Source organism: Bradyrhizobium sp. HKCCYLS20291, assembly GCF_051167715.1.
GTDB lineage: Bacteria > Pseudomonadota > Alphaproteobacteria > Rhizobiales > Xanthobacteraceae > Bradyrhizobium.
The window spans coordinates 344,918-451,845 of the sequence record NZ_JBNPTO010000006.1; the positions used below are offsets into that span (position 1 = coordinate 344,918).

At 61.5% G+C, this 106,928-nt stretch carries 78 protein-coding genes and 2 pseudogenes (1 of these 80 cut by a window edge); 69 read left to right on the top strand and 11 right to left on the bottom strand.

Annotation, left to right across the window (positions count from 1 at the left end):
* The 9 genes and pseudogenes from ACQR07_RS16650 to ACQR07_RS16690 all read left to right on the top strand — a co-directional run.
* Positions 1-45, top strand: a pseudogene (locus ACQR07_RS16650) (TRCF domain-containing protein) (its annotated part extends 765 nt beyond the left edge of the window); the annotation flags it as partial.
* A 220-nt stretch (positions 46-265) separates the two neighbouring features.
* On the top strand, positions 266-1,942 hold the full coding sequence (locus ACQR07_RS16655) for a recombinase family protein (protein WP_434903305.1): 1,677 nt from the start codon (positions 266-268) through the stop codon (positions 1,940-1,942).
* 425 nt (positions 1,943-2,367) lie between these two features.
* Positions 2,368-3,324, top strand: a complete 957-nt coding sequence (locus ACQR07_RS16660; protein ID WP_434903306.1) for an ArdC family protein — start codon at positions 2,368-2,370, stop codon at positions 3,322-3,324.
* Positions 3,325-3,415: 91 nt separating this feature from the next.
* The gene (locus ACQR07_RS16665) at positions 3,416-5,542 is read left to right on the top strand and encodes a ParB N-terminal domain-containing protein (RefSeq protein ID WP_434903307.1); all 2,127 of its coding nucleotides are present in this window, start codon (positions 3,416-3,418) and stop codon (positions 5,540-5,542) included.
* Positions 5,543-5,751: 209 nt separating this feature from the next.
* On the top strand, positions 5,752-10,065 hold the full coding sequence (locus ACQR07_RS16670; RefSeq protein WP_434903308.1) for a strawberry notch-like NTP hydrolase domain-containing protein: 4,314 nt from the start codon (positions 5,752-5,754) through the stop codon (positions 10,063-10,065).
* Complete coding sequence (locus ACQR07_RS16675; protein WP_434903309.1) at positions 10,062-11,114, top strand: DUF7146 domain-containing protein; 1,053 nt, start codon at positions 10,062-10,064, stop codon at positions 11,112-11,114. Before ACQR07_RS16670 ends, ACQR07_RS16675 begins: the two co-directional genes overlap by 4 nt.
* Before the next feature lie 342 nt (positions 11,115-11,456).
* Positions 11,457-12,392 (top strand): DUF2493 domain-containing protein, encoded by a 936-nt coding sequence (locus tag ACQR07_RS16680; RefSeq protein WP_434903395.1) that lies wholly within the window; start codon positions 11,457-11,459, stop codon positions 12,390-12,392.
* Between the two features lie 154 nt (positions 12,393-12,546).
* Entirely contained in the window at positions 12,547-13,014 is a 468-nt protein-coding gene (locus ACQR07_RS16685; protein WP_434903310.1) for a hypothetical protein, read from the top strand.
* Between the two features lie 544 nt (positions 13,015-13,558).
* Positions 13,559-13,879 carry a DUF736 domain-containing protein gene (locus ACQR07_RS16690; protein WP_434903311.1) on the top strand — a complete coding sequence of 107 codons (321 nt, stop codon included), beginning with the start codon at positions 13,559-13,561 and terminating at the stop codon, positions 13,877-13,879.
* 211 nt (positions 13,880-14,090) lie between these two features.
* Here the strand turns inward: ACQR07_RS16690 and ACQR07_RS16695 are convergent.
* The 5 genes and pseudogenes from ACQR07_RS16695 to ACQR07_RS16715 all read right to left on the bottom strand — a co-directional run bounded on the left by ACQR07_RS16695 (position 14,091) and on the right by ACQR07_RS16715 (position 18,944).
* Positions 14,091-14,569: pseudogene (locus ACQR07_RS16695) on the bottom strand (hypothetical protein).
* Between the two features lie 8 nt (positions 14,570-14,577).
* A complete protein-coding gene (locus tag ACQR07_RS16700; RefSeq protein ID WP_434903312.1) occupies positions 14,578-14,871 on the bottom strand; it encodes a hypothetical protein in 294 nt (97 codons plus the stop codon).
* A 194-nt stretch (positions 14,872-15,065) separates the two neighbouring features.
* On the bottom strand, positions 15,066-15,944 hold the full coding sequence (locus tag ACQR07_RS16705; RefSeq protein ID WP_434903313.1) for an S-4TM family putative pore-forming effector: 879 nt from the start codon (positions 15,942-15,944) through the stop codon (positions 15,066-15,068).
* A gap of 13 nt (positions 15,945-15,957) precedes the next feature.
* Entirely contained in the window at positions 15,958-17,409 is a 1,452-nt protein-coding gene (locus ACQR07_RS16710; protein ID WP_434903314.1) for an SMODS domain-containing nucleotidyltransferase, read from the bottom strand.
* Complete coding sequence (locus tag ACQR07_RS16715; RefSeq protein ID WP_434903315.1) at positions 17,406-18,944, bottom strand: DUF2235 domain-containing protein; 1,539 nt, start codon at positions 18,942-18,944, stop codon at positions 17,406-17,408. Before ACQR07_RS16715 ends, ACQR07_RS16710 begins: the two co-directional genes overlap by 4 nt.
* A 130-nt stretch (positions 18,945-19,074) precedes the next feature.
* Here ACQR07_RS16715 and ACQR07_RS16720 point away from each other — a divergent pair, with 130 nt between their 5' ends.
* The 3 genes from ACQR07_RS16720 to ACQR07_RS16730 are packed head-to-tail and all read left to right on the top strand — an operon-like array spanning position 19,075 to position 20,926.
* Complete coding sequence (locus ACQR07_RS16720; protein ID WP_434903316.1) at positions 19,075-19,737, top strand: sigma-70 family RNA polymerase sigma factor; 663 nt, start codon at positions 19,075-19,077, stop codon at positions 19,735-19,737.
* Complete coding sequence (locus tag ACQR07_RS16725; protein WP_434903317.1) at positions 19,734-20,165, top strand: hypothetical protein; 432 nt, start codon at positions 19,734-19,736, stop codon at positions 20,163-20,165. The genes ACQR07_RS16720 and ACQR07_RS16725 overlap by 4 nt, the downstream gene beginning before the upstream one ends.
* Positions 20,162-20,926 carry an ImmA/IrrE family metallo-endopeptidase gene (locus tag ACQR07_RS16730; protein ID WP_434903318.1) on the top strand — a complete coding sequence of 255 codons (765 nt, stop codon included), beginning with the start codon at positions 20,162-20,164 and terminating at the stop codon, positions 20,924-20,926. The genes ACQR07_RS16725 and ACQR07_RS16730 overlap by 4 nt, the downstream gene beginning before the upstream one ends.
* Positions 20,927-21,061: 135 nt before the next feature.
* On the opposite strand, the gene ACQR07_RS16735 is transcribed toward ACQR07_RS16730, so the two are convergent.
* Together ACQR07_RS16735 and ACQR07_RS16740 are read right to left on the bottom strand one after the other, a co-directional pair.
* The gene (locus ACQR07_RS16735; RefSeq protein WP_434903319.1) at positions 21,062-21,334 is read right to left on the bottom strand and encodes a hypothetical protein; all 273 of its coding nucleotides are present in this window, start codon (positions 21,332-21,334) and stop codon (positions 21,062-21,064) included.
* A gap of 171 nt (positions 21,335-21,505) precedes the next feature.
* Positions 21,506-21,763: a helix-turn-helix domain-containing protein gene (locus tag ACQR07_RS16740; RefSeq protein WP_434903396.1), complete on the bottom strand. Its 258-nt coding sequence runs from the start codon at positions 21,761-21,763 to the stop codon at positions 21,506-21,508.
* Between the two features lie 174 nt (positions 21,764-21,937).
* Here ACQR07_RS16740 and ACQR07_RS16745 point away from each other — a divergent pair, with 174 nt between their 5' ends.
* The 24 genes from ACQR07_RS16745 to ACQR07_RS16860 all read left to right on the top strand — a co-directional run bounded on the left by ACQR07_RS16745 (position 21,938) and on the right by ACQR07_RS16860 (position 46,508).
* A complete protein-coding gene (locus ACQR07_RS16745) occupies positions 21,938-22,216 on the top strand; it encodes a DNA -binding domain-containing protein (RefSeq protein ID WP_434871236.1) in 279 nt (92 codons plus the stop codon).
* A gap of 167 nt (positions 22,217-22,383) precedes the next feature.
* Positions 22,384-22,572, top strand: coding sequence for a transcriptional regulator domain-containing protein (locus tag ACQR07_RS16750; protein WP_434903320.1), 189 nt, complete (start codon positions 22,384-22,386; stop codon positions 22,570-22,572).
* A 58-nt stretch (positions 22,573-22,630) separates the two neighbouring features.
* Complete coding sequence (locus tag ACQR07_RS16755) at positions 22,631-23,152, top strand: DUF2285 domain-containing protein (RefSeq protein ID WP_434903321.1); 522 nt, start codon at positions 22,631-22,633, stop codon at positions 23,150-23,152.
* A gap of 138 nt (positions 23,153-23,290) precedes the next feature.
* Positions 23,291-23,593 (top strand): helix-turn-helix transcriptional regulator, encoded by a 303-nt coding sequence (locus ACQR07_RS16760; RefSeq protein WP_434903322.1) that lies wholly within the window; start codon positions 23,291-23,293, stop codon positions 23,591-23,593.
* A 2-nt stretch (positions 23,594-23,595) separates the two neighbouring features.
* Positions 23,596-24,477: a replication initiator protein A gene (locus ACQR07_RS16765; RefSeq protein WP_434903323.1), complete on the top strand. Its 882-nt coding sequence runs from the start codon at positions 23,596-23,598 to the stop codon at positions 24,475-24,477.
* A 292-nt stretch (positions 24,478-24,769) separates the two neighbouring features.
* Positions 24,770-25,234 carry a DUF2840 domain-containing protein gene (locus ACQR07_RS16770; RefSeq protein WP_434903324.1) on the top strand — a complete coding sequence of 155 codons (465 nt, stop codon included), beginning with the start codon at positions 24,770-24,772 and terminating at the stop codon, positions 25,232-25,234.
* Positions 25,231-25,746 carry a S26 family signal peptidase gene (locus ACQR07_RS16775; RefSeq protein WP_434903325.1) on the top strand — a complete coding sequence of 172 codons (516 nt, stop codon included), beginning with the start codon at positions 25,231-25,233 and terminating at the stop codon, positions 25,744-25,746. The genes ACQR07_RS16770 and ACQR07_RS16775 overlap by 4 nt, the downstream gene beginning before the upstream one ends.
* 781 nt (positions 25,747-26,527) lie before the next feature.
* Positions 26,528-28,288, top strand: a complete 1,761-nt coding sequence (locus tag ACQR07_RS16780; protein WP_434903326.1) for a relaxase/mobilization nuclease domain-containing protein — start codon at positions 26,528-26,530, stop codon at positions 28,286-28,288.
* 18 nt (positions 28,289-28,306) lie between these two features.
* The gene (locus ACQR07_RS16785) at positions 28,307-30,292 is read left to right on the top strand and encodes a conjugal transfer protein TraG (protein WP_434903327.1); all 1,986 of its coding nucleotides are present in this window, start codon (positions 28,307-28,309) and stop codon (positions 30,290-30,292) included.
* Between the two features lie 9 nt (positions 30,293-30,301).
* Positions 30,302-30,730 (top strand): CopG family transcriptional regulator, encoded by a 429-nt coding sequence (locus ACQR07_RS16790; RefSeq protein ID WP_434903328.1) that lies wholly within the window; start codon positions 30,302-30,304, stop codon positions 30,728-30,730.
* A 128-nt stretch (positions 30,731-30,858) separates the two neighbouring features.
* Complete coding sequence (locus ACQR07_RS16795; protein ID WP_434903329.1) at positions 30,859-31,392, top strand: hypothetical protein; 534 nt, start codon at positions 30,859-30,861, stop codon at positions 31,390-31,392.
* A 43-nt stretch (positions 31,393-31,435) separates the two neighbouring features.
* On the top strand, positions 31,436-32,806 hold the full coding sequence (locus tag ACQR07_RS16800; RefSeq protein ID WP_434903397.1) for an MFS transporter: 1,371 nt from the start codon (positions 31,436-31,438) through the stop codon (positions 32,804-32,806).
* Positions 32,807-32,957: 151 nt separating this feature from the next.
* Positions 32,958-33,950 (top strand): P-type conjugative transfer ATPase TrbB, encoded by a 993-nt coding sequence (trbB, locus tag ACQR07_RS16805; protein WP_434903330.1) that lies wholly within the window; start codon positions 32,958-32,960, stop codon positions 33,948-33,950.
* On the top strand, positions 33,950-34,276 hold the full coding sequence (locus ACQR07_RS16810; protein WP_434903331.1) for a TrbC/VirB2 family protein: 327 nt from the start codon (positions 33,950-33,952) through the stop codon (positions 34,274-34,276). The genes trbB and ACQR07_RS16810 overlap by 1 nt, the downstream gene beginning before the upstream one ends.
* Positions 34,276-34,539, top strand: a complete 264-nt coding sequence (locus ACQR07_RS16815) for a VirB3 family type IV secretion system protein (protein WP_434903332.1) — start codon at positions 34,276-34,278, stop codon at positions 34,537-34,539. Before ACQR07_RS16810 ends, ACQR07_RS16815 begins: the two co-directional genes overlap by 1 nt.
* A gap of 8 nt (positions 34,540-34,547) precedes the next feature.
* A complete protein-coding gene (gene trbE / locus ACQR07_RS16820; RefSeq protein WP_434903333.1) occupies positions 34,548-36,989 on the top strand; it encodes a conjugal transfer protein TrbE in 2,442 nt (813 codons plus the stop codon).
* Positions 36,986-37,714, top strand: coding sequence for a P-type conjugative transfer protein TrbJ (gene trbJ / locus ACQR07_RS16825; RefSeq protein WP_434903334.1), 729 nt, complete (start codon positions 36,986-36,988; stop codon positions 37,712-37,714). Before trbE ends, trbJ begins: the two co-directional genes overlap by 4 nt.
* 53 nt (positions 37,715-37,767) lie before the next feature.
* The gene (trbL, locus tag ACQR07_RS16830; protein ID WP_434903335.1) at positions 37,768-38,991 is read left to right on the top strand and encodes a P-type conjugative transfer protein TrbL; all 1,224 of its coding nucleotides are present in this window, start codon (positions 37,768-37,770) and stop codon (positions 38,989-38,991) included.
* A gap of 1 nt (position 38,992) precedes the next feature.
* The gene (gene trbF / locus ACQR07_RS16835; RefSeq protein ID WP_434903336.1) at positions 38,993-39,676 is read left to right on the top strand and encodes a conjugal transfer protein TrbF; all 684 of its coding nucleotides are present in this window, start codon (positions 38,993-38,995) and stop codon (positions 39,674-39,676) included.
* A 17-nt stretch (positions 39,677-39,693) separates the two neighbouring features.
* Positions 39,694-40,641 carry a P-type conjugative transfer protein TrbG gene (trbG, locus tag ACQR07_RS16840; RefSeq protein WP_434903398.1) on the top strand — a complete coding sequence of 316 codons (948 nt, stop codon included), beginning with the start codon at positions 39,694-39,696 and terminating at the stop codon, positions 40,639-40,641.
* A complete protein-coding gene (locus tag ACQR07_RS16845) occupies positions 40,638-41,831 on the top strand; it encodes a TrbI/VirB10 family protein (protein WP_434903337.1) in 1,194 nt (397 codons plus the stop codon). The genes trbG and ACQR07_RS16845 overlap by 4 nt, the downstream gene beginning before the upstream one ends.
* 14 nt (positions 41,832-41,845) lie before the next feature.
* Positions 41,846-42,076 carry a DUF2274 domain-containing protein gene (locus ACQR07_RS16850; RefSeq protein ID WP_434903338.1) on the top strand — a complete coding sequence of 77 codons (231 nt, stop codon included), beginning with the start codon at positions 41,846-41,848 and terminating at the stop codon, positions 42,074-42,076.
* 867 nt (positions 42,077-42,943) lie between these two features.
* Entirely contained in the window at positions 42,944-45,070 is a 2,127-nt protein-coding gene (locus tag ACQR07_RS16855) for a type I secretion system permease/ATPase (protein WP_434903339.1), read from the top strand.
* The gene (locus ACQR07_RS16860) at positions 45,057-46,508 is read left to right on the top strand and encodes an HlyD family type I secretion periplasmic adaptor subunit (RefSeq protein WP_434903340.1); all 1,452 of its coding nucleotides are present in this window, start codon (positions 45,057-45,059) and stop codon (positions 46,506-46,508) included. The genes ACQR07_RS16855 and ACQR07_RS16860 overlap by 14 nt, the downstream gene beginning before the upstream one ends.
* An 86-nt stretch (positions 46,509-46,594) precedes the next feature.
* On the opposite strand, the gene ACQR07_RS16865 is transcribed toward ACQR07_RS16860, so the two are convergent.
* Positions 46,595-47,542 (bottom strand): sulfotransferase domain-containing protein, encoded by a 948-nt coding sequence (locus ACQR07_RS16865; RefSeq protein WP_434903341.1) that lies wholly within the window; start codon positions 47,540-47,542, stop codon positions 46,595-46,597.
* Positions 47,543-47,829: 287 nt separating this feature from the next.
* Here ACQR07_RS16865 and ACQR07_RS16870 point away from each other — a divergent pair, with 287 nt between their 5' ends.
* From ACQR07_RS16870 to ACQR07_RS16880, 3 genes are all read left to right on the top strand, one after another.
* A complete protein-coding gene (locus ACQR07_RS16870) occupies positions 47,830-48,132 on the top strand; it encodes a hypothetical protein (protein ID WP_434903342.1) in 303 nt (100 codons plus the stop codon).
* A 108-nt stretch (positions 48,133-48,240) separates the two neighbouring features.
* Complete coding sequence (locus ACQR07_RS16875) at positions 48,241-59,073, top strand: hypothetical protein (RefSeq protein ID WP_434903343.1); 10,833 nt, start codon at positions 48,241-48,243, stop codon at positions 59,071-59,073.
* Between the two features lie 268 nt (positions 59,074-59,341).
* Positions 59,342-59,854 carry a toxin-activating lysine-acyltransferase gene (locus tag ACQR07_RS16880; protein WP_434903344.1) on the top strand — a complete coding sequence of 171 codons (513 nt, stop codon included), beginning with the start codon at positions 59,342-59,344 and terminating at the stop codon, positions 59,852-59,854.
* A gap of 523 nt (positions 59,855-60,377) precedes the next feature.
* Here the strand turns inward: ACQR07_RS16880 and ACQR07_RS16885 are convergent.
* Entirely contained in the window at positions 60,378-61,166 is a 789-nt protein-coding gene (locus ACQR07_RS16885; protein ID WP_434903345.1) for a response regulator transcription factor, read from the bottom strand.
* Between the two features lie 495 nt (positions 61,167-61,661).
* Between ACQR07_RS16885 and ACQR07_RS16890 the strand changes: the two genes are divergently transcribed.
* From ACQR07_RS16890 to ACQR07_RS16900, 3 genes are all read left to right on the top strand, one after another.
* The gene (locus ACQR07_RS16890; protein WP_434903346.1) at positions 61,662-63,818 is read left to right on the top strand and encodes a type I secretion system permease/ATPase; all 2,157 of its coding nucleotides are present in this window, start codon (positions 61,662-61,664) and stop codon (positions 63,816-63,818) included.
* A gap of 5 nt (positions 63,819-63,823) precedes the next feature.
* Positions 63,824-65,302, top strand: a complete 1,479-nt coding sequence (locus ACQR07_RS16895) for an HlyD family type I secretion periplasmic adaptor subunit (protein ID WP_434903347.1) — start codon at positions 63,824-63,826, stop codon at positions 65,300-65,302.
* Positions 65,303-66,294: 992 nt separating this feature from the next.
* On the top strand, positions 66,295-78,117 hold the full coding sequence (locus ACQR07_RS16900) for a beta strand repeat-containing protein (RefSeq protein WP_434903348.1): 11,823 nt from the start codon (positions 66,295-66,297) through the stop codon (positions 78,115-78,117).
* 333 nt (positions 78,118-78,450) lie between these two features.
* Here the strand turns inward: ACQR07_RS16900 and ACQR07_RS16905 are convergent, their stop codons facing one another.
* Positions 78,451-78,834 carry a hypothetical protein gene (locus ACQR07_RS16905; RefSeq protein WP_434903400.1) on the bottom strand — a complete coding sequence of 128 codons (384 nt, stop codon included), beginning with the start codon at positions 78,832-78,834 and terminating at the stop codon, positions 78,451-78,453.
* Here ACQR07_RS16905 and ACQR07_RS16910 point away from each other — a divergent pair.
* Positions 78,757-78,990, top strand: coding sequence for an Arm DNA-binding domain-containing protein (locus tag ACQR07_RS16910; RefSeq protein WP_434903349.1), 234 nt, complete (start codon positions 78,757-78,759; stop codon positions 78,988-78,990). The genes ACQR07_RS16905 and ACQR07_RS16910 overlap by 78 nt on opposite strands.
* Before the next feature lie 45 nt (positions 78,991-79,035).
* Here ACQR07_RS16910 and ACQR07_RS16915 read toward each other — a convergent pair whose 3' ends face one another.
* A complete protein-coding gene (locus ACQR07_RS16915) occupies positions 79,036-79,389 on the bottom strand; it encodes a hypothetical protein (protein ID WP_434903350.1) in 354 nt (117 codons plus the stop codon).
* A gap of 1,289 nt (positions 79,390-80,678) precedes the next feature.
* On the opposite strand from ACQR07_RS16915, the gene ACQR07_RS16920 reads away from it, so the two are divergent.
* The 26 genes from ACQR07_RS16920 to ACQR07_RS17045 all read left to right on the top strand — a co-directional run bounded on the left by ACQR07_RS16920 (position 80,679) and on the right by ACQR07_RS17045 (position 106,822).
* Positions 80,679-81,320, top strand: coding sequence for a winged helix-turn-helix transcriptional regulator (locus tag ACQR07_RS16920; RefSeq protein WP_434903351.1), 642 nt, complete (start codon positions 80,679-80,681; stop codon positions 81,318-81,320).
* Positions 81,317-81,823, top strand: coding sequence for a transcription termination/antitermination protein NusG (nusG, locus tag ACQR07_RS16925; RefSeq protein WP_434903352.1), 507 nt, complete (start codon positions 81,317-81,319; stop codon positions 81,821-81,823). Before ACQR07_RS16920 ends, nusG begins: the two co-directional genes overlap by 4 nt.
* A gap of 184 nt (positions 81,824-82,007) precedes the next feature.
* A complete protein-coding gene (locus ACQR07_RS16930) occupies positions 82,008-82,703 on the top strand; it encodes a cytidylyltransferase domain-containing protein (RefSeq protein WP_434903353.1) in 696 nt (231 codons plus the stop codon).
* A complete protein-coding gene (locus tag ACQR07_RS16935) occupies positions 82,696-83,742 on the top strand; it encodes an N-acetylneuraminate synthase family protein (RefSeq protein ID WP_434903354.1) in 1,047 nt (348 codons plus the stop codon). The genes ACQR07_RS16930 and ACQR07_RS16935 overlap by 8 nt, the downstream gene beginning before the upstream one ends.
* Before the next feature lie 4 nt (positions 83,743-83,746).
* A complete protein-coding gene (gene neuC, locus ACQR07_RS16940; RefSeq protein ID WP_434903355.1) occupies positions 83,747-84,877 on the top strand; it encodes a UDP-N-acetylglucosamine 2-epimerase in 1,131 nt (376 codons plus the stop codon).
* Positions 84,874-85,620 carry an imidazole glycerol phosphate synthase subunit HisF gene (hisF, locus tag ACQR07_RS16945; protein ID WP_434903356.1) on the top strand — a complete coding sequence of 249 codons (747 nt, stop codon included), beginning with the start codon at positions 84,874-84,876 and terminating at the stop codon, positions 85,618-85,620. Before neuC ends, hisF begins: the two co-directional genes overlap by 4 nt.
* Complete coding sequence (gene hisH, locus ACQR07_RS16950) at positions 85,617-86,270, top strand: imidazole glycerol phosphate synthase subunit HisH (RefSeq protein WP_434903357.1); 654 nt, start codon at positions 85,617-85,619, stop codon at positions 86,268-86,270. Before hisF ends, hisH begins: the two co-directional genes overlap by 4 nt.
* A 3-nt stretch (positions 86,271-86,273) precedes the next feature.
* Positions 86,274-87,476, top strand: a complete 1,203-nt coding sequence (locus ACQR07_RS16955; RefSeq protein ID WP_434903358.1) for an N-acetyl sugar amidotransferase — start codon at positions 86,274-86,276, stop codon at positions 87,474-87,476.
* Positions 87,477-87,481: 5 nt separating this feature from the next.
* Positions 87,482-88,636: a polysaccharide pyruvyl transferase family protein gene (locus tag ACQR07_RS16960; RefSeq protein WP_434903399.1), complete on the top strand. Its 1,155-nt coding sequence runs from the start codon at positions 87,482-87,484 to the stop codon at positions 88,634-88,636.
* Positions 88,620-89,753, top strand: a complete 1,134-nt coding sequence (locus ACQR07_RS16965) for an acyltransferase family protein (protein ID WP_434903359.1) — start codon at positions 88,620-88,622, stop codon at positions 89,751-89,753. The genes ACQR07_RS16960 and ACQR07_RS16965 overlap by 17 nt, the downstream gene beginning before the upstream one ends.
* 5 nt (positions 89,754-89,758) lie before the next feature.
* Positions 89,759-91,504, top strand: a complete 1,746-nt coding sequence (locus tag ACQR07_RS16970) for a glycosyltransferase (protein WP_434903360.1) — start codon at positions 89,759-89,761, stop codon at positions 91,502-91,504.
* Positions 91,505-91,563: 59 nt separating this feature from the next.
* On the top strand, positions 91,564-93,417 hold the full coding sequence (locus ACQR07_RS16975) for an ABC transporter ATP-binding protein (RefSeq protein WP_434903361.1): 1,854 nt from the start codon (positions 91,564-91,566) through the stop codon (positions 93,415-93,417).
* Entirely contained in the window at positions 93,414-94,130 is a 717-nt protein-coding gene (locus ACQR07_RS16980; protein ID WP_434903362.1) for an FkbM family methyltransferase, read from the top strand. Before ACQR07_RS16975 ends, ACQR07_RS16980 begins: the two co-directional genes overlap by 4 nt.
* A 50-nt stretch (positions 94,131-94,180) precedes the next feature.
* On the top strand, positions 94,181-95,068 hold the full coding sequence (locus tag ACQR07_RS16985; RefSeq protein ID WP_434903363.1) for a glycosyltransferase family 2 protein: 888 nt from the start codon (positions 94,181-94,183) through the stop codon (positions 95,066-95,068).
* Positions 95,059-96,033 carry a hypothetical protein gene (locus tag ACQR07_RS16990; protein WP_434903364.1) on the top strand — a complete coding sequence of 325 codons (975 nt, stop codon included), beginning with the start codon at positions 95,059-95,061 and terminating at the stop codon, positions 96,031-96,033. Before ACQR07_RS16985 ends, ACQR07_RS16990 begins: the two co-directional genes overlap by 10 nt.
* Entirely contained in the window at positions 96,023-96,721 is a 699-nt protein-coding gene (locus ACQR07_RS16995; protein ID WP_434903365.1) for a class I SAM-dependent methyltransferase, read from the top strand. The genes ACQR07_RS16990 and ACQR07_RS16995 overlap by 11 nt, the downstream gene beginning before the upstream one ends.
* Before the next feature lie 100 nt (positions 96,722-96,821).
* The gene (locus tag ACQR07_RS17000) at positions 96,822-97,559 is read left to right on the top strand and encodes a methyltransferase, TIGR04325 family (protein WP_434903366.1); all 738 of its coding nucleotides are present in this window, start codon (positions 96,822-96,824) and stop codon (positions 97,557-97,559) included.
* Between the two features lies 1 nt (position 97,560).
* Positions 97,561-97,971: a hypothetical protein gene (locus ACQR07_RS17005; RefSeq protein ID WP_434903367.1), complete on the top strand. Its 411-nt coding sequence runs from the start codon at positions 97,561-97,563 to the stop codon at positions 97,969-97,971.
* Positions 97,955-99,076, top strand: a complete 1,122-nt coding sequence (locus tag ACQR07_RS17010; RefSeq protein WP_434903368.1) for a DegT/DnrJ/EryC1/StrS family aminotransferase — start codon at positions 97,955-97,957, stop codon at positions 99,074-99,076. Before ACQR07_RS17005 ends, ACQR07_RS17010 begins: the two co-directional genes overlap by 17 nt.
* Before the next feature lie 5 nt (positions 99,077-99,081).
* On the top strand, positions 99,082-100,269 hold the full coding sequence (locus ACQR07_RS17015) for a glycosyltransferase (RefSeq protein WP_434903369.1): 1,188 nt from the start codon (positions 99,082-99,084) through the stop codon (positions 100,267-100,269).
* Positions 100,270-100,289: 20 nt separating this feature from the next.
* The gene (locus tag ACQR07_RS17020) at positions 100,290-101,144 is read left to right on the top strand and encodes a glycosyltransferase family 2 protein (RefSeq protein WP_434903370.1); all 855 of its coding nucleotides are present in this window, start codon (positions 100,290-100,292) and stop codon (positions 101,142-101,144) included.
* A 225-nt stretch (positions 101,145-101,369) separates the two neighbouring features.
* Positions 101,370-102,116, top strand: a complete 747-nt coding sequence (locus ACQR07_RS17025) for a DUF268 domain-containing protein (protein WP_434903371.1) — start codon at positions 101,370-101,372, stop codon at positions 102,114-102,116.
* Positions 102,113-103,405 (top strand): lipopolysaccharide biosynthesis protein, encoded by a 1,293-nt coding sequence (locus ACQR07_RS17030; RefSeq protein WP_434903372.1) that lies wholly within the window; start codon positions 102,113-102,115, stop codon positions 103,403-103,405. Before ACQR07_RS17025 ends, ACQR07_RS17030 begins: the two co-directional genes overlap by 4 nt.
* The gene (locus tag ACQR07_RS17035) at positions 103,402-104,868 is read left to right on the top strand and encodes a hypothetical protein (RefSeq protein ID WP_434903373.1); all 1,467 of its coding nucleotides are present in this window, start codon (positions 103,402-103,404) and stop codon (positions 104,866-104,868) included. The genes ACQR07_RS17030 and ACQR07_RS17035 overlap by 4 nt, the downstream gene beginning before the upstream one ends.
* On the top strand, positions 104,868-105,611 hold the full coding sequence (locus ACQR07_RS17040; protein ID WP_434903374.1) for a class I SAM-dependent methyltransferase: 744 nt from the start codon (positions 104,868-104,870) through the stop codon (positions 105,609-105,611). The genes ACQR07_RS17035 and ACQR07_RS17040 overlap by 1 nt, the downstream gene beginning before the upstream one ends.
* A 14-nt stretch (positions 105,612-105,625) precedes the next feature.
* Positions 105,626-106,822 carry a CgeB family protein gene (locus ACQR07_RS17045; protein WP_434903375.1) on the top strand — a complete coding sequence of 399 codons (1,197 nt, stop codon included), beginning with the start codon at positions 105,626-105,628 and terminating at the stop codon, positions 106,820-106,822.
* Positions 106,823-106,928 lie beyond the last annotated feature (106 nt).

A 106,928-nucleotide genomic window follows, 5' to 3' on the forward strand; every position in this document is an offset into this window, starting at 1 on the left:
CTGCGGAGGGTCGAACGGTTTCTGGACCTTCTTCTCGAATGGTGAGACGTGCGACCGTCGATCTCGGCGCCTTGCGATAAAGATGCGCTCTCTGATCCAAGTGGGCGTACGCAGGCGTGGCGATGAGGAACGCATCATCCGGCATCGCGCAAATCCGAGGCAGGCACCGGCGCACGGGATAACGCCCTCTCGGCGGGTAGGCCGCTTGTCAGCGAGCAGGAATTGGCGTCTGCTCACCTGGTCTAACGTCTCGGAGGCATGATTAGTGTCAAACGCGCTCGTCGTCCGTGAGACCCAGCTCCCGCGATCCTTCGAGGGGCGTGCAGCGCAATATGTTCGAATGTCGACGGATTATCAGCGCTACTCAATTCAAAATCAGGCGGCGGTGATCGCGGCTTACGCGCATGCCCATGGGCTGGCGATCGTCAAGACGTATGCGGACTATGGAGAGAGTGGTCTCAAGATCAAGAACAGGCCGGGTCTTTCCAGCCTGATTGAAGACGTCAGCAACGGCCGTACCGATTTTGATCATGTCCTCGTCTATGATATCAGCCGATGGGGCAGGTTTCAGGACGTCGATGAGGCCGCCCATTATGAGTTCACCTGCAAGCAGGCAGGCATCAAGGTGAATTATTGCGCCGAGCAGTTCGACAATGACGGGAGCATGCTGTCGAACATCGTGAAAAATCTGAAGAGGGTCATGGCGGCAGAATATAGCCGCGAATTGTCTGTGAAGGTCCATACGGGCATTTGTCGTTTTGTTGGACTTGGCTTTCTGCCCGGCGGACCCATCGGCTACGGTCTCAAGCGCGTTTTGGTCAACGAGCGCCTTGAGCCGAAGAAGGTCATGACGAAGGGGGAGCGGAAATATCTTCAGACCGATCATATTCGTCTGCAGCCTGGCGATGAACGGGAGGTCGCCATTGTAAGATGGATCTTCGCACGCTTCCTGGAAGTTAAGTCTGAGAAGACCATTGCAAAGGAGCTTAATCGGGACGGTATCTACTGTCGCGGGAAAGTCTGGAGAGGGCCCAATATTACCCGTATGTTAAGAAGCGAGAACTATATCGGAAACCTCGTCTACAACAGACAGTCAAAGAAGCTCCGTGGCGAGCGGATCAACAATCCACCGAACCAATGGGTTCGCGCTGAACAGTGCTTTGAACCCATCGTGGCGAAAGAGGTTTTTCTAGCTGTCCAGAAAATCTTGCTAGAGCGTCGCGTTGACATCAGCGAAGAGGAAATGCTCTTCCGGCTAAAGCAGCTGCTGCAGCGGGAGGGGCGTCTCACGCCGAAGATCATCAACGCGTCGGTTGAGCTTCCATCAGCGCGAACCTTTATTGACCACTTCGGGACTCTGAGAAATGCCTACAGGCTCATCGGATATCAGTCGCAGCGACGCTGCGAGTATATCGATGTTCGCCGGGACTGGGTTGAGCCACTCTCAGCCCTCGCACAACGGATCTGTCAGAGGCTACAAAAGGAAGGACACCAAGCCACTCTCCAGAGCACCAAGAGCCATTGGACCAACGTCGGTGTTCCGGAGCAGCATCTGACCGTCGATGGCAGGCAGAAGCTCTTCTGTCGTGTAGCTTATTGGACTGCCGGAGCGCGTCCGGGATTTTCTCCGTTTTGGACGGTCTCTTGTCGGCGCCTGCCGCCGGGGTGGATCGTGGCGATCAGGCTGAATGAGAAAAATCAATCGATCCTCGACTATGTCCTGATGCCAACGGCAAGGAACGACAGCAACATGATTCGGTTCCGCGAACATGGGCGTGCGGATCATGGCGTCGCCTACTTTGAGACGGAGGAGCAATTGACTCGGTCGCTGGCTCGCCTGATCATCAAAGAGAGCCGTGCCCCGCGAACAGCGCGCCCGCAACCGACCCGATCAGCGAAGAAATCCCGATCCAGCGAAAAGGGCGCTGCCGCACGGCATTGATAGTGCGAAGATAGAGATAAGCTCCCAGGAGCGCTCCGTAGTTTCGGCGGAAGTCGCCATTCAATTTGCAGATTTGAACGAGGTCGGATGTCGGACTTGCTTGCTTGATCATGGCTGCCTCCTGAGTTGAGCCAGCGCCCTATGAACAGCTGATTTGCCCGACGGCACAAGAAAAATTTTGATTTATCGAATTTAGTTCTTGCGGAACGGAGTTCTGCGGAGGGGCCAGGAGTCTAAATCCAGGCCGTATTTGGGGCGCGACACGGCTGCCGGGTGGAGGGCAAGCCGGTCATCAAGGAGAATGTTTGCTGCGGCATTCCTGCTGACCGAGCTGGATCGGGCGAGAGGAAAAGTGCAGGCCGGGTTGGCCGTGACGGGTTGGAAGCGGCGAGAGAGTTCCGCCGCGCCCGTCGCGGAGATCCGCGATGCACGGACGGAGAGTGGGAGCGCGTGCCGGTGAGGGCCGGGCGAGCCTCTATGAGGAGATTACGACAAAAATCATCGGCGAGCTGGAAGCCGGGCGCGTGCCCTGGGTGCAGCCATGGGGGAGGCGAGCGGCGAAAGCGCCGCTCGCCTTGCCGCGGAATGCCACATCGGGACGGCCGTACTCCGGCATCAACGTTCTGATCCTCTGGGGAGCCGTCATCGAGCGCGGGTTTTCAGGACAGAACTGGCTGACCTTCCGGCAGGCGCTGTCTCTCGGTGGCCATGTTCGGAAGGGCGAGCGCGGGACCACGGTCGTCTATGCTGACCGCTTCATCCCTTCAGATGAGCGGCAGCGCGCTCGGGAGACTGGCGACGATGTACAGGCCATTCCGTTCCTGAAGCGGTTTACGGTCTTTAACACTGACCAATGCGACGGCCTGCCGGAGGAGGTTGCGACCGCAGCGCCGCCTTCGCCGCCTAACGCAATCGAGCCGGTGGTCGAGGCGCTGATCGCGAACAGTGGCGTCGATTTCCGGATTGGCGGGAGCCGGGCGTTCTATGCTCCGGTTGAGGATTTCGTGCAGGTGCCGCCGCCCGCTGCTTTCTTCGAGCCGATCAACTGGCATCGGACGGCGCTGCATGAACTCGCCCACGCCAGTGGACATCCGTCTCGTCTGGATCGCGATCTCTCTGGACGGTTCGGCTGTCGCAAATATGCGTTCGAGGAGCTTATTGCGGAGATCGCGTCGGCCTTCAGCTGCGCGGCCCTCGGAATTGTGCCGACGGTGCGCCACGCCGACTATATCGGCTCCTGGCTCGAGGTTCTGCGGGAGGACAATCGCGCCATCGTTCGGGCGGCCAGCCAGGCGAGCCGGGTCGCCGACTATCTCCTCGGGTTTGCGCCCGACGCGTTCGGCGCCGCCGGCGGCGATGACCAGGATTGCGCGGCCGCCTGAGCATTTGGGGAGAGGAAGAGGGCGAGAGGTGCTCTGCGACGGGTGAAGGCCTGAGAGAGAGGCTCCGGGCCGCCTGTCGTGGAGAACCGATATGACCAAGGCAGCTCAGAAGATTACTTTGTCGCCGTCGCGCGACATTCCGTTCAACAAGCTGGTGCTGAGCCAGTCCAACGTACGCCGCGTCAAGGGCGGCGTTTCCATCGAGCAGCTGGCGGAGAGCATCGCCGAGCGGACGCTACTGCAAAGTCTGAACGTCCGTGCCGTCCTCGATGCCGAGGGCAACGAGACCGGCATGTTCGAGGTGCCCGCCGGCGGTCGCCGCTTTCGTGCGCTGGAGCTACTCGTGAAGCATAAGCGTATGGCGAAGACGCAAGCGGTGCCCTGCGTCGTGCGGGACCAGGGTCTCGCCATCGACGATTCTCTCGCCGAGAATGATCAGCGCATCGGCCTGCACCCGCTAGACCAGTTCCGAGCTTTTCAGGCGTTGCGCGACAGTGGATTGAGCGAGGAGGAGATTGCGGCCCGGCATTTTGTGTTGGTTGCGGTTGTCAAGCAGCGTCTGCGCCTTGCTGCGGTGGCACCCGCGCTGCTTGAGGTCTATGCGGCCGACGGCATGACGCTCGAGCAGTTGATGGCGTTCACGGTGACGCCGGATCATGCCCGTCAGCAGGAGGTCTGGGACAAGGTCAACCGCTCCGGCTGCGTTGCGCCATACCTGATCCGGCGGCAGCTCACGGAGCAAACGGTGCGGGCCTTCGATCGCCGGGCGCAGTTCGTCGGGCTCCAGGCTTACGAGACGGCCGGGGGCGTCGTGCTGCGCGACCTGTTTGAGACCGACGATGGCGGCTGGCTGCAGGATGTGGCGCTGCTCGATCGGCTCGTGGTGGAGAAGCTGCAGACTGAGGCCGAGCAGATCGGCGCGGAGGGATGGAAGTGGGTGTCGGCCGCGGTCGACTTCCCCTTCGGGCATACTCATGGCCTGCGCGAGCTTCGCGGAGAGCCGGCCGCGCTCTCAACCGAGGAGAAGGCTATGATCGACGCGTTGAGGACGGAGCAGGCCAAGCTCGAGGCGGACTACGGCAACGCCGAGGAGTTGCCCGATGAGGTCGACCAGCGACTCGGCGAGATCGAGACGGCGCTTGAGGCGTTTGACGACCGTCCGATGATCTACGCGCCAGCCGCGATGGCGCGGGCCGGCGCGTTCGTCAGCATCGATGCGGAGGGCCGGCTGCAGGTCTCCCGCGGATTTGTTCGTCCCGAAGATGAGATTGCGGCAACTGCGGATCAGCCGGATACGGAAGTTGAAGCCGGTGACCATGACAGTGTCGTCGCTCCGGGCGCGGAGGGCCTAACCCGGTCGCCGACGATCGTGGTCGGCAATACCGGAGCGGAGGCGCCCGATGAGGAGGGCGAGGACATCGAGCGGCCATTGCCTGATCGGTTGATCGGTGAGCTTTCGGCGTATCGCACGCTGGCTCTCCGGGACGCGCTGGGCCAGCAGCCGGCGATTGCCTTCCAGGCGGTTTTGCACAGCTTCGTGCTCGCGACATTCTATCCATTCGGATCTGCGCTCAATTGTCTGGAGATCTCGCTGCGCAGTCCGAGTTTCCCGTCGCAGCCGCCGGGCTTGCAGGACAGCATTCCGGCAAAGGCGATCGCTGCGCGTCATGCGGCTTGGAAAGCGAAGCTGCCGGCGAGCGACAAGGATGTGTGGGCTGTGCTCGAAGCGATGGACGGAGCAGCCCAGGCCGAGCTCTTCGCCCACTGCGCGGCGCAGGCGGTGAATGCGATCTCTGAGCCGGCTAACCGGCTGCAGCAGGGGCGGCTGACCGCGCACCAGGTTCGTGGCCGTCTCGACCAGGCGGATCGGCTGGCGCACGCCGTGGGGCTCGACATGGTCAATGCTGGTTGGCGTCCCACAGTCGACAGCTATCTCAGCCGCGTGACCAAGCATCGCATCCTGCAGGCGGTGCGCGAGGCGAAAGGCGAGGACTCTGTCCAGCTCATCGAGCACCTGAAGAAGCCGGATATGGCGCGCGAGGCCGAGCGCCTGCTCGACGGCAGCGGCTGGTTGCCGGAGCCGTTGCGTGCGGCCGATATGAATCCGGCAGCGCCGGCAGAGGGCGCCGATGGCGAGGCGTTACCGGCCTTCCTCAGCGACGACGAGGAGGCAACCGAAGGTGCAGACGAAATCGAGGAGATAGCAGCTGCAGAATGATCTGCACGAGAATGGCTGATCTCTCGCATTGAAAGCTGCAGAGCGTTCCTCGAAGCCCGGCCAGCTTGGCCGGGCTTTTGTCGTGCAAGCCTTCCGGCATGGAGGTTCGCCGCGAGTGAGAGAGGCGGAGCGAGGCGGGTGAGGCCGCCGGAGGAGAGAGAGCGTCGGCGGCGCTCATTGGCTTCTCTGCTCTCCGAGGGATCTCCGAGATGATCAACCAGACGAACTGCCGCGCGGCTTCCGCCGGGACACTTGCGCGCGCCGAGGCCATCCTCCGTGCGGCCGAGCTTCTTCTGCCAACACTGACGCGGGGTCAGCGTATTGATGCGCTCTGTCTGCGCCGTGCAATGCAGACGGCTTTCGGCGGCAGTGATGCCGAGGGCAGCTGGGATTGGAAGACAGCATACGAGGCTTGCGAAGCAGCAAACATCCGGTTTCTGGCGAAACACGGCCCGGCGATGATCAGGGCCGCGGATGGCGTGCCGTCGGCCATGCTGCCGATGGTGGCAAAGGTCGCAAGCCTGCTGCCGAGCCGTACCAGGCGCACGCTGGAGAGCCAGAGCTTTCAGCAGTTTTCGACTCCGCTGCCCCTCGCGCTTGCCGCCGCTGCTGCGGCACAAGTGACTTCGGCCGATCGCGTGCTCGAGCCGTCTGCGGGGACGGGAAGCCTCGCCGTCTTTGCAGAGCTCGCCGGCGGTTCTCTTCTGCTCAACGAGCTCGCTGCAGGCCGTGCCGAATTATTGGATCGCCTGTTTGCTGGTGTGCCCGTAACCCGCTTCGATGCGGCACAGATCGATGACCATCTTGGCCCGGCCTGTGTTCCGAGCGTCGTTCTCATGAACCCGCCGTTCTCGGCGACGGCCCATGTGGATCGCAGGCAGGCCGATACGACCTGGCGGCATCTCTCATCGGCGCTGGCGCGGCTAGGCCATGGCGGCCGGCTGGTCGCAATCACAGCCGCGGGCTTCGCGCCAGACAATCCGACTTGGACCGATGCCTTCGTGGGCCTGCAGGAGCGCGGCCGTCTGGTATTCTCCGCTGCGATCGATGGTGCGGTCTATGCTCGGCAGGGCACCACAACGGCGACACGTCTGCTCGTGATCGACAAGCAGGCGGCGCCGGATTCGTGCGTGTTTCCGGAATCAGCAGGCTTGGCGCCCGATGTCAGGACCTTGCTTGGCTGGATCACGGCGCTCGTTCCGCCGAGGTTGCCGATGGTCGGCAGTTTCGTGGCTCAGACGATCGAGCGCGCCGTGCTCCCACGACGGGAGCGTCGCTTGGCGGCGTCGACTTGCCCGACAGCGCCCTCCGCATCGTGCGAGCCTGAGGCTACTGAGCTCGCCTATGACCTCGTGGAGGACGGCCCTGAGGAGGGACCGCAGCTCGCTGAGGGGCTGTACGAGACGTATCAGCTGCAGTCGATCAGAATCTACGGGGCTCGACTGCATCCGACGAAGCTCGTGCAATCCGCGGCGATGGCGTCGGTTGTGCCGCCCAAGCCGACCTATCGCCCGCATCTACCGGCGCGGCTTGTCAGCGATGGTCTCTTGTCTGATGCTCAGCTGGAGAGCATCATCTATGCCGGTGAGGCACATGCCGGTTTCCTGACTGGCACCTGGACGGTTGATGAGACCTTCGACCAGATTCGCGCCGCAAGCGACGACGCTGAAGGTGTGGTTCGCTTCCGGCGGGGGTGGTTCCTCGGTGACGGCACAGGGGCGGGCAAGGGCCGCCAGGTCGCTGGCATCCTGCTCGACAATTGGCTGAAGGGACGGCGCGGGGCGATCTGGGTCAGCAAGTCCGACAAGCTGATCGAGGACGCCCAGCGCGACTGGGCGGCGCTCGGCATGGAGCGCCTTCTCGTCACGCCGCTGTCCCGCTTTCGGCAGGGCACGCCCATCATGCTGGGCGAAGCCATCCTTTTTACGACCTACGCCACGCTACGGACCGATGAGAAGGGCGAGAAGCTTTCGCGCATCCGCCAGATCGTCGATTGGGTAGGGCGCGATTTCGATGGCGTGATCATCTTCGACGAGAGCCATGCGATGCAGAATGCCGCCGGCAGCAGGGGCGACCGCGGCGAGCAGGCGGCTTCACAGCAGGGGCGCGCCGGCTTGCGGCTACAGCACGCGCTGCCCAATGCCCGGATCGTCTACGTCTCAGCCACGGGGGCGACGACTGTCCACAATCTCGCTTATGCCCAGCGGCTCGGATTGTGGGGTGGCGCAGACTTCCCGTTCCCGACGCGGGCGGATTTCGTGGCGGCAATCGAGGAGGGCGGAGTTGCGGCCATGGAGGTGATGGCGCGCGATCTCAAGGCGCTTGGCCTTTATACCGCGCGATCGCTGTCCTTCGAAGGTGTCGAATATGAGCTCCTCGAGCACCGGCTCACGGACGAGCAGGTTCGGATCTACGATGCCTATGCCGAGGCGTTTGCGGTCATTCACAACAATCTCGAGGCCGCGATGCGCGCGGCCAACATCACCAGCGCAACCGGGACGCTGAATGCTCAGGCCAAGTCGGCGGCGCGCTCGGCCTTCGAATCCGCCAAGCAGCGCTTCTTCGGGCATCTGTTGACCTCGATGAAGACGCCGACGCTGATCAATGCGATCAAGCGCGATCTTGGAGCCGGTCATGCCGCAGTGATCCAAATCGTCTCGACGGGGGAGGCCCTGATGGAGCGCCGGCTCGCCGAGATCCCGACCGAGGAGTGGGGCGACGTCCAGGTCGACATCACACCCCGCGAATACGTCCTCGACTATCTCGCCCATTCCTTCCCGGTCCAGCTCTACGAGCCGTTCACCGACGGCGAGGGTAACCTGTGCTCGCGTCCTGTCTACCGCGATGGCCAGCCGGTCGAGAGTCCCGAGACGGTGGCGCGCCGTGATGAGATGATGGAGCATCTCGCGTCGCTGGCGCCCGTGCCAGGCGCGCTCGACCAGATCGTGCAGCGCTTCGGCACGGATTTGGTCGCCGAAATCACGGGACGGACCAGACGGATCGTTCGGATCCGTGACCGACTTGCTGTCGAGACGCGGCCGGCCGCCGCCAACCTGGCCGAGGCTGCCGCCTTCATGGACGACCAGAAGCGGATCCTGATCTTCTCGGATGCCGGCGGCACCGGGCGCAGCTACCATGCGGAGCTCTCGGCCAAGAACAAGCGGCTGCGGGTGCACTATCTCCTGGAGCCGGGCTGGAAGGCGGATGCCGCGATCCAGGGGCTTGGACGGACTAACCGCACAAACCAGGCCCAGCCGCCGGTTTTTCGGCCGATCGCCACCGACGTCAAGGCGGAGAAGCGCTTCCTGTCGACGATCGCCCGCCGGCTCGACACGCTCGGCGCGATCACCCGTGGCCAGCGTCAGACCGGCGGGCAGGGGCTGTTTCGCCCGAAGGACAATCTGGAGAGCCCGCACGCGCGCGATGCCCTGCGGCAGCTTTATGGACTTCTGGCCCGCGGCCAGGTTGGGAGTTGCTCGCTGCAACGCTTCGAGCAGGCGACGGGCTTGAATCTCACGGACGAGAATGGCCTGCGTGACGAGTTGCCGCCGATCACGACCTTCTTGAACCGGCTGTTGGCACTGACGATCGAGCTGCAGAACATCCTGTTCACGGTGTTCGAGCAGCTGCTTGCGGCGCGGATCGAGGGCGCGATCGCGTCCGGCACTTACGATACAGGTCTGGAGACGCTGCGTGCGGAAAGCTTCGTCATCAAGGAGCGGCGTACGATCTACACCCACTCGGCCACCGGCGCAGAGACCCATCTCGTCACCATCACCCAGCGCGACCGCAACCGGCCGATGCCGCTGAACGAGGCCTTGGAGCGGCTGTTGCAACGTCGTGCTGCTCCGGTGCGTCAAGATCGGTCCGGACGGACCGCGATCCAGGTGCCGGCCCCGAGCTGGTTGCTCGACGATGGCGAGATCGAGCAGCGCGTCCATCTGATCGGACCGATGGGACGCCAGACCCTCCCGATCGCCAAGCTCGCCGAGCAGGGTTGGGCCGAAACCGACCGCGAGCAGTTCAAGGCGGGCTGGAGCGCACAGCTCACGTCCATTCCCGAGTTTACGACCAGCACGATCTATCTCGTCACGGGGCTGCTGCTGCCGATCTGGAAGCGGCTGCCACACGAGTCCACCCGGGTCTACCGTCTCCAGACCGACGCTGGCGAGCGCATCATCGGTCGAAAGGTCCCGCTGAGCTGGGTGACCACGACGTCCGCGGAGGGACCTTCGCTGGCAGCTGATGACGCGTTCTCGGCGCTGCTGCGCGACGGGTGCGTGCTCGAACTCGCAGAGGGCTTGCAGCTCCGGCGCGTCCGCGTCATGGGCGCCACTCGGATCGAGCTCGCAGGCTTCTCCGATGGACTCAGGGACTGTCTCCGAGCCTACGGACTGTTCGGTGAGATCATCTCCTGGAAGCTCAGGATGTTCGTACCCACGGGCGATGGCGGCGCTGCCATCCTCGCCAAGGTGCTGGAGCGATTTCCGATCGCCGGCGTCGGCGGGCAGGAGCAACCGTGATGGGCGATGCATCCGAGCTGGCGAGCCGCCTTGCGCGTGAAGCCGAGGCGGTATGCCGCCACTATCTCTCCAACGGCAAGCGTGAGGGACGGTATTGGCTCGTCGGGGACATCAACAACACGCTCGGGCGCTCGCTGTTCGTGCGTCTGCAGGCGTCAGCGAAGGGAGCGGCCGGCAAATGGACCGACGCCGCCACCGGCGAGCATGGCGATCTGCTCGACGTGATCGGCCAGACCTGCGGACTGCGCAGCTTCCGCGAGATTGCCGAGGAGGCGCGGCGGTTTCTGAAGCTGCCGATCTCGCAAAGGGAGCCGCCGACTCGGGGCAAGTACTTCCGACGCTCCAGAGACCCGGCCAGGGCGGCTCGCCGATTGTTTGCGATGGCCCAGCCGATCGCGGGTACACTCGGTGAAGTGTATTTGCGCAATCGCGACATCGACCCGCCAGCGGGCGTCGACGCTCTGCGCTTCCACCCGCAATGCTTCTATCGCCCGGATGATGCCACCACTGTCGAGACTTGGCCGGCCCTGATTGCCGCTGTGACCAATCTTGAGGGTCGGATCACCGGGGTTCACCGCACCTGGATCGATCCTGACGGCTTTGATGATCGACGCCTCGGCAAGGCCCCGATCGACACGCCGCGGCGGGCCATGGGCGAGCTGTTGGGACACGCCGTCCGCTTTGGAATGGCCGACGACGTCATGGCGGCCGGTGAGGGCATCGAGACCATGCTGTCGTTGCGGACGGTCCTGCCGTCCTTGCCGGTTGCCGCGGCGCTCTCGGCCAACCACCTCGCAACGCTGCTCTGGCCGGCCACGCTGCGACGGCTCTATGTCGCTGTTGACGCAGATCGTGCTGGCAGGACTGCCGCTGAAGCATTGACCGCACGGGCGCTCGACGCCGGCATCGAGGCGATCGCCTTGAGTCCCCGCCTTGAGGACTTCAACGAGGATCTGCGGCTTCTTGGGAAAGTCCAGCTCCGCGGCGTGGTGCGGCATCAGCTGTTGCTCGAGGACGCTGCGCGCTTCGTGGACGGGGACAAGGCTTGAGGCAGCGGCTGGATGCGGCTTGTGGGCACTGCACTCGTCGCTAGTCGCCCGGACATAGTCATCTCATCTGTGACCTCTGAAAGCGCGCCGGGGCCTTCTTCAGAGGCGATCGGACGGCAGACGGTCCGGTCCGGCAATGGCGGTTCGCAGCTATTTTCCGCCGGCCCGCGCGCGGGCCTTTGCATCGCGAAGCAAAATAGCCGCGCACCGCCATCCTCCGCTGCCGCTCCGGCCCGCTGCTCCCCGGGGGATCAGCGGGTTCTGGTCCGGTCCGCCCGCCGTCTTGGAGATCGCTATGGAAGGCCGCGATCGGCGCGGTCAGCGATCACAGACGAGATGACCATGTCCGACGAGCACGACGAAACACGCGACCCGCGCGCCACCCGTTCGACGACCGATTACGCCTTGGCTGAACTCCAACTGCACGGCTACCGGCCCTTCGACGACGAGCCCGATCCGCGGCCGCTGCCGGAGGGCAGGGCAATCGCCGGCGCAGTGGCCGACATCTTCGATGCGCTCGTGGCGACGATTTCCGACACTCGCCTCGAGCCCGAGCTCAAGGATCTGCTCTGGTCGACGGTCAACCTGTTCCACCGCGCGGCAACGCGCACCGAGCGCGAGCTCGACGACAACGAGCAGGCCCAGCGCTCCAGTCAGCGAGAGCAGAACGGCTCGGAAGTCCGCTCCGTGGAGCTCGAGCGCCTGACGTCGGAAGGATTGTCGCTGGTCGAGCGCCGCAACGCCCTGGAGCTGTTTCGCGACTTCGCCGCCGAGGCGTTCGAACTGCACACCCTGTCACCGTGGCGGCCGCGATCTGGCTCCCAGGTCAACCATCGCACGCTGACCGCGGCCATGATCGACTCCCGCGACTTCCTCGCCGCCAAGCGCCGCGCTGAGACCGAGGTCATGTTGCCGCCGGGGCCGAAGATCGCACTCACCGGCGGGCCGGACTTCAACGACGTTGCACTCATCTGGGATCGCCTCGACAAGGTCCACGCCAAGCATCCCGACATGGTCCTCCTGCACGGTGGCTCGCCGAAAGGCGCCGAACTGATCGCCTCCAAATGGGCGGCAAACCGAAAGGTGCCGCAGATCGCCTTCAAGCCCGATTGGACCAGGCACAACAAGGCCGCACCGTTCAAGCGCAACGACGTCATGCTGGAGACGCTTCCGATCGGCGTCATGGCCTTCCCGGGCTCGGGGATCCAAGGCAACCTCGCCGACAAGGCCCGTCGTCTCGGCATTCCCGTCTGGGCCTTCGGCAAGGGCGGCGCGTGAGCGCCGTCAACTCAGCAGCCTCAGGCGTGGACTACCTCGATCGTTAGCGTGACTCTCCTCAACTTCGTCCAAATCACGATGCATCGTGTTTGGATTGCGTCGCGGTGGTGGTGGAAGGCGCATCCCGTCACAACTCTGCACGGAGGCCACCGCCATGCTCGCAATTGCTTTCATCTTTGGACTGGTCAGCGTCGGGCTGTTGTGCCGAGCACTGTTCAAGCTTGCGGTTCATGCTCTGCCGTTCTTCGTCGCGGTCACCGTTGGCATGACGACCCTGAATGCCGGTTATGGGGGCGGCTTGGCGGTTTTGGCCGGCATTACCGCGGCAGCTTTTACCTTGGTGATCGGCCGCGTCCTGTTTGCCTGTTCGACATCCTTGCTGCTACGCGCGCTTGTGGCAGCCGCGTTTCTCATCCCGGCAGCGATGGCTGGTCGACAAGTCGCGTTTGGAGCTGCTGCCTTGATTGCCGAGCCTTCACCGTTCTGGCACGAAATCATTGGATGGTCGGGTGCGCTCCTGGTCGCCGGATACGCGCTACACCGGTTGCTCAACAACGAACTGTCCCGTCCGTTGCAGTCCGAGCAGGCCTGGGATCGGTCTCTCTACTCCTCACGGCTGTGAACCTGGACTGTGTAGCCCAACCGCCTGTGGCTTGAGCGGTCCGCGGTGAGGCTCTTGAAAGGCGGGATGTGACCGGCTGAGCGGAGGCGGGCGCGTCGCTCTGGAAATTGAGCCCGCGGCGGAACGAGCCTTCCGGCGCAAGAGATCGGTACCTCGCGTTAGGCAGTCGCGGAGACGGGACCTCGATTGGCACGCGCTATTCTTTTCGGGGGCTTCTGATCGTACGCCTGGTTCGTCGGACATCTTGTATGCCGTAGGTCGCCATGTTGTCTCTCCTGAAGCTGATCGGCTTGCAACGCACCTTGCCTCTTGATGGCTTGATCTGTCCGAAGACCGGCTGCGCCTCGATCGCCTGAGCGCAACGCCGCCGGCCAACTTTCTTCCCCTGGGCGAAGCCGCCCATTCCTCGCGGGACAAGAAAGTTAGCCGCCAGCGTCCTCCGCTGTCGCTTCAGCCCTTCGGGTGCGCCGTCGATCGCCTTCGGCCCGACATGCGCCATCGAGGCCGCGGTGGTCGCGGCCCGAACCAGCCAAGGAGAGACAACATGGCTTCCATCGGTTCCTTTAAGAAGGTCGGCGACGATTTCCAGGGCGAGATCATCACCCTGAGCCTCAAGGCCAAGGGCGTGCGCATCGTCCCCGAAGCCAACCGCTCCAGCGAGAACGCGCCGAGCCACCGCGTCTACGCCGGCCGGGTCGAGATCGGCGCCGCCTGGGCCCGCCGCTCCGAGGAGGGACGCGACTATCTCTCGCTCAAGCTCGACGATCCCTCATTCAACGCCCCGATCTACGCCAACCTGTTCGACGACGAAGGCGGCGAGGGATACACGCTCCTCTGGTCGCGGCCGCGCAGGACGGCGGAGTGAGGAGGCGATCGCGCCCCGCTCGGATCGACCGGGCGGGGCGCAATCGAATGGTGTCGGACATGGTCCGAGTTCACAGAGCCTAGCGCTTCAAGACTCGACCGGGAGACGAACGCGTCAGAGAGCGAGCGGAGACTCATGACGGCCGATCGTTCGCGCGAATGAGATTTTGAGAAGGGGAGCGCAGAGGGAGGGATTCCCGAGCCAAGATTGGTCATCGAGTAGAGGTTGCACATCGCCAGGTCTCCGGAGCGGCTTGGCGGGGGCGCTGCGCCAACTGTAACAGGGTCGCTGGCGGCCGGCGATTAGCGGTCGCGCACCTGCTGCAGCGGAGCGGGCCGGCCAGGTCGTGGACGAAGGTGGTCCGCGGTCGGCGCAGCTTGCCCAAGTCAACATCCCGCCGGGTGCGGCAGCGGGCGCACTCGATCTCCAGCCACGGGTAGCCGCCGTTGACCGCCTGGTCGATCGTCGGCGACGGGTCGACCGGGCCGCCGTTAGCCCACATCCGCTCATTCCAGCTTTCGCAGAGAAGCTTATCGGCCTTCCGGATCAAGGCCTCGCCCTCTGCACGTGCCTCGGCCGCCTGCTCGGCGAGAATGGTAGTCATTGCCCGAGCCCGGCCGAGCTCCAGCTCCTTCTGCAGCGCCTGCGGTCGCCCCTGGAAAGTGGCGTCGGATGACGTTTGGGCGCCATCGGCCGGCTCAGTCGTAAGCCGGCCAGCAACCGTCTTCTTCGTAGCGCCCTGTCCGCTGCGAGCAGGTGTCGTCGAGCAGCCGCTGGTCGGCGTCCGTCCAGACCGCCTCCGGACCGTAGAGCCGGACGGCATCCGCCTTCTGGATCTCGACAGTCCGGCCGCAGCACCGGCAGTCGACCCGCAGCACGTGATCACGTACCTGCCTGAGCCGCAGCAAGCGCCGGGAGCCGCTGGCCGACGGGTGCCCTTCGGAGGCGCAGGCCGCCCCCAGGAGGAGCGCCTGCCAGTATTGGTCAGGCAAGTCGTTGCCTGGAGCCAGTCCGCGCCCCGGAGGGGCCTACCTGCCGACGGCAGGGGGCCATCTTCTCCATTTGGGCTCGGGTCGGCATGCGCCAGCTGGCGGGGCGGTCCGTCATGCCGATGAAGAGAATACAGCATGAACAAAGAGCCGACCCCGTAGAGACTCAAGCGAGTAGGCATTTCGGCCTGGCTCAGCTATCTCTGGAGAAGCGCGTCGGCGCCGGCTTGGGCCTGCATTTCCAACTCGCCTCGCATCAAGCGATAGACCAGCGGCAGAACCAGTGGGTTGGCGACCCGGCGCTGAAAGATCGCGTCCTGAAGTTCTCGGGACCGTCTGTCGCAGTCGGCGTCGTCGCACCCACCGGTCCTTATCGACTCCATGAACTTTTCCGCTTCGCCCTTGAGGGTCTCGTTGGCGCTCGCTGCATCCGATTGCCTGAAGTGCTCTCGGACGGCCCAGAAAATTGCGGGCGAGATCGTGGCCGCCACGGCCGCGAAATCGATCAGCTTGAGATCCTTCGCTACCGCTCCGATCGTCAAAAGGACGAGCGCGATGCATGCGCCGCAGACAAGATAGACGCCGTACTTCTTCCGGAGAGATGCGTCGTACTGCAGGTTCATCCGCTGACAGACAAGGCGGGCCATCGTGTGCCTGGCCGACAAGGAGATGCCGACGTACCAGCCCGCTATGCTCGCTGCATCGTCGTTCCATCGGCGCGCGGCGGCGTCTATGACTTCCGCATCTTCGCGCTTGCCGGCCACGAAGGAATTCCAGGGTATCTTGAGCACGCCGCAGTCGAACTCCTCGCTGATCTTCGCGGCGATCTTCAGCAGCCGACGCTGCATGCGGTCGATCCACATGGTGTCGAAGGCGGTCGCGATCAGGCCGTAGAGCGCCACATATGGTCGAGACTCTGGACGCAAGAACGCAAGTATTGCGCCGAACGCCGGAAGGACGACCGTCAAGACGATCTGAAGGACCTGATAGCGGGTCGCATCTGAGTAGACGCGCTGGCGTGCCTTTAAAAGCCGATGGAATGCCGGCGTGTCCTGGTCGTGGGCGATCGTGTTCATCTTTGGCCCCTTTTCATTCGATGACGACGTAGAACGGCTTGCTCACACCGACCAGTACGTCGTCGCTTCGACGTACGACGAAGGCCTCCGCCATGTGGATGCCCCTGTAAGCCAACTCCTCCCATCGGCCGTCCGCCGTGTTCGATACCTCGAATCCACCACGGCCCGCCTTGGCCGACATCGCCACCGCGCCGGTGTTCGTGATCCGCCATTCGACGCAGTATTCGGGCGGTACCGGCGTGCCGTCGACGAGGGATGCGCGGAAGTACAGTCCACCCTCGGCCCGCAACGCTTGTCCGGCGGCCACCATCCTGGCGGACTGAGATCTGCTTGTGGGGCGCCACTCCGCGGAGACGGCGATGTCGACCGGCTGCGGGATGCTGCGCCACCTCGGCGTCTGCATGTGCGGCGGCCGGGCGAAGCTCGGCGGCAGGATCGATATTCCGTAGTCTCTCACCATATCGACGATTCCGTTCAGATGGGCAGCCGTCGAGTCGAGGAAGCGGCTGACGAGAGACAGCTCCGTACTCTCGGAGATGCTGTCCGCCGCGGCCTTCACGACATCCCCCTTGGCGAATTCCGTCCCGAACACCTTCTGCCACGCCTTGATGCTCTCCTGCCGGCCCTCGGTCGCGTGCGCCTCGTCGATCCACTTGCGGTAACGGGAGATCACCGTCCTAAAGTTCGAATACTGATCGTCGGTGCCGAACAGAGGAGAGAAATCCTCGGTCGAAAGCTTCGGGTTCGTCACTGGCGGCTTGGTAGGATGCATCTGTAGCCAGTTGTCGAGACGCCCCATCACGGTCTTGAGCGTCGTGGGCACGTCGGCGAAGGCATCGGAGCCCTTGTCGAGCCACTGGATCTGGTTGCCGAGCAGCGTCGTCAGGAGCACGGAAGGACAGGTGAACGTCTCCTTGATGTCGCGCAGATACTTCACAAGCCTGGTGACCTTGCGGAAGGAATTGTTACCCGAGTAGGCGTTTCTTTCCTTCATCCACGCCGTGTAGTCGACCGGCGCCGTCTGCTCGAAGCCGCCCTTCCTGTTGCAGACCTCCATGCTACCGTCCCAGCGCCTGCCCACGACGCAGGGCGCGAGGTCGATTTTGCGGTCTCCGGCGTAGGTGATCGTAACGCAGTAGTCCCAGGTCTTGACCTTGTCCTCATAGGTCTTGCTCGCGGCGAATACGCGGCCGAGACTCTCCACGTATTCGGCGGCCAACCACCCTTCGACCGGGTCGACCATAACGAGAAGATCGGCGTCGAATTCGCCGTTGTCGACGGGCCTGATGATCGTCTGATGCGCCCACGAACCTTGCTCTTCGAAGGTGCGTACCTTCGGCTTCCAGTCGGAATCGTGGACGAAGGACTTGAGCGCCGGGATGCTGGCTTCGAGGAGATCGATCCTGGTCTTGTTGAGGTTGACCGTATCCCTCAGGAATTCGTCAAATAGCGAGACCAGCTTCATGTCGCTTCCGCCTTGGTCGGATAGTACCGCTTGAAGTCGTCGTGTCCGGCCAGCGCGTCCGGTCGATAGGGAGCCGATCCTGCTGAGCACTGCACGACCGACGGAAGCTCGAACCGCCGGCCGACCGTCGGATGGACCTTGGAAGCGTTGCCGATGTCGCGGATCTTGACCTCCCAGTTCTGACAGCTGAGCAGATGGCGCAGCCACCTCCAGTTCGGCAATGCGTCGGCCATGGCGTCGATGGTGTCGCGCATGCCGGCGATCTCGCAGTGCTGAATGCCTCCGGCGTCCGGGCGGATATTCAGCGCTTGGCCGACGTCACCGGACCCTTCCATCTTGATGCCGTCGACGTAGATGGGGCCGGTGATCAGGCCGTCGGGAACCGAGATCGCTTCCCGGCACATCCACTCCAGCGCGACATCGGACAGGCGGGACTCGGGCTCCGGATAAGAGCCGCCGACGTCGGAATGATTGCCGGCGAAAAACCACTGGCGCAGCCTTTCGTGCCCGGGGAAGACCGGGGCGCCCTCGTTGCCGCCGCCCCAGCCGACGCGGTCGAAGTCCTTCCGCCGCTCGTCGATCGCGTTGGCGGAGCGCGCGAACGCGACATGGCGGCTGAGGAGCCGGTCGAAGTTGGCTCCCTTCCACTCTGCCTTGTGCGAGCGGGATTCTCCGGGGGTGGGGTAGTCGACGATCGTCTTGGTCGTGGACTTGTTCTGCCAGTACCAGAACGCGCCGAGCGCGCCGGCAACGATAACGATCTGTGCAAGGAAGCCGGAGAGCATGAAGCCGGCGCCTAGCCACGAACATAGCAGCGCGATGCCGACGGCCGGCAGGAATCCGCCGACGAACGCCGCGGCGGCCACGCCAGCGGCCAGCCCCGCCTGGATGACGAAGTAGCGCAGGCCGCTCGCGCCGAGGGCCGCCACGGTGTCGAAGACTCCAATGAAGTAAGGCGCGACGTTGGACTGGCTGCCGTCTCCGGAGCCGTATTTGACCTGGAAGCGCCGCGCCAGTTCGAGGCGCTCGGCTTCGTACTGCTCGCGCGGATGGCCGGCGCCGTGCTCGAGCACGGTGTCGACCGCCTCCTTGGCGATGTCCTTGACCTGCTTGCGGTAGCGCATCAACGGTCCGTCCGGGCCCTTGGTCGGCACACCGCAGAGCATAAGGAGGTTGGCCAGGCTGCGAACCGTGTAGGCGCCACGGCTGAAGCCGAACAGCATGATTCGGTCGCCCGGTTCGTAGTGGTTCACGATGAATTCGTAGCAGTCGGCGATGTTGCGCTTGATGCCGGCGCCGGTGACCGATCCCAGCAGCTTCTGGACGAAACGGACCGGCGCCGTCAGCGCCGTGGTGCCGATGTCGGTGCCGAGGCCGGCGTCATAGAACACGACCTGCCGGGACGGATCGATGCCAGTCTCCGCGTGATCGCGCGAGATGCGGTACATCTTGTAGATGTTGCTGATCCGCTGCTCCGGACGGGCACCACCGTCCTGGCCGGTGCCGTCGGAGAAGACGACGATGTTCTTGGGCATTGCCATACACTCCGGTGAGCGCACGGTCTTGGTTCCGCGACGCTTTCTGGCAGGATTGACCGTCCGGCCGACCTCGTTTCGGCGCCGTCACGCTGGTATGCCGCCGGGGTCAGCCGTTTCGGACTCTCCGGTGAAAATTTTCGTCCGACTGTCCGAAAAGGCGTTCCAGGCCGGCATACAGGGGCAGCAGCCGCTAAAATCTATGAGCGACACGGAAGCCGTGAGCGGTACCCGACCGCAGGATCCAGAGCATCTCGCTCCCGAGGAGGTGCTGAAGGCGCTTGAGGTTTTTTCCGCCGAGGACAAGTTGCGTCTCAAGCTGATCGAGCGACGGCGCCGCTCCGGCACCGATTTCGGTGACGGCGAACTCTACCACGACGCCCTCTGCCTCACCCTGATCGGCAGGCGGAAGTGCCCGATCGTCATCCCCTTGATCGCCTTCCTCGCGAAGACGATGCAGAACCTCGCCTACCACCGTCGTGCGAAGCTGAAGCGCGAGCGGAAGAACTCGAAATCGAACGCGGAGGACATCCAGGATCTGCAGGTCCTCACCGACCAGCACAATCCAGAACTGTCGCTCATCGAACAGGAAGATACCGACATAGTAACCGCGATCTACGGATGCCTCGACGGAGACGAGGAAGCGCAGTTCGTCATCATGGCGCTCGCGGACGGAAAACGCGGAAAGGAATTGAGGGATGAGATCGGCATCGATCAGGCGGCGTACGACTACGCCATGCGACGGATCAAAAAGGCCGTGAAGAAGAGATTCCCGGAAGGGCTTCCGTCATGACCAGGAAGAATCGCGGACGCAACGAACTGCAGCGCATCTCCGACGCCTTCGACGAGGACATTCTGAACGCCTCGCCAGGGCAACTGCGGGAGCTCTTGGCCGAAGAAGGCCTAGACGAGACCAAGGTCGTCGCGGAAATGGACGCCATACTTGAGCAGGCGAAGCGTTCCTGCGGAAAGGCCAAGCTCGATCAGGCCAAGGCTGCGATAGCCACCCGCGGGTCGGAGCCCTCGAACGTTTCCGCGATCGATAGGGAGCGTGTCCGAGGCAAGCTCGGAGCCATGCGTTCCGGCGCCGGCGAAAACATGGAAGGCATGATGATGGCGGCTCGCCAAGGAAAGAAGCTCTCGGCGCGCGACGAAGAGGGCGCCCTGGACGACCTCGCCCAACTGGAAGCGCTGGAAAACGAAGGCGACCCGGAGGAATGACAGCTATCACTCCCGCGGAGCGCATCCTGATCGATCTCGGCATATCGGAGCCGAAGGATATCGATCTGGACGCCATCGCGTGGACCAGGGGCGCCGCGGTGAACTACCGTCCGATGGACGGATGCGAGGCGAGGATCATCGGCACGAAGCGCAAGGCCGTGATATCGGTGAACAGCCTCAGCATGCCTGAACGGAGGCGATTTTCGCTCGCCCACGAACTTGGGCACTGGCACCACCACCGCGGCCGCATCCTCTTCTGCGGGAAGGACGAAGTCTGCAATTTCCGCGACGACGCCCTCAACCCCGAACGCCAAGCCGACGACTTCGCCTCCGATCTCATCCTCCCGGATTTCATGGTCGGTCCGCGCGTCCGAAAGATGAAGCGGCCCACGTTGTCGGCCGTCCGCGAACTCGCCGACGAGTTTCGCGTCAGCAACACGGCCACTGCGGTCAAGATTGCATGCATGAACCGGTTTCCCATGATCGTCGTCTGTCACGGCAAGACGCGTCGACGTTGGTTCAGGCGCTCGAAGATGGTCCACAACTGGTGGTTTCCGTCCGATGCGCTCGACCGAGAGAGCTATGCCGGACACATGCTGTTCGACGGCGAGGCCGAGCAGAACTTTCCCAGGAAAACTCCCGCGGAAGCCTGGTTCAACTTCAAAGGTTGCGACCGTTCGGAGGTCGAGGAGCAGTCCATCCTGCTGCCGAACGACGAGATCCTGACGATCCTCAAGTTACCCGATGAAGCAGTCGCTTAGACCACGTCTGGGTCACCACACAGCATCGGCACTGCCGCAGAAGCAGGCTGACCGCCCCGACTTGGTTTGAGTCGGCAGACGGCATCCCGCGTCCCACATCGCATATTTCCAGGATGTGAAGGCTCTGTGCTCGCGTCATTCTGTGAAATCGCGCGGCGACCTGTTGGACGAGAAAACGCTCCAGGCCGCTTGGAAAGCATCACGCGCCTGTTGATAGCTCACGGCCCGACCGACCTTGTGCTCACCCGGATGACTGCCCGGGTAGAAGCCGCAGAACCACTGCCAAGCGGTCGAACCGGGAGGACCTTCCGTGCGCTTGGCAATCGTGCCGGCCTGCACATCACCGAAGTAGATGTGCCAAGTCTCGTTCGGCGACTCCTTATCCCGGCGGCGGGTGAGAGTGCTCATGGCTCATTGATTCCAGCCCATAGGCTGAAAGGGGAGCCGCTACGTCTTGGGGCGAGAGGCCTGACCGACCCCATCTGTGGGCCCCGCATAGGCGTCGGGGAACGCCTGGGCCGTGAAGCCACGGGACTGCAGGGGAAAACGTCAACGCCAAATTTTGAGCACGCTTTGGCATTACCGGTTTCGCATACGTCGCCCCGTCTTGTTGAGATCCACTGTCGGCGGCGTCGGCTTCAAAAGGTCTGCTGGCTCGACGCCGAGGCCAGCCGCGAGAGCGGCGAGCACGTCGATCGAAACGGCATTGCGGCTTCTCTCAACCAGGCTGATATAGGTCCGATCGATATCGGCGCGGTGGGCGAGTTCTTCCTGCGAAATGCCTTTGGTTCGGCGCAAGCGCTTCAAGTTGGCGGCCAAGACGTCTCGGATGTTCATCTCCAAGACAGCACAGGCTTGTCGAGTATTTCACCACGGAGTATTTTCTACAAATCGACACCAAGCAATTGATTGCATTGACTAATGGTGCCGGTCCCCATCGGATGTAGAGCTGCTCCTTCTGCTGTCGGCCAAGAACGAAAAGTTGTGTTTGCCTTTGTAGGTTTCTGACCGATGTCCTTTCCCCCGCTTGATCCTGATGTCGCCGATACGGCTCCGAGCGATCCTGTTCTGACCCGGTATGACGAGGAGCACCTCGTCACTTATCTCCGCCTTCTCGATGCCGAGAAGGCCGGCGCTGACTGGGAAGAGGTCGCGCAGATCGTTCTGCACATTGATCCGGTCCGCGAACCCGAACGCGCGCGCCGCGCATTCGACAGTCATCTGGCGCGTGCAAAGTGGCTGTCGGAGGAAGGCTACAAGGGCTTCCTACGTAGTCCCCCAGAGACCTGAAGTTGTGCAACCAGGACGGAACTCGATCGCCTCAAGCAATCGTGTAGTTAGTTCAGGCGGTAGCCCGCATCACTTTACCTGCGCGAGTCAAGAATCTCTTCAACAATCTTAAATGGCGCCATCATTGGTCTGTTGCGTTGCAGTCCTAACCTGATGAGGACAGCACGATGTCGGAATTCGATTGGCGCGCACCCAAGGCCTACGCGAACCTTCATCGCGCGGACCGTCCAGGCTTTGCTTGGGAGAGCGTTCGCCGATCTTCGAACTATTGTACGCAGTTCTCAGCGATAGCTCATCCTGATCGCAGTGCGCCCGCCAACTTCCGGAAGCATTGGGGGTTGATATTTCGCAGCTGATCCCGAGCTGCCTTTCGATGCCCAGCCTGTGTTCTGGGCGCCTGAAGAGTTGTCGACTGTGTTGGCGCTTGTCGAGATCGGCACGCGTGTGCCTGTCGTTGCGCCGATCGTAAAGCTGCCTTCGTTCGCGCAGGATCAACTACGCCGAGCGACAGACGGCTGGCATGTCGTCGCTCGAATCGGCACGGGCCAGCACCGCGTGTGGCTTCGCAGGAAGCCGTTGAGCACTGTCTCCTACGCGGTACTGCTGCCGTATGACCGCGACTTCAAGATGCGCCACGATGCCGCCGACCGTCTCTGGCGTGCACTGCGTGCGCAACCGCTTGGACCTGCCTCCGACGGCTTGTCGGAGCAGCGCCGCACGCGCCTTGTGCTGATCTTGCGCGCGCTCGACGGCTGGCAGCAGGGCAACAGCTATCGAACGATTGCAGAAGTGCTGTTCGGCGCAGCGCGCATTCCTGCACGCGCGTGGAAGACGCACGACGTGCGCAGCCTTACCCGTCGTCTGGTAAAGGACGGCCTGTCCTTGGTCCACGGAGGATATCGGAAACTCCTGCGACCTCCGCGCAAGGACGAATAGCCTTTCCGCATTCGATGAGGGGGCCGGAAACCACCCCCTCGATCTGCGGCATCCCCCTTCGCTGGCCTACGCCTCCATGCTGACCGTCGACGCGCTGCACTACGCGCAAGCGCGCAGGTCTGTCCTGGAGGTTGCCAGATGTCCGATTCCTTGGCCGGTCTTCCGCAGCGCTTTCTTCGCACACCCGAGGCTGCGCGTTATCTCGGCCTGTCCGGCCGCACGCTCGAGAAGCATCGGACCTACGGCACTGGCCCGACCTATCGCAAGATCGGCGGCCGCGTTGTCTATGCGCTCGACGACCTCAAAGCCTGGGTTGATCGCGGCATCAAAACGTCGACCGCCGATCCAGGGCAGGGGACGGTTCTGCCGGCGAAGCGACATCCCGGCCTCGTTCCCTACGCAGGCAAAGAGCGCTGCGTGCAGCGGGCTGTGCGGGCGTGAGCATGCGTCATTTGCGCAAATCCGAGCGTGCGCAGCTCGACCTGTTTCGCGCGCTTCCTGGCGATCTCGCGCCGCGGGATGCGCAGGATCTCATGGCCTATCCGTTCTTTTCGCTGGCCAAAGCCAAGCGCGTGGTGCCGATCGATTTCCGCGCAGGGACCGTCGCGATCCGTGTCGAGGCCGTCCCAGAGCACGGCATGGCGACCATCTGGGATGCGGATGTTCTGATCTGGGCAGCGTCTCAGATCGTCGAAGCCCGTGACGCCGGACTGAAGACGTCGCGCCTGATGGCGGCCACGCCGTATGAGATTCTGACGTTCGTTGGTCGCGGTACGGGCGTGCGCGATTACGATCGTCTGAAAGCCGGTCTCGACCGTCTGCAGTCGACGACCGTGCTGACCTCGATCCGTCAGCCGACGGAGCGGCGGCGGCATCGCTTCTCCTGGATCAACGAGTGGAAGGAGACCGCGGATGCGCATGGCAAGCCGTCCGGACTGCAGCTGATCCTGCCGGATTGGTTCTATTCGGGCGTCATCGACGATGCGCTCGTGCTGACGATCGACCGCGCATATTTCGCACTCACGGGCGGTTTGGAGCGTTGGCTCTATCGTCTCGTGCGCAAGCATGGCGGTCATCAGGATGGCGGCTGGAGCTTCGATCTCGGCTATCTCCATGCCAAGTCCGGCAGCCTCTCACCGCTCAAACATTTTGCCTACGACCTGCGCGAGATCGTCCGCCGCCAGACATTGCCGGGCTACGAACTCGTGCTCAGCCGCGATCCGAACGGGACCGAGCGGCTGAACTTCACGGCCGCCGTGACGGATCCCGTCGCTCGGCGCTTCGCCAGGCATCACTCACCGAGCGCTGCAGGGGACAAGCTGTGAATTGTCTCGTGCTATCGGGGACCGCAAGGCTCGTGCTATCGGGGACCGGATCCTCGTGCTATCGGGGACCAGAATCGGTCTTAAGTCGCTCTCGCGGCTTAGCTTTTCGGCCCCTTAACTTACCTAACTGCAAAATCCTTCGGATTTTGTCTAACGGGCACCGTCAGCGCCGCACCGGTGGACGCCTGCCGCCTCTGCGTGGGCGGTCTTCAGGCATGCTCGAGCAGCCCTCTGTGCGCTCGTGCCGGGCCCTCCAGCGCCTCCCAATCCTGTCCAGCCGAAAGATGATCCGATGAGCGAGCTGACGCGCGTCCAGCTGCTATGGCTGCAGGGCAAGATCGAGAACCGCATCCGTTTCGGCCAAACCGTTCAAGAGCTGCGACTCGATCACTACCGCCGCGTGGTCTCATTCACGCCTGGCAGCGTGTTTGCGTTCGTCCGCTGGTCATCGAATGACTACGGCACGGTACTGTCGCGGATCGATATTCTGCAGGCTGTCCGCGCCGGCGAGGCGTGCGCGACCGTGCCCTTCGTCGGTCCTGGCGCTGCCATCCTGCTGCAAGTGTTCGGCTGGCCGAAGGTCGAACGCGTGCTGCAGCACATCGACGCGATCGAGGCGCTCGGCATCGATCCGGCGGATGTCGCACCGGATCATTGGCGTCACGTTCAGAACCGCTTCACGGCCAATGAACCGCCGCGGCCCTACACGCTGCTGCGGCACCGGGCCTGGCTGTATCGCCGGAGCATCATGCCATGAGCGGGCGCTTCTCCATCGCCGTGACGATGCTCTCCGGCGTTGCGCTTCTACTCGGAACGAGTGTGCTCGATCTGCGGCCGCGCTTGATCTGGAATGCCTCTGAAAGCGTGCCAATCGGGCTCTATGCCGTGCAGCCGGTCAGCGACTGGTACGTCACCGAACTGGTTGTTGTGAGGCCTCAAGAGCGGCTCGCGGCGCTGCTTGCGGCCGGCGGCTACTTGTCGGACGGCGTGCCGATGCTGAAGCGGATCCTTGCCCTTCCCGGCCAAACCGTGTGTCGCCGCGAGCTCGCGATCAGTGTGGATGATGTCGAGGTCGGAGCCGCGCAACAGACCGATCGACGGGGCCATCCGCTGCCGGATTGGCAGGGCTGCCGCATCGTCGGCGACGGGCAGATCTTCCTGATGAACTGGCAATCGGAGGTCTCGCTGGATGGCCGATATTTCGGTTTGACGGCGATGTCGGATGTCGTCGGACGCGCAGTTCCGATTTGGACGAGGGAGCCGCAATAATGCACTCGGTCTGCACTCGGTGTACAAGGCAGCTGCCTGAGCTCGTGGAATTCTGCTGCGGCCCAGGCACCCTTAGCAGCGCTGCTAGCACCAGTGTTAGCACTAGTGCTGACGCCAATGTCGACGTTGAGACAGCCAGATGCCAGCTCACGGTGGACCTGTCTCCGTCGCCACCGGTGCAGTGGAACTGCGTCGCAACGCACGTCGCACCACTAAATGGTCATGGTTCGACTGCGCAACATTGCAGGTTTGGGTGCCGTCTCGGTCGCGAATACACTCCCGAGCAAGCGTCTGCGGTGCGGCCTCGTGCGCTCCGTTCGCCGGGTCGAGCGTTGCGATTTCTGCAAGTATTATGCGGATTCCGGTGCAGTTCCTCCCTCATATGGAAGCCATTCATCCACATCTCCGATGTGCATCGGCCGACGATCCGGAAGGCGTCGGGCCCGACTTCGTACGAACGGATCAGCCCATATCGTGAGCCATTGGCGGTCGCGAGCGTTCTCGACCTGTTTCAAGATCGTCTTTTCTTCTCGGGACTGTCCGAGAGTACGACACAAAGCGCGAACGCACGAACTAATAGGGCCGCGAAGGTCAGGTCAGAGTCAGGCGATTTTCTAGGGCAAGATAAAAGCGGCTCGCCTGTTGAACAGCAAGCCATTGACATGGCTTGCGTTCAACCGTGCCGGTCGGTCGGAGCGCGTGCCGCGCTCGAGGTTTTTGGTAGCACGATCAATGTTGTTTTCGGCACTGTAGTAAGTTTCGCGGCTCAGGGGTGCTTTGCATGAGCACCAGCGAGCGCGAGTTCCGCATCCGCCCTGGGCGCATTCGTCATGGGCGGGGCACTAAGGCCAAGAGCTTCATCAATCGTGTGCTGCGGGCTGCCAATGCCGCCGGTCACGTCGCGCGCTTGCCGACGATCAATGGACGTCATGCGGTGCGGGCTCACTCGACCTTCGGCCGCGGCCGGCTCAGCTTCAGCCGCGAGCGTCTGTTCGTCCCCGTGCGCCGGGTGACAGTCAAGGCGCGGATCGCGAGGCACGCGGGGCGCGCGTTTCGGTCAGCGCCTCTGGCGACCCATCTCGCCTATCTTCAGCGCGATGGCGTCACCCGCAAAGGTGAGCCGGCCCGGATGTTCGATGCGGCTGGCGATCAAGCGGACGAGGCTGGATTCGAGGCGAGGGGCAAGGGTGATCGGCATCATTTCCGCTTCATCGTGTCCCCGGAGGATGCGGCCGACATGGTGGACCTCAGGGCATTCACGCGGGATCTCATGCGGCAGATGGAGGCCGATCTTTCGACGCGGCTGGAATGGATTGCGGTTGATCACTGGAACACGGACAATCCGCACGTCCATGTCCTCGTGCGCGGCGTCGACGAGACCGGCACCGACTTGGTCATCTCCCGTGACTACATCAGCCGCGGCCTGCGTTCGCGCGCTGAAGAGCTGGTGGCGATCGAGCTCGGCCCGAAGCCGGAACACGAGATCCGCAACTCACTCGAGCGAGAGATCACGGCTGATCGCTGGACGCGGCTCGATCGCGAGATCCGGATGGCAGCGGACGAGGTTGGCGCCATCGATCTTCGGCAGGAAGCGGCGGGCCTTCCTGACCCAGAGGTGGCCCGGCTCATGCGCGGGCGCCTGCAATATCTCGAACGCTTGGGGCTGGCGAGCGCGGCCGGCCCCAACGAGTGGATGATCGAACTCGGTGCGGAGCGGAAGCTTCGCGAGCTCGGCTTGCGGGGAGACGTCATCAAGACGATGCACCAGGCCTTCGCGGCGCGCGGGGAAGAGCGCTCGGTGGCCGACTACGCGATCGAAGGATCGGCTGCTGGGTCGCCGATTGTCGGCCGGCTGGTCGACCGCGGGCTGCACGACGAACTGACCGGCGAGGCCTACGCCGTGATCGATGGCGTCGACGGCCGGGCACATCATGTCCGGTTCCGTGGTGCCGAGGCCTTTGCCCAGGCGCCGCCGGTTGGCGGCATCGTCGAGGTCAGGCGCTTCGGCGGGGCGGACGACGCAAGGCCAACCCTGCTGCTTGCGACACGGTCGGATCTTGGTCTGGCCGAACAGATCACCGCGGAGGGCGCGACCTGGCTCGATCATCGGTTGGTCGAACGGGAGCCGATGCCGCTGGCGCTTGGCGGGTTCGGTGCCGAAACGCGGGATGCTCTTCGCGCGCGGGCCGAGCATCTCGCGGATCAGGGACTGGCGCGGCGGCAAGGCCAGCGGATCATCGTGCAGAGGGATCTCTTGAAGACCTTGCGACAGCGAGAGCTCGACTCGATCGGTGCCCGGTTGTCGGCGCAGTTCAATCTGCCGCTTCAGTCAGTGTCGCCGGGTGCAGCAGTCGCCGGGACCTATCGCCAGCGGCTGGCGCTCGCGTCCGGCCGGTTCGCCATGATCGACAACGGGCTTGGCTTCTACCTGGTCCCTTGGTCGCGCGAGCTCGACAGCCGGCTCGGCAAGACCGTCACAGGCCTCGCCAAGGCCGGCGGCATCGAATGGCAGCTCGGTCGCAAGCGCGACCTCGGCCTCTGATCAGATCAGGAGAGCATCATGCCAGCGACCCGAATCCTCTGGGGCCAAATTCTTGCGGTGTCACTGATCGTGTTGATTGCGGTCTGGGGCGCGACGGAATGGACAGCCTGGCGGCTGGCGTTTCAGGCGCGATTGGGACCGCCCTGGTTCTGGCTTGCAGGATGGCCGGTCTATTGGCCGCCGGCGTTCTTCTGGTGGTGGTTCGTCTACGATGCCTATGCGCCCGGCGTGTTCACAGAGGGCGCGGCCATCGCAGCGCTCGGCAGCCTCTTGGCCGTTGCTGCCGCGATCGGCATGTCGCTCTGGCGGGCCCGGGAAGCGCGGATCGTTGCGACTTATGGATCCGCGCGCTGGGCCGAGCCAGGTGAGGTGGAGAAAGCCGGGCTGCTCGGTGAGGATGGCGTGGTGCTCGGGCGACTAGGGCAGTGCTATCTCCGTCATGACGGACCGGAGCACGTGCTATGCTTTGCGCCGACGCGGTCGGGCAAGGGCGTAGGCCTTGTCGTGCCCTCGCTGCTGACCTGGTCGGGATCGGCGATCGTTCACGACATCAAGGGCGAGAACTGGCAGCTCACAGCCGGCTTCAGGGCGCGGCATGGCCGGGTCCTGCTGTTCGACCCGACCAACCCGAAGGCATCGGCCTATAATCCGCTGCTCGAGGTTAGGCGTGGGGCCTTCGAGGTCCGCGACGTCCAGAATGTCGCCGACGTCCTGGTCGATCCCGAAGGCTCGCTCGACAAGCGCAACCATTGGGAAAAGACCAGTCATTCGCTGCTGGTCGGCGCCATCCTGCACGTCCTCTATGCCGAGGCCGACAAGACCTTGGCTGGCGTTGCAGCCTTCCTGTCCGATCCGAAGCGGCCGATCGAGACGACGCTGATGGCCATGATGGCGACGCCGCATCTCGGCGAGCCTGGTCCGCATCCCGTCATCGCATCGACCGCGCGCGAGCTTCTGAACAAATCCGAGAATGAACGGTCAGGGGTCTTGTCCACCGCTATGTCGTTCCTGGGCCTCTACCGTGATCCCGTTGTGGCCGAGGTCACCGGCCGGTGCGACTGGCGCATCGCGGATCTGATTGCGGGTGACGAGCCGGCGACGCTGTATCTGGTCGTGCCGCCCTCGGACATCTCGCGGACCAAGCCGCTCATCCGGCTCGTGCTGAACCAGATCGGCCGAAGGCTGACCGAGGATCTGCAGGCACGGGAGCGGCGCCATCGCGTGCTGATGATGCTGGACGAGTTTCCGGCGCTCGGGCGGCTCGACTTTTTTGAGTCCGCGCTCGCCTTCATGGCCGGCTACGGCATCAAGAGCTTCCTGATCGCGCAATCGCTCAATCAGATCGAGAAAGCCTACGGGCCGAACAACGCAATCCTAGACAACTGCCATGTCCGGGTGAGCTTCGCCACCAACGATGAGCGGACTGCCAAACGCGTGTCGGATGCGCTCGGCACTGCCACAGAGATGCGTGCGATGAAGAACTATGCCGGCCATCGTCTCGCACCTTGGCTTGGACATCTCATGGTCTCCCGCCAGGAAACGCCGCGGGCGCTGCTCACGCCGGGCGAGGTGATGCAGCTGCCGCCGGCGGACGAGATTGTGATGGTCGCCGGCGCACCGCCGATCCGGGCGAAGAAGGTCCGCTACTTCGAGGACCAGAGGCTGGTCACGCGTGTTCTCCCGCCGCCAGACATCGCAAAGCCCGTGCTGACGGAAGGAGCGGATGCATGGTCGGCGCTGGCGCCGATATCGCCAGCGCTGTCCACATCCGAAGATCCATCGTCCGCCCACGATGATCAAGCCAATGGCGGCTTGCGCCGGGAGCCCGAGCTGCCTGAGCACGTCGCGATCGCAAGTGAGGCCACCGTCGTCGATCCGGTAGACGAGTTCTCGGTGGTGCTCGACGACGATCAGGCGCTACTTCCGAATGGTGGCCGCGATCCGACCATGACGCGCGTAGCGCGGCAGGCTGCGCTTGATCCCGGCGACGACATGGGCCTGTGAGGACGGTCGATGCGTGATCGCATGAATGTCTATTTTCCGCCCGAGCTCTTGAAGCAGATCACGGAGCTCGCCGATCGCAAGAAGCTGTCGCGCTCGGCAATCGTGGAGGCTGCCGTTCTGTCGTTCCTGTCGCCCGATGGGGCTGACCGGCGCGAGGCTGCCTTTACGCGCAGGCTAGATCGACTGTCGCGCCAGATGCAGCGGCTGGAGCGGGACGTTGGAATTCTCGCGGAGACGTTGGCGCTGTTCGTCCGCTTCTGGCTGACCGTCACGCCGCCGCTTCCAAACGAGGCTCAGTCGGCGGCGCAGATCAAGGGACGCGAACGGTTCGAGGGTTTCGTCGAGGCACTCGGCCGGCGCCTCCAGAAGGGGCAGAGCTTTTTACGCGAGATCCCGGAGGATTTTGTGAGGAAGGCGCCGGAGGAGCCCAGCAGCTGACGAGGGCGGGCAGAACCGCATCGACGCTTACGCCACGGCTTCTTTTTCTGCGCCGTACCGCGATGGCCGGCTCGCCGTGGATGCCATCCAGCGCAGGGCCGCTTATCGACGGACCAAACGGGGTCCGAATGATGAAGAAAAAGATCACGCTGCAGCTGTCGGATGAGATCCTCGGTCGCCTGAAGGGGGCGACTGAGCAGCGATGTGTCAACCGCGCCGTCCTGATTGAGAAGGCCTTGGAGCGGTTCCTCGCCGAGCCAGCGGACCCTCTGCCGCAGCAGGATCGCCTTGCTGGCTTGGAACGGCAACTTGAGAGCATCACGTGCGATCTCAGGGCGCTCAATGACACGGTCGCGCTCCATGCTCGCTATCACCTGGCCTTGACGTCTCTCGGTCGAGACAACGGTCCTGATGCATCGGCCAACAAAGCGAGCTCGGCCGCGCGCGTTGATGACGTCGAAGAGCAGACCCGGGAGCAGGCGAGGGGCGTCGGATTTTTAGATCAGCAGCAGAAGGCCGAGGAGTTGCCGTTCGGAGCTCCAACCCGTCGTACACGTCCGGTTCTGACTGCTGCTCCGACCACAGAAGTGTCGTGGGGAATGCCGGCCGCCGAGGAGGGCGGCGAGGATCCCTTTCGCCTCGCGTCGCACGAGATGCGCTAAGCGTTCCAGCGTAATCGATCCTGATCGTCCCGTGCCGGACTTCATGTTCGGTCGAAAAGGCGCCCAAGCCGAGGCGGTCAGCAATGCCGGTATCTCCGGCTGGCTCGTTGTCGCTCTCGTCTTCATGCCGTTCGCAGCAGGCTATTTCCTGTCGTACCTGTTCCGGACGATCAATGGCGTGGTCTCCGAACGCCTGGCCTCCGAGCTTGGACTGAACGCCGCGGACTTAGGTCTGATCACGGCGGTTTATTTCCTGGTTCTTGCGGCCGCCCAAATTCCGGTCGGGATGATGCTCGATCGCTACGGACCACGGCGCGTTCAGAGTGCGCTGCTCGTGGTCGCGGCATTGGGAGCGGCTGGATTTGCGCGGTCGACCGGACCGATCTCGCTGATGACATCACGCGCTGTGATTGGGCTGGGCGTCGCGGCGGCTCTGACCGCTGGGCTGAAGGCGATCGTTCTCTGGTTTCCGCGCGAGCGCGTGGCACTCGTCAACGGCTACATGGTCATGCTCGGTGCTCTCGGCGCCGTCGCGGCGACGTTGCCGGCCGAAGCGGTTCTGGCTCGGACCGGATGGCGCGACATGTTTGACATCCTGGCGGTCGCCACGGCAGGCACTGCTGTCCTGATTTACTTCCTGGTTCCCGAACGCGAAAGCGATGCAGCTGCCGCACCAGCTGGTGGTGGCCTGTGGAGCATCTTGACCGATCGACGTTTCTGGAAGATCGCGCCGTTGTCGGGAGCATGCATTGGATCTGCCTGGTCGATGCAAGGACTCTGGGCGCCGGCGTGGTTGACCGAAGTGGAGGGCATGACACGAAGCCAGGTGGTGACGGCGCTGTGTGAAACGGCGATCATGCTGAGCCTCGGCGCGTGGTTGCTCGGCACCCTGGCCAATTGGACGCGCAGGAACGGGATCAGGTCCGAGACATTGCTGGCGATCGTCGGCGCGATGTTCATCCTGGCCCAGCTGGCTTTGGTATTCCGGCTACCGGTGCCCTCGATCGTTCCCTGGTTGATGATTGCGATCGTGGGCGCGGCGACGGTGCTAAGCTTTGCGATCATCTCAGACTACTTTCCGAAGGAGATGGCCGGGCGCGCGAACGGCGTATTGAACGTCGTCCACTTTGGATGGGGATTTCTCGCCCAATACGGGACCGGTCTGGTGCTAGCGCAGTGGGCGCAGCATGATGGTCACTATCCGATCTTCGCATATCAGGTGGCTTTCGGTGTGAACGTCGCGCTGCAGTTCGCGGCTTTGGTTTGGTTCGCAATTCCGCGTGGGAAGCGAGAGAGGGAACCGACCAACCTTCAGCTCGGTCTGGATGTCGACGAGCCCAGCGGACACGATGCTGCGTCTTCCCACGAGCGCCCAATTTTGATCAGCGATCCCGCAACTTCGGGCACGTGGTGAACTGACATCGAACAGGCGCAGGTCAGCCGCGATCCTTTGGCGCGGTGCTTTTGGACTTTGCGCTTTCCTACGCCAGAGCACGAACGGAGCGGAGTGGTCCTTGCTCCATGCTTGCTTCTGCATTCTTTGATCATCCGATCGCGAAGAGGGGATGTTCGCGCTCTCAGGATCGGAGAACGGGGTGGTCGAAGTCCTTCAGGCGCAGTTGGTCTCGCGCGGCACGCGCATGCTGCGGACGGCTTTGGGATCGGCCATTGCGCAGCTTCTCGATGATCAGAGTGTCGTCGAGGTGATGCTCAACCCGGACGGCAGGCTTTGGGCCGATCGTCTCGCGTCTGGTTTGGCTGACACGGGTGAAACGCTCCCCGCCGCTGACGGCGAGCGGATCATCCGCCTTGTCGCGCACCATGTTGGGCTCGAGGTCCATGCAGGTTCGCCTCGCGTCTCAGCCGAATTGCCGGGAACAGGGGAACGGTTTGAGGGCTTGCTGCCGCCCGTCGTCGCCGCCCCGACCTTTGCGATCCGCAAACCTGCCGTCGCGGTGTTCACGCTCGACGACTACGTTGCCTCTGGAACCATGAATCCAGCGCAAGCCAGCAGCTTGCGGCAAGCGGTCCTCGATCGCTGCAACATCCTGGTGGCCGGCGGCACCTCCACTGGAAAGACGACGCTGACCAACGCTCTGCTCGCCGTCGTCGCAGAAACCGCAGACCGCGTCGTTCTGATCGAGGACACGCGCGAACTGCAGTGTCGCGCACCCAATCTCGTGGCGCTTCGAACCAAGGATGGCGTTGCGTGCCTGTCTGACCTTGTCCGATCATCGCTTCGGCTGCGTCCCGATCGCATTCCGATCGGCGAGGTGCGCGGCCCCGAGGCGCTCGATCTTCTGAAAGCCTGGGGCACCGGTCATCCAGGCGGGATCGGCACGATCCATGCGGGCTCGGCACTCGGCGCGCTTCGGCGACTCGAGCAACTGATTCAGGAAGCCGTCATTACTGTGCCGCGCGCTCTGATCGCTGAGACGATCAATGTCATCGCGGTGCTGACAGGCCGCGGCCAGGAACGACGCTTGAGCGAGCTTGTCCGCGTCGAGGGACTCGCTTCGACCGGAGACTACCTTCTCGTGCCCTTGGAGGATCAGTGATGGTGAAGTGGACGGAACAGCGTTGTGTTGGAGCGGGCTGGGTGACCGTAGCGGCCCTGCTTCTACTGGCGTCTCCTGCTTGGGCAGCGGGCTCGAACATGCCCTGGGAGCAACCCCTCAACCAGATCCTCCTCTCCGTCGAGGGACCGGTCGCCAAGATCATCGCGGTGATCATCATCATCACGACCGGCCTGTCGCTGGCCTTCGGCGAGACTTCAGGCGGCTTCAGGCGGCTGATCCAGATCGTGTTCGGGCTGTCCATCGCCTTTGCGGCGTCGAGCTTCTTCCTGTCGTTCTTCGCTTTCGGCGGCGGGGTGGTGATCTGATGGAAGAGGACGTCAAGGGCTTCGTCGCTCCGGTCCACCGCTCCCTGACCGAGCCGATCCTGCTCGGCGGCGCGCCGCGTTCGGTTGCGATCGTCAATGGCACGTTGTCGGCCGCGCTCGGGCTGGGGCTCCGGCTCTGGTTCTTCGGCCTGCTGCTCTGGTTCGTCGGCCACATGATCGCGGTCTGGGCCACGAAGCGTGACCCGTCCTTCATCGAAGTCGTGCGCCGTCACCTGCGCACTCCCGGTCATCTCGGTCAGTGAGGTCAGCCATGTTCAATCTCGCCGAATATCGCCGCGCCAACATCCGGCTTGCGGATTTCCTGCCCTGGGCCGCGCTGGTCGATGAAGGCATTGTCCTCAACAAGGACGGCTCGCTGCAGCGGACGGCGCGCTTCCGGGGACCCGATCTGGAGAGCTCCGTCGCCTCCGAACTGGTCGCTGTCGCCGCTCGTCTCAACAATGCGCTGCGGCGGCTCGGATCGGGCTGGGCGATCTTCGTCGAGGCGCAGCGGCATTCGACAGGAGCCTATCCGCCTTGCATGTTTCCGGATGCGGCGTCTGCGCTGGTCGATGCCGAGCGCAAGGCGCAATTCGAGGAGGAGGGGGCTCACTACGAGTCGAGCTACTACCTGACGTTTCTGTACCTGCCGCCGCGGGAAGACGTGGCCCGTTCAGAGCGCGTACTCTATGAGGGCCGGCCGCAATCGGACGGCGTCAATGGTCGCGAGATCCTGCGTAGCTTCATCGACCGTACCGACCGCATCCTGCAGTTGATCGCCGGCTTCATGCCGGAATGCGGCTGGCTCGGTGACGATGCGGTGCTGAGCTATCTGCATTCGACGATCTCGACGCAGCGCCAGCGGGTCCGGGTCCCGGAAATCCCGATGCATCTGGACGGGCTGCTCGCCGACCAGCCGCTGACCTGCGGGCTCGAGCCCATGCTGGGATCAGTCCACCTGCGGGTCCTCACCATCATCGGCTTTCCCTCTGCCACCACGCCGGGGATTCTCGACGATCTGAACGCGCTTGCGTTTCCCTACCGCTGGTCCACGCGCGCGATCATGTTGGACAAGCAGGATGCCGTGAAGCTCGTCACGCGCATCCGCCGGCAATGGTTCGCCAAGCGCAAGTCGCTGGCGGCGATCCTGAAGGAGGTCATGACCAGCGAGGCCGCGAGCCTCGTCGACACGGATGCGCACAACAAGGCGGTTGATGCCGATGCGGCTCTGCAGGACTTGGGATCCGACGACGTTGGTCAGGCCTATGTGACAGCAACGGTGACGGTCTGGGATGCCGACCCGAAACGGGCAGACGAGAAGCTGCGTCAGGTCGAGAAAGTCATCCAGGGGCGCGACTTCACCTGCATGGCCGAGAGTGTGAACGCTGTCGAAGCCTGGCTCGGTGGCCTCCCAGGCCACGTCTACGCCAATGTCCGGCAACCGCCGCTGTCGACGCTAAACCTGGCCCATATGATCCCGCTATCGGCGGTCTGGGCCGGCGAGACACGCGATCACCACCTCAAAGCGCCGCCGCTGCTATTCGGCCGGACGGAAGGCGCGACCCCGTTCCGCTTCTCGCTGCATGTCGGTGACGTCGGGCATACGCTGGTCGTCGGACCGACAGGGGCGGGCAAGTCGGTGCTGCTGGCGTTGATGGCCCTGCAATTTCGCCGCTATCCCGGCGCGCAGATCTTCTTATTCGATTTCGGCGGCTCGATGCGTGTCGCTACGCTCGCCATGGGCGGAGATTGGCACGATCTTGGTGGCGCGTTGTCGGCGGAGACGGAGGCCGCCGTCGCGCTGCAGCCCTTGGCCGGCATCGACGATATCGGCGAGCGCGCCTGGGCCGTCGATTGGATCACGAGCATCCTGGTTCACGAGAAGATTGTCGTGACCCCAGAGGCCAAGGAGCATCTCTGGTCAGCTCTGACCTCGTTGGCGTCAGCGCCCGTGGCGGAACGTACGCTGACCGGGCTGTCCGTGCTGCTGCAGTCCAACAGCCTCAAGCGAGCGCTCAAGCCCTATTGCCTCGATGGCGCGCAAGGCCGCCTGCTGGATGCCGACCACGAGGCCCTCGGCGACCGATCGGTGCAGGCGTTCGAGACCGAGGGGCTGATCGGGACAGCCGCAGCGCCCGCGGTGCTTGGCTATCTCTTTCATCGGATCGCCCAGCGCCTTGGCGGCCGCCCGACGTTGCTGATCATCGATGAAGGTTGGCTGGCGCTGGATGATGCCGATTTTGCCGGACAGCTGCGCGAATGGCTGAAGACCCTGCGCAAGAAGAACGCATCCGTCGTCTTCGCGACCCAATCTCTGTCTGACATCAACGGATCGTCGATTGCGCCCGCCATCATCGAGAGCTGTCCCACCCGGATCCTGCTCCCCAATGAGCGCGCCATCGAGCCGCAGATCACGGCGATCTATCGCCGCTTCGGGCTCAACGATCGGCAGATCGAGCTGTTGAGCCGGGCAGTCCCGAAGCGCGACTATTACTGCCAGTCGCGCCGCGGCAATCGCATGTTCGAGCTCGGGCTGGGGGAGGTCGGGCTTGCGTTTGCTGCCGTCTCGTCAAAGGCAGATCAGGCCGCCGTTGCGGACGCGTTTGCGGCAGCCGGGAAGGAGGGATTTGTCGCGGCGTGGCTTCGGCACCGCAATGTCGGCTGGGCTGCCGACCTCATTCCGGGCCTCGAGAACCTGGAGACCCAGGGATGAGGCGGATGGGTCGTTTGGTGGCGCACGTGGTGGCCGTTGTTCTGGTGACGGCTGCGCCGGCGCGAGCGCAACTGGTCGTCTTCGACCCGAACAATTACGCCCAGAATGTTCTGACAGCCGCGCGCGAGTTGCAGCAGATCAACAATCAGATCCTGTCGCTGCAGAACCAGGCGCAGATGTTGATCAATCAGGCGAAGAACCTGGCTAGCCTGCCGTATTCCTCGCTGGCGCAGCTGCAGCAGTCGATCCAGCGGACGCAAGACCTACTGAAACAGGCTCAGCGGCTGTCCTACGACGTCCAGCAGATCGACCGCGCATTTGAGACGACATACGCGCCTGCCAACGGCAACACATCCAACCAGGATCTCGTCGGCAATGCGCAGGCCCGTTGGCAGACGTCGGTGGCGGCCTTGCAGGATGCCCTCAAGGTTCAGGCCGGCGTGGTCGGCAACCTCGACGCGGTGAAGAGCCAGTCGGCGGCACTGGTCGCGGCCAGTCAGGGCGCGAGCGGCGCGCTGCAGGTGACCCAAGCCGGCAACCAGATCCTGGCGCTGCAGGCGCAGCAGCTTGCCGATCTCACGGCCGCGGTGGCCGCTCAGGGGCGGGCCCAGAGCCTCGATAACGCACTGCGCGCTGCCGCACAGGACCAGGGGCGCGAGCAGCTCCGGCGCTTCCTCGCGCCGGGGCAGGGCTACCAGCCCTCCAACGTGCAGATGTTCCACTGAGGATGAGCCTCTGATCTGCGGGAGCTCTGCTGTCGCTCGAGGGAGATTGGCCTATGGCTGGAACCGGTATCATCGATCAATTCCTGGAAGCCTTCACGCGCTCGATCGATAGCGGCTTCGGGCTGCTCGGCGGCGAGGTCGGCTATCTCGCGACGACGCTGGTCGCGATCGATGTCACGCTGGCAGCGCTGTTCTGGGCCTGGGGCGGCGAGGACGATATCATTGCCCGCCTGGTGCGAAAGACGCTGTTCGTCGGCGTCTTTGCCTATCTCATCGGCAACTGGAATAGCCTCGCCCGTATCGTCTTCGAGAGCTTAGCCGCTCTCGGTCTCAAGGCCTCAGGATCGGCGCTATCGACCGCTGACTTTCTGCGGCCGGGGAAAATCGCGCAAGTCGGGCTCGATGCCGGACGGCCGCTTCTCCAGGCGATCTCGAGCCTCATGGGGTATGTCGGCTTCTTCGAGAACTTCGTGCAGATCGTGGTCCTCCTGTTTGCCTGGCTGGTCGTGCTGCTGGCCTTCTTCATCCTCGCGATCCAGCTGTTCGTCACCCTGATCGAGTTCAAGCTGACGACGCTCGCAGGCTTCGTGCTGATCCCGTTCGGCCTGTTCGGCAAGACAGCCTTCGCGGCCGAGCGCGTGCTCGGGAATGTCATGTCCTCGGGCATCAAGGTGCTGGTGCTTGCAGTCATCTCCGGCGTTGGCTCCACACTCCTTGCGCAGCTGACGCAAGCGGGCGGAGGCGATCCGCCGACCATCGACAGCGCAATGGCGTTGGTGCTGGGATCGCTGTCGCTGCTTGGTCTAGGGCTGTTCGGGCCCGGTATCGCGAATGGCTTGGTGTCCGGCGGCCCGCAGCTTGGCGCCGGCAGTGCTGCCGGTCCGTCCTTGGCAGCCGGTGGACTCGCCGTGGCTGGCGTTGGGCTCGTCGCTGGAGCAGCCGGGCTCGCCGGTGGCGCGATCTCCGGCTCGACGCGAGCCGCTGCATCACTTCGCTCTGGCGCGTCCAGTGTCTTACGCCGTGGCCCAGCTGGAGCTGATGAGGCGGGCGGAACCTCGAGTCCCTTGCGCGAGAGGATCGCTGCACCGAACGGCCAGGCAGATCCCTCCTCGCCGGTCGAGGGGGATGGCTCAGCTGCTGCCTCGCCCCGCTGGGCACAACGCATCAAGGCGGCGCGTGCCGTTCACCAGGGGGCGTCCACAACCACGCAAGCGGTGCGCAATGCCGAGCAGGGCGGCCACGGCAGCTCCGTCGATCTCTCCGAGGGGAAATCCTGACATGTTCAAGCGTCCATCCGTCCACTATGGCCGCACACCCGAGCCGGTCACGCCCTATCAGAAGGCCGCGCAAATCTGGGACGAGCGCATCGGCTCGGCCCGCGTGCAGGCCAAGAACTGGCGGTTGATGGCGTTGGGGTGTCTCGGACTCGCTGCTGGTCTCGCTTCTGCGCTGATCTGGCAGTCCACCCGCGGGACGGTGACGCCCTGGGTGGTCGAGGTCGGTCATCTCGGCGAGGTTCAACGTGTCGCGCCAGCGATCGCCGACTACAAGCCGACTGATCCGCAGGTCGCGTTTCATCTCGCCCGCTTCATCGAGGATGTCAGAGGGTTGCCGGCGGACGGGATCGTGCTGCGCCAGAACTGGCTGCGGGCCGATGATTTCACGACGGATCGCGGCGCCGCTGCGCTCAACGACTACGCTCGCTCCAACGATCCGTTCACGAAGCTCGGCAAATCCCAGGTCTCGGTCGAGGTCTCGAGCGTAATCCGAGCCTCGCCGGATAGTTTCCGGGTCGCCTGGGTGGAGCGGCGCTACGAGAACGGCGCGCTGAGCGCAACGGAACGCTGGACCGCGATCCTGACGATCGTGCTCGCGATGCCCGACAACGCCGATCGGCTGCGCAAGAACCCGCTCGGCGTCTACGTCCAAGCTATCAACTGGTCGAAGGAGTTGTCGCAGTGAGGAGGCAGGTTGCTGGGGTGTCGCGCGCGCGATGGACGATCGTGCTTGCGACTATTGTTCCGCTTGCCGGCTGCGTGACGACTACGCCGCCAAAGATCAGCTATGACAGCGACGTGCCGCCCTTGGCGGCACCGCCTCCGGCCGTGGAAGACAGGCCCAAACCGCTTCACTTGCCGCCGCCATGGAAGGTGTCTCTGGGGGGCCCAACTGGTGCCAAAGAGGACGCGGACCCGCTCGATCGTGTCGAAGCAGCCAACAGCGCCGCGAGGGTCGAGCCGCGGAAGCGGGGGTACTTCAACGCAGCCCAGATCTATGCCTACAGTCCCGGCGCGCTCTACCAGGTCTACGCGGCGCCGGGGCAAATCACGGACATCATGCTCGAGGAGGGCGAGCAGCTCACGGGCTCGGGACCGGTCTCGGCCGGCGATACCGTGCGCTGGGTGGTCGGTGATACCGAGAGCGGGGTGGGGGACGCGCGACGCGTCCATATCCTTGTCAAGCCGACGCGGCCTGCAATCGAGACCAATCTCGTCGTCAATACCGACCGGCGGACCTATCTGATCGAGCTGCGATCTCGCGAGAAGCCGTATATGCCAGCCGTCGCCTGGTACTATCCGCAGAATGCGGATACCCGAGCCCGACAGGCGATGCTGAGGCCGGAGTTGCCTGAGCCGTCGCAGCGGCACCTGCGATACCGGATCGAGGGTGATGATCCACCTTGGAAACCGGTGAATGCCTATGACGATGGCCGCAAGGTCTATATCGAGTTCGCCCGCGGCATCGTGCAAGGCGAATTGCCGCCATTGTTCGTCCTTGGCCCCGATGGTGCGCCGGAGATCGTCAACTATCGGACCTTCCGCAATGTGATCATCGTCGATCGCCTGTTTGCGGTTGCAGAACTGCGCCTGGGCGGCGAACAGCAGCAGAGGGTCCGGATCACCCGAACCGATGGAGCGACCCCATGACGGGCGGGGACGACTCGGCTTCGACTGCGCAAGAAAGGTCTGCGAGCGATCAGCGTACGAAGGAGCTGCGGCTCAAGGGCGATCCGCCGCAGATCACGCGGTTGTCCCGCAAGGTCCTGGCGGGCGGGAGCGCGCTGGCGCTCCTCCTGATCGGCGGCACCTTCATCTGGGCGCTGCAGGCCAAAAAGTCACGGCAATCCGGTTCGGACGAGCTCTACAGCACCGATCACCACGATGTAGCCGACGGCGTGTCTGCGCTGCCGCGCGACTATGCAAGCTTGGCCAAGGACGCCCCTGTTCTCGGCCCACCGCTGCCCGGCGACCTTGGCCGGCCGATCCTGGCGTCGCAAAGTCAGGCGCCCACCACACCGGATCCGGATCAGCAGCGCCGAGAGCAGGAGACGGAAGCTGCGCGGGTCAGCCGGCTGTTTGCCGCAACCAATGTGCGCGACAGCCAGCCGCTGGCGAGCCCAGTTCAGGGCAGCGACCGCTCTGGGATGGCGCCGAACCCGGATGAGTTCCTCTCCCAGAATGGTCAGGAGCGCAAGCTCGCCTTCGTCAACGCTCCGGTTGATCGCCGCACGACCAATCCGGACCGAGTCGCGCGGCCAGCCTCTCCGTTCGTTGTCCAAGCCGGCACCGTCATTCCCGGTGCGCTGATCACAGGGATTCGCTCCGACCTGCCTGGACAGATCACGGCTCAGGTGACCGAGAACGTCTTCGACACTCCTTCGGGACGCGCTCTGCTAATCCCGCAAGGAGCACGCCTCATCGGCGTGTACGATAGCCAGGTGACGACCGGCCAGACACGCTTGCTCCTGGTCTGGACGAGACTGATCATGCCCAACGGCCGCTCGATCGTGCTCGAACGTCTCCCGGGAGCCGATGCGGGCGGCTATTCCGGGCTCTCTGACGAGGTCGACAATCACTGGAAGCAACTCATCGGCTCCGCATTGCTCGCGAGCCTGCTGTCGGTGGGCAGCGAAGTGAATGCAGGCGCGAACACCAGCACGAATAATGCAGGCATCATCCAGGCGTTGCGCCAGGGCTTCGGTAACGCGATGAGCCAGACCGGCCAGCAGCTCGTGCGCCAGCAGATGAACATTCAGCCGACGTTGACGGTGAAGCCCGGGTTTCTGGTGCGGGTGATCGTCAATCGTGATCTCGTGCTTGAGTCGTACCGCGATTGAAAAGAGTCGGGAAAATGAAGCTGAAGATTTCTGCGCTTCCTGACGACAAACCGGTCAAGATCTCAGTCGAGCTTCCTGCAAGAGTGCACCGAGACCTTCTGGCATATGCTGAGATTGTGGCGCGGGACTCGGCCCAAACACCGATCGAGATCGGACGTCTTGCCGCAGCCATGGTGTCTCGTTTTATGGCGACCGATCGGGCGTTTGCCAGGTTTAGACAGCGGACTCCAGACGAGGGCGAGTAACGGGTGATCAGTCCCACGTTCATGATTTTCCGAAGAAGGATCGCTCCTCCGACGAGCGATCCTGCCAGCAATCGGGTGATCCCTTAGAAGCCACGCGTTCGAGCCGTACGCTTCCGGAAAACGACGGTCGGCATGCCGGATCAGCTGGGGGTGATGGCTACTTGCCTCCTCGACCAAGATGCCGGCTTGGGCTTACGTCTCGTATCTGGTGAGTCGCGGGTCCTTATCATCATCGGGAATTACGTTCGTAGAAGGCAGTAGAACATTCAGCGCCTTCCAAATGTTGATTTCTATGCCTTAACCTTAGCAATCTTACGTCTAGCTGCTGCAGGGGTGGATCTCGCGTGCTTGCTACTTCCAGATGAGTTGACGTCGATTCCGAAGATAGCGAGATCTCGAGGCTCTCCGCGTTCTCTCAGGAGCTCAAAGCTCGGCCATTTGCCGACTTATGGTCATAACGTCTCATACGCGAATGCAGGTTGGTCCCCTCACCGGCAGGCGATTGGCTCGTTGGAGAACGAGGAAAGTCCGGAGATTGAGCGAGCCGGCTTGAAATCAATCCGTGTGTATCACCTGAATATCCGCGCAACTGTCGACAGGACTGGTTGATTCGGCCATGCCAGTCTTTGTCGCTGGCCGACATTCGGGAAAGTTGGATCGGCTTGCCTGGGCAAGACGAACAGTAATCGGCATGTGTGGTCGGCGACACTCTTTTCCAGAACGGCGCAAAGCACAAATGCGACCGGTGGTTGTTTATTTGTTGCTCTTCAGATACAGTTCAGATGTCTGTCGGGCAATTTGCCGTAGTTTCACTGTAATTTCGCCGGCTGCGCACTATTGTCGCACCACTTGAGGTGGTGCTGTCCGATGGACGTTAGGCAGAGAGACACGGGGCTAGACTGCCTGGCATTGCTGCTGCGATTCCATCTGGTTGCCGTTGATCCGGCGCAGATTGCACATCAGCTGGCGGGCGAGCGGGCCGATGTGAATGCGATGCTCCGCTGCGCTAGGCAGCTGAAGCTGAAGGCGCGTGCGGTCAGGCAGACATGGGACGGGCTCGCCAAGCTGCCCCTGCCGGCCATTGTGGCGCGCTCGGACGGTTCTTTCGTCATCCTCGGCCAGGTCACGGCCGAAACGGCGCTCATTCAAGACCCGCTCGTGAACCGGCCGCAGAGTCTCAAGCGCGCCGAGTTCGAAGCCAACTGGACCGGCACGATCGTGCTGATGGCGCGTCGCGCCTCGTTGACCGATCTCGCACGGCGATTCGATGTCACCTGGTTCCTGCAGGCGATGCACAAATATCGCCGGCTGCTCGGCGAGGTGCTGCTTGCCTCGTTCTTCCTGCAGCTGTTCGGCTTGGTCACGCCGCTGTTCTTCCAGGTCGTCACCGACAAGGTGCTGACGCATCGCGGCTATACCACGCTCGACGTGCTGGTGTTCGGCCTGATTACCGTAACGATTTTTGAGACCGCGCTGGGTGGTCTTCGAACGTATGTGTTCTCGCACACAACCAACCGCATCGACGTCGAGCTTGGGGCGCGGCTGTTTCGCCATCTGGTCGCGCTGCCGATCGCCTATTTCGAGGCGCGACGGGCCGGTGATTCGGTGGCGCGGGTGCGCGAGCTTGAGAACATAAGGAACTTCATCACCAGCTCGGCGCTAACGCTGGTGATCGACCTCGCATTCACCTTCGTGTTCCTGGGGGTGATGTTCTACTATTCGCCGTACCTCACTTGGATCGTGGTGGGCTCGTTCCCGTTCTACATCGCGCTGTCGGCCGGCGTGACGCCGATTTTCAAGCGGCGGCTCGACGTCAAGTTCGACCGCGGCGCCGAGAACCAGGCCTTCCTGGTCGAGACCGTCACAGCGATCCAGACCTTGAAGGCCATGGCGATCGAGCCGCAGATGCAGCGGCGCTGGGAGGAGCAACTCGCCGGCTATGTCGGCGCCAGCTTCGAGGTGCTGTCGCTCGGCAACTGGGCCAGCCAGTTGGTGCAGTTCATCAGCAAGATCGTCACCGCGCTGACCTTGTATTTCGGCGCGCATCTGGTGATCGAAGGTAGTCTGAGCGTCGGTGAGCTGATCGCCTTCAATATGCTGGCCGGGCGGGTGGCGCAGCCGGTTCTGCGGCTGGCGCAGCTGTGGCAGGATTTTCATCAGGCGCGGCTGTCGGTGGCCCGGCTCGGCGACATCCTCAACACCACGCCGGAGCCGGCGTTCAATCCCGGCCGCGCAGCGCTGCCGCCGGTGCGCGGCGAGGTGGTGTTCGACCACGTGCATTTCCGCTACCGTGTGGATGGTCCCCTGGCGCTGCACGATGTCAGCCTGAAGGTGCCGGTCGGGCAGGTCGTCGGCATCGTCGGCCCCTCCGGCTCGGGCAAGTCGACGCTGACCAAGCTGATCCAGAGGCTCTATGTCCCCGAGAGCGGCCGCATCCTGATCGACGGCGTCGACCTGACGGTTGCCGACGTCACCTGGCTGCGGCGTCAGATCGGCGCGGTGCTGCAAGAGAACGTGCTGTTCAATCGCTCGATCCGCGACAACATCGCACTCGCCGATCCCGGCATGGCGATGGAGCGGGTGATCCAGGCGGCCGAGCTCGCCGGCGCCCATGAGTTCATCCTCGGCCTGCCCGACGGCTACGACACGGTGGTGGGCGAGCGCGGCGCGAGCCTGTCCGGCGGCCAGCGCCAGCGCATCGCGATCGCGCGTGCGCTGGTCACCAATCCGCGCATCCTGATCTTCGACGAGGCGACCTCGGCGCTCGACTATGAGAGCGAGAACATCATCCAGCGCAACATGCGCAAGATCTGCGCCGGGCGCACCGTGTTCATCATCGCGCACCGGCTGTCGGCGGTGCGCAATGCCGACCGCATCATCACCATCGAGAACGGCCGCCTGGTCGAGGATGGCACCCATGACGAGCTGATCAAGCGCGCCGGGCGCTACGCGACCTTGCACCAGATCCAGGCGGGGCTCCATGTCGTCGGCTGAGGCACACAGGCAGGACAACGCGCCGATCGCGCTCGACGCGCGCCGCCGCCGCAACGATGCGCGGGAATTCCTGCCCGCGGCGCTGGAGATCGTCGAGACGCCGGCCTCGCCGGTCGGGCGCGCGGTGGCCGGCAGCATCATGCTGTTCTTCGCTATCGCGATAGGCTGGTCGATCGTGGGTCAGGTCGACATCATCGCCTCGGCCCAGGGAAAGATCGTGCCGACCGGCCGCACCAAGACGATCCAGCCACTGGAGGCGGGCGTGGTCGCGGCGATCCATGTCCAGGACGGCGACAAGGTCCATGCCGGCGACGTGCTGGTCGAGCTCGACCGCACCGTCACCCAGGCCGAGCGCCGCCGCGTCGCACAGGGCCTGATGCAGGCGCGGCTCGATGTGGCCCGGCTCAGCGTGCTGCGCGACAGTTTTGCCGATCTCACCGCGCTGCGGCCGCTTAGCATGCCTGAGGGCGCGGCGCCCGCCGACATCGCGCGCACCCGCGCCGCGCTGCAGGCCCAGGCCGCCGAGCAGCTGTCGAAGCTCGCCTCCAACCTGCAGCAGATCGCCCAGAAGCGCGCCGAGGCGCAGTCGATCGAGGCCGCGATCGCCAAGATCGACGCCACGCTGCCGTTCCTGCAGGAGACCGCCGACATCCGCCGCAACGCCAAGGAAATCCAGTACGGCAACCAGATCGCCTTCATCGACGCTCAGTCGCGGCTGATCGACCAGCAGAACGAGCGCGTCGTGCAGACGCGCCGCCTTGTGGAAATCGACGCCGCACGGCAGGCGCTGGAGCAGCAGCTGGCGCAGACCCGCTCCGGCTTCGAGCGTCAGGTGCTGTCGGATCTGGCTGATGCCGAGAAGAAGGCCGAGGAGTTGACGCAGGACCTCGTCAAGGCCGAGCGCAAGACGACCGAGCAGGTGCTGCGCGCCCCGATCGACGGCACCGTGCAGCAACTCGCCCTGCACACGGTCGGCGGTGTCGTCACGCCGGCGCAACAGCTGATGCTCATCGTGCCCGCCGACAGCCAGCTCGAAGCAGAAGCCATGATCTCCAACCGCGACATCGGCTTCGTCGATGTCGGGCAATCAGCCGAGATCAAGATCGACACCTTCAACTTCACCCGCTACGGCCTCGTTCATGGCAAGGTGCTGAGCGTATCCCAGGACTCCATCGTTCGCGAGAAGCCCGCCGACAAACAAGCCAGCGCCAAGCCCACTGGCGCGCTCGCCGAGACCAGCGAGCCGGCGGGGCAGGAGTTCATCTATTCGGCGCGCGTGTCGCTGGACGAGAAGCAGATGCAGGTCGAGGGCAAGATGGTGGCGCTGGCGCCGGGCATGGCGGTGACGGTGGAGATCAAGACGGGGACGCGGCGGATCATCGAATATGTGATGTCGCCGTTGCTGCGCTACCGGCAAGAAAGCCTGAGGGAGCGATGAAGATGTCGGTCTCTCCCATATGCAAATCCGGTCGGTCGCCGGTGTTCCATCAGAATCAGGCGCGCTTCCAAGCGGCCGAACAAAGGTCACGACGTGCTGGACGTCGGTCGCCGGATCGCGATGTTGCCCCCGCAATCACCTTGCAAGTATCCGAAACGCTGCATCATCGGCGCGTGCGCCCGAACGATCTCTTGAATCTGGCCAGGCGACAGGACCTTGGCCCATTGGCCACTGGTGCCTTCGCGAAAGAACCGCTCGGCCGCCGGAGGCTTCTCCCGAAACCCCGACTCGTTCTCTTGACGCTGCAGCTCGGCGAACGACGATTTCTCGATCGCCGCATTCAGCTGTGCCTCCGTCGGCTTCAATCGCAAAAACCTCGCGAGCACGCCGAAGGTCCGTACCGGCTGGGCCAGCATGTCTTCGTAGCGCATGATGTGCACCGGCCGGCTGTAGATGCCGATCCAGCCTCCCACATGCTGGCTCCAGGAGCCCATCGTCTCGTAGATGTGCTGAACGCGGTTGGGGCTCGTGAAGTTTGGCGTGGCCATCTTGGCGATCGTCTCATCGATCGGCTCGTTGGAGTGGTGGGCGAAGGAGATTGCGACGTCGAGAGGGTTGCGCACAACATAGACGGCGGCGAGCGTTGCGTCGAGATTGATGGTCGGAGCGCCGCAATCTTCGCCGACGCAGAGATGCGTCTTGGCAAGGAACGGACCGGAACAGTTCTGCGCCATCCAAGCCTGCGCGTTGGGGCGCGCTTGGGCGAGCTCCTCGTGGCTAGCTTCGGTGAACGGTTTGCCGAGCACTGCCTCAAATTGCTTGGCTCCGAATTCCCACCATGTCTGCTGATGCAGCTTATTAATTTCCTGAGGCGCAGCGCCGATTTCCGATATCTCGCGCAGAAGATTATGGATGAATATCCTGATCCAGGTATTGCCCGACTTCGGGTAGGACGCGATCCAGAGAATGTTCTGAATCGAGGTGTTCTTGCTCGTTGGCGCAGTGTCGTGTTTCTCTGTCGCGTGCTTCATCATGATCTGGTCCATAAAAAGCCGGTCAAGCCACCAGTATTGCTGTGACGAGCAGGCGTCAATTGGAGTCCTGGTTGGAAATGGCCGAGCGAACACATCGGACCTCTATTGCGAATGTACCTACACGAGAGATTTTCAACTGAGAGCTATCATGGGCGCGGCATTCATCGACAAGAGGCGTTCCAAATTGTTGGTGAAAGCAATGAATTGGTTTCAAGAGGGTGAGCAGTATTGTGAGATGCCTCAAAGGTGCTGGCAGTCAGTATAGTTGGTAAGTTTCGGGAGAGATAATGCACGAGAATACAATGGTCGCGCTCGGGTTTCTCGGCACGCTTGCCGGTGTCGTGTCGGCGATTTCCATCAATATCGTGCTTGTAAAAAGGAAATTGAGTAGGTGGGATGCCAGTTCCACCATCTGGTTCGTAGCTTCTATCGGAAACTTTGGCGAGAAGCAAAAAGCCATGTGGCAACGAAGGGGCGGTTACGGCCGAGCCGAGTCCGAAATTATCATTAGGTATCAGCTGCTGTGCTTATTGGAGATGCCGGTTGGGCTTCTTCTTAGCGCGGTCTTGGTGCCGTTCCTTGGCCCGTAAGGGGCCTCGACGGCGTTTAACTACAAGGAGAAGTTCGTGGCTAACGAATCGGCTGGTGCAACTAAGGGCTTAGCATTAACGATAGCCCCTGGCTGGCCAGGAGAAATAATGGCGGGTGGAGCGATTGCGATCTATCCGGCCAACTATTGGAATAGCCAGCCTATGATTACCTACACCGGGATCTTTGGTGCAGGCCCATCGGTTGAGGGCTTTGGCAAGCCGGTTGCGCTGGAAGTGGTATTTCTTGCCCCTGGAAAGACTGTGGGCGATACGACCGGCCTCGGTGGGACCGCTAACATTTCTATTGGAATATCGAAGTCCCAGAGCTTCAATACCTCGGGGGAGCTAGTGGCAACCCAAGTTGGGGGCGCAGCCAATGTAGGTGCTAGCGGAGCAGCTACCTTTACGTTCACGAATTCCGATATCCGCAGTTGGGTAGCTTACGTTTCGGATTGGCTGGAAACTAAGCTGGAAACTAAGCCACCAATGTCTGGCTGGTGGACAAGCCCATTGACGAATTACGCATTAAACGACAGCACAAGTGACTACACTATCAGCGGCACCGATCGTATTGGTGGCCTAATGTATATTGCGCAAAGCTATCTCCTCGAACCACCCCAGATCGGGGACGGCCGCGGAATCGGTGGCTTGCCTGATGTCGCGCGACAATACATGAACTTGCCTCTGACAGGCATTGCCGCCGAAAATCGGAACCCAGGAGGTCAGGTCTTCACTCCCGCTGAATCAGATGTTCTTGGTGGATTCAGAAAGAGTGGGAGCGACAACCTCGGCAGAACGATAGCACCTGATACGAGGTTAGCTGATGCGGGCGACATCATCGGTGGGGGCGCTGTTGCATCCGATCTCGCTGGAATCCCCAATCTGCAGGGCAATCGGCAGTTTTCTGATTTCTCAGGCAGTGAGCTGGAGCAACAGCTTCAGGGCGCGACAAATGACGTCAGAAGCGTCAACGACGTCATCGCCAAGTATTACGACGGCATCTCGAATTCGTCCCAGATCGATCCTTGGGAGACCTCGACTAGGCTTACCTTCGACAATGGTCTTGATGGCCGGGCTCCGGACATTGTGGATTGGCAAGAGTCGTCTCCTGTCAATATCGGCGGCGCGGGTGGCTGGGGTGGCTTCGACTGGCCTGGTGGTGGCGGATCGGGATGGCCAGGCGGCGGGTCGGGGTGGACACCTGGAGGGTGGACGCCTGGAGGTGGAACGCCGGGCGGCGGCTACGGCGGCTATCCTGTCGTTCTCGATCTGACCGGGCAGGGTATCCATGTCACGCCACGAGGGACGTCGAATCAGTATTTCAACATGGCGGGGGATGGCTACCAGCATGCGACGGCGTGGGCTGGCGCGGGCAATGGCGTGCTGGTGCTCGACCTCAACGGCAATGGCGTGATCGACCAGGCCAACCAGGTCAACTTCACGCTGTGGGATCCGACGGCGACCTCCGATATGGAGGCGCTGCTCGATGTGTTCGACACCAACCACGATGGCAAGCTCAACGCCGGAGATACCGACTGGACCAAGTTCAAGGTCTTGGTCACGAATGCCGACGGTACGACGCAGCTCGAGACCCTTCAGCAGCTTGGGATCACCTCAATCGATCTCACCGGCAACAATCAAAAGCGGCAGCTGTCTGACGGCTCGTCGATCAACGGTACGACTACCTACACGAGGGCGGACGGTACCACGGGTACAGCCGCTGACGTGACCTTTTCGTACGATGCGAGCGGCTACCGGGTCGTCAAGACCGTGAGCGCCGGCGCAGATGGCTCGACGACGATCGACAACAAGGCCTACAGCAGTGCCGGCTCATTGGCGCAGGAGACCACCAGTACGACGAGCGCCGATGGAGCGGCGGTCACAATCCGCCGCGATAGCAACGGTGACGGTGTTGTCGACGTAACCGAGATCGATGTCACGACCCACAACGCGGACGGTAGCACAACGCTGACGGTTACCAGTTTCCAAGGTACAGGTTCGCACGTTCTGGGCAGAACGGTCACGACGACGAGTGCTGATCTCAAGACGATCACGATCGGCCGGGACACGACCGGTGGCGGGACGTTCGATCAAACCGAAAATGACGCTTGGAATGCTGCCGGTGATCTCTCCGTCACCGTCTCGCACCTCAGCGCGAACGGATCCATCCAAGCAAAGACCGTTTCGACGACGAGCGCCGATGGTCTATCCAAAACGCTGCAGGTCGATTCGACCGGAAGTGGCGTCTTCGATCTGACCGAGACTGACGTGACGGTGGTTGGTTCCGACCGGAGCAGGACGGAGACGGTCACGGATAGCAATACGGACGGATCGCTGCGCCAGCGCACGGTCACGTTCACGAGTTCTGACCACCGCACCAAGACCCGACAGGTCGATGCGGACGGCAATGGGTCGGTTGACCTCGTAAGACTCGATGCCATCGTCGTGAACGTCGATGGGAGCACCTTGTCCACTCAGCGCGAGTCGAACGGCGATGGCTCGCTACGGGACCAGGTTCTGACGACGCAAAGTGCGGACGGTCTATCAAAGGTGACGCAGACCGATGCCGACGGCAACGGAGTGTTCGAAAAGACGACGACGGATGTCACCGTCGTGAATGGCGATGGCAGCCGAACTGAGATCGTGACGAGCCGAAACGCGGACGGTTCATTGCGCGCCAAGACTGTGACGACTCGCAGCCAGGATAGTAAGACGTTCACCGCCCAGGCCGACACTAATGGTGACGGTGCTTGGGACGCGATTGAGACTGTGGCCCTGAATGCGAGTGGGGCGAGCGTCGATACGGTGTCGTTGTACAATCATGACGACTCTCTCCGGTCTCGGACAGTGACCACGACGAGCGCCGATGGCCGATCGGTCACCACGCTGGCTGATGTCGACGGAGATGGAGCCGCGGATCGCAGCCGCACCGACGTGACGGTGCTCAATGGTGGAGGCGGCAGCACCGAGACGGTTGCCGAGTTCAGCGCTAACGGCAACCTGCTCGATCGGACGGTTATCACGATCAGCTCCGATGGCCTGTCCAAGACCACACAGTTCGATCCGACGGGGGCCGGCTCCTTCATCCGCATTGAGACCGATGTCACGGCTGTGGCCGCGGACGGCGGCAGCACGGAGACTTTGACGGCAACGAATGGCAACGGCTCGCTGCGCGCGAAGACGGTCACGACGATCAGTTCTGACCGGCGCACGACTGCGCAACAGATCGATGCAGACGGTGACGGCCATGTCGACCAGACGATCACCAAGGTTCTGAACGCTGACGGCAGCTCGACGGCGACCGTGGCCGACTACGCTGCGACAGGCGCGCTGCTTGATCGAACGGTGGTGACCACGAGTGCGAGCGGCCAGTCCGTCACAACGCAGAAGGATACGACTGGATCGGGCGTGTTCAACCAGAGCCGCACCGACGTCACGGTGCTGAACGTCGACGGCAGCAGGACGGAGACTGTCAGCGATTTCAGCGCCAATGGTACGCTGCTCGACAAGACCATCGTCACCAAGAGCGCGAACGGCCTGTCGGTGACGACCCAGCAGGACAGCACGGGAAGCGGGACCTTCGACCGGCGGCGGACCGACGTCGTGGCGTTGAACGCCGATGGCAGCAGCACGGAGACGATCGTCGATTTGGCGGCCAACGGAGCGCTGCTGGACAAGACGGTCGTGACCAAGAGTGCGAGCGGATTGTCGGTCACCACCAAGACGGATAGGACGGGGTCCGGGAGTTTCGACCAAACCCGCACGGACGTCACCGTGCTGAATGCCGACGGCAGCAGGACCGAGACCGTGAGCGACTTCAGCGCGAGCGGCGCGCTGCTGGACAAGCGGGTGGTTAGCACGTCCGTTGACGGCGGTACGGTGACGACGTCGGTCGATGCCGATGGTGACGGCAGGGCGGACCAGACCGAAGTCGATCTCCGCGCTGCATCTGGCGCCGTCGTCAAGACGTCGTCAGATTACGCCGCCAATGGCTTGCTGAAGGACCGCCTGATCGAGACGACCAGCGCCAGCGGTCTGTCCGTGATCTCGCAGTACGACAGCAACGGAGATGGATTGGTCGACAAGACCAGGACCGATGTCACGGTGCTGAATGCGGACGGCAGCCGGACCGAGACCATCACCAATCTAAACTCCAGCGGCGGCTTGATCGATAAGGCGGTCATCACCACGAGTGCCAGCGGCCTGTCCAAGACGACGCAGGAGGACGTGACAGGTGCAGGAAGCTTTAGCCTGATCGAGACTGATGTGACTGTGCTGAGTGCCGACGGCAGCAGCACGGAAACGGTGACCGACACGACCGGTACAGGCGCGCCTCGCCGCAAGATAATGACGTCGGTCAGTTCCGACGGAAGAACGAAGTCGGTCAGCCGCGACGTCGACGGCAACGGAGTGATTGATCAATCCGTGACGACGGTCGTCAATGCCGATGGGAGCACCGTCTCGACGGTCGCCGACTTCAAGTCGGACGGCACATTCAAGGATCGGGCGATCGTCACGACCAGCGCGAACGGGCTGTCGGTCACCACTCAGCGGGATACGACGGGTACAAATACATTCGACCAGACCAGAACGGACGTGACGGTCCTGAACGCCGACGGAAGCAGGACCAAAACTACGAGCGACTTCTCGGGCACGACCTTGAGGGATCGCGTCATCACGTCGTCGAGTGCCAACGGGCTGAGCAAGCTTACCCAATGGGACCTCAACGGCGACGGATCTGTGGACGAGACACAAAGCAGTATCACCGTTCTGAATGCCGATGGGAGCAGGGTCCAGACAACCTCTACGTATGATGTGCATGGCGCGCTCGTAGAAAGCTTCGTCGAAACGACGAGCGCCAATGGCCTGTCGAAGACCACGCAGTGGGTCTCCGGCGGGGCAATCGGGAGCCAGACGCTCTCTGATATCACAGTTCTCAACGCCGATGGCAGCACCACGGAAACGGTGACTGCAGCCGGTGAATCCGTCCTCGTCACGACGACCAGTGCGAATGGGCAGCAGCAGACGATTTCATACGATACCAACGCTGATGGTGTCGTCGACAAGACTCGGTCGGTCATCGCGGTCGGCAACGCCGACGGCAGCAGCACTGAAGCCGTCGCGGAGAAGGACGGCCACGGCAATCTGATCGATCGATCGATAAAGGCCACGAGCGCGGATCACCGCACCGTCACGACTCTGCGAGACGCCGATGGCGACGGGATCGTCGATCAGTCAGAGGCGGATACGACTGCAGTCGACGGGAGCGTGAACAAGTTGATCACGGATCTCAGCTCGTCTGGTGCCGTCCTTGACCGGACCATCATCGACGTCAGTGCCGATGGTCTGACGACGACCACCCGCTGGCAGTTCACCGGCTCGGGCGTTACCGACCGGACCCGGAGCGATGTGATCGTCAAGAACGCTGACGGAAGTACAACGGAGATCGTTACGGATCGCAACAGTGACAATACCATCTATCAGCAGGGCGTCACGACGACGAGCGCGGATGGCAGGTCGAAGACTCTGCAGGAGCAGACGCCTGGTCACACCTATATGGATCGAACGGAGCAGACCACGATCAACGCGGATGGGAGTTCGGTCACGCTTGTTCAGAACCGAGATTCGGCCAACAAGCTCCTAAGCCAGACCAAAACGACGGTGAGTGCCGACGGCCTGACCAAGACCGTCGATGAGGACACGACGGGAACCAGCAACTTCAACGTGCACGCGACAACCGTTCGGAGAATCGATGGAAGCTTGGTGACGGATGCGATAACCGTCGATCCGGCAACGCACGTGACGAAGCATGTCGTGACTTCGATCAGTGCGGACGGACTGACCAAGACCATTAAGGCAGACAGCACAAACGCCGGTTGGTTCGATTCGGTGGCAGTCGAGGTAACCCGCATCGACGGCAGTCTGATCACGACAACGTCCGATCTCGATTCGGCCGGCAACGTCACATCCAAGGCTGTGGGTGAAGCGAGCGCGAACGGCGCGGAAAAGGCCGCGCGCGTGAAGAATTATCAGGACGGAACAGAAACATTAACGGTGTGGGATGATAGCGGCACTCAAAGCTGGAGTTACGCCTCGACCACTTACACAGCAAATGGGAACGCAAAGGCGCAGGCGGTCAAATACCGAGATGGGAGATCGACAGCGACCGTCTACGACACGGCAGGAGACCAGCCTTGGTCGATGAAGTCTGTTACTTACAACGCCGCTGGCAAGATGCTCAGCGGCTATACGCTAAGCGACGATGGCACCGCTACAAGGGTCTTTTACGATCCGGACAATGTGACTGGTTGGTCAACGGTTGAAAATACGTACAACGTTCAGGGTGTAATCGTCAGTCAGCTTGGCGTTTACGACGATGGGAATAGCTGGAAGAACAATTATTTTCCTGGTGCAACCGGCTCAAACATAATCGCATCCAGTCAGCAAACCATTGCTGGTGAGATTTTAACGACGTTTACGTATGCGAGCGCTCAATCTAATGTATATCGAAGTGGATCGCCGCCGCCGCTAGTGTGGTCGGGATCTGTCAACCTATCGCAGCTATTTGATCAGCTTGGATCGATGTATGACTATGATCGTGGGGTAATCTACAAAGGGTCAAATTGGGTCTTGTCTCCAAGTGTGACCTTGCCTCCGGCATCGTCACCTTGGGGGGATATTGCTAACGATGCGGCTCAGCTGCTCGCCCAGTCCGGAGGTGTATCGTCAAATGCTCTGAAGGTCATCGAGCTCAATGGCAAGACGACGCTTGCACAGGTGGGGAGCCATTACTTTCTCTATGATGCGGGGGTAGGGCCAGAGCTCAGGTATCAGGGCGGCGCTGTTTCAACCGGCCAGTTCGGAGCGACGGTTGTGCCGATTGGTGCAATCGCTGTGAACGGTGGCTATGACGTCATCTGGAAAGATCTTGGAGCAACTCAATACAGCGGCTGGTTCGTTGACAGTTCAGGTAACTACGTGTCCCAGCTCACGTCGGGCTGGGTAGCTGGGACGAGCCGCGAGCTTCAACAGCTTGAGCTTGTCCTTCGACAGGACCTGAATGGCGATGGGCAGATCGCGCTGCCGTCTGAGATTGTTCGCGCGAATGGGTTGACGCTTCTTGCGCAAGTCGGGAATTTATTCTTCGTCGACGACGTGAACTTCAATGGACCTCTGCTGCGCTATCAAGGCAACGCGGTCACGTCAGGTCAGTTCGGCGCCGTCGCCCCGATCAATGTCGCGAAGGTCGCGGGCGGCTACGACGTCCTGTGGAAACATATGGATACCGGAGCCTATGAGGTCTGGTACGCGGACAGTAGCGGCAACTATGTGTCGACGCTTACCGGAAACGCAGCGCTGGCTTCCGCCAATCCTTTGATCCAGGAATACGAAAAGCTCTTCAACCAGGACATCGATGGCGACGGCCGTGTCGGGCCGGTCGCAACGACCGTTGAGATGCTGGGATCGACGACGTTGTTGAAGGTCGGCGACAACTTCTTCCTTGAGTTGAACTCCGGAGCATCGCCAAATGTTCTGAAGTTCTCAGGTTCTCCGGCGAGTGCAAGCTATTTTGCCGGCCAGGGGTGGAGCGTGGTTGGAGCGGAAGCGGTGACGGGAGGGTATCTCGTCGCGTGGCGAAACGCCAGTGCTGGGGTGATGACGATCTGGACCGTCGACGGTAGCGGCAATTATGTCAGCAATGCCATTCCGTCGGTGGCTCCCATTAATGCCGCCCTAGAGCAGTATGAACCCATCTTCCATCAGGACCTCAACGGAGATGGTACGGTTGGTCTGGCGGGGACGGCGATCGAGACCCTCGGGTCAACCAAGCTGGTGCAGGTTGGCGATAACTATTTCCTGATCTCCATATCCGGCGATTTAGCTCGCGAGCTGTTCTACTCTGGCTCCGCCGTGAGTGCGAGCAACATGACCGGTCAGGGTTGGAGCGTGATCGGAGCGGAAGCGGTGGCAGGTGGGTATCTCGTCGCGTTGCGAAACGCCAGTACTAAAGTGATGACGATCTGGACTGTCGACGGCAACGGCAACTATGTCAGCAATGCCATTCCGTCGGTGGCTCCCGGCAATGCCGCTCTGGAGCAATATGAACCCGTCTTCCAACAGGATCTCAACGGAGATGGTACGGTTGGTCTGGTGGGGGGGGGGGCGATCGAGACCCTCGGGTCAACCAAGCTGGTGCAGGTTGGCGATAACTATGTCCTGACCTCCATCTCCGGCGATGTATCACGCGAGCTGTTTTACTCTGGCTCCGCCGTGAGTGCGAGTAACATGATCGGTCAGGGATGGAGCGTGATTGGAGCGGAAGCGGTGACGGGGGGGTATCTCGTCGCGTGGCGAAACACCAGTAATAAGGTGATGACGATCTGGACTGTCGACGGCAATGGCAACTATGTCAGCAATGCCATTCCATCGGTGGCTCCCGGTAATGCCGCCCTGGAGCAATATGAACCCGTCTTCCATCAGGATCTCAACGGAGACGGCACGGTTGGTCTGGTGGGGGGGACGGCGATCGAGACCCTCGGGTCAACCAAGCTGGTGCAGATTGGCGACAATTATGTCCTGACCTCCATGTCCGGCGATGTAGCACGCGAGCTGTTTTACTCTGGCTCCGCCGTAAGTGCGAGCAACATGATCGGTCAGGGATGGAGTGTGATCGGTGCGGAAGCGGTGACGGGAGGGTATCTTGTCACATGGCGAAACGCCAGTGCTGGGGTAATGACGATCTGGACTGTCGATGGCAGCGGCAACTATGTCAGCAATGCCATTCCGTCGGTGGTTCCCAGTAATGCCGCCCTGGAGCAATATGAATCCGTCTTCCATCAGGATCTCAACGGAGATGGTACAATTGGTCCGGTCGGGACGACGATCGAGGCCGTCGGGTCGACAAAGTTGGTACAGGTTGGCGACAACTTCTTGGTTGTCTTGAGTTCAGGAGAAGTAACGCGTGAGCTCACGATGTCTGGTGCTGCGGTGAGCGCCACATCGCTGCGAAATGGGGGCTGGGTCGCTGTCGGAGCTGAAGTAGTCGCGGGGGGGTACGAAGTCGCGTGGCGCAATACGGGTGCGGGTATCATGTCAATCTGGAGCGTAGACGTGAATGGCAGCTATGTCAGCACTATTGCGACCCCAGCCCCGAACAATGCCGCGACCGAACAGTACGAGCCCACGTTCCATCAGGACATTAATGGCGACGGCGTGATCGGTCCGGTTGGCACAACGATCGAGGCGCTCGGGTCAACAGAGGTCGTTCTGGTTGGTGACAATTACGTCATCGAGTCCAACGCCCTCGACGTCGCTCGTGAGTTGCAGTCATCGGGGGCGCCAGCCAGCGTCAGCTACTTTGCTGGTCAAGGCTGGGTACTTATCGGTGCCGAAGCCGTCGTTGGCGGGTACAAGGTTGCTTGGAAGAATGCCGGTGCAGGTCTCATCAACATATGGGATGTGGACAGCAATGGGAACTACACCGGATTGCTGGTCTCGGCGGCTTCCGGCAGTATCGCGGTCAAGTCGGCTGAAGCGATATTCCAGCAAGATCTAAACGGCGATGGGATGATCGGCGCAACAGGAGCCGTGATCGAAGCCCAAGGTGCGACGAGCCTTGTTCAGGTCGGCGACAACTTCCTCCTCAAGTCGAACGCCACGGGTGTAACCCAGGTGCTTCAATTCTCGGGAGCGGCCGCCAGCCTGAGCTACTTCGCAGGGCAGGGTTGGGTGTTGGTCGGAGCCGAAGCGGTTTCGGGCGGCTACGACGTGGTCTGGAGGAATACGAGCGCGGGCATCTATAATATATGGAGTGTGGATTCGTCCGGCAAATATGTCGCGACCCTGCTGCCTGCTGAGCGTCCATCAGATCCATTGCTCGAAAACTTCGAGCTTACATTCCAGCAGGACATCAACGGCGATGGCATCGTTGGCCTGGACTCAGGCAAGTCGTCGTGGACCGGGGATGTCGTCCTGGCCCAGCTTGGCAACGGATACACGCTGAACAACGTCATGGCAGGAGGATTGATCTCGAGCGGCTTATCTCTTCGTTACCAAGGGGCGGCTGTTACGCTCGGTGAGTTCGGGGCCAGCGTCTCTGCCGTAGGCGCGGTCGCCGTTGCCGGTGGCTTTGACGTCCTCTGGAACGACAGCAAAACTGGCGCATACAGTATTTGGTACGTAGACAGCATTGGAAACTACGTTTCGACGCTTACCCCCAATAGTTTCCTCCCCGGATCGAACCCCGAGATCGAGTCTTTCGAGCTCTTGTTCAGACAAGACATCAACCAGGATGGCATACTGGGAACGCCGAGCTCTGTGATCGAGGTCACGTCCTATCAATATATTGCACTGCCTCAGTTGGTACAGGCAGCTGTGATCGACCCTGGAGCATCGTTGGAAATTTCTGGTGGCGACTCCAGCATTGTTTCGTTCAGAGCGGCGTCTGGAAGATTGATCATTGATCATTCGAACCAGTTCACTGGCCAGATTCTGGGCTTCAGCGGGGACGGAACGTTAGCACATTCTAATGCTATCGATCTGCGCGATATGGCCTTCAGCTCGGCTGCTGAGACTTTCAACGGAAACACTGCGGGGGGAATCCTGACCGTCAGTGACGGAATGGGTCATGTCGCACAGCTTTCGCTGATAGGTGACTATACCAACTCGGCGTTCAATCTGATGAGTGATGGAGGCGGCGGGACATTGGTGGTGGATCCTCCAGTTGGGAAAATGGCCGGCCCTTGTGCTTCGGGCGGAATACAGATCCCGGAGACGCTGTCAACAAATGTCGGAATTGAGGCGACGCTTGCTCGGCTGACTCAGGCGATGGCCACCATGTCAGGCTCCTCTGCTGCATTCGCTGGTCAGTCAGCGGCTCAGATCGCAGATGCTGCCACTCTCCAGTCGAGCCTCGCGGCCGCTTGGCACGGTCAAACCTAGTCTGAAGCGGATCGGAGCTGCTCAACAGGCACAGCATGAGATTCGACGTTTGAAGAGGATCCCGATCTGCTAGAATCGGGATCTTTCGTGATCCGGTGTACGCTTTCAACCCACACGCCCGCTTCTTCCATAACAACGCATACGCGAATCTGGTTTGTAGGCGTAGCGCCCGAGCGTATGCACGCTAAAGCGGCTTCGGCGCGCCAGCCCGCGGCTTTACGTTGGCGAGTGTGCTCATTATAGGTCGTCCAAAGAGAAGAGGTGGCTTATGACCGGAACGGCCGAGATTAAATCTGGCGGTGGCAACTCACAGGGACCTGGAGGCGTCGGCGAAGGCCCGGGGCAGCCAAGTTCGCCGAACATCCCGCGCAATCCTCCGCCCGATGCGGTGCTCGGCCAGGTTGTGTGGCTGATGATGAACATGCCCCGCTATCGGCACGTTTTTCTCGCGGACCTCGAGTGGATGGTCCTGCCGCCGATCCTTTTGAATCAGTATCGCCTGTTTCGGGCCGGCAATCACATCGTCGCATTCGCGGCGTGGGCCTACCTTTCTGAAGAAGCAGAAGCACGGTTGCAGGAGCCCAACCCGCGGCTTGCGCCAACCGACTGGAAGAGTGGCGACCGGCTCTGGCTGATCGACTTGCACGCTCCGTTTGGACAGCAGGAGCTCGCGCTGAAGGAACTTGGCGAAACCGCACTGAAAGGTCAGATTTACAAGATGCATCGGTGGACTGCACAGGGCAGGCAGACCGTCGAGATTGTCCCGCAGGCGAGTTCCTGATTCGCAACTTTTGAGAGGTGTTCTGCGCGTTTTACTGGCAAGCGTTTGCGGTGTGCAGTTTGCGGTTGCGCGTTGATGGCTAAGTATTGTCTCTCCTGTCTTCATATATGTCTGCATTGACAGTTGAGAAACATCTAGTCTCGGAGGGTGTAACACTGATCATGGGGTTGAGCGCGATTTAGCAAACACTCGCGCAAAAATTGCGGTGGATGGGAAGATATGGCGGACGTGGGGCAACGCCGGCCAGCAAGTGAACAGTTCCGGTCTTGCGGACACGGGACTGGGCTGTCTGGGACTGGTTTTGGCTATTGCGGGCGAGGCGTTCGACATCGATCGCGCGCGCCGGGAATACCTGAAGCCGGGCCGCGCTGCGCTGCGGAGAGCCATGATCTGCTGCGCTGTTCGCCTTGCCCCAATCGCAAGAATGAGCGCGCTCTTGTTGTTACTCTGGCAGCACCTGATCTTAGGTGTTTTAATGAGCATTTGCCTCGCGAGGTCGTCCGACCTCGGATGCCCGACGCTATCATTTCAGCAGCGCAATGACTTCACTGCGCTTGTGGATACCGAGCTTTGCATAGATGGCCCGAAAGTGGTTTCCAACCGTGTTTGCGGATATTCCGAGACGCGATGCAATGGCCTTGTCGGATAACCCGAGCGCCGCGAGATCTGCCAGATCGCGCTGCCGGTCCGTGAGTGACGAGAGCCCGGTTGCTGGTTCGGCTATTGGCTTGGTCTGAAGATACATCGAAAATAGGACTGGCGCGATAAGTTCGAGTGCAGCAAGGGTGTGGTTCAGCCTGTTGTTTGGGACACCTGAAAACCCAAAATAGATGCCGGCCTTGGTAACTGGATCAATGATGATGTGCTGGGCAAGGGCTCCCAACGAGAACCGGCTTATGTCATCGATTTCCACCTCAGTGGGTCCGGTTTGTGCGCCCGCCGCATTTGTCGCGATGCCCTTATCGAGCACAATGGCCCTTCGATGAGAGAGCCACCACTGAATGCAACCTCGTGCTCCTATTGCGAGTACCGGTGGGCGGCTCGCGAGAAACTCAGGTCCATGTCCGGACGAAACGCATGATTGGGTATGAATGGAGTGGACCGATAGGCGCCCATAAGCTCCATAAAACCTGTCGAAGGGAAAAAAATCCCGCAGCGGTCCCTCGACCCAGGCTTTGAAGTCGCCTTCCGTCATGGTTCCGGTCGGAATCTCGCGCAGCGCGCGAAACCAAGCGTGGATGTCTCCATCGAATTGAGTATCGAGCGCGCCGTTGCGCAATGACGCAAAGCCTCTCTGACCGACTAGTTTCATCTGAGTACCGAGCGATCAATGCCTAGTTGGCGCGAAGGGCATCACACATCACATACGAACATGGTTCGGAACGAGGGTACGGCAGGGGGGCGTCTCATCGCCCTCATCCGCGCTTTTTCTCCCGACGACTACCACCTGTGGAGACGGCCTTCGTGCGTTAGTAGAGCCCCAAAATCCCGCGAGCAGAAACACGTAGCAACACTGCCACAGGCCATCCCGGGCCGCAACTCTTGCCGTCCTGGAAATCGCATCGCGAACTCATCGGCGACGGTTCACGTCCATCCACCACCTGGACTTAAGCTATTCTCTCCGCGGGCTCTTTTTTGGCGACGAGTGCCTGGTGTTTCGAGCCTGTGCGCGAGTCTATCAATCGTGAAGTGAGGGTTCGATGTAGTACTTTCATGTCGTTGCGCCCATCGTGAGAATTGTGCTGTCAATCGGGGTGTGGCCCCCGCTGGATCGCCAGGGGGACTGGCGGGCACGGGGAGCGGACTGATGGCGGCTGCTGGGAACACTGCCAGCGATCAGCATGTATCGGCAGCGCCGGCGCTCGCTGATGCGGGCCTCGGTTGTCTTGGGCTGGTTCTGGCGCTATCCGGGGAAGCGTTCGATCATGATCGTGCGCGGCGCGAATATCTGACGGACGGTGGGCCGTCCGACTCCAATGACCTCGTCCGCATCGCGCGGGCGCAGGGACTAAAGGCTCGCGTCAGCCGCTCCTCGGTTAAGCGGATCAAATCGCTGCCGTTGCCGGTGATCGCGTGTGGTCGCGATGGCGCATTCTTCGTGATCGGGCGCCTGATCGAAACCGGAGTTCTCATCGGCCACTCCGGCGGGCCGCCGGTCGCGTGGACTTTGGAGCAACTGGCGGAAGCCTGGACCGGCGAGATGGTGCTGGTTGCCAAGCGGGACCGTCTTCCCGGCGAGGTTCACCGCTTCGGGCTGCGCTGGTTCGTCCCCGTGGTCAAGCGGTTCTCGAAAGTGCTGGCCGAAGTGCTGGTGCTCTCGGTGTTCATCCAGCTCGTGGCGCTGGTGTCACCACTGTTCTTCCAGGTCGTGATCGACAAAGTACTGGTGCATCGCGGCCTCACCACACTGGAAGTGCTGGTGGTCGGCCTTCTGGTCGTCAACCTCGCCGATGCGCTGCTGAACTGGCTGCGCACGTACGCCTTCGCGCATACCACGAGCCGGATGGATGCCATCCTCGGTGCGCAGCTGTTCAAACATCTGATCGCGCTGCCGATCGGCTATTTCGAGAGCCGGGCCACTGGCCAGACCGTGGCCCGGGTGCGCGAACTCGAGAACGTGCGCCAGTTCATCACAAGTTCGGCGCTCACCCTTGTGATCGACGTGGTGTTCGGCCTGATCTTTCTGGCCGTGATGTTCTGGTACAGCCCGCCGCTCACCTTGGCGGTGGTGATCTCAATCCCCTTCTATGCGGTGATCTCGATCGCGGTCACGCCGATCCTGAAGGCGCGGGTGCAGGAGAAGTTTCAGCGCGGCGCGGCCAATCAGTCTCTCCTGGTGGAAAGCCTTGCCGGCATTCAAACCTTGAAGGCCTGTGCGGTGGAACCGCAAATGCGTCAGCGTTGGGACGAGCAACTCGCCGGCTATATCGGCTCTTCGCTGCGGGTGGTGACGTTGGGGGCCGCCGGCTCGCAGCTGGTCGGCCTCGTCAACAAGGTGACGAGTGCTGCGATCCTGTGGTTCGGGGCACAGGCGGTGATGTCGAACCAGCTCACCATCGGCGAGTTCGTGGCCTTCAACATGCTGGCGGGACAGATCTCGGGGCCGGTGCTGCGCCTGGCGCAGCTGTGGCAGGACTTTCAGCAGTTCCGGCTCTCGATCGAGCGGCTCGCCGACATCATCGACACCCCGACCGAGCCCAATGCGATCAGCGCCAAACAGAACCTGCCGCCGATCCAGGGCCATCTCAGGTTCGAGAACATCGTGTTCCGCTATCGCGCCGGCGCGCCGGAGATCCTCCGCGACCTCTCGCTGGAGATCCGCGCCGGCGAAGTGGTGGGCATCGTCGGCCGCTCCGGCTCCGGCAAGTCGACCCTGACGAAACTGTTGCAACGGCTCTATATGCCTGAGCGCGGCCGCGTCATGGTCGATGGGCTCGACATCGCCCTTCTGGATCCGGCCTGGCTACGGCGGCAAATCGGCGTGGTGCTGCAGGAGAATGTGCTGTTCAACCGCTCAATCCGGCAGAATATCGCGCTGGTCGACCCCTCGATGCCGCTGGAGCGGGTGATCCACGCGGCGCAACTGGCCGGCGCACACGAGTTCATACTCGAACTGCCGCACGGCTACGACACTATTCTTGAAGAGCGCGGCGCCAACCTGTCAGGCGGCCAGCGCCAGAGAATTGCGATTGCCCGGGCACTGGTTACCAACCCGCGCATCCTCATCTTCGACGAGGCGACTTCGGCGCTCGACTATGAGAGCGAGCGGGTGATCCAAGCCAATATGCGCTCGATCTGCCAGGGACGCACTGTGCTGATCGTGGCGCACCGGCTGTCGACCGTGCGCACGGCTGATCGCATCCTGGTGATGGAGCGCGGCCAGCTTGCGGAGGCCGGCACCCACGAGGCGCTGATGCGTCACGATGGCCTCTATGCCAATCTCGTGCGCCAGGCGGCAGGGTGAGCGCGATGGTGCAGCCGATTCCCCTGCGTCCGAATGAGGCTCCCCCGAAACCGGATACTCCGCGCGCTGCGCAGCCTTCGCTGCGTCTGGTCAAATCGGCGCCACGGCTGACCGCCGAGGAGCGCGAGTTCCTACCCGCTGCGATCGAGCTGATCGAGACACCGCTGTCGCCGACCCTGCGCTTCACGGCATGGGCGCTGTGCGGGCTGGTGACGGCAGCTCTGGTCTGGGCCTCGCTGTCGCATATCGACATGGTCGCAGTCGCCGAGGGCAAGGTGGTCCCGCTCGGCCAGGTCAAGGTGGTGCAGCCGCTGGAAACGGCGATGATCCGCGCCATCCATGTCGACGAGGGCGATCATGTCGTGTCGGGGCAATTGCTGGTGGATCTCGATCCGACCGAGGCACGCGCCGATCTCGATGCCCTGATCTATAATCGCGCCCAGGCCGCGCTCGACGCCGAGGTGGCGCGGGTGCTGCTGACCCGCAATGTCGACGAGCCGTTCCGCGGGCCTGATGAGGCCGACCCTGTGATGATCGAGCAGAGCCACAGTCAGGCTCAGCGCGAGATCGAAAAGCATCTGGCGACGATCGCGGGCTTCGAAGCCGACATCGCACAGAAGGAGGCGGCGCTCGAATCCAACGACGCCGCGATCGAACGCGCCCGGCTGACCCTGCCATTGCTGCAGGAGAAGAACGAGACTGCGAAGGGCCTCTACGACAAGCAATATGGCACCCGGCCACCGGTTCTTGACAGCGAGCAGGCGCTGGTCGAGAAGCGCGCCGAGCTCAAGGCAGCAGAGCACAACGTCAATCAGCTCAAGGCCGAGCGCCGTTCGATCCAGTCCAAGCTCGCCGAGGCCAGGGCCGGCTACATGGCCGATGCCACCGACCGCCGCACCAAGGCGCTGCAGAAGGTCGCTCAACTCAATCAGGACATCACAAAAGCGCGGCAGAAGGAGCGCTATCGCCGGCTCGCAGCACCCGTCGACGGCACCGTACAGGGGCTGAAGATCCATACGCCCGGCGCCGTGGTCACGACGGCCGATACACTGATGACCATCGTGCCCGACGGCACCGGCATCGAGGTCGACTGCCTGATCCAGAACAAGGACATCGGTTTCGTCGCGGAAGGCCAGGACGCCGAGGTGAAGCTGGAGGCGTTCCCGTTCACCCGCTTCGGCCTCGTGCACGGCCGCGTCCGCAAGCTAGGCCGCGACGCGGCGACCTCGCCGAATGCGCCGCCCGGCAGCGCTGCGGCCTTGATGACCCAGGGCGCGCCGATGAGCCCCGGCGCGCCGCCCGAACTGTCTTATCCCGCCAAGGTGACCCTGCTGCAGGATTGGATCGCCGTGAACGGCCGCCACGAGCCGATCCGTCCCGGCATGCGCGTGTCAGCCGAGATCAAGACGGGAGAGCGGCGCGTGATCGAGTATCTGTTATCGCCGGTGGTCCAGGCGGTGAAGGAAGCGGGGAGGGAGCGATAATCGCCTTACTGAATTTTGGACTACTTACCTTTCGATAAGCGTCGTCCATTTGCCGCTGTTCATGAATGGACAAGCCGTAGGTCTAAATTGACGTCCAGTGAGAGAAGAAATGCGCCCCCCCCTCGTTGTACTCAGGGATATCTACCTAAGTCACGTTTCGCGCGACTACCCAGTCTACGATCCTCCGCACAAGTCTGAGGAGTATTTTTTATCTCGGGCGAAGGCAGAAGAAAATTTTGAATACTTCATGCACGTAAGGCAACAACGTGCATCGGACTTCGGGCATTGGTTGAAGAGAAACTTCTGGGTCGCGATCTCAACTGACCAAAGAGGCGCAGAATCCATGAATAAATGGGGGTGTAGCTACGCTGGATTGCTGTTGTCTGTTGACAGCGTTGGAGAAGTTGATCGCTCATACTTCACATACAGTCCACCCTGGGTCGGTCCGCGGATACGGTATAATATCATGTTCGACATGGGGATAGTCCTCGGTGAGTCTATTATTGCGGCTTGTGAGGGGCTTCATTGGACGTTGGGAAAGAATTCGCGAAGCGGGCCTGGTATGAGTGATCAGCGGCCTGAAATCGGCGGGTTTTCTGACCCGTCCGTAACAGTGAGCCCGTTACACTCAGCTTACGGTTTTTCACGCCAGATGCGTATTTACACTACTACATTTGCTGGAATGAGCCGATTAAGTCGCGCTCCAAGGTTCGTGCGAGAAAATGTGCGTTGGGAGTTATTGAATGTATTCAAGGCGACAGTGAACGCTTACCGCAGCAAGTGAACTAATCGAGACAAGACAAGAGAACAAGGCTGAGGCAATGTCCGGTTCAAGCAATGAAAATAGTGCGTCGCTCGGGTCATTCTTTCTTGGAACAGGGATTAGCTACTACACGGCAGGTCTTGGCTATCTTGTCACGTATCCGAACGCTTCGGGCTCATACGTTTCCTGGCTGGGGAAGGCTCCCACTGTAAAAATAACCGAAACAACGTTGACCGCTATCGAGGAAGCCAAGCTCGATTTGGTTCGCATGCCTGAACGTGCTCCTCCGCTCCCTGACGATGTCGCTGCTCGCTTCACGGACGGGGCTGGCAAGACGGCAGGCTTTTCGGCTCGCAATGGAGCTGCGGCAACATGGGCAACTCAAGAATTGATTAAGGATGAGTATTGGTTTGTTACTAACAAGGTAATGAACCTCGATCCCCCTGGCCATAGCAAGGTTTTCTATGAGCTTCCGAGCGGCGAGCGATATCCATTCGATCTAGTAAATGATATTTATTCGGGGTGGTCTGGAAAGACCCGTCTATTTACCGAGGTCAAGGCCGATCAGAACATTTCTGGTACAAAATTTACTGAACAGATCGGGGTGTATGGAAGCGTTGTAGAGGATACAAATGTCCTCTCGGCCGAAATGAGAGGAGCTGGTACTTTCCTCAGAAATCTCGGCGTGCTGGGAAACGTTGCTGGCATTGGTTTGGCTGGATACTCGCAATATCAGGCCTACCTCGCCGATGGATCGTCGTTCGGCCCCGAGTCGAGGCAGGTGGCGCTCGAAACCGGGGTGTCGGTTGCGACGCCAGCTGCTGTCGGGGCGTTGAGCTGGTGGCTCGGAGGATCGTATCTTGTCGGCGCTTCCGGCGGGAATCTATTAGTAAGCGCCGGCTTAAGTATCAAGACATATCGAGACCTTGCATCGGTTGATCAGCGGCTCGCTGAGCAATTCAACTATATGATTGCAGATATGCCGGATGCTATCATGGGTGTGAACGACCCTAATAGTATTTATTATGTTCCTCCGGCTAATCCTGCGGTCGGAATTACTCTTCGAAACAATCTTTCGGGCAGGGTTGATCTGAATCTGCTCAGTTCCGATCTCAGTATGCTGCCGACGCCTTGGGTAAAGTATGATTGGTCTGTTAGTCTACCTGACTTGAATGGCCTATTTGATTACATTCAACCGATCGATTCGGCGGCGCCAATAGGTGGCGATACGAGCGATACACCCCCCGTCGTCCTCGACTTGAACGGCGACGGCATCAACATCGCCCAGCTCAATCGGTCCAACACGTTCATGAACGTGGTCGGCGACGGACTGAAGCATCACACGGCGTGGGCCGGGGCGGGCGATGGCGTCCTGATGTATGATGCGGCCGGCAACGGCGCGATCGACGATCCCAAGGCATTCGAGTTCACGCGCTGGGATCCGACGGCGGCGACCGACATGCAGGCGCTCGCCGATGTCTTCGACACCAACCACAACGGCGAGCTCGATGCCGGCGATGCCGGCTGGGACAAGTTCAAGGTGCTCGTCACCAATTCCGACGGCACGACCACGCTGGAGACGCTCGGGCAGCTCGGCATCACCGCGATCGCCCTGACATCCGACACCAGGACGCAGGCCCTCGCGGACGGCTCGGTGATCTCGGGCCAGACGACGTTCACGCGCGCCGACGGCTCGACGGGAACGGCGGCCGACGTGTCGTTCGCCTATGATGCGAGCGGGCACGCCGCGCAGACGGTGACGACCCACAATGCCGACGGCTCGACCACGATCGATGTCACCTTGCTGAACGCCGACGGCAGCCGCGCCGGCGAGAGCATCAGCACCGTCTCCGCCGACGGCCGCAGTCACACTCTGCGTCGTGACACCACCGGCAGCGGCATCTTCGATTCCGTCCAGTCGGACGTGACGGTCGTCAACGCCGATGGCAGCCGCACCGAGACGCTGTCCGACTTCAACGCGGCCGGCGTGCTGCGCGACCGCACGGTCACGACCACCAGCGCGGACGGCCACAGCCAGACCATCGCACGCGATCTCGATGGCAACGGCTTTGCCGATCAGTCGGAAATTCATGTCACGACGGCGGACGGATCCACCATCGTGACGACCTCCGACCTCGTCCCGAACGGCGCGGTGCGCGACCGCACCGTGCTGACGACCAGCGCCGATGGCCTCGCCAAGCGCACCGATGTCGATCACGCCGGCAGCGGTACGTTCGACCTGTCCATCACCGATGTGACGGTGGTCGCCGCCGACGGTGGCCGCACCGAGACCATCACCACTGTCGCGTCCAACGGCGCGGTCGAGAGCCGCAGCGTCAAGGTGACCAGCGCCGATGGCCGCACCAAGACCGCCACCAGCGATCTCGACGGCAACGGCACGACGGATCTCGTTCAGCTCGCTGCCATCGTCGTCGCGGAGGACGGCAGTTCGGTGACGACCCTGAGCGACAGGAATGGCGATGGCAGCCTGCGCGACCGTACCGTCACCTCGATCAGCGCCGACGGCCTGTCGCGGACGGTCCAGACCGATCTCGACGGCAACGGTGCCGTTGATCTCACCTCGACCGATGTCACCGTTCTGAACGCCGACGGCTCGCGCACGGAGACAGTGACCGAGCTCAATGGCGACGGCTCGCGGCGTGACCAGAGCGTGACGGTTTACGGCGCCGACGGACGCTCGCGCACGGTCTCGGCCGACAGCAACGGCGATGGCATCATCGACCATGTCGAGACCATCGTGATCGCCGCGGACGGCAGCAGCGTCGACACGATCGATGCCGTCACAGCCAACGGCACGCTGCGCAGCCGGACCATCATCAGCACCAGCGCCGACGGCCTGTCCAAGACGACCCAGATCGATGCCACCGGCACCGTCGACGCCAATGGCCACACCGTCGACGACCTGGTTCGCAGCGACGTCACGGTCGCGAATGCCGATGGCAGCCGCACCGAGACGGTGACCGAGACTCATGCCGACGGCTCGCTGAAGGACAAGACCGTCACGACCGTGAACGCGGACGGCTTGAACCGCACGACCCGGCAGGCCTCTTTTGGCGCCCAGAATTTCAATTTTAACGAGCAAGATATCGCCGTAATCAACCAGGACGGTAGTCGCGTCGAGACGGTGACGGACACCCGCGCGGACGGCTCGCTGATCAGCCGCAGCGTGACGACGACCAGCGCCGACCGCCTCTCCGTGCTGGCCGTGATCGATGCGACCGGGGCCGGAACGACCTCGCAGACCCAGTCGACGATCATCCAGGCCGACGGCAGCACCGTGAAGACCGCCACGGATTTCAACGCCGACGGATCGGTGCGGGACCGCAGCGTCTCGACTGCCAGCGCCAACGGCCTCTCGGTGACGACGCAGACCGATGCCAACGGCGACGGGCAGTTCGAGCAGACCCGCACCGACGTCACGATGCTCAATGCCGACGGCAGCCGCACCGAGACGATCACCGATCTCAACGCCGACGGCACAGTTCGCGACCGCACCGTGAAGACCGTCACGGCGAGTGGACTGTCGGTCACGACGCAGACCGATTCCAACGGCGACGGGCAATTCGATCGGACGCGCACCGATGTCACCGTGCTGAATGCGGACGGCAGCCGCACCGAAACCATCACCGATCTCGCCGCCAATGGCGCGGTGATCGACCGCACTGTCAAGACCGTCAGCGCCAACGGTCTGTCGGTGACGACCGCCTCCGACCCGTCGGGTAGCGGCACCGCGGTGACCACCACCGACGTCACCTTGCTCAACGCCGACGGCAGCCGGACCGAAACGGTCAGCGACATCGCAGCCAATGGCGCGCTGCTCGATCGCACCGTGACCACGATCTCGGCGTCGGGCGAGAGCAGAACCGTCAGCCGCGACATCGACGGCGACGGTCATGTCGACCAGACCGAAACGATTCTGACCGGCGCCGACGGCAGCCGGATCGATACCATCTCTGACCTCAACAGCGACGGCTCGGTAAAGGACCGTGTCGTCACGACCACGGCTGCGAATGGCCTGACATCGACGATCCAGCGCGATCCCACCGGCGCGAACAGCTTCGCCCAGACCGAGACCGACGTCGTCCTGCGCAAGGCGGATGGCAGCCAGATCGAGACCGTGACCTGCCGCGATCAGGACGGCGCGGTGCGCTACCGCACCGTGACGACGACGAGCGCCGATGGCCTGTCGAAGACCACGCAGTGGGACGACACCGGCACCAGCCGCTATGACCGGACCAAGACGGACGTCACCGTCATCAACGGCGACGGTAGCAGGACCGAGACCGTCACCAACCTGAGCGCGGACGGCTCGATCCACGATCAGACCGTGACCACCACCAGCGCCGACAGCCGCAGCGTGTCGGTGCAGCGTGTGGTCAACGGCGCGACGTCGACGGAGGTCCGCCAAGTCATGGCGGACGGCGCGACCGTGACGACCGTGTCGGATCGGAACGCCGACGGCACGCCGAAGGACAGGATGGTGAGCAGGGTGAGTGCCGATGGGCTCACCACCATGGTGCAGCGCGATCCGGCCGGCAGCGGCAGCTTTGCCCAGACCGACACCGACAGCATCGTGCTGAACGCCGATGGGACACGCGTCGAGACCAAGGAGTCTCACAACGCCGACGGCTTGCTGCGCTACCGCACTGTGACGACGACCAGCGCCGACGGCCTGTCGAAGACGACGCAGTTCGATCTGACCGGCGCCGGCAGCTTTGCTCAGACTCAGACCGACGTCACGGTCCTCAACGCGGACGGCAGCCGCACCGAGACCGTCAGCACCTTCAAGGCCGACAATACGCTGCTCAATCGGCGGGTGCAGACCGTCAGCGCCAACGGCCTCAGCACCACCACGCAGTGGGATACGACCGGCGCCGGTACGTTCGATCAGACGGCGACCGAAGTCACCGTGCTCAATCGGGACGGCAGCCGCACTGAGACGATCACCGACCTGAACGCCGACGGCACTCCGCAGGCGCAGACGATCATCACGACCTCGGCGGATGGCCGTACCGTGACGCGGCAGACGCGCAAGACCTCCGATTCGCGGTTCGACCAGAATCAGACGGTGGTGACGACCAAGAACGCGGACGGCAGCGCGACGCAGACGCTGACCGACAGCACCGACGACGGTAAGCTCAGGGATCGCGCCTTCACCACCACCAGCGCTGACGGCCTCACCATCACGATCGCGCGCGATTCAAATGGCGACGGCAAGGTCGACCAGACCGAGACCGACGTCACCCAGGCCGACGGTAGCAAGATCCAGACCATCGCGGACTACGCGGCCGATGGCAGCCTGCTCAACCGCACGGTCATCACCACCAGCTTCGACGGCCTGACCCAGAGCACGCAGCAGGACGAGAACGGCAACAACACCATCAGCCGCACCCGCAGCGACGTCACGATCGTCAATCTGGACGGCAGCAAGACGGAAACGATCATCGATCGCAACAGCGACAACACGATCCGTCAACAGGCTGTGGTGACCACGAGCGCCGACGGCCTCAGCACGTTCTCCAAGCTCGATTCGCAGGGCAAGGGCTTTTTCGGTCACACCGAGACGATGACGGTGAACGCCGACGGCAGCACGCTCACGGTGGCCAAGGACGTGGACGCCAACGGCAAGCTGCTGGACGAGACGGATACGATCATCAGCGCGGATCGCCACAGCAAGACCGTGAAGATCGATTCCAAGGGAACCGGCGTCTTCAACTCGATCGCTGTCTCGCAGTCGAATATCGACGGCAGCATCTCGACGACCATCACCGACTACAACGACGACAAGAGTGTCAAGGACCGGGCGGTCACGACCCTGAGTGCGGACGGTCGCACCAAGGTCATCCAGATCGATTCGAAGAATGCCGGAACATTCGACCTCACCACGGTCAGCGTGATCGGGATCGACGGCAGCAAGACCATCACCTCGACCAACATCAACGGCACCACCGACCGCCGCTTCTATGATTCGATCGGCAATCTCGACAATGAGACGATCACCGCCGGCAACGGATCGACGCTAAAGACGACCTATAAATTCGGCATCCCAGTCAGCACCAGCTACACCAATGCGAATGGGACGGGTGGGCAGGGCGCCTCGGCCCTTGGATCCGCCTATGGCGGATTTCTTGGCGGCAACTCCATGCTGGCCGGGATCGGCCGCTCGTTCCTGATCGGACAGCTGGGGCAGGCCGTTGCTCAATCCGACGCGCTGAGAGACATTGCGAGATCGCTGGCGAGTGCGACTGGCGCAGCTTCGGCGCTCGATCAGAGCCTGACGGTCGCGGCCAATTCGATGGGAAATACGGCTGCGTCGATCAGTGACGGTGTGGATGGCATGCTGTCATCCTTATTGATGGCCGAAGCCGCACAGGCGCTCGGCATCAAGGGGTTCGCCGGCACGGTCTTCACCATCACCGGCAGCGCGATCACCAGGACCGTGCTGGGCAATCTGGAAGCGTTGGCTTCGGCTGCGGCCGAAGGTCTCGAAATCGATGCCGAGACGATTTCGATCATGTTCCAGGATTTCAATCCTGTAACCTTCTTTACCAACCTCGGCGACGCGATCGGCGGAGCGGCGGGTAGCTATCTCGGCTCGCAGGTCGTGGCACCGACCAACATCGAAGGTACGATCGGCGGGCAGATCGGCAGCACGATCGGCGGCACCATCGGGCTTTCGATCGGCACCGCGCTCGGCGGTCCGATCGGTGGCATCATCGGCGACTTCATCGGCTCCTTCATCGGCGATATTCTCGGAACCTTGTTCGGAAACATGTTCGGTCCTGATGGACCGCCGTCAGCCTCCCTCACGCTCGGGGCCGCCAACGGCATGCTCGGGGTCGTTGCGGCAACTCATGACAATGGCGGCGAAGTCGCCCCGCTGACGGGAATCGCAACCGCCGTCGACAGCATGGTCAATTCGCTCATCGGCATGACGCAAGGCCAGCTGACGCTCCAGGTCCCGTCCTCGACGAGCGGCGCCGTGCAGGGCGATGGCTCGATCGGGAGCGTGCTCGGCGGTGGGATCGGTTTGATCGGCACATCCGCGGATGTGACATTCTCCTATTCGGGCAACAAGGCCAGCGTCTATATTCCGGGCATCGGCACAGAAGAGCTGCCGACCTCGGGCGATACGTCGGCGGCGTGGACGAAGGCTGCGCAGGATAGTGTGTGGGCCATCCTCCAGGAGGCGCAGCTGTCGGCCGGCGATCCGATCGTGACGACCGCGTTCGCTGCGGCGCGCGTCCAGGATAGCATGTTCGAGGCCGTTGCCGCGGACCTGCAGGTGGCCAAGGACTACGAGACCTATCTCGACAACACCGCGGCGATCAACCAGCTCATCGCGCAGAACCCGGACTCGGCCTTCGCCGCAGGATGGCTGCTGACCCTGTTGCGCGCCGAGGAATTGGGTCTGACGAAGGTTCCTCATGAACAGGGCTGGACGGCCAATCTGGTCAGCGGCACCGGCACGGTCAGCGCGGTCGAAAAGGTCTACGACAACAACGGCATCCTGGTCGAGGAGGTCGACTTCAACAAGGACGGCAGCCAGGTCGACCAGCAATATTTCAAGAACCTCACGGTCTCCCTGAGCAACGCGACGCTACACGATCCGGAGGGCTCGACCTGGTCGATCACGGGCAACAACGATACCGTGACCGCGAAGCGCCTGTCGACTGTGAACCTCACCGGCGATGACGACAGCGTCACCGTCAACGGCTCGAAGGCGACCGTGAATGTCGCGGGCAGTCGAGATGCGGTGACCATCACGGCCGGCACCGTCACGGCCGCGGCCGGCAGCAGCGTCAGCATCCACGGCAACAATGACGTCATCGTCGCCGGCAAGGGCGCGACGCTGACGGTGTCCGGAACCGCCGAGGCGATCACGCTGAACGGCAGCACGCTCAGCCTGATCGATGATGGTGCCAACGCGTCGATCACTGGCGCCGGCGACCAGATCACAGTCGCCAACAGCATCACTGTTGATCTCAAGGATGCGGCGAGCGTCCTGACGGCGGGCTACGGCCTCACGGCCACGGTCCAGGGGGCCGGCGCCAGCGTCATCGCGTCGACACTGGCTCACGTCTTGGCCACCGGAAGCGGCGGGTCCATCACCGTCGGAGCATCCTCGAATGTCTTCGTGAATGGCGATGGCGGCAACGTCACGGCAGGATCGTCGTCACAGATCACGCTGAACGGCGCGAATGCGAGCATCTCCGCCAAGGACAGCGAGCAGATCACCGTCAACGGCAGCAACGACACGACCAAGGTCGGCGACCAGTCGACCGTGACGATCAACGGCTCGAACGATACGACGACCGCCGGCACATTGGCCGTCATCAATGTCACTGGCTCGGGCGACGTCACCGCCGCCGGTAGCGGGGCGACGCTCATCGTCAACGGCGACGGCAATACCCAGACCGCCGGCGACGGCGCCATGATGACAGTCACCGGAATCAACGAGGCCAATGCGGCCGGCGACAAGTCGACGATCGTCCAGAAGGGGGCCGGCAGCACAACGGCGGCGGGGAAGGGGTCGACGGTCACCGTGACGGGCGACAAAGGTAAGACGAGTGTCGGTGATGGCTCCCATGCCACAGTGGCCGGTTTGTCGGAGATCGTGACGGGCGGAATGCAGTCCGTGCTTTCTGTGCAGGGTGACTCGGCAACGGTCACTGCGGGCGATTTCTCCAGCGTGAACGTGACCGGCTCTAGCGGGTCCGTCGCGGTCGGGACTGGCGCCTTCGTCAAAGTGACCGGAGCACGTGAGACGATCACTGCCGGGGCCCAGGCTACCATCGCGGCTGTCGGGGGTCTGAATACAGTGACGGCGACTGGCCTTGGCTCCTCCATTTCCTTCAGTGCAACCGGCAGGCAGCGGTCGACCGCCTACGTCGACGGCGGAACTGTTTATCTAAATAGCGCCTACGTTCTCGTCGCCGGCACCGGCAATATGGTCATGCAGATGACGAGTTCGAACGCGCTGGTCACCGGAGCGTCCAATGTTCTGGATGTCGTTACCGGTTCCAGTTCAAACCAGATGAGCAATGGCGCAATTGTCGTTGAGACCGGAGCAAGTTCTCTTTCTACGGGCGACAATGACCATGTGACGCTCAAGGCCGGTAGCACGTTGAGCCTTTATGGCACAGGCAACTCGGTTGATATCGCAGGCGCGGGCGTCAATCTCACAGCACAAAGTACCGCGATCTCCGTTCAGGACAGCGCCGGCGGTACCATCAGCGGATTGTTCAATACGATTTCGGCGGGCAGCAACACCTCGCTCAATCTCGTCGGCGGAAATTCGAGCGTGACCGTGAGCGGGGCGGGAACCAGCATCAGCGTGACCGGCACCACGGACTCGATCGCGATCAACAATGGCAGCGTGGCGCTCGGGGCGTCGTCCAGCGCGGTCGTGTCCGGTGACGGAAATACGATTTCCGCAATCGGGCATGACACCGTCATCGCGAGCGGCAAGCATGACATCGTCTCGGTGTCCGGCACCGGCAATGTGATCGCGATCTCCAACGCGACAATCTACCTCGCCGATGGCGCGGATGCCGTGATCGTCGGCTCGAACGATACGATCATCGCCGGCAGCAGCGCTACCCTCAAGCTGATCGGCAACAACGATGGCGTTACCGTGAACGGCGCCAACACGTCGATCGATCTCGCCGGCAACGGCGATTCGATCACCATGAGCGGCGGTTCACTGACGCTCGAGCCCGGTTCGGTGGCGGCCGTCGTCGGCTCCAACAACAACATCCAGCAAGGCAAGGGACTGACGCAGGGCGACAACGCGGTCATCCAGGCGACCGGCAGTGACGGCATCTTCGTTGCCGGCAACAACGCCCACGCGGATGTGACCGGCACCCACAACATCGTTGTCGTGGGCGACAGTTCCACTGCGAACGTGTCGGGCACATCGAATCTGGTCAGCGCAGGCAACAAGGCCTCGGTGACCGTGTCGGGCAATGCCAACTCCGTTGCGACCGGTGACGATTCCAACGTCAACATCACCGGCTCAGCGAACATGCTTGCGGCGGGCGCCAACCTCACCGTGGACGAAGGCGGGACGCAAAACACGGTGACTGCTACGACAGGGGCCCATGGCATCCTGAGCGGCATCAGCGACCAGCTCACGCTGGGCAGCAATGCCGCTTTGCAGGTGACCGGAAGCAATGACACCTTCACCACAGGCGCGTCGTCGTCGGTCATCGTGACCGGAAGCAACAATCAGGGAAGCGTCGGAAATGATTCCTCGGTCACCGTCAACGGAGCCTCTGACACCATCAGCGTGGGCAACAATGCCACGATCACCGTCGGCGGCGCTCAGGATACAATCAATGCCGGCGCCAATGCCTGGCTGACCGTCAGTGGCAGTTCCGGAACCGTCTATGTTGGTGATCATTCCAGCGTCTGGCTCAACGGATCGCACGACACGTTGGGGTCCTCGACTGCGGCGGCGGCGTGGATCTCGCTGAATGTCGCGGGCAGCTACAATCAGGCGACCATCGGCAACAATGCCAGTGTGACCTTGAGCGGCACCAATGCGCTCGTGGCGGCGGGAACCGGATCGACGCTCAATGCCGGTGGCAACGCCAACGCGGCGTCGCTGGGCGACGCTGCGAAGATCACCCTTGCCGGAACCAGCAATACGGTGTCGGGCGGCAAGACATCGTCGGCCACCGTAACCGGCGCCTCGGATAAGCTCACGCTCGGCAGCGGATCGACCGTGACGGTGCAAGGCAATGGCAATACGTCGACGGTCGGAGATGGATCGACCGTGGTGGTATCCGGCTCGCAAGACAGCACCACGACCGGTGCCAGCTCAACCCTCACGGTAAGCGGGACGGGAGATACCAGCTACGTCGGCAATGGCACCTCGGCGGCCGCGTCCACGGTCGTCATCTCCGGAAGCGGAAATACGACCACTGCCGGAACCTACGCCGCGGTCCAGGTGATCGGGGATTCGAACACCACCACGGGAGGCGCATCGTCGACTCTCGTCGTCAGTGGATCGAAGAATGGCGTCACGGCTGGTTCGACCTCATCGCTCACGATCAATGGGACTAACAATACGGCCGTGACCGGTTATGGATCCTCGGCAACGATCAACGGATCGAACGATCAAATCAGCATGGACTATTCATCATGGCTCCAGGTCAACGGCAACTATGATACGAGCACGGTTGGAACGGGTTCGACTGTCATCATTGCCGGCAATCACGACGGTACGACCACCGGCAGCGGCTCCAAGGTGACGCTGACCGCGACGGCGACCGCCGATCAGGTGTCGCTCAACGACAATTCGTCTGCGACCGTGAATGGGGCCGAAAATACGGTAGGCGGCGGTAACGGCGACGTATTGAGCCTGATCGGAAACTACAACGTCGCAAATGTCGGCACGGGCGCGAGCATCATTGTAGGCGGAAATAACAACTCGGTGACTGCGGGCGCCAAGGCCTCGATGACAATCAACGGAACGGCAAACTCGTCCTCTGTAGGTACGGGAGGGGTGGTTTCGGTCAACGGAAACTACAATTTGACTTCCATGGGAACGGGTGCGTCGCTTACTGTCAATGGCAATTCAGATACGAGCCAGACGGGGGATGGCTCGACAAACACGATTAACGGATCTCTAAATTCTCTAACTACGGGAGCGAGTACAACCACGAACATACTCGGCTCTCCGGATCTATGGACGAATTGGTTGAACTATCTTCAAGCCGGTACCAAGGATCCAATTGCCAATTCGGTGTCGGCAGGCGCAAATTCAAACATATGGGTTAGCCTGCTTGGGTTTGATCATGCATCGCCGACCGTGGCCGACTATACTACTTTGCCAGACTATTATGCGGCTAATGTTAGTGCAGGGGCCGGGAGCGTGATTCACGCATATGACAATTCCCTGGCGAATTATCCGTCGGCATGGGGGTGGACTTCATCAAATCAGCTCAGCGTCGCATCTGCGACTTTGAGCGACTCATATCTTAATATGGCAAAGGTGGCGGCTGGCTATTTCATATGGATGTAGCGGCCCGTCTACCCGGGTGCGGTTTATATGTTAGGTGTCGGATCGGATTAATTTGATCGTTCGTGGCGGTCGGGTTGCGCCGGGATCGGTGCTGAAGTTTGGTATTTTGAGGCGTCCGCCATCAAGGATCGAGCCAACTGGAAATCTCGGAGAAGATCGTCTTGGGTGCGGTGTGAACGAAGCGGGACGGCCAGCGAGGCTGGCCGTTGCTGATTTGGAGTCGATGAAATTGACGATGCTGAGCGAGTTGTCGACTTTGCTAATCTGGTGCGGATTCGTTGGTGACGATATAAAGCTGAGCACAGGTTGGACCGAAATTAGTGGTCAAGCTGATCAAGGATGATGGGTTGGCGCGCGAAGCTCTATAGTGTTCTTTTCCAAATTGTTCTTTTGAGTGCGATCGGTGATCCGGCCATAGTCGACCGGTATGTTCAAAGTCCGTCGTTTGTCAAAGAAGCGGGAGGTTTGGCTAACGATGGCTGCGCTCGCGTGCGCCTTAGTACGACTGCCTGTGAAGAGGACGTTCAGGTGTGGGTCTTCTCCCACCGCCAGTGACCCATCCCAGCCATACCCAAAACTTGCCAAAATGCTTGTTTGCCGGTTATCCGATGGACTGGACCGGGCATCGCGGGTGCGTTCATGCTGACTGACGTCCAGATCCGGAAAGCCAAGGCGGTATACAAGCCTTACAAGCTTACCGATGGTGGCGGACTCCATGTCTTCGTCTCGCCGGATGGGGGCAAGTTGTGGCGGATGCGGTACGAGTTCGATGGGAGGGAGAAGCTGCTCTCGTTGGAACCCTATCCCTCCGTAGGTCTCGCCGAAGCAAGGGACGCGGCCGCAAACGCCAAGCGGTGTCTTCGGGAGGGATGAGATCCTGCCGTCGAGAAGTGGCTCCAGGTCGCGACCAGCCAATCGTCAACCTTCTAAGCGATCGCCTGCCAATGGCATGATCTGAATAAGGGTCGTTGGGTCGAGCAGCACACCTTTGATGTCCTCCATTCCTTGGAGCGGGACATTTTCCTCGATCTCGGCTCGGTCCCGATCAGCCACGGTGATGTTCGGAGCGGTGCAAGGGTTTTTCCAGGCCAAGAATGCAGGCTCATCAGCGGTCTGGGTTAAGTTTCCTTTGCAAAGGCATTTCAGCAGGATGCGTATCGAGATCGCGGCGGCGAGTTTAGACTGAGTCTGGATGGGCCAGAAAGCGCGGCTGGTACGTTGGGAGCATGGATGGGTCAATGGTTGGCAGAAGAGCAAGCGCAAGCCGAACATCAAGACCCGTCACGCCGGCATCCCTGTGCGAGGTCAGATACTAATCTGGTTGCCACGTGTTCGAAACGCCCGCCGCGCAATAGGCGAGACCAACCACCCCAAAAACACCGATACCGAAACCGAGACAAAGACCAAGAAAAAACGTCATCAAGGACGTCCCCACGTTGGGGCTGGCGATCCGGGCATGGGACCCCGACCCGGGAATGGGTTGCACCAATTTTTGGCGGAGGGCCGGGGTCGTCCCCGAGCCTCGCAACGCGCCATCATTGCCGCATCAGCGGAAGTGACGCAAGCACAAGATTGCCTTAATTGCGCCGGGACCGGCCTAAGGTGAGAAGGAGTCCGCGAGCGTGTCAGCAGCCGCAGCTGTTGTAGATATATCGCTGACATGGCTATTCTATCGTGTCAGCCACTTCCGGCTAAGTGCTTGATCTATTTGCTGAGCGCGCCGGGACTCGAACCCGAGACCCCATGACTAGAAGCAGGGCATCGGGGTCTTCAGCACAGTGGGGTGACAACCTCCTGCGAAAATTGAGTGGGAATGTGCATCAAAGGATGTGAGTTTGCCAACCCCCCCGCGCAGCGTTGCTGACCAGACTGCAATCGATGTGTCAGCGCGGCATGTTGCGTCTCCTCGGCATCAATACGCACTTCGAGGCAAAGGAGAAAATATGGCCAACCTCAAAGGTGTGTTCGACGCTTCGCTCATGGATTTCAGCGTGGCTCACCTCGATCGGTTGCCAGCTATCGATTGTCGTCACAGGGTCGGTGTTGCAGTTTTCGTCGGCACTGATCCGGCCCAAGGTCGTCTCGTCCCAGGAAAGATCGGTGGTCCTTGTAACAAGGCTGACCTTTGGTACTTGGCGCGCTCCCTTTTGAAAACAGACGTGCGGCGTCTTACGACGGCGGCTAAGGACGTTCGTCCGGCACTCGCCGCTATCAAAGGAATGTCACCGGCCCAGGTTGACATCTCCTATGTCTTAGGCGTGCCCCAGCGGTCGGCCTGTTTCTTTGGAAGACAAAGTTGGCCAACCTCCGCGAGATTGCGGTAATATTCGATAGACAGCTCTTAGTTGAGCTTACGCACCTGATACACTCTGCTTCGTTGAAACGGAACGGTTCGATGTGGGCTTGAGGCGCGTCTCCAGTCGTCCGTGGCGGACCAGGCTGGTCTGTTGAGCGCTCCGGTGTCACTGGCGACGTTTTGGGCGTTCATGGCGTGAACGAAAGGATTGACGTTCACGTCGTGAACACGCTAAGAGCTGAACGGTAATCCGTACGGGGCCTCGATGGACCAGCTCCTGCACTCCGACCACGAGAACGAACGCATCGTGCTGGGCCTGCTGAACTCGGTCGATCGTGACGGCGACCGTTCGCAGCGCCATATCGCGGCAGACCTCGGCATCGCGCTGGGTCTGGTGAACGCCTACCTCAAGCGTTGCGTGAAGAAGGGGCTGGTCAAGGTTCACGACGCGCCGGCGCGCCGCTACGCCTATTATCTGACTCCGCAGGGGTTCGCGGAAAAGTCTCGGCTCACCGTTCAGTACCTCTCCGATTCCTTTTCTTTCTTCCGGATAGCCAAGAGCGATTGTGCGCGGACCTTCGAGGCGGCGAGGGCGGCCGGGTTTACCAGGCTCGTGTTGGCCGGCAGGTCTGATCTGGCCGAAATCGCGATCCTCTGTGCCGTCGAAGCGTCTGTGACCGTGGTGGCGGTGGTCGATCCTCGGGCTGATGAGGCGCGCTTCCTCGGCGTCGAGGTGTTCAAGTCCTATGCCGAGATCACAGAGCGGTTCGACGCCGTGATCGTCACTGACGTGACCCGGGCCCGCTTGTCTTATGACATCGCCTTTGCCGCCTGCGGGGGTGGGCGTGTTCTGGCGCCGGCGCTGCTGGGGCTTCGTCCCGCCGTCAGGACGGAGGGCGCAGCTTGAGCGGCAGCCGGTGGTACGTAGTTCAGACCCAGGTGAATGGCGAGGCGAAGGCCGCGACGAACTTGGTGCGCCAGGGATTCGAGATCTATCTGCCGCGCTATCTGAAGCGTCGCCGTCATGCCCGGAAGACCGAATGGACCGCGCGGCCTCTGTTTCCGCGCTACATGTTCGTGGCGATCGACACGACAGTGCAGCGTTGGCGCTCGATCCAGTCCACCTTTGGCGTCGCGCAGCTGGTGAGCCACGGCGACGCTCCGGCGACGGTTCCGCGCGGCGTCGTCGAAGCCTTGAAGGCGCGCGAGGACGAAAAGGGATTCGTTCGCTTCGATGCCGCGCCAGCCCTCGTGCCCGGCGACAAGGTCCGGGTGCTTGCCGGTGCGTTCATGGACAGTGCCGGTCTTTTCAATGGCCTCGCGGATCACGATCGGGTCTCGATCCTGCTCGACATGCTCGGTGGCAAGGTGCGCGTTCTTCTCGACGCGGATTTGATCGCCGCCGCCTGATCGGCTGCTCCATCCGCGCGCCCAGTCTGGGCGCGTTCTACTTCGGCCCATCCAGGGCGCCCGTGTGGCTTCGAGTCACCCGGACTGCGGTAGCTTGGCTTGTCGTGAGACATTTTTGCGCCGCTCAGATAGGCAAATACGCTAACGCATCTACATCATGGTCCTAAGCTCACCACGAACAGAATTGCCTAAGTTCATCGCGCTGATTCCTGCCCGTGGCGGTTCAAAAGGAGTTCTTCGCAAGAACCTCCGGAATGTTGGCGGCAAGCCCTTGATCGTTCATACGATCAACGCTGCGCAGGGCTCTGCTCATGTGGCTGACGTTTACGTTTCTTCTGATGACGAAGAGATTCTCGCCCTCGCAAAAAAATCGGGATGCTTGCCCATTGAGCGGCCGGCAATCTATGCAAGCGACGAAGCGACTGCTGTCGATGTCGTCAAGCACTTCCTCCAAAGCACCATTCCTAATGCCCGCGAGGAGAATCCGTCGATCATTTATCTCCAGCCGACGTCGCCCTTGCGAACTGCCCAGCACATCGATGAAGCTGTAGATGCAATGCTGCGCGAAGACCGGAAGTGCCTCATAAGCGTGACGGAGCTGGAAAAATCGCCATTCAAATCGTTCACGATTGATGGTGAGGGTGCGCTCAAGGCGATTTTCGACGAACGAATGTCGAATCACGGACGGCAGTCTTTGCCGAAGACATACGCGCCGAATGGCGCAATCTACATTTTTGACTGTGTTTCATTTCTCGATCGCGACGGCTTCCCGTCCACGGGGAGTATTCCATTTCTGATGTCGAAGTCGGACAGCGTAGACATCGACAGCGAAGACGACCTTCGAGCGGTGCAATCGATTCTGGAGGCCAGGAATGTCTGAGTTCCTCATTGACGAGAGAAAGATCGGCGACGGGCTCCCACCCGTCGTTGTCGCGGAGATTGGCATCAACCACGAAGGCTCGCTGGATCTGGCCATCCAGATGGCGGATGCCGCGATCGATGCAGGTGCAGAGATCATCAAGCATCAGACCCACGTGATCGAGGATGAAATGTCGTCGCACGCGCGAGCGGTCATACCCGGAAATGCCGAGCAATCGATCTACGACATCATGGATCGATGCGCGCTTTCCGAGGCGCAAGAGCGGCGGCTCATGGATCACATTCGGGGCAGAGGGGCGATTTTCATCAGTACCCCGTTCTCACGCAAGGCGGTCGATCGGCTCGTTTCCTTCGACGTGCCTGCCTTCAAGATCGGCTCCGGCGAGTGCAACAACTATCCGCTCGTCAAGTATATCGCGGGCTTCGGCAAGCCTGTGATCGTGAGCACCGGGATGAACAGCATCGAATCGGTTCGTCCGACGGTAGACATTCTCAGGGCTGCAAATGCTCCCTTCGCGCTACTTCATTGCACAAACGTCTATCCCACGCCGCCTGAACTGGTGCGTTTGGGCGCCATGGCGCAACTGAAGCAAGCCTTCCCCGATGCCGTCATTGGGTTGTCCGATCACACAACGAGTAACTACACGTGCCTTGGCGCGGTGGCGCTCGGTGCATCGATAGTTGAGCGCCATTTTACAGACCGCATGGATCGTCCCGGACCGGACATCGTCTGTTCGATGGATGGGAACGCGCTGACCGATCTCATAAATGGGGCCAACATTATCTTCAAAGCGTCTGGCGGGACAAAGGCGCCGGTCGATGCCGAGGCGCCGACCATTGCATTCGCTTTCGCATCCGTCGTGGCAATTCGGAACATCGCGCCAGGCGAGACCTTGAGCATGGAAAATATCTGGCTCAAGCGACCTGGCGGTGGCGATTTTTCCGCGAGTGACTTCGACGGGATGCTGGGAAAGGTGGCGCTGCGCGCCGTACCAGAGGGGGCCCAACTGTCTCGCCTCGACGTCGAGCAGGGGCATTAGGGCTTTGTCAGCCAAGCGCATTACATTTCTTACCGGAACGCGGGCCGACTTCGGCAAGCTGAAGCCGCTCATGCAGAGGGTTCAGAACGACCGTGCATTTGAAACGCATGTCTTTGTTACGGGTATGCACCTGCTGTCCAAGTACGGCTATACTTGCGATGAGGTGGTGAAAGCAGGCTTTCCTAACATTCATAAGTACATCAATCAGAACTCTTCCGATCGCATGGATCATGTTCTTGCCAAGACGATTTCAGGTCTTTCCGACTATGTGACCGAAATCAGGCCGGATTTGCTCGTGATCCATGGCGATCGCGTAGAGGCCCTTGCAGGCGCCGCTGTCGGTGCCCTCAACAACATACGAGTAGGGCATGTCGAGGGTGGCGAAGTATCAGGTACTATCGACGAATCTATCAGGCACGCCGTTTCGAAGTTCGCGCATGTCCATTTTGTCGCAAATGAGGATGCTCGGCAGCGACTCAATCAACTAGGCGAGTCCGACGGTTCAATTCATGTCATCGGCTCGCCGGACATTGACGTCGTCAACTCCCCGTTGCTGCCGGCGATGAGTGCAGTCAGGCAGCGTTATGATTTGGCTTTTGATCGGTACGGCATTGTGCTGTTCCATCCGGTGACCACTGAGGTGAGTGACCTGCGCAGGCAGGTGAACGTGCTCGTCGACGAACTGGTCGAGTCCGGTAGGAAGTACGTTGTAATCTTTCCCAACAACGATCACGGCACGGATGTCATACTCGAGGGATACGAGCGTCTGAGAGGGAATCCCAATTTCCGGATCTACCCTTCGATCCGATTTGAATATTTCCTAACGCTCATGCGCAATGCGGAATTGATCATCGGAAATTCGAGCGCCGGGGTGCGTGAAGCGCCACATCTCGGGCTTCCCGCTGTTAATTTGGGGAGTCGGCAAACTAACAGAGTCCAGCATGACTCGATAATCAATTGCGACATTGCGCGCGGGCTGGTTCGCGGCGCGATCGAAGACGCGTTGAGGCTCAAGAGGGAGGCCGTGTCGCTCTTCGGTCATGGTAACAGCGCGCAAATGTTTCACGACGTTTTACTCCAGCCCGATTTCTGGGAGCAGCCGACGCAAAAGTCCTTCGTGGATCTTTCAAAGTGAGAGTAATTGCTCGCCTCGACGTGAAGAATGAGCACGTCATCAAGGGCGTTCAGATGGAAGGCCTGCGAAAAATCGGGAAACCGAATGAAATGGCCCGTAGGTACTATTCCGCCGGAATTGACGAGATCATCTTCATCGATTGCGTTGCGAGCCTGTACGGTCGCCCAGGTATCTTTCCGATACTGCGTCAGGCGTCGGAGGAGATCTTTGTGCCCATCACAATCGGCGGCGGCATCAAGAGCCTGGACGATGTTGAAGCTGCCCTCGACTCTGGTGCCGACAAAATCGCGATCAATACGGCGGCCACCCGATCTCCGGAACTCATCACCGAGGTGGCGAGACGGTATGGAAGCCAGTGCGTCGTTGGGTCGATTCAGTCAAAGAAGTCTGCCGGAAGCTGGGAAGCTTATGTTGACGCGGGCCGTGAACGAACCGGCCTGCGGGTAGTGGAGTGGGCTAAGCGCCTCGAAGACCTCGGGACAGGCGAACTCCTGGTTACGTCGGTTGATCGCGATGGAACGCGCTCGGGATTTGATGTCGAGGTGATCGCCGCCGTAAACGATGCAGTGAGCATCCCGGTGATCGCGGCCGGTGGGTTCGGGAAGGGCGACGACGTCATTGATCTTCTGAAACTGACGAAGCCCAGTGGGATTTGCTTCTCGTCGGTGCTTCATTACAACAAGATGACGGTGGAGCAGTTGAAGGCCATTCCGGGAATGAACCGCGAAGGTTCATCTTCATGACGACCATAGCTATTCTGGACTACGGCATTGGCAATCGACGGAGTGTCAGCAGCGCGCTGTCTGTACTGGGGGCCACCCCGCGTCTTGCGGTTAGCGGGCATGATCTGGACGGATCGGACGGGCTGATCATCCCTGGTGTCGGTGCATTTCCCCAATGCATGGCTGCTCTCGAAACTGCGAAATTTCCGGCGCTCATCGGAGACTATGTCAAATCCGGTAGGCCCGTCCTGGGAATCTGTGTCGGAATGCAGATGCTTTTCGAGTACGGAACGGAATTTGCCTTGACCAGGGGGCTTGGAATCCTGCCAGGCCAGGTCGATCGTCTATCGATAGATCCAACAGCCGGTCGTCTGCCGCATATCGCCTGGACGTCCGTCAGCGCGGTTGCACGTGACGGGTCGATGTTTGCGGGGGTACCAATGTCCGCACAGTTCTACTTCGTTCACAGTTTTGCTCCGGTAGGAGTGTCCGAAGCCGATGTCAGTGCGACTGCTTTTTATTGCGGTCGATCATTCGTCGCTGCCGTGCAGCGGGCGAATTTGTGGGGAACTCAGTTCCATCCCGAGAAGAGCGGCCCGAATGGGCTAAGGCTGCTCGCCAATTTCGTTGGCCGTTGCCGCAGCGGCATGCAGCTCACTAAGGGCGACTAAACCATGAGCAAAGCTTTCTTCGGGTTGCCCGAGCAGGTCATTTTTTGCAAGGCGTGCGTGATTTCGAACCAGCGCCCGTCATCGACCGTGGAGTTCAAGCACGTGTCGGGAGAGGCGAAGGCAACCATCAGCTTCGGGGAAGATGGCATATGCGACGCCTGCCGTTACAATCAGCTGAAGCAGAGATCGATTTCCTGGCAGGAGCGGGAAGAGGAATTGCTTCGCGTCCTGGATCAATATCGTCGAACAGACGGCCGTTACGACGTGATTGTGCCGGGCAGCGGCGGGAAGGATAGCGCGTTCACGGCCCACATCCTGAAATACAAGTACGGCATGAATCCGTTGACGGTCACGTGGGCGCCCCACAAGTACACCGAGATCGGATGGAAGAACTTCGAGAACTGGATTCACGTCGGTGGACTGGACAATATCCTATTCACTCCCAATGGGAAGCTGCATCGCTATCTGACGCGGCTCGCGTTCCTTAACCTGCTCCATCCGTTTCAGCCGTTCATAGTGGGCCAAAGGATTATCGGACCTGCGATGGCGAGAAGGTTCGGAGTACAATTGGTCATGTACGGCGAAAACCAGGCCGAATATGGCAACAGGGTGGACGAGAACTTCAAGCCGACGATGGACCGGAAGTTTTTTTCTGCCGCTGATCCGCGCTCGCTCATCCTGGGAGGAGTGACCATCGACGACATCTTGCGAGAAGGAACATTCAAGATCGCAGATTTCGCGCCCTACATTCCTCCCTCGATCGAGGATCTGGATCAGGGCGGCGTCGACGTGCACTACCTGGGATACTATCTCAAGTGGGATCCGCAGGAATGTTACTATTACGCCGTCGAAAATACGGGCTTTCAGGCCAATTCCGAGCGCACCGAGGGCACTTATTCGAAGTACAGCAGCATCGACGATCGGATAGACATGTTTCATTACTACACGACGCTGATCAAGTTCGGAATTGGCCGGGCGACCTATGACGCTGCCCAAGAAATCAGGAATGAGAAAATTACGCGCGATGAAGGCGTCGTTCTGGTCAGGAAGTTTGATCAGGAGTTTCCTCGGAAGTACTTTGATGAGTTCATCAAATATGTCGGAATTGCAGAATCTGAATTCTTCTCAACTGTCGACAAATTCCGTTCGCCCCATCTATGGGATAGGGTTGAAGGCGAGTGGCGCCTGAAGCATCAGGTCTCGTGACGAAGATGATCTCCGTTCTTCATGTCGCGAGCTTTCTCGGCAATATCGGAGACAACGCCAATCATGCCGGTTTTCGACCCTGGTTCGAGCAACTGGTTGGTCGTCCGGTGAATTGGCTCGAGTTCGAGATCAGAGACGTCTATCGCGGATACAAGGCCTTTGATGAAAAATTCGCCGAGGCTGCCAATCGAGCAGACTTGGTCGTGATCGGCGGTGGAAACTACTTTGAACTATGGGTCGAGAAATCTCCGACCGGAACTTCGATATCGGTCGATGAGGACGTATTTGCCAGCGTCCGAACTCCAATCTTCTTCAATGCGCTGGGGGTCGATGAAGGGCAGGGGGTGACGGAAACAACACTGCGGCGGTTCAGGGCCTTTCTTTCATCGCTGCTCGCTTCGGATCAGTACCTGGTCAGTGTTCGCAATGACGGCGCATCCGAGACGCTGAGAAAATTCGCTTCCGATCTTCCGCTCGAACGGGTCGTTCTGCTGCCGGATGGCGGCTTCTTCGCGAACTATTCGCTTGGGTCCGTCGTGCGTCCGCCAGATCGCGGAATGACGATCGCCATCAATTTGGCCGGTGACATGCTCGACCGAAGGTTCCCCGGCGGCTCACATCACGATTACGTCGGGTTTCTGGCTGAGTTCGCGGACACGCTGGCTGCGGTCGACCAGGAAACCTCGGGTCTTCGCCTGGTGTTCGTTCCACATATTTTCGCGGACGTCCGAGTCTATGCGGACCTCCTGTTGCAACTTCCGGACCGTCTTCGACGAGAGAGAGTGCGGATCGCGGCCTACGACAATGGTGACGCAGCTGCGACGGAAGCATTTCGGGAGTATGTGGATGCCAGCATAGTGATGGGCATGAGGTTTCACGCAAACGTCGTGGCCATTGCTCATCGCGTGCCGACGGTTGGGCTGTTTTGCTATGACCAGATTGGACGTCTTTACGGAGAACTCGATCTTGCTGAGCACGTCGTGGACGTGCGCGTTCCGGGATTCGGCCAAACGCTCGTTGATCGCGTGAAAGGCGCGGCGTCACATGTCGATGACGCGAAGCGCAGGCTCGACCAGGTAAACGGGGAGATGATGTCCCTGCGAATAGGCGCCGAACAGAAGATCGCGCCTTGGTTGAATCGGCATGGGCTTCGAAACTGACACGAACGAAAGCGATCTGCCGCGTATGCAAAGGGTGGGTGTTGTCCATACTGTCGCGCTCGATGCTGTGCGAGGAGGTGCCGCTCTGTTCGTCTTCGTCAGTCACATTATCCAGATAATCTGGCTTCCTGTCACAGGACTTGGATCCCTGGCGCATATCGCCAATAGCTTCGCAAGCGAAACAGCCGTTGTCGTATTCTTCGTTCTCAGCGGGTATCTGATCTGCTTGAGCATCTGTGGCAACATTCAGCGGAATGGTGAATTTGTCGTATGGGACTATCTACGTTCCAGAGCCCTGAGGATTTATCCGCCGTTCCTTGGGGCTGTTGTGGTTTCCCTGGCCGTGTTTGTTCTTCTCGAACAACTGGGATTGCCCGGAGTTCGGACGCCGCTGCGTGGAGCCTCCGACCTTTATGCGGCCAGGGATAGCATTTCCATCGGCGTCTCGGAAGTCTTCCGATCTCTGACTCTGAGGGGCGGCCTGCTGGAGATAAACGGACCGTTGTGGAGCCTTTATATCGAGGTCCGCCTCTATGTCGCCGCAGGCATCGCTGCGGTTGCCTCCCAGTATTCTCCATTCCGCGGCCTGCGTGTTCCAGCAGCATTGGCAGGCTTTCTGCTCGCCTCCGTTTTGCTAGGTAACGGTCAACCCGGGTACACGCTGTACGGCGCCTGGTGGCTCTTGGGCGGAGCGTTCTTCCTTTGGCGGCGCTTCGGACATGCCGCGATGGCGGGATTGGCGGCACTTCTTCTCGTTGTGGCCATCTTCGCGTTCTCGACATCCCCGGCGTTGGTTGAGCTGTATCGGCTGACAATCGTGGCTGTGCTTTCAGTCCTCATGTTCGCGCGCTGGATATCGGCGCCACGCTTCGCAATCGGCCTGGGGTCGTTCAGCTATTCGCTGTACCTGGTGCATTTTCCTTTGCTTGTTGCTGGCTATTCCGCCCTTATCGCGACATGGGACGGAGAGAGCCCGTCCATCGCCGCGAGGGCTGGGTTGTCCGCCGGCTGCTTCGTGTCGATCCTCTTCGCCTCCGCGGCGATCGGCTCCGTTCTCGAGAACTCAGCACGCATGCGTGGGCTTTTTCGCATCCCCAGCCCTAGGCACTCTGCGTAGGCCACATGAAAATACTATTCTATTCGTTGAACAGCGCGATCTGGATGCACGCGCTGCCAGAAAACAGGCTGGTTCGTGAACTCGTCGCCGCTGGTGAGGAGGTGACCTATGTCACGTGCGGATCGTGTTTCCCGCAGCACTGTACGAGCATGTCCGCGTCCAGGATCGAGCTCGGGGACAACCAGACAAGGAAGGACGCCGTCTGCAGGACCTGCATTCGCAATGCGACCATCCTGGCGGAATCGAACGGTGCGGACCATCTCGAGCTGCGGGACTTCATTTCCGACGCGGATGACGTCGCAGCCTCTAGACTGGTTGATGCGCTTTCGCCGGAGCGCTATTTGGAATTCAGGTACATGGGAGTCGACGTCGGGCGCCTCGCCTCGTACGAGCTATTTCTTAAATACAAGAAGATGTCTCCAAGACTCACGGCTGAGCAGTGGGAGTACTGTAAGTGTTACATCAAGTACGGCCTGATCTCGCTGCTAGGCTTCTCCCGTCTGTTTCGTAGCAAGAAGCCCGATGCCGTGGTGTTTTACAGCCCTCAATACGGTATCAATGGGATATGCGCGGCGTTTACTGAGAGCGAGGGCAGCGCCACGCTCTTCGTTGAGGGCAGTTCGAGCAATTCGGAGCGCTACAAAGCCTTGCGGATCTGGAGGTGGTCGGTTCACGGCCTCGTAAATCCTGCGCTGCAGTACTGGTCGCAGGCGGACACACTGCTTCCTAACGAAATTCGGCGGCTTCGGGGACATTTCCGGGAGCTCGTCTCTGGCAAGTCTTTTGCCGTCTATTCGTCGCCAGCTACGGGGAAGACCGTTTCCGTGCGAGCGCAGCTGAAAATCCCAAAAGATGCGAAGATCTTGCTGATGACACTGAGCAGCTTCGACGAGGCCTATGCAGCCTACATCATTGGCCGCTTTCCTGAACGGAAGGTGACGAGTCCGGTCTTCAAGGACCAGTTCGAATGGGTGAAGTCGACCCTCGATCATTTTGCTGCACGGAACGATCTCTGCATCGTGGTGCGTGTCCACCCGCGGGATTTCCCGAACAAGCGTGAGACGACACTATCGGAGCAAGCGCAGGTCTGGAGCGATCTGTTCGTTAGCGCACCCGGTAATGTGCGCGTCAATTGGCCCGATGATCGACTTTCGCTTTACGATATCCTCAGGGAGGCCGATCTCGTCGTGACCGGGTGGTCCGCCACAGGTGTTGAGGCGCTGGCGCTCGGTATCCCGGTTGTGACCTATGATGCCGGCCTGCCATCCTATCCGAAAGATATCCATTTCAGCGGGGTTTCGCGGGGTGAGTATTTTGAGAATATCGAGCGAGCGTTGGTGGCCGGCCGCCAGCCGTCGTTGGTCGACGGGGCATTTCGCTGGCTCGGTCTGAGCTTCTCGCGTGGAACCGTCAGGATCACGCCGCCCATTCGCACCGAGCGCTTGGTAAGATTTCTGGTCTTTCACAGGCTGCGTTCGTTCGTTGAGGGGGTGATTGAGGGACTGGTCAAGCGGATGGATGCGCGCCGGAAATTTGGTCCTGCCGGTGAGGCGGATCGGTTTCTGCGGCTTATTGGAGCCGAGTGCCCGGACCTGTTTAGTGCGGCAGACCCGGCAGTGCCGGATCAGGCCGATAAAGCCGCGGTGACGCGTGCGATCCGTGCCGAACACGCGCGGTTTGCGTCGGCGATCGGACTTCGTGCTGTCCCGACCACTGATCTTGACTCTACAAGAAGCCGTACCGGATCATGAATTCGCAAGACCCGCGCCGGTCGCCAAGATCCGCACTTGAGGTGTTGAGTCCGGCATCCTTGAAGAAGCTATTCTTCGTGTTGACCCGTGCGGAAAGGCAGCGCCTCACCGTCATCCTCTGTGGCCTTCTGCTCACCGGCGCGATCGACTTGCTGGGTGTGACCTCGATCTTGCCGTTCATGGCGATCGTTGCAAAGCCACAGTATGTCCATGAAGTGCGGTATCTCGCCCTGGCCTACGAGTTTTCTGGAGCCGCGACGATAAGCGACTTCCTGTTTCTTCTGGGCATTGGGTGTTTGTTGATCGTTGTAGTCAGCAACGCAGCGACGTTCCTCGTACAGGCGGCGATCCTTAAGTTTTCCTTCGAGGTGAGCAGAGAGTTGTCGCTACGCGTCCTGTCTGGTTTTTTGAGCCAGCCGTACGTGTTTTTCCTCGGGCGAAATGGGGCCGATTTGCTGGTGAGCACGACCGGCGAAGTCGAGGGTGTCGTAAATGGCGTTCTCATTCCAGGTTTACAGGCAGTCTCGAAGGTCGTCGTCGCCTGTTTCATTCTCGTTTTCGTTGTAGTGGTGGATCCATTTCTCGCCTTGATGTTTCTCGCCACGTTCGGCGGTGCTTACGCCACTATCTTCCTTCTAACGCGCCGACGGATTTTGATGTACGGGCAAACGAGCCAAGCGGAAAGGCGCTCACTTTTTGCCATTGCTTCCGAAGCTTTCAGCAGCATCAAGGAACTGAAGCTGCTCGGTCGCGAGGGGTTCTATTTCGGCCGATTCGTAGAATCGTCGGGCAGGCTAAGAAGCCATCAGGTTAAGTACAACATCATTTCCGCCGTACCTCGATACATTGTCGAGGCCGCCGCATTTGGAGCGATCGTCTTCGTCGTTCTGTTCCTGCTGAGAAGCGGGCGGGATGTGCAGTCGGCCATTCCGCTTCTTGTGCTTTACGCGTTCACCGGTTACCGCCTGATGCCCGCCTTCCAAGCTCTGTATCAGAACCTCACGATCGTGCGGTTCAACTGGCCGTCTGTGGAGCTGCTGGCAGATGAGATTCACCGGCTTGGCACGAGTGGGCCAGTCGCGTTTAAGGAGCATGCGATCAGGCAACCTCTTGCATTTCAAGAGACCATCGCCTTGGACAAGGTGAGTTTCGCGTATCCGCAAACATCGAGAGACGCACTTGAGAATATCAATCTTCGTATCCACAAGCACACCACGGTCGGGCTGGTCGGTGAGACCGGAGCGGGAAAGACAACCGTGGCCGACATTCTGCTTGGAATACTTGTGCCTACCGCCGGCAGTCTGCTGATCGACGGGAGACCGATCGACGACAGCAATCGCCGCGCATGGCAGGAAAACATCGGGTACGTTCCCCAACAAGGCTTTTTGTCCGATGCGTCGATCGCCTCGAATATTGCGTTCGGCGTTCCGTTATCGGCGATCGACATGTCGCGCGTAGAGGTCGCGGCGCGTACAGCGCAGCTGCACGACTTCGTTTTGCAGCTTCCGCAGGGATATGGGACAATCGTCGGCGAGCGCGGCGTCCGCCTCAGCGGTGGGCAGCGTCAGAGGATTGCGATCGCCCGTGCGCTTTATCGGGATCCGGCCGTGCTTGTTTTTGATGAGGCCACGAGCGCGCTCGACGGACTCACCGAAGAGGCGCTGGTCGACGCAATTCGGCGGCTCGCGCACCAGAAGACGATCATTACGATTGCTCATCGTCTGTCGACCGTTAGAGATTGTGATGTCATCTACCTCCTTGAACATGGCAGAGTTGCCGATTCCGGCTCTTTCGACGAGCTGATCGGACGAAATGAGAAGTTCCGGGGCATGGCACGATATTCGGATGCAAAGAAGGCCTCGGCTCCTGATGCCAGTCCTTTGAATTATGAGGCGGGCGGAGCGACCTCATGATCGGACGTCTTCGTGGCTTGGCAGCCTCGGTGAAATCGGTGGGGCCGCGACTGATGCACCCGACGATGTATCGCTCGATCCGAGAGTCGTGGTCGCAGGAAGGTGAGGATCTGATCCTCGCGCGCTTCATGGAGCCGAGAAAGTCAGGCTTTTACGTCGACGTCGGCGCGCATGATCCGTTCCGCTTTTCCAACACGGCGTACTTCTATCGGCAGGGCTGGTCGGGCATCAATATCGAGCCAGACCCGCATGGAGCTAGGATGCTGCGCAGATACAGGGGCCGAGATACGACCCTGAACATCGGAATTGGGGCGACGGCATCCAACATGACGTTCTTCCGATTCAACGAGGCGGCGTTGAACACGTTCAGCCCTGATCTGGCGCGCTCGCGCGCGGGGAAGAACGGATATTTCATCGTGGAGGAGACGGCCGTGACTGTTGACCGGCTCGATGCCATCCTCGCGAAGTGCCTGCCTACGGGCCAGCGGATCGATTTTATGACCGTCGACGCCGAGGGGCTGGATTTGACCGTGCTCCAATCGAACGATTGGTCGCGGTTCCGGCCGGATATTGTGGTTGCCGAGTTGCTCAATGTGCCGTCGCTCGACGTGGCCGATCAACCCATCGCCCGCTTTATGAGCGGCTCGGGCTACCGTCCTGTCGCGAAGGCGGCCAATAGTGTCTTCTTCGCCGCGAACGAGATGTCGCTGTGAATGCTCCGGTTGTAATCTTCGCGTATAAGAGGGCACGGCATCTGGCGCGAGTGCTGGATGCCCTTGCCCGCAACCCTGGCGCAGACCAATCGGTGCTGTTCATCTACTGCGACGGAGCGCGGAATCGCAACGACGCCGCGGCCGTGGCCGAGACCAGAAGGATCGCAGAGGCGGCGAGTGGCTTTGGACGGGTCGAGGTTATCTCGCGCGAGGCAAATATCGGTTTGTCACGTTCCATCATTGCGGGTGTCGGGGACATCTGTAGCCGTTTCGGCCGCGCAATCGTTCTGGAAGACGATGTCGTTCCAACACCCTACTTCCTGAACTATGTCAATGACGCTCTGGATCTCTATGCCGATGACGAGCGGGTTTTGAGCATAGGCTGTCATACGTTCGACGGCGGCTTCGAGTTGCCCGAGACATTCTTCCTGGATGTTCCGGATTGCTGGGGATGGGGCGTCTGGCAGCGGAGTTGGGCGTCCTTCAATGACGATGGTGCGGCGCTTCTTGCCACGATTTTGCAGCGAGATGCTCGGGCGGCCTTCGACTTCGACGGGGCCTATCCGTACACACGAATGCTCCAAGAACAGGTGAGGGGCGATAACCAGTCGTGGGCCATCCGCTGGTATGCCCACGCGTTCCTCACTGGGCGCTTTGTGCTCTACCCTGGCCGCGCGGTAACCCATAACATCGGTTTCGATGGTAGCGGGACCCATGGCGGTAGTTCGGGAGGCTACGGCCCCGTTCAACTCGCGGACAGCGCAATACGCGTGGTTCGGACGGCAGTGGAGGAGAACGCGCGCGCACGCGAAGCCTGGAAAATAGCTCTCAGGGCGATGGCGTCGCCCTCCGAGCCTGGCTTTACCGGATCGATAAAGCGAAACATGAGGCGCGTGTACCGCGGCCTGAAACCCTATTTGAGCAAAGCATGGCCTTGATTGGAAAAGCGTTGGCGTTGGCCCGTTCGCTGCGGCAGCTACCTGTGAGCCTGGCATGGCGCCTGGATCTCATTCAGGAGGCGCTTGGTCGAATTGAAGCTCGTCAAACAGCCTCAATAGAACCTGGTGATTTCGCCGGCGCAGAATTCAAAGTGTCGTCCCAGTGGGGGGAGGACGGGATCATTGAGCACCTCGTCCGACATGTTCCGATCGACCGGCGCATATTCGTAGAGTTTGGTGTACAGGACTACCGCGAGTCGAATACTCGGTTCTTGTTGGCACATCGCAATTGGTCCGGTCTCGTCATGGATGGCTCGCCGGACAATGTGTCGGCGATCCGCCGTGACGACCTCTACTGGCGATACAATCTGAAGGCTGAAAGCATCTTCATCACGGCGGAAAACATTAACGAAGCCATTGCGAGTCATGGTGTGCAGGGCGATATCGGGCTTCTCTCGATCGATATCGATGGCAACGACTATTGGGTCTGGGAGGCGATTGACTGCATCTCGCCGCGGATCGTTGTTGCTGAGTACAATTCGTTGTTCGGTTCTGACCCTGCAGTTTCCGTGCCCTACGATTCTGCATTCCAACGTCATCGCGCGCATCCATCAAATCTCTATTGGGGGTGCTCGCTGGCGGCATGGTGTCACCTTGCCGCGAAAAAGGGCTACGCTCTCGTCGGTTGCAACACTGCCGGAAATAATGCCTTCTTCGTACGCAAGGACGTGCTTGGCTCGCTACCGGAAAGAAGCGCTGGCGAGGCGTTCCGCCCGGCTCAATTCCGCGAATCGCGAAATCCGGATGGTTCTCTCTCCTTCCTCGGTCCAGCAGCTGCCGCCGACCTGATTCGTGAACTCCCCCTTATTAGTGTCTTGGACGGCGCTATGACGTCGCTCGCAGAGCTGCATCAGTCGGCCATTGTCGTCCCAATCGGTCAGCAACAGGTGCCTCATGTCAGTTAAATACAAGATCACAAGGCTAGCGAGTCAGATTTGTCCGCCGGTAATGTTGCCGCTTTTGAGAAAGGCCTATCGTGCTTCGATCGGCCGGTCTGTGGTGTTCAATCCTGGCCAGCAGAACCTCGACGTCTATTGGGACCCGGTGATGGAGCAGGTTCTCGAGACGTGGGGCGAGGGGAACGTTTGGTCGGAGATCCAGCTTGCGCTCGCAGGCCGACAAGGACGAGTTCTTGATATTGCTTGTGGCACGGGCAAGACCATGGAAGTGTTGTCCGGCGAGCCCAGCCTTGAGCTATGGGGCTGTGACATCTCGGACCGCCTCATCGACCGCGCCATCGAACGTGGAATCCATCCAGAGCGGGTCCACGTTGGGGATGCCACCAAGTTGCCCTATCCGGACGGATTTTTCGATTTTTCGTTCTCGATCGGATCAATCGAACATTTCACGGAAGATGGGATTGCGGCAATGCTGGCGGAGTGTCGTCGCGTTACCCGCGTCATGGCGTTTCATACTCATCCCGTGTCAAGGCGGGGCGACAATGAGGGCTGGATCACGACCGCACAGAGCTACTTCAACAACTCTGTAGATTGGTGGCTACCAAAATATCAGGCTCAATTCCAACATGTCCGCGTACTGAATTCACTTTGGAGCGACGAGCGATCTGAAGGGCGCTGGTTTGTCTGCAGCTGAGACGATGATGGTGGGGAGACTTCGGCGGATCGTCTTGCCGCGGTTACGACGGCTCGGTCGCGTCGTGCTGGGAGGCAGGCAGTGGTTGGAAGGGCCCTATGTGAGCTGGGAAGCCGCACGGGATCACGCCACCGGCTATGATCAGCAATCCATCCGGGAGCGTCTGGTTGCAGCGACCGAGCGTGTGGTCGAATCAAACGGACAATTGTTTGAGCGTGACGGCGTTATTTTAGCCCAGCCAACGCCGCCATTTGCGCTGCTAACATTCCTTCTTCGCGCTGCAGCACGCAACGATGGAGCGTTGAATGTGCTGGATTTCGGCGGATCGCTCGGATCGACTTTTCGGCAGTGCTCTCCATTTCTCGAGCACGTCCCGCGCCTTTGCTGGAACGTGGTGGAGCAAGCCGCCCTTTCGGAAGTCGGTCGAACCCGATTCTCGACCTCAAGGCTGAAGTTTCATGACAGTGTGAAGGACGCCGCGCGAGAGGGGCCGCCTGACGTCGTGATATTTTCCGGCGTGCTGCAGTATCTGGACGATCCCTACGAGGTCATCGCCGAGGTGAGCGCCAGTGGCGCATCGACCGTGATCATCGATCGAAATCCATTTTCGGATTCGGTCAATGATGTCTACGCCGTCCAAATTGTCTCTGCAGATATTTTTTCAGCGCGGTTGGCATTCCGCATTTTCGGCATAACAAGGCTGGAACGAGCGCTGTTTCCCATCTATTGCAAGGTGGCGGAATTTGACTGCATTGACCGGGATGCCACGCTTGGGGTCCTTGATGTGCGCTTTCGCGGTCAGGCATTCGAGCGTCGGACTGTCAAACCTGGGTCTTAAAATGTCCTATGAGCGGATTGAACGCGACGGGCTACTTTATGCCGAAGTCATCTGGGCCGGGACAACGGTCCAGAAGAGCCGATTCTTCTCGGGCGAGCAGTCGTCTCTCCAGTTCGGCCTGCTTGCCCACGAGGCTGGCTTCGTCGAGCCGGCCCATTATCACCATCCGATCAAGCGCGAGATTTCCGACCTGCAACAGATGCTGGTCGTGCAGCGCGGGGTGTTGGCGATCGATTTCTTTACCCCCGAGGGTGCGAAATTTCACGAGGTCGTCCTGAGGGTCGGGGACGCAATCAATCTCGTCCATGGGGTGCATGCAGTCCGCGTCATCGAGGACATGCAGTGCGTCAGTGTCAAGCAAGGGCCGTTCTTCGGCGACAAACTCGATAAGATCAATGTCAGCACAAAATAAGCTCCCGGTTCACGAGCCCGATCTCGGCGAAGAGGAGATCCAGTCGGTTCTCGGTGCGTTGCGGCGCGGTGAGATTTCGGGATCGTTCGGCAAAGCAATTCCGGAATTCGAGGAGCAGTTCGCGGCGTTCTGCGGATGCAAATATGGCGTCGCGGTTACCAGCGGCACGGCCGCGCTCCAGGTCGCCGTGGCCGCCGCCGGAATCGGCCGCGGCGACGAGATCCTGATGAGCGCTTCAACCAATATCGCGACTGCGCTCGCCGCCTACCATAATGGCGCGAATTCCGTTGCGGTCGATTCCGAGCCAGTGACCTGGAACCTTGACCCCGATCTGATCGAGCGGCTGATCACGCCGCGCACCAAGGCCATCATCCCGGTCCATCTGTTCGGCCACCCCTGCGACATGGACAGGATCATGGCGGTGGCGCGCCGCCACAACCTCACGGTGATCGAGGATTGCGCGGAGTCGCACGGCGCCACCTGGCAGGGGCGCATGACCGGCAGCTTCGGAGACATGGCCTGCTTCAGCTTCTACGCCAACAAGATCATCACCACCGGCGAAGGCGGCATGGTGGTCACCAATGATCCGGCGCTCGGCGAGCGGCTCCGCTTGTTGCGCAATCTCGGCTTCGGCAAGCCGCGCTTTTATCATGAGGTGCCCGCCTACAATTTCCGGATGACAGGAATGCAGGCCGCGCTCGGGTTGGCGCAGCTGGCGAAGATCGATCGCTTCATTGCGCAGAAGCGCACGGTCGCTGCGACCTACAACGAACTCCTGGCCAACATTCCGGGAATCCAGACGCCGGCGGAGCTGCCGGGCGCCATGAACGTCTACTGGATGTACGCCATCGTGATCGGGCCGGAGTTCGGCCGCACGCGTGACGAGCTGGCGACCATTTTGCTGGAGCAGGGCATCGAGACGAGGACGTTCTTCTGTCCGATGAACCTGCAGCCCTTCCTGCGTGCCCAAGAGGGGCATCGCGATGTCGGCTGCCCGGTTGCCGAACGGTTGTGGCAGGACGGGTTCTATCTGCCCTCGGCCAACCAGCTCGATCGCTTGAGCATCGCTCGGGTGTGCGAAGCCATCGCGGCGGCGAGACGCTGAACGCCATGCACGTCGCAGCGGTCGTCGCCGGCTTCGATCCTCAGGCGGGGGGCGGTCATACCTTTGAGCAGGAAATTCTTGGTGCCCTGCGCGGGGCCGTGGCGGGCTCGGCGCACCGCTTCACGGTGCTTTGCCCTGCATCGTCGCAGCAGGCCTTGTCCGAGCGTCTGCACGGCAGTGGCCTGAGCGTCGCCGGCGTTCCCCGGCGCACTGGTCGCCTCGCGACCATGGCGTTCCGCGAAATCGAAAGTGTTCGCGCCCACTGGCACCGCAAGAGCGACCTTGACTTGGTGGCGGAGAGTCTTGGCGTTGAATTCGTCTGGTTCCTCAGCGCGATGCCCGACCGGACCGACATGCCCTACATGACCGTCGTATGGGATCTGCAGCATCGGGCGACACCCTGGTTTCCGGAGCTGAGCGCGGCAGGTGTCTGGGATAGCCGCGACAGCGTGCATCGCTGGTTTCTGCAACGTGCATCGCGAATCGTTACCGGCACCGAGGTCGGCCGCCGCCAGCTGACGCAGTTCTTTCAGATCCCTGACGAGAATATTCTCACACTGCCGCACCCGACGCCGAGCTTTGCGCTGGATCACATGGCAATTCATCCGCGCGAGGTAATCGAGAAGCTGGGATTGACCCGGCCCTACGTGCTCTATCCGGCTCAGTTCTGGCCTCACAAGAACCATGTCAACCTGGTGCTGGCAATCGCCGAACTGAACAAGCAGGGCAGGGACGTGTCCCTCGCTTGCGTGGGCGCCGACAAGGGCAATCGGGGCCATGTCGAGGACTTGGCGCGACGCGCAGGGGTCTCCGATCGTGTTCACTTTCTCGGCTTCGTTGAAAAATCGGAGCTGATCGCGCTGTATCAGCACGCTATTGCGCTCACTTACGTGTCCTGGTGCGGTCCGGAGAACCTACCGCCGCTCGAGGCATTTGCGCTCGGATGTCCGGTCGTGGCATCCCGCATCCCCGGTGCCGAGGAGCAGCTCGGAGACGCCGTGTCATTCTGCGAGCCGGGAGATCCACTCTGCATCGCCCGGTCCATTGCCGAACTGGCCGCCGATGCGGACCAGCGGCGTCGCCTCATCGAGGCTGGCCGCGTCCGGGCGAAGCGCTTCGTCACATCGGATTATGTCTCCGGCGTCCTCAAATCTCTCGACGAGTTTGCCGCCATCCGGCGTTGCTGGCCCTGATTGAGCGGGCCATTTCATCCATGCGCATCTCCGTCGTCACCCCCTCCTTCAATCTCGGGCCCTATCTCGAGGACACGATCCAGTCAGTCGTTGCCAATCTGCGTCCGGGCGACGAGTATTTCGTCATCGACGGTGGCTCGGCTGACGGCAGCGTCGATATCATCCGCCGATACGAGCGCCAGATCACGTCCTGGGTCAGCGAGAGGGACGAGGGCTACGGCGATGCGTTGGCCAAGGGCTTTGCGCTCGCCACCGGCGACATCCTGTGCTGGGTGAATGCAGGGGATCTCTATCTGCCCGGCGCCTTCGAGGCCGCCCGGCAGTGGCTCACATCCGACCTCGACATGATCTTCGGCGACGATTTCTACATCGACGCGGCGAACCGGATCCTGTCATACAGCCGTGGCTGGGTTCCAGATCTGCGCCTAGCCACGCTCTACGGCGGCTGGTCGCCGTTGCAGGATGCCTGCTTCTGGCGGCGCGGTCTCTACGAGGCTGTCGGCGGCATCGACGTCGGGCTGAAATATGCTGCCGATTTCGATCTCTTCCTGCGGATGTCGATCGCCGGTCGCACGCGGCACGTCCCGGTCACCTTCAGCGCCTTTCGACGCCATCACGGCCAGATCTCGGTGGCCAAGGCCGCCGGTTACCAGCTCGAGCGCCGGCGGTTGCAGGCGACCCATATGCCCACCGACCCTGTTTCGCCGGCGACGCGCCTGTTCCGCCGCATTTTTTATCGGCTCGTCTTGAGCGCCCGGGCGCGGGTTGGCCCGCGTCTGTGGCACCGGCCTGATCTGCGCGGCAGGCTGGTGACGTCCCTGCCATGCGGCAGCTACTGGCCGAAGCCCGGCCGGAGCTCACCGGAGGTGTCGTGATGTCGCGTGATCGGAATGAGCTTGCGATGAGTCCCGATTTTGCCCGCAGGGTGAAGCGCCTGCTCACGAGCCGTCCGAAGAGATGACGCGCGGATGCCATCGTACTTCCCGCGTGTCGTCCTGTTTCAGGTGCTCATGGGCGGGCCTCTCCTGCAATGATTTCTCCCAGGCGCCTGATGCGTCGGCGGCAAGCCGGACGCCTGGACGCAAAACGATCGGTTCGTGATGCTGGACTTCGCCAAACGGTGGATCGGCGCGGTACTCGACTGGCGCCGCCTCGTCGCCCTGCGCTACCTGCCACGCTATCTCGCCGACTGGGCGGCTTTCCGCGCTCAGGCGCCGGGCTGGTCGATGACGCTGTCCGACAGCTATCCGTGTCTTGCCGACCGGTTGCCGGTCACCCCCTTCGATCCGCATTATTTCCACCAGGGCAACTGGCTGGCGCGCTGCCTCGCGGTGACGAAGCCGCCGCAGCACGTCGATGTCGGCTCGAGTGTGCTGATGGTGGGTGTGCTGTCGGCGCATGTGCCGACGGTCTTCGTTGATTACCGGCCGCTAACCGTGCACATGCCCGGCCTGAACTGCGTCGCCGCCGACATCAGCCGGCTGCCCTTCGCCGAGCGATCGCTCGCCAGCCTGTCCTGTCTGCATGTCATCGAGCATATCGGTCTCGGCCGTTATGGCGATCCGATCATCGGCGAGGGGGCGCGTCTGGCCGCGGCCGAGCTCCAGCGCCTGGTTGCGCCAGGCGGCAAGCTATATCTGTCCACGCCGATCGGCCGGGAACGGATCTGCTTCAACGCCCATCGTGTCTTCGCCCCGCCCACCATCTTGTCCTATTTTCCGGAGCTTCGTCTTTCGCAGTTCTCCTATGTCGGCGACGATGGCGTGTTGCACGAGAGCGCCTCCCCGGCTGCGGTGCCGCTACTCGACTATGGCTGCGGTCTATTCGTCCTCGAGCGGACGGCATGAAGGCCTATGTCCGCGAAATCGCCTGGGTGGCGATTGCCCAAGGCGTGGCCTTCGTGGGCGGCCTCGCGACCGTGAAGGTCGCCGCGGTCGTGCTGGGCCCATCAGAATACGGCAAGCTCTCGGTCGGGCTCGCCGCCATCGGCATCTTCCAGGTCTGCCTGTACGGCGCCGTGTCCCAGACCGCGACGCGGTTCCTGGCCTTCGCAGGCAGCCACGGCCAGCTCCAGGAATATGATCGTGCGCTCGCCAAGCTCGCCGGAATCGCGGCACTGGTGATCATGCTGGTTCTGGCGGTGGTCACCCTGACCGGAATAAGGCAGTGGCTGCCGGTGCCGGCGTCGTTGCTCGCGGTCTACACCATCATCAACGGCTTCCAGGCCATCATGCTCGCGGTCTTCAATGCTGCGCGCAAACGGCAGCTGGTCGCCATCCTGGCGATCACCGAGGCTCTGCTGCGGCCATCACTCATCTTCGCGCTCACCCGGAGCCCGGAGCCGACTGCTAACCAGGCGATGACTGGCTATGTCCTCACGGTGGGTACCATCGCCGTCATGATCGTCGCGTTCCGCCATCTGCTCGGCTGGTCGTCGCTCGAGCGGGTCTGGTCGCGGGAGAGCGAGCCGCCGACCATGCAGGGGCGCAGTCTGACCTGGGACATGGTGTTCTTCGCCGCGCCCTTCGTCATCTTCGGACTGCTGGGCGCCATGGGGAGCCATGGCGAGCGCCTGCTGCTGGCACAATGGGTGTCCTGGTCGGATGTCGGCAGCTACGCCTTGATGGCGCAGCTGGTCGTCGCGCCCAACGTGTTGTTCACCTCCGCCGTCAATCAGTTCTATTTTCCTTTGATCTTTCAGTCCGACCCCGACGGCACCCGTCACGTCGGGCGCGGCTTCCGGCTCTATCTGCTGGCGAGCGTCATGGGCATCGTCGCCATCACAGCGTCGGTGGCGGCGCTGGGGCCGCATCTGATCCCGCTATTTTCCAGCCGCGACTTTCTCGGCAGCGAACACCTGCTCTGGTATCTCGGCGTTTCCGCCGGACTTTTCTCGATCGGGCAGCAACTGGTGCTGCCGGGACTGCGGCTGAACCGGCCGGCGGTCTACATGCCAGCCAAGCTGCTGCATTCGGTGGTTCTGCTCGGCACCTCGGTCAGGCTGGTGCCGGCCTGGGGCCTCAGCGGTATGGGCATAGCGTCGCTCGCCGCCGCCACCGCCTATCTGCTGGCGACGCTGATGGCCAATGTTTGGCTCGGTCGCACCATGGCGCGCGGGGAGATCTGCCGATCGTGATTAACTTGCGGGACGTTAAACTGGCGGGATTCTCGGCCGCCGCCGCTGCCTTCGTCCTGGGCGTCGCCATTTATCCCGGCGATAGGATCGTCTTCGCCGGCTTCAGCGCCGTCATGTTCGTGTTGCTGGGGCTCGCCCTGCGCACGCCGCGGCAATACGCACATCTATTTCTGGCGCTCGCCTGGTTCACAGGTTTCTGGTTCAAGTATCTGTATCATCAGATCACCGGTGCGCCGTATTACGAGCTGCACGGCTCATTCGATAACAGTTCGCCAGCCTGGGACGCCGTCTTCCTCACTGTTGCCGCGGGTGGTGCCGGCTACGTGGTTGGCAGGCTGGCCTGGATGGCCGCGGCGGGACCGCTGCAGCGCGCCGCGGAGGCGAGAGACATGTGGTGTCCGCCATGGTGGCCCGCGCGTCGTAACCTGATGTGGTTGGCGGCCGCCGCTCTGGTGGTCCTCGTCGTGCTGGCCAACCAGGAGTTCGGCCTGCTGACGCGCGGCTATGTCGCGAAATTGGTTCTGCCCTGGCCTTTCGGTGGCCTGTTCGCCTGGATGACGGATATAGGTCTCGCTCTGCTGCTCGCGGTCTTTCTGGTCTGGGATCGCCAGAGCGGGTGCAGTGTCGCCCGTGGCTTCACCGCGCTGGCGGCTGAAGGCGCCGCCCTGTCGGTCTCGACTCTGAGCCGCGGCATCTATTTCTTCCATACCATCCCGGCGCTGGTGACGGAGGGCGGCGCGGCAATGCGGGCAACTCGCCGTCGCCAGCTCGCCGTGTTGTTGTTGATTTGGATCGCGGCGGGCGTCGCGGTGCCGTCGGTCTCGACCTTCATCCGCCTGTTCGGCAACCAGGCGGTCCCGACCACGGATGCGCAACTCGCGAGCAGCCGCGCGGTGGAACACCGGACCGAGACGGGACTATCGGCGGCGGCCCTATTGTCGCAGTTCGACATTATGACGCGCCTGCTGCTGATTGATCGCTGGACCGGGCTTGAGGGCGCCATGGCGACGGTGGTCTATCCGGCCAAGAGCTTCACGCTGTTCGCCGAAGCCGCGATGCAGCGCCGCTCCTATGGCACCGTCGACGTCTATACGCGACGGATCAGCGGCTCGAGCTTCGACGAGGAGAACGCGAAGATCTATCACTTTGCGACCCTGGCCGGACCGATCGCCTTCCTCTATTTCTCCGGATCACTGCTGGTCGTGTTCGCGGGGATGGCTCTGCTCTCGCTGCTGATCTCAAGCATCGAATGCGGGTGGCGCTGGCTGGTGGGAGACCGCCTGCTGGTCGCCATCAGCGGGCTCTATCTGGCGATGGTCGCCCTTCAGCTCAGCGGCACCGTCATCCAGGCAGTGACCGGCCCGCTGACGGTCACCGCGGTCTTTGTGATCCTCCGAATGCTGGGATCGCTGGTGGCTCTCACCAGCCCGGCTTCGTCCGGTCGCAGGCAGGTTCTGTCGTGATGGGTTTCCTCAGGTCCATGGTCGGGCGCAGCGATCTGCTCGCCTTCAATCTGCGCAACCGCGATCGCTGGATCGCCGTCCAGGCCGCCCAGGTGCCGGCCGGGGCAAAAGTCCTCGACGTCGGCGCCGGTTCGGCACCGTACCGCGCGCTATTCAGTCACTGCGAGTACAAGACGCAGGATTTTGCTCAACTCCAGCCCGAGCAACTGCGCCATGGCGGCTACACGGCGATCGACATCGTCTCGGAGGCTCACCGGATTCCGGTTCCGGATGCGAGCGTCGATGCCATCCTCTGCACCGAGGTCATCGAGCACGTGCCCGAGCCCATTGCCGTGATCAGCGAATTCGGAAGGATCCTCGCCCCCGGCGGCCGCCTGATCCTGACGGCACCGCTCGGGTCGGGCATCCATCAGGAGCCATATCACTTCTACGGCGGCTATACACCGTTCTGGTACCGCCGCTTCCTCGGAGACGCCGGGTTCGACGCCATCGTGGTCGAGGCCAATGGCGGCACCCTGCGCCATGTCGCGCAAGAGACAATCCGCTTCGTCAGCCTGACGAATCCGTTGAGGCTGGCAGCGCCTTGGATCATCCGGCTCGCCTGGCTGCCGTTCTGGCTGCTGCTCGCTCCCGTTCTTGCCCTCGGCGTTCCGCTCGCGGCCAGGTGGCTGGACCGATATGACGCGGATCAGCACTTCACCGTGGGATATCACGTAACGGCGACCCGCAAGGGAGCGGAATGAGGATCCTATGTGTCTTGAGCCGCTACGCCTATGGCAGGCGAGAGCGCGGCGACAATTACGACTACGTCCACTTCGTGCCGGCTTGGCAGCGGATGGGCCACGAGGTCGAGGTTTTCGACTCCGGCGACCGCTCGCGGTTTCCCGATTTCGCGGCGCTGAACCTCGCGCTGGTCGAGACGGTCGCAGCCGTCCGCCCCGACGTCCTGTTCTGCGTGCTGATGCATTACGAGATCTGGTCCGAGACTCTCGATCTGATTCGCGACCAGACCCCAGCCTATGTCATCAACTGGGGCACCGACGATTCATGGAAATTTGAGCAGGCCTCGCGCTTCTTCGCCCGGCATGTCGACCTACACGTCACCACCGATCGAACTGCGGCGGACAAGGCTGCGTCGCTGGGGTTGCGCAACGTCCTCTTGTCGCAATGGGCCGCGTCGGAGGCTGACCTCGCCGAGCCATTGCCGTCGTCGCGTTGTCGCTACGACGTGAGCTTCATCGGCAGCCAGTATGGCTATCGCGGTGAATGGATCGGGTTCTTGCGCGCGGCCGGGCTGTCGGTCTCCTGCTTCGGGCACGGGTCCGAACATGGCGTCGTCTCGGCATCGGACATTCCGACGATCCACCGGATGTCGCGCATCTCGCTGAATTTCTCGGGCGCGGGGCAGCTCGGGGCCGGCGGCGCCGGTGCGCGCCAGATCAAGGCCCGCGTTTTCGAGGTCCCGGGAGCAGGCGGCTTCCTGCTGACCGAAACCACACCGGGACTGGACGACTATTACGTTCCGGGTGAGCAAGCAGCCGTGTTTGACTCGCCCGAGGACCTGGTTGCGAAATGTCGATACTATCTGGAGCAGCCCGCGCTACGTGACGCCATCGCATTGCGCGGCCATCAGCGAACGGTGGCGCAGCATACCTATAACAGCCGCTTCCGGCAGGTTCTGCAGTATCTGTCGGCGCTGGAGGACACCCGTCCCACCCAGCCCTGGCGGCTGTCGGCGGACGCATTGGCTGGGGCCGTGCGCCGCCATCGTCGGACATCCTGGCTGGTCTGGCTGCGCTGGTGTCTGGTCACACCGCTTACACTGATGTTTGGACGGCAGCGCGGGCCCAGGGCGGCAAGGCGGTTCCTTTTTGAGTGCTCCTGGCGCCTGGTCGGGGCGCGTACCTACAGCGCCCGCGGGCTGGCCGGGCGGTTGTTCTACGCAGAGAGTTGACGATTCCAGCGTCCGAGACCACAGCCGGGCTAGGGTCTGTGGGGATACAGGATTCCCATCCGGACTTGTTCGTGATTCAAGCTTTGGATGGAGCGATTCGTTCTGA

Coding starts and splice junctions, on each gene's coding strand:
- ACQR07_RS17040 (WP_434903374.1), top strand. CDS start 104,868: ATGGGTTTCCTCAGGTCCATGGTCGGGCGCAGCGATCTGCTCGCCTTC.
- ACQR07_RS16885 (WP_434903345.1), bottom strand. CDS start 61,166: ATGAAACTAGTCGGTCAGAGAGGCTTTGCGTCATTGCGCAACGGCGCG.
- ACQR07_RS16870 (WP_434903342.1), top strand. CDS start 47,830: ATGCACGAGAATACAATGGTCGCGCTCGGGTTTCTCGGCACGCTTGCC.
- ACQR07_RS16760 (WP_434903322.1), top strand. CDS start 23,291: ATGTCCGATTCCTTGGCCGGTCTTCCGCAGCGCTTTCTTCGCACACCC.
- ACQR07_RS16960 (WP_434903399.1), top strand. CDS start 87,482: ATGATCTCCGTTCTTCATGTCGCGAGCTTTCTCGGCAATATCGGAGAC.
- ACQR07_RS16785 (WP_434903327.1), top strand. CDS start 28,307: ATGCCAGCGACCCGAATCCTCTGGGGCCAAATTCTTGCGGTGTCACTG.
- ACQR07_RS16935 (WP_434903354.1), top strand. CDS start 82,696: ATGTCTGAGTTCCTCATTGACGAGAGAAAGATCGGCGACGGGCTCCCA.
- ACQR07_RS16955 (WP_434903358.1), top strand. CDS start 86,274: ATGAGCAAAGCTTTCTTCGGGTTGCCCGAGCAGGTCATTTTTTGCAAG.
- ACQR07_RS16685 (WP_434903310.1), top strand. CDS start 12,547: ATGCTCGCAATTGCTTTCATCTTTGGACTGGTCAGCGTCGGGCTGTTG.
- ACQR07_RS16735 (WP_434903319.1), bottom strand. CDS start 21,334: ATGAGCACTCTCACCCGCCGCCGGGATAAGGAGTCGCCGAACGAGACT.
- trbB (WP_434903330.1), top strand. CDS start 32,958: ATGTTCGCGCTCTCAGGATCGGAGAACGGGGTGGTCGAAGTCCTTCAG.
- ACQR07_RS16765 (WP_434903323.1), top strand. CDS start 23,596: ATGCGTCATTTGCGCAAATCCGAGCGTGCGCAGCTCGACCTGTTTCGC.
- ACQR07_RS16980 (WP_434903362.1), top strand. CDS start 93,414: ATGATCGGACGTCTTCGTGGCTTGGCAGCCTCGGTGAAATCGGTGGGG.
- ACQR07_RS17020 (WP_434903370.1), top strand. CDS start 100,290: ATGCGCATCTCCGTCGTCACCCCCTCCTTCAATCTCGGGCCCTATCTC.
- ACQR07_RS16790 (WP_434903328.1), top strand. CDS start 30,302: ATGCGTGATCGCATGAATGTCTATTTTCCGCCCGAGCTCTTGAAGCAG.
- ACQR07_RS16730 (WP_434903318.1), top strand. CDS start 20,162: ATGACAGCTATCACTCCCGCGGAGCGCATCCTGATCGATCTCGGCATA.
- ACQR07_RS16665 (WP_434903307.1), top strand. CDS start 3,416: ATGACCAAGGCAGCTCAGAAGATTACTTTGTCGCCGTCGCGCGACATT.
- trbE (WP_434903333.1), top strand. CDS start 34,548: ATGTTCAATCTCGCCGAATATCGCCGCGCCAACATCCGGCTTGCGGAT.
- hisH (WP_434903357.1), top strand. CDS start 85,617: ATGACGACCATAGCTATTCTGGACTACGGCATTGGCAATCGACGGAGT.
- ACQR07_RS16710 (WP_434903314.1), bottom strand. CDS start 17,409: ATGAAGCTGGTCTCGCTATTTGACGAATTCCTGAGGGATACGGTCAAC.
- ACQR07_RS16800 (WP_434903397.1), top strand. CDS start 31,436: ATGTTCGGTCGAAAAGGCGCCCAAGCCGAGGCGGTCAGCAATGCCGGT.
- ACQR07_RS16795 (WP_434903329.1), top strand. CDS start 30,859: ATGATGAAGAAAAAGATCACGCTGCAGCTGTCGGATGAGATCCTCGGT.
- ACQR07_RS17030 (WP_434903372.1), top strand. CDS start 102,113: ATGAAGGCCTATGTCCGCGAAATCGCCTGGGTGGCGATTGCCCAAGGC.
- ACQR07_RS16970 (WP_434903360.1), top strand. CDS start 89,759: ATGAAAATACTATTCTATTCGTTGAACAGCGCGATCTGGATGCACGCG.
- ACQR07_RS16910 (WP_434903349.1), top strand. CDS start 78,757: ATGCTGACTGACGTCCAGATCCGGAAAGCCAAGGCGGTATACAAGCCT.
- ACQR07_RS16770 (WP_434903324.1), top strand. CDS start 24,770: ATGAGCGAGCTGACGCGCGTCCAGCTGCTATGGCTGCAGGGCAAGATC.
- ACQR07_RS17025 (WP_434903371.1), top strand. CDS start 101,370: ATGCTGGACTTCGCCAAACGGTGGATCGGCGCGGTACTCGACTGGCGC.
- ACQR07_RS17015 (WP_434903369.1), top strand. CDS start 99,082: ATGCACGTCGCAGCGGTCGTCGCCGGCTTCGATCCTCAGGCGGGGGGC.
- ACQR07_RS16750 (WP_434903320.1), top strand. CDS start 22,384: ATGTCGGAATTCGATTGGCGCGCACCCAAGGCCTACGCGAACCTTCAT.
- ACQR07_RS16690 (WP_434903311.1), top strand. CDS start 13,559: ATGGCTTCCATCGGTTCCTTTAAGAAGGTCGGCGACGATTTCCAGGGC.
- ACQR07_RS16920 (WP_434903351.1), top strand. CDS start 80,679: ATGGACCAGCTCCTGCACTCCGACCACGAGAACGAACGCATCGTGCTG.
- ACQR07_RS16915 (WP_434903350.1), bottom strand. CDS start 79,389: ATGTTCGGCTTGCGCTTGCTCTTCTGCCAACCATTGACCCATCCATGC.
- ACQR07_RS16880 (WP_434903344.1), top strand. CDS start 59,342: ATGACCGGAACGGCCGAGATTAAATCTGGCGGTGGCAACTCACAGGGA.
- ACQR07_RS16875 (WP_434903343.1), top strand. CDS start 48,241: ATGGCGGGTGGAGCGATTGCGATCTATCCGGCCAACTATTGGAATAGC.
- ACQR07_RS16815 (WP_434903332.1), top strand. CDS start 34,276: ATGGAAGAGGACGTCAAGGGCTTCGTCGCTCCGGTCCACCGCTCCCTG.
- ACQR07_RS16715 (WP_434903315.1), bottom strand. CDS start 18,944: ATGCCCAAGAACATCGTCGTCTTCTCCGACGGCACCGGCCAGGACGGT.
- ACQR07_RS16670 (WP_434903308.1), top strand. CDS start 5,752: ATGATCAACCAGACGAACTGCCGCGCGGCTTCCGCCGGGACACTTGCG.
- ACQR07_RS16895 (WP_434903347.1), top strand. CDS start 63,824: ATGGTGCAGCCGATTCCCCTGCGTCCGAATGAGGCTCCCCCGAAACCG.
- ACQR07_RS16780 (WP_434903326.1), top strand. CDS start 26,528: ATGAGCACCAGCGAGCGCGAGTTCCGCATCCGCCCTGGGCGCATTCGT.
- ACQR07_RS17010 (WP_434903368.1), top strand. CDS start 97,955: ATGTCAGCACAAAATAAGCTCCCGGTTCACGAGCCCGATCTCGGCGAA.
- ACQR07_RS16740 (WP_434903396.1), bottom strand. CDS start 21,763: ATGAACATCCGAGACGTCTTGGCCGCCAACTTGAAGCGCTTGCGCCGA.
- ACQR07_RS16680 (WP_434903395.1), top strand. CDS start 11,457: ATGTCCGACGAGCACGACGAAACACGCGACCCGCGCGCCACCCGTTCG.
- trbF (WP_434903336.1), top strand. CDS start 38,993: ATGTTCAAGCGTCCATCCGTCCACTATGGCCGCACACCCGAGCCGGTC.
- ACQR07_RS17005 (WP_434903367.1), top strand. CDS start 97,561: ATGTCCTATGAGCGGATTGAACGCGACGGGCTACTTTATGCCGAAGTC.
- ACQR07_RS16890 (WP_434903346.1), top strand. CDS start 61,662: ATGGCGGCTGCTGGGAACACTGCCAGCGATCAGCATGTATCGGCAGCG.
- ACQR07_RS16965 (WP_434903359.1), top strand. CDS start 88,620: ATGGGCTTCGAAACTGACACGAACGAAAGCGATCTGCCGCGTATGCAA.
- ACQR07_RS16990 (WP_434903364.1), top strand. CDS start 95,059: ATGGCCTTGATTGGAAAAGCGTTGGCGTTGGCCCGTTCGCTGCGGCAG.
- ACQR07_RS16865 (WP_434903341.1), bottom strand. CDS start 47,542: ATGATGAAGCACGCGACAGAGAAACACGACACTGCGCCAACGAGCAAG.
- ACQR07_RS16725 (WP_434903317.1), top strand. CDS start 19,734: ATGACCAGGAAGAATCGCGGACGCAACGAACTGCAGCGCATCTCCGAC.
- trbJ (WP_434903334.1), top strand. CDS start 36,986: ATGAGGCGGATGGGTCGTTTGGTGGCGCACGTGGTGGCCGTTGTTCTG.
- ACQR07_RS16810 (WP_434903331.1), top strand. CDS start 33,950: ATGGTGAAGTGGACGGAACAGCGTTGTGTTGGAGCGGGCTGGGTGACC.
- ACQR07_RS16850 (WP_434903338.1), top strand. CDS start 41,846: ATGAAGCTGAAGATTTCTGCGCTTCCTGACGACAAACCGGTCAAGATC.
- ACQR07_RS16775 (WP_434903325.1), top strand. CDS start 25,231: ATGAGCGGGCGCTTCTCCATCGCCGTGACGATGCTCTCCGGCGTTGCG.
- ACQR07_RS16995 (WP_434903365.1), top strand. CDS start 96,023: ATGTCAGTTAAATACAAGATCACAAGGCTAGCGAGTCAGATTTGTCCG.
- trbL (WP_434903335.1), top strand. CDS start 37,768: ATGGCTGGAACCGGTATCATCGATCAATTCCTGGAAGCCTTCACGCGC.
- ACQR07_RS16860 (WP_434903340.1), top strand. CDS start 45,057: ATGTCGTCGGCTGAGGCACACAGGCAGGACAACGCGCCGATCGCGCTC.
- ACQR07_RS16660 (WP_434903306.1), top strand. CDS start 2,368: ATGCACGGACGGAGAGTGGGAGCGCGTGCCGGTGAGGGCCGGGCGAGC.
- ACQR07_RS16705 (WP_434903313.1), bottom strand. CDS start 15,944: ATGAACACGATCGCCCACGACCAGGACACGCCGGCATTCCATCGGCTT.
- ACQR07_RS16745 (WP_434871236.1), top strand. CDS start 21,938: ATGTCCTTTCCCCCGCTTGATCCTGATGTCGCCGATACGGCTCCGAGC.
- ACQR07_RS16905 (WP_434903400.1), bottom strand. CDS start 78,834: ATGGAGTCCGCCACCATCGGTAAGCTTGTAAGGCTTGTATACCGCCTT.
- ACQR07_RS16855 (WP_434903339.1), top strand. CDS start 42,944: ATGGACGTTAGGCAGAGAGACACGGGGCTAGACTGCCTGGCATTGCTG.
- ACQR07_RS16845 (WP_434903337.1), top strand. CDS start 40,638: ATGACGGGCGGGGACGACTCGGCTTCGACTGCGCAAGAAAGGTCTGCG.